Source organism: Paenibacillus sp. Soil724D2, from assembly GCF_001427935.1.
Lineage (GTDB): Bacteria > Bacillota > Bacilli > Paenibacillales > NBRC-103111 > Paenibacillus_E.
Window position 1 is genome coordinate 634388 of record NZ_LMRY01000001.1, and the last position, 115343, is coordinate 749730.

At 44.7% G+C, this 115343-nt stretch carries 105 protein-coding genes, 1 pseudogene and 1 riboswitch (2 of these 107 running past the window's edge); of the genes and pseudogenes, 26 read left to right on the top strand and 80 right to left on the bottom strand.

From position 1 onward, the window contains the following. A protein-coding gene (locus tag ASG85_RS02980) for a DUF421 domain-containing protein (protein ID WP_060645315.1) crosses the window boundary here: on the bottom strand, positions 1–846 show its 5' portion. Its footprint begins 15 nt before the window's first position; the window shows 846 of its 861 coding nt (coding positions 1–846); it begins with the start codon at positions 844–846; its stop codon lies beyond the left edge, outside the window. Positions 847–1085: 239 nt separating this feature from the next. Here ASG85_RS02980 and ASG85_RS02985 point away from each other — a divergent pair, with 239 nt between their 5' ends. The 3 genes from ASG85_RS02985 (at position 1086) to ASG85_RS02995 (ending at position 3342) form a co-directional block, all read left to right on the top strand. After that, on the top strand, positions 1086–1919 hold the full coding sequence (locus ASG85_RS02985) for a phytanoyl-CoA dioxygenase family protein (protein ID WP_060645316.1): 834 nt from the start codon (positions 1086–1088) through the stop codon (positions 1917–1919). 51 nt (positions 1920–1970) lie between these two features. Beyond that, positions 1971–2972: a LacI family DNA-binding transcriptional regulator gene (locus ASG85_RS02990; protein ID WP_060645317.1), complete on the top strand. Its 1002-nt coding sequence runs from the start codon at positions 1971–1973 to the stop codon at positions 2970–2972. 163 nt (positions 2973–3135) lie between these two features. Continuing rightward, positions 3136–3342 carry a DUF1657 domain-containing protein gene (locus ASG85_RS02995; RefSeq protein WP_057303170.1) on the top strand — a complete coding sequence of 69 codons (207 nt, stop codon included), beginning with the start codon at positions 3136–3138 and terminating at the stop codon, positions 3340–3342. A 164-nt stretch (positions 3343–3506) separates the two neighbouring features. Here the strand turns inward: ASG85_RS02995 and ASG85_RS03000 are convergent, their stop codons facing one another. The 4 genes from ASG85_RS03000 to galU form a co-directional block, all read right to left on the bottom strand. After that, positions 3507–3647 (bottom strand): hypothetical protein, encoded by a 141-nt coding sequence (locus ASG85_RS03000; RefSeq protein WP_047672235.1) that lies wholly within the window; start codon positions 3645–3647, stop codon positions 3507–3509. A 23-nt stretch (positions 3648–3670) separates the two neighbouring features. Next, positions 3671–4429 carry a C1 family peptidase gene (locus tag ASG85_RS03005; RefSeq protein WP_156396388.1) on the bottom strand — a complete coding sequence of 253 codons (759 nt, stop codon included), beginning with the start codon at positions 4427–4429 and terminating at the stop codon, positions 3671–3673. Between the two features lie 113 nt (positions 4430–4542). After that, the gene (locus tag ASG85_RS03010) at positions 4543–5511 is read right to left on the bottom strand and encodes a glycosyltransferase family 4 protein (RefSeq protein ID WP_060645318.1); all 969 of its coding nucleotides are present in this window, start codon (positions 5509–5511) and stop codon (positions 4543–4545) included. 7 nt (positions 5512–5518) lie between these two features. Beyond that, positions 5519–6391: a UTP--glucose-1-phosphate uridylyltransferase GalU gene (galU, locus tag ASG85_RS03015; RefSeq protein WP_060645319.1), complete on the bottom strand. Its 873-nt coding sequence runs from the start codon at positions 6389–6391 to the stop codon at positions 5519–5521. A 189-nt stretch (positions 6392–6580) separates the two neighbouring features. On the opposite strand from galU, the gene ASG85_RS03020 reads away from it, so the two are divergent. Then, positions 6581–8842 (top strand): carbohydrate-binding protein, encoded by a 2262-nt coding sequence (locus ASG85_RS03020; RefSeq protein ID WP_060645320.1) that lies wholly within the window; start codon positions 6581–6583, stop codon positions 8840–8842. Between the two features lie 85 nt (positions 8843–8927). Here ASG85_RS03020 and ASG85_RS03025 read toward each other — a convergent pair whose 3' ends face one another. The 15 genes from ASG85_RS03025 to ASG85_RS03095 form a co-directional block, all read right to left on the bottom strand. After that, on the bottom strand, positions 8928–9218 hold the full coding sequence (locus ASG85_RS03025; protein WP_057303174.1) for a putative quinol monooxygenase: 291 nt from the start codon (positions 9216–9218) through the stop codon (positions 8928–8930). A gap of 36 nt (positions 9219–9254) precedes the next feature. Beyond that, positions 9255–9893 (bottom strand): nitroreductase family protein, encoded by a 639-nt coding sequence (locus ASG85_RS03030; protein ID WP_057303175.1) that lies wholly within the window; start codon positions 9891–9893, stop codon positions 9255–9257. Positions 9894–9907: 14 nt separating this feature from the next. Beyond that, positions 9908–10366: a MarR family winged helix-turn-helix transcriptional regulator gene (locus tag ASG85_RS03035; RefSeq protein WP_082587944.1), complete on the bottom strand. Its 459-nt coding sequence runs from the start codon at positions 10364–10366 to the stop codon at positions 9908–9910. Between the two features lie 872 nt (positions 10367–11238). Next, complete coding sequence (locus ASG85_RS03040; protein WP_060645321.1) at positions 11239–12357, bottom strand: rhamnogalacturonan acetylesterase; 1119 nt, start codon at positions 12355–12357, stop codon at positions 11239–11241. Positions 12358–12370: 13 nt separating this feature from the next. Further along, a complete protein-coding gene (locus tag ASG85_RS03045) occupies positions 12371–13396 on the bottom strand; it encodes a glycoside hydrolase family 88 protein (protein ID WP_060645322.1) in 1026 nt (341 codons plus the stop codon). Between the two features lie 54 nt (positions 13397–13450). Beyond that, positions 13451–14296, bottom strand: coding sequence for a carbohydrate ABC transporter permease (locus tag ASG85_RS03050; RefSeq protein WP_060645323.1), 846 nt, complete (start codon positions 14294–14296; stop codon positions 13451–13453). 12 nt (positions 14297–14308) lie between these two features. After that, on the bottom strand, positions 14309–15196 hold the full coding sequence (locus ASG85_RS03055; RefSeq protein WP_060645324.1) for a carbohydrate ABC transporter permease: 888 nt from the start codon (positions 15194–15196) through the stop codon (positions 14309–14311). 99 nt (positions 15197–15295) lie between these two features. Continuing rightward, the gene (locus ASG85_RS03060; protein WP_060645325.1) at positions 15296–16624 is read right to left on the bottom strand and encodes an ABC transporter substrate-binding protein; all 1329 of its coding nucleotides are present in this window, start codon (positions 16622–16624) and stop codon (positions 15296–15298) included. 116 nt (positions 16625–16740) lie between these two features. Continuing rightward, a complete protein-coding gene (locus ASG85_RS03065) occupies positions 16741–18294 on the bottom strand; it encodes a response regulator (protein ID WP_060645326.1) in 1554 nt (517 codons plus the stop codon). A 6-nt stretch (positions 18295–18300) separates the two neighbouring features. Continuing rightward, entirely contained in the window at positions 18301–20070 is a 1770-nt protein-coding gene (locus tag ASG85_RS03070; protein WP_060645327.1) for a sensor histidine kinase, read from the bottom strand. Positions 20071–20227: 157 nt separating this feature from the next. After that, positions 20228–22264 (bottom strand): beta-galactosidase, encoded by a 2037-nt coding sequence (locus ASG85_RS03075; protein WP_082587959.1) that lies wholly within the window; start codon positions 22262–22264, stop codon positions 20228–20230. 466 nt (positions 22265–22730) lie between these two features. Beyond that, complete coding sequence (locus ASG85_RS03080; RefSeq protein WP_060645329.1) at positions 22731–23582, bottom strand: copper amine oxidase N-terminal domain-containing protein; 852 nt, start codon at positions 23580–23582, stop codon at positions 22731–22733. A gap of 135 nt (positions 23583–23717) precedes the next feature. Then, positions 23718–25277 (bottom strand): ABC transporter substrate-binding protein, encoded by a 1560-nt coding sequence (locus tag ASG85_RS03085; protein ID WP_057303187.1) that lies wholly within the window; start codon positions 25275–25277, stop codon positions 23718–23720. Positions 25278–25338: 61 nt separating this feature from the next. Then, positions 25339–26238, bottom strand: coding sequence for a carbohydrate ABC transporter permease (locus tag ASG85_RS03090; protein ID WP_060645330.1), 900 nt, complete (start codon positions 26236–26238; stop codon positions 25339–25341). A 27-nt stretch (positions 26239–26265) separates the two neighbouring features. Continuing rightward, entirely contained in the window at positions 26266–27183 is a 918-nt protein-coding gene (locus ASG85_RS03095; protein WP_057303189.1) for an ABC transporter permease, read from the bottom strand. Between the two features lie 254 nt (positions 27184–27437). On the opposite strand from ASG85_RS03095, the gene ASG85_RS03100 reads away from it, so the two are divergent. Next, a complete protein-coding gene (locus ASG85_RS03100) occupies positions 27438–29012 on the top strand; it encodes a response regulator (RefSeq protein ID WP_060645331.1) in 1575 nt (524 codons plus the stop codon). After that, on the top strand, positions 29009–30793 hold the full coding sequence (locus ASG85_RS03105) for a sensor histidine kinase (RefSeq protein ID WP_060645332.1): 1785 nt from the start codon (positions 29009–29011) through the stop codon (positions 30791–30793). Before ASG85_RS03100 ends, ASG85_RS03105 begins: the two co-directional genes overlap by 4 nt. A 48-nt stretch (positions 30794–30841) precedes the next feature. On the opposite strand, the gene ASG85_RS03110 is transcribed toward ASG85_RS03105, so the two are convergent. From ASG85_RS03110 to ASG85_RS03135, 7 genes and pseudogenes are all read right to left on the bottom strand, one after another. Beyond that, positions 30842–31168 (bottom strand): L-rhamnose mutarotase, encoded by a 327-nt coding sequence (locus ASG85_RS03110; protein ID WP_057303243.1) that lies wholly within the window; start codon positions 31166–31168, stop codon positions 30842–30844. Between the two features lie 143 nt (positions 31169–31311). Then, a complete protein-coding gene (locus ASG85_RS03115) occupies positions 31312–32487 on the bottom strand; it encodes an MFS transporter (protein WP_060645333.1) in 1176 nt (391 codons plus the stop codon). Between the two features lie 186 nt (positions 32488–32673). After that, positions 32674–33333 (bottom strand): DUF2238 domain-containing protein, encoded by a 660-nt coding sequence (locus ASG85_RS03120; RefSeq protein ID WP_063860122.1) that lies wholly within the window; start codon positions 33331–33333, stop codon positions 32674–32676. A 126-nt stretch (positions 33334–33459) separates the two neighbouring features. Further along, entirely contained in the window at positions 33460–33618 is a 159-nt protein-coding gene (locus ASG85_RS38585; RefSeq protein WP_162257231.1) for a hypothetical protein, read from the bottom strand. A gap of 167 nt (positions 33619–33785) precedes the next feature. Beyond that, complete coding sequence (locus ASG85_RS03125; protein WP_060645334.1) at positions 33786–34619, bottom strand: nucleotidyltransferase domain-containing protein; 834 nt, start codon at positions 34617–34619, stop codon at positions 33786–33788. 71 nt (positions 34620–34690) lie between these two features. Continuing rightward, on the bottom strand, positions 34691–37318 hold the full coding sequence (locus ASG85_RS03130) for a GH116 family glycosyl-hydrolase (protein WP_156396390.1): 2628 nt from the start codon (positions 37316–37318) through the stop codon (positions 34691–34693). Between the two features lie 50 nt (positions 37319–37368). Continuing rightward, positions 37369–37689, bottom strand: a pseudogene (locus ASG85_RS03135) (ABC transporter permease subunit); the annotation flags it as partial. Positions 37690–38022: 333 nt separating this feature from the next. Here ASG85_RS03135 and ASG85_RS03140 point away from each other — a divergent pair. Continuing rightward, a complete protein-coding gene (locus ASG85_RS03140) occupies positions 38023–39027 on the top strand; it encodes a LacI family DNA-binding transcriptional regulator (protein WP_060645336.1) in 1005 nt (334 codons plus the stop codon). Positions 39028–39072: 45 nt separating this feature from the next. On the opposite strand, the gene ASG85_RS03145 is transcribed toward ASG85_RS03140, so the two are convergent. The 10 genes from ASG85_RS03145 to ASG85_RS03195 all read right to left on the bottom strand — a co-directional run bounded on the left by ASG85_RS03145 (position 39073) and on the right by ASG85_RS03195 (position 53062). Continuing rightward, a complete protein-coding gene (locus ASG85_RS03145) occupies positions 39073–39318 on the bottom strand; it encodes a DNA-directed RNA polymerase subunit alpha C-terminal domain-containing protein (protein ID WP_060645337.1) in 246 nt (81 codons plus the stop codon). A gap of 26 nt (positions 39319–39344) precedes the next feature. Then, positions 39345–40250 (bottom strand): DUF3221 domain-containing protein, encoded by a 906-nt coding sequence (locus tag ASG85_RS03150; protein ID WP_060645338.1) that lies wholly within the window; start codon positions 40248–40250, stop codon positions 39345–39347. 191 nt (positions 40251–40441) lie between these two features. Next, entirely contained in the window at positions 40442–41203 is a 762-nt protein-coding gene (locus ASG85_RS03155) for an endonuclease/exonuclease/phosphatase family protein (RefSeq protein ID WP_060645339.1), read from the bottom strand. Positions 41204–41219: 16 nt separating this feature from the next. Next, positions 41220–44468: a PQQ-binding-like beta-propeller repeat protein gene (locus ASG85_RS03160; RefSeq protein ID WP_060645340.1), complete on the bottom strand. Its 3249-nt coding sequence runs from the start codon at positions 44466–44468 to the stop codon at positions 41220–41222. Positions 44469–44583: 115 nt separating this feature from the next. Then, the gene (locus tag ASG85_RS03165) at positions 44584–45585 is read right to left on the bottom strand and encodes a zinc-dependent alcohol dehydrogenase (protein ID WP_060645341.1); all 1002 of its coding nucleotides are present in this window, start codon (positions 45583–45585) and stop codon (positions 44584–44586) included. Positions 45586–45619: 34 nt separating this feature from the next. Then, on the bottom strand, positions 45620–47869 hold the full coding sequence (locus tag ASG85_RS03170) for a helix-turn-helix domain-containing protein (protein WP_060645342.1): 2250 nt from the start codon (positions 47867–47869) through the stop codon (positions 45620–45622). Positions 47870–47927: 58 nt separating this feature from the next. Then, positions 47928–48791 (bottom strand): carbohydrate ABC transporter permease, encoded by an 864-nt coding sequence (locus tag ASG85_RS03175; protein ID WP_060645343.1) that lies wholly within the window; start codon positions 48789–48791, stop codon positions 47928–47930. Then, positions 48785–49669 carry an ABC transporter permease gene (locus ASG85_RS03180; protein ID WP_082562160.1) on the bottom strand — a complete coding sequence of 295 codons (885 nt, stop codon included), beginning with the start codon at positions 49667–49669 and terminating at the stop codon, positions 48785–48787. The genes ASG85_RS03175 and ASG85_RS03180 overlap by 7 nt, the downstream gene beginning before the upstream one ends. Before the next feature lie 172 nt (positions 49670–49841). Continuing rightward, positions 49842–51461: an extracellular solute-binding protein gene (locus ASG85_RS03185; protein ID WP_060645344.1), complete on the bottom strand. Its 1620-nt coding sequence runs from the start codon at positions 51459–51461 to the stop codon at positions 49842–49844. Between the two features lie 245 nt (positions 51462–51706). Then, the gene (locus tag ASG85_RS03195; RefSeq protein WP_060645345.1) at positions 51707–53062 is read right to left on the bottom strand and encodes a TrkH family potassium uptake protein; all 1356 of its coding nucleotides are present in this window, start codon (positions 53060–53062) and stop codon (positions 51707–51709) included. A 188-nt stretch (positions 53063–53250) separates the two neighbouring features. Between ASG85_RS03195 and uraA the strand changes: the two genes are divergently transcribed. Then, positions 53251–54522, top strand: a complete 1272-nt coding sequence (gene uraA / locus ASG85_RS03200) for a uracil permease (RefSeq protein WP_057303207.1) — start codon at positions 53251–53253, stop codon at positions 54520–54522. Positions 54523–54622: 100 nt separating this feature from the next. Here the strand turns inward: uraA and ASG85_RS03205 are convergent, their stop codons facing one another. Further along, positions 54623–55528: an aminoglycoside phosphotransferase family protein gene (locus ASG85_RS03205; protein ID WP_057303208.1), complete on the bottom strand. Its 906-nt coding sequence runs from the start codon at positions 55526–55528 to the stop codon at positions 54623–54625. A gap of 194 nt (positions 55529–55722) precedes the next feature. Between ASG85_RS03205 and ASG85_RS03210 the strand changes: the two genes are divergently transcribed. Further along, positions 55723–56067 carry a DUF1904 family protein gene (locus ASG85_RS03210; RefSeq protein ID WP_057303209.1) on the top strand — a complete coding sequence of 115 codons (345 nt, stop codon included), beginning with the start codon at positions 55723–55725 and terminating at the stop codon, positions 56065–56067. A 370-nt stretch (positions 56068–56437) separates the two neighbouring features. Here the strand turns inward: ASG85_RS03210 and fosM are convergent, their stop codons facing one another. Next, on the bottom strand, positions 56438–56863 hold the full coding sequence (gene fosM / locus ASG85_RS03215) for a FosM family fosfomycin resistance protein (protein ID WP_057303210.1): 426 nt from the start codon (positions 56861–56863) through the stop codon (positions 56438–56440). A 16-nt stretch (positions 56864–56879) separates the two neighbouring features. Next, positions 56880–58337 carry a PLP-dependent aminotransferase family protein gene (locus ASG85_RS03220; protein ID WP_057303246.1) on the bottom strand — a complete coding sequence of 486 codons (1458 nt, stop codon included), beginning with the start codon at positions 58335–58337 and terminating at the stop codon, positions 56880–56882. Positions 58338–58467: 130 nt separating this feature from the next. Here ASG85_RS03220 and ASG85_RS03225 point away from each other — a divergent pair, with 130 nt between their 5' ends. The 4 genes from ASG85_RS03225 to dctP all read left to right on the top strand — a co-directional run bounded on the left by ASG85_RS03225 (position 58468) and on the right by dctP (position 62428). After that, complete coding sequence (locus ASG85_RS03225; RefSeq protein ID WP_060645346.1) at positions 58468–59073, top strand: LysE/ArgO family amino acid transporter; 606 nt, start codon at positions 58468–58470, stop codon at positions 59071–59073. A gap of 452 nt (positions 59074–59525) precedes the next feature. Beyond that, entirely contained in the window at positions 59526–60029 is a 504-nt protein-coding gene (locus ASG85_RS03230) for a TRAP transporter small permease (protein WP_060645347.1), read from the top strand. After that, the gene (locus ASG85_RS03235; protein ID WP_200961652.1) at positions 60029–61321 is read left to right on the top strand and encodes a TRAP transporter large permease; all 1293 of its coding nucleotides are present in this window, start codon (positions 60029–60031) and stop codon (positions 61319–61321) included. Before ASG85_RS03230 ends, ASG85_RS03235 begins: the two co-directional genes overlap by 1 nt. A 42-nt stretch (positions 61322–61363) precedes the next feature. Beyond that, complete coding sequence (dctP, locus tag ASG85_RS03240; RefSeq protein ID WP_060645349.1) at positions 61364–62428, top strand: TRAP transporter substrate-binding protein; 1065 nt, start codon at positions 61364–61366, stop codon at positions 62426–62428. Positions 62429–62550: 122 nt separating this feature from the next. On the opposite strand, the gene ASG85_RS03245 is transcribed toward dctP, so the two are convergent. From ASG85_RS03245 to ASG85_RS03275, 7 genes are all read right to left on the bottom strand, one after another. Continuing rightward, entirely contained in the window at positions 62551–63303 is a 753-nt protein-coding gene (locus ASG85_RS03245) for a response regulator transcription factor (RefSeq protein WP_057303214.1), read from the bottom strand. Between the two features lie 6 nt (positions 63304–63309). Next, complete coding sequence (locus tag ASG85_RS03250; protein ID WP_060645350.1) at positions 63310–65154, bottom strand: sensor histidine kinase; 1845 nt, start codon at positions 65152–65154, stop codon at positions 63310–63312. A gap of 76 nt (positions 65155–65230) precedes the next feature. Next, complete coding sequence (locus ASG85_RS03255; protein ID WP_057303216.1) at positions 65231–65548, bottom strand: cupin domain-containing protein; 318 nt, start codon at positions 65546–65548, stop codon at positions 65231–65233. 126 nt (positions 65549–65674) lie between these two features. Further along, entirely contained in the window at positions 65675–67180 is a 1506-nt protein-coding gene (locus ASG85_RS03260) for an alpha-glucosidase/alpha-galactosidase (protein WP_057303217.1), read from the bottom strand. Between the two features lie 107 nt (positions 67181–67287). Then, positions 67288–68199: an AraC family transcriptional regulator gene (locus tag ASG85_RS03265; RefSeq protein WP_057303218.1), complete on the bottom strand. Its 912-nt coding sequence runs from the start codon at positions 68197–68199 to the stop codon at positions 67288–67290. Continuing rightward, positions 68189–69010: a helix-turn-helix transcriptional regulator gene (locus ASG85_RS03270; protein ID WP_057303219.1), complete on the bottom strand. Its 822-nt coding sequence runs from the start codon at positions 69008–69010 to the stop codon at positions 68189–68191. Before ASG85_RS03270 ends, ASG85_RS03265 begins: the two co-directional genes overlap by 11 nt. Before the next feature lie 100 nt (positions 69011–69110). Beyond that, a complete protein-coding gene (locus ASG85_RS03275) occupies positions 69111–69947 on the bottom strand; it encodes a phytanoyl-CoA dioxygenase family protein (RefSeq protein ID WP_057303220.1) in 837 nt (278 codons plus the stop codon). Between the two features lie 134 nt (positions 69948–70081). On the opposite strand from ASG85_RS03275, the gene ASG85_RS03280 reads away from it, so the two are divergent. Next, complete coding sequence (locus tag ASG85_RS03280; RefSeq protein WP_057303221.1) at positions 70082–70963, top strand: helix-turn-helix domain-containing protein; 882 nt, start codon at positions 70082–70084, stop codon at positions 70961–70963. 508 nt (positions 70964–71471) lie between these two features. Here ASG85_RS03280 and ASG85_RS37565 read toward each other — a convergent pair. Further along, positions 71472–71636: a hypothetical protein gene (locus tag ASG85_RS37565; RefSeq protein ID WP_156390148.1), complete on the bottom strand. Its 165-nt coding sequence runs from the start codon at positions 71634–71636 to the stop codon at positions 71472–71474. 192 nt (positions 71637–71828) lie between these two features. Between ASG85_RS37565 and kduI the strand changes: the two genes are divergently transcribed. The 4 genes from kduI to ASG85_RS03300 are packed head-to-tail and all read left to right on the top strand — an operon-like array spanning position 71829 to position 75054. Beyond that, positions 71829–72662: a 5-dehydro-4-deoxy-D-glucuronate isomerase gene (gene kduI, locus ASG85_RS03285; RefSeq protein WP_056838480.1), complete on the top strand. Its 834-nt coding sequence runs from the start codon at positions 71829–71831 to the stop codon at positions 72660–72662. Positions 72663–72696: 34 nt separating this feature from the next. Next, positions 72697–73452 carry a DeoR/GlpR family DNA-binding transcription regulator gene (locus ASG85_RS03290; RefSeq protein ID WP_060645351.1) on the top strand — a complete coding sequence of 252 codons (756 nt, stop codon included), beginning with the start codon at positions 72697–72699 and terminating at the stop codon, positions 73450–73452. Positions 73453–73470: 18 nt separating this feature from the next. Then, positions 73471–74223, top strand: coding sequence for a 2-dehydro-3-deoxy-D-gluconate 5-dehydrogenase KduD (gene kduD, locus ASG85_RS03295; protein ID WP_057305274.1), 753 nt, complete (start codon positions 73471–73473; stop codon positions 74221–74223). Further along, a complete protein-coding gene (locus tag ASG85_RS03300) occupies positions 74224–75054 on the top strand; it encodes a sugar phosphate isomerase/epimerase family protein (RefSeq protein WP_057305275.1) in 831 nt (276 codons plus the stop codon). Between the two features lie 60 nt (positions 75055–75114). Here ASG85_RS03300 and ASG85_RS03305 read toward each other — a convergent pair whose 3' ends face one another. Continuing rightward, a complete protein-coding gene (locus tag ASG85_RS03305) occupies positions 75115–75588 on the bottom strand; it encodes a GlcG/HbpS family heme-binding protein (RefSeq protein ID WP_057305276.1) in 474 nt (157 codons plus the stop codon). A 150-nt stretch (positions 75589–75738) separates the two neighbouring features. Then, positions 75739–75817: riboswitch (ZMP/ZTP riboswitch) on the top strand. Positions 75818–75879: 62 nt separating this feature from the next. Here ASG85_RS03305 and ASG85_RS03310 point away from each other — a divergent pair. Then, a complete protein-coding gene (locus ASG85_RS03310) occupies positions 75880–76461 on the top strand; it encodes a DJ-1/PfpI family protein (RefSeq protein WP_060645352.1) in 582 nt (193 codons plus the stop codon). Positions 76462–77045: 584 nt separating this feature from the next. Here ASG85_RS03310 and ASG85_RS03315 read toward each other — a convergent pair. From ASG85_RS03315 to ASG85_RS03410, 20 genes are all read right to left on the bottom strand, one after another. Beyond that, a complete protein-coding gene (locus ASG85_RS03315; protein WP_057305278.1) occupies positions 77046–77267 on the bottom strand; it encodes a hypothetical protein in 222 nt (73 codons plus the stop codon). A 111-nt stretch (positions 77268–77378) separates the two neighbouring features. Then, positions 77379–78503, bottom strand: a complete 1125-nt coding sequence (locus ASG85_RS03320) for a Ger(x)C family spore germination protein (RefSeq protein ID WP_057305279.1) — start codon at positions 78501–78503, stop codon at positions 77379–77381. Continuing rightward, positions 78500–79600, bottom strand: a complete 1101-nt coding sequence (locus tag ASG85_RS03325) for a GerAB/ArcD/ProY family transporter (protein ID WP_057305280.1) — start codon at positions 79598–79600, stop codon at positions 78500–78502. The genes ASG85_RS03320 and ASG85_RS03325 overlap by 4 nt, the downstream gene beginning before the upstream one ends. 26 nt (positions 79601–79626) lie before the next feature. Continuing rightward, entirely contained in the window at positions 79627–80748 is a 1122-nt protein-coding gene (locus tag ASG85_RS03330; RefSeq protein WP_057305281.1) for a Ger(x)C family spore germination protein, read from the bottom strand. Further along, entirely contained in the window at positions 80745–81845 is a 1101-nt protein-coding gene (locus ASG85_RS03335; protein ID WP_057305282.1) for a GerAB/ArcD/ProY family transporter, read from the bottom strand. The genes ASG85_RS03330 and ASG85_RS03335 overlap by 4 nt, the downstream gene beginning before the upstream one ends. Continuing rightward, the gene (locus ASG85_RS03340) at positions 81842–83380 is read right to left on the bottom strand and encodes a spore germination protein (protein ID WP_200957454.1); all 1539 of its coding nucleotides are present in this window, start codon (positions 83378–83380) and stop codon (positions 81842–81844) included. Before ASG85_RS03340 ends, ASG85_RS03335 begins: the two co-directional genes overlap by 4 nt. Positions 83381–83572: 192 nt before the next feature. Beyond that, positions 83573–84580: an LLM class flavin-dependent oxidoreductase gene (locus ASG85_RS03345; protein ID WP_057305283.1), complete on the bottom strand. Its 1008-nt coding sequence runs from the start codon at positions 84578–84580 to the stop codon at positions 83573–83575. A gap of 89 nt (positions 84581–84669) precedes the next feature. Next, positions 84670–85167 (bottom strand): GNAT family N-acetyltransferase, encoded by a 498-nt coding sequence (locus ASG85_RS03350; RefSeq protein ID WP_057305284.1) that lies wholly within the window; start codon positions 85165–85167, stop codon positions 84670–84672. 13 nt (positions 85168–85180) lie between these two features. Continuing rightward, positions 85181–86341 (bottom strand): N-methyl-L-tryptophan oxidase, encoded by a 1161-nt coding sequence (gene solA / locus ASG85_RS03355; protein WP_057305285.1) that lies wholly within the window; start codon positions 86339–86341, stop codon positions 85181–85183. Between the two features lie 50 nt (positions 86342–86391). Next, positions 86392–87102: an amino acid ABC transporter permease gene (locus ASG85_RS03360; RefSeq protein WP_057305286.1), complete on the bottom strand. Its 711-nt coding sequence runs from the start codon at positions 87100–87102 to the stop codon at positions 86392–86394. Between the two features lie 8 nt (positions 87103–87110). Continuing rightward, the gene (locus ASG85_RS03365) at positions 87111–87809 is read right to left on the bottom strand and encodes an amino acid ABC transporter permease (protein WP_057305287.1); all 699 of its coding nucleotides are present in this window, start codon (positions 87807–87809) and stop codon (positions 87111–87113) included. Then, a complete protein-coding gene (locus tag ASG85_RS03370; RefSeq protein ID WP_063860123.1) occupies positions 87810–88679 on the bottom strand; it encodes a transporter substrate-binding domain-containing protein in 870 nt (289 codons plus the stop codon). 154 nt (positions 88680–88833) lie between these two features. Then, the gene (locus ASG85_RS39690; RefSeq protein WP_057305289.1) at positions 88834–90873 is read right to left on the bottom strand and encodes an ABC transporter ATP-binding protein; all 2040 of its coding nucleotides are present in this window, start codon (positions 90871–90873) and stop codon (positions 88834–88836) included. A 17-nt stretch (positions 90874–90890) separates the two neighbouring features. Next, positions 90891–91784 carry an ABC transporter permease gene (locus ASG85_RS03380; RefSeq protein WP_057305290.1) on the bottom strand — a complete coding sequence of 298 codons (894 nt, stop codon included), beginning with the start codon at positions 91782–91784 and terminating at the stop codon, positions 90891–90893. 36 nt (positions 91785–91820) lie between these two features. Continuing rightward, on the bottom strand, positions 91821–92747 hold the full coding sequence (locus tag ASG85_RS03385) for an ABC transporter permease (RefSeq protein ID WP_057305291.1): 927 nt from the start codon (positions 92745–92747) through the stop codon (positions 91821–91823). Between the two features lie 22 nt (positions 92748–92769). Then, entirely contained in the window at positions 92770–94422 is a 1653-nt protein-coding gene (locus ASG85_RS03390; RefSeq protein ID WP_057305292.1) for an ABC transporter substrate-binding protein, read from the bottom strand. Between the two features lie 32 nt (positions 94423–94454). Then, positions 94455–95783 (bottom strand): LLM class flavin-dependent oxidoreductase, encoded by a 1329-nt coding sequence (locus ASG85_RS03395; protein WP_060645353.1) that lies wholly within the window; start codon positions 95781–95783, stop codon positions 94455–94457. A gap of 57 nt (positions 95784–95840) precedes the next feature. Then, a complete protein-coding gene (locus ASG85_RS03400) occupies positions 95841–97178 on the bottom strand; it encodes an LLM class flavin-dependent oxidoreductase (RefSeq protein WP_057305294.1) in 1338 nt (445 codons plus the stop codon). 182 nt (positions 97179–97360) lie between these two features. Continuing rightward, positions 97361–98254: a LysR family transcriptional regulator gene (locus ASG85_RS03405; RefSeq protein WP_057305295.1), complete on the bottom strand. Its 894-nt coding sequence runs from the start codon at positions 98252–98254 to the stop codon at positions 97361–97363. Between the two features lie 32 nt (positions 98255–98286). After that, positions 98287–98580, bottom strand: coding sequence for an HPr family phosphocarrier protein (locus ASG85_RS03410; RefSeq protein ID WP_057305296.1), 294 nt, complete (start codon positions 98578–98580; stop codon positions 98287–98289). 417 nt (positions 98581–98997) lie between these two features. Between ASG85_RS03410 and ASG85_RS03415 the strand changes: the two genes are divergently transcribed. After that, positions 98998–99192, top strand: coding sequence for a hypothetical protein (locus tag ASG85_RS03415; protein WP_057305297.1), 195 nt, complete (start codon positions 98998–99000; stop codon positions 99190–99192). Positions 99193–99831: 639 nt separating this feature from the next. Here the strand turns inward: ASG85_RS03415 and ASG85_RS03420 are convergent. Both ASG85_RS03420 and fucU read right to left on the bottom strand, forming a co-directional pair. Further along, positions 99832–100431 (bottom strand): hypothetical protein, encoded by a 600-nt coding sequence (locus ASG85_RS03420; protein ID WP_235549344.1) that lies wholly within the window; start codon positions 100429–100431, stop codon positions 99832–99834. A 90-nt stretch (positions 100432–100521) separates the two neighbouring features. Further along, complete coding sequence (gene fucU / locus ASG85_RS03425) at positions 100522–100947, bottom strand: L-fucose mutarotase (protein ID WP_057305298.1); 426 nt, start codon at positions 100945–100947, stop codon at positions 100522–100524. A gap of 122 nt (positions 100948–101069) precedes the next feature. Between fucU and ASG85_RS03430 the strand changes: the two genes are divergently transcribed. Both ASG85_RS03430 and ASG85_RS03435 read left to right on the top strand, forming a co-directional pair. Beyond that, the gene (locus tag ASG85_RS03430; protein WP_057305299.1) at positions 101070–102077 is read left to right on the top strand and encodes a LacI family DNA-binding transcriptional regulator; all 1008 of its coding nucleotides are present in this window, start codon (positions 101070–101072) and stop codon (positions 102075–102077) included. A 449-nt stretch (positions 102078–102526) separates the two neighbouring features. Further along, the gene (locus tag ASG85_RS03435; RefSeq protein ID WP_057305300.1) at positions 102527–102838 is read left to right on the top strand and encodes a hypothetical protein; all 312 of its coding nucleotides are present in this window, start codon (positions 102527–102529) and stop codon (positions 102836–102838) included. Positions 102839–103060: 222 nt separating this feature from the next. On the opposite strand, the gene ASG85_RS03440 is transcribed toward ASG85_RS03435, so the two are convergent. From ASG85_RS03440 to ASG85_RS03460, 5 genes are all read right to left on the bottom strand, one after another. Further along, complete coding sequence (locus tag ASG85_RS03440; protein WP_057305301.1) at positions 103061–103570, bottom strand: hypothetical protein; 510 nt, start codon at positions 103568–103570, stop codon at positions 103061–103063. Positions 103571–103617: 47 nt separating this feature from the next. Then, positions 103618–104460, bottom strand: coding sequence for an SDR family oxidoreductase (locus ASG85_RS03445; RefSeq protein ID WP_057305302.1), 843 nt, complete (start codon positions 104458–104460; stop codon positions 103618–103620). Positions 104461–105100: 640 nt separating this feature from the next. After that, a complete protein-coding gene (gene tatA, locus ASG85_RS03450) occupies positions 105101–105313 on the bottom strand; it encodes a twin-arginine translocase TatA/TatE family subunit (protein ID WP_057305303.1) in 213 nt (70 codons plus the stop codon). Between the two features lie 19 nt (positions 105314–105332). Then, positions 105333–105893 carry a RidA family protein gene (locus ASG85_RS03455; RefSeq protein WP_060645354.1) on the bottom strand — a complete coding sequence of 187 codons (561 nt, stop codon included), beginning with the start codon at positions 105891–105893 and terminating at the stop codon, positions 105333–105335. A gap of 20 nt (positions 105894–105913) precedes the next feature. After that, on the bottom strand, positions 105914–107521 hold the full coding sequence (locus ASG85_RS03460) for a flavin monoamine oxidase family protein (protein WP_060645355.1): 1608 nt from the start codon (positions 107519–107521) through the stop codon (positions 105914–105916). Between the two features lie 218 nt (positions 107522–107739). Between ASG85_RS03460 and ASG85_RS03465 the strand changes: the two genes are divergently transcribed. The 3 genes from ASG85_RS03465 (at position 107740) to ASG85_RS03475 (ending at position 109738) form a co-directional block, all read left to right on the top strand. Next, positions 107740–107973 carry a MerR family transcriptional regulator gene (locus tag ASG85_RS03465; RefSeq protein ID WP_029193642.1) on the top strand — a complete coding sequence of 78 codons (234 nt, stop codon included), beginning with the start codon at positions 107740–107742 and terminating at the stop codon, positions 107971–107973. A 38-nt stretch (positions 107974–108011) separates the two neighbouring features. Further along, complete coding sequence (gene tatC / locus ASG85_RS03470) at positions 108012–108770, top strand: twin-arginine translocase subunit TatC (protein ID WP_057305305.1); 759 nt, start codon at positions 108012–108014, stop codon at positions 108768–108770. Between the two features lie 80 nt (positions 108771–108850). After that, positions 108851–109738, top strand: coding sequence for a LysR family transcriptional regulator (locus ASG85_RS03475; RefSeq protein ID WP_057305306.1), 888 nt, complete (start codon positions 108851–108853; stop codon positions 109736–109738). Here the strand turns inward: ASG85_RS03475 and ASG85_RS03480 are convergent. Then, positions 109722–111116, bottom strand: a complete 1395-nt coding sequence (locus ASG85_RS03480) for an APC family permease (RefSeq protein WP_082562367.1) — start codon at positions 111114–111116, stop codon at positions 109722–109724. The genes ASG85_RS03475 and ASG85_RS03480 overlap by 17 nt on opposite strands. A gap of 304 nt (positions 111117–111420) precedes the next feature. Between ASG85_RS03480 and ASG85_RS03485 the strand changes: the two genes are divergently transcribed. Next, the gene (locus ASG85_RS03485; protein ID WP_057305308.1) at positions 111421–111795 is read left to right on the top strand and encodes a hypothetical protein; all 375 of its coding nucleotides are present in this window, start codon (positions 111421–111423) and stop codon (positions 111793–111795) included. A 113-nt stretch (positions 111796–111908) separates the two neighbouring features. Here the strand turns inward: ASG85_RS03485 and ASG85_RS03490 are convergent, their stop codons facing one another. The 3 genes from ASG85_RS03490 to ASG85_RS03505 all read right to left on the bottom strand — a co-directional run. Continuing rightward, the gene (locus ASG85_RS03490; RefSeq protein WP_057305309.1) at positions 111909–112721 is read right to left on the bottom strand and encodes a sporulation protein; all 813 of its coding nucleotides are present in this window, start codon (positions 112719–112721) and stop codon (positions 111909–111911) included. 19 nt (positions 112722–112740) lie between these two features. Further along, positions 112741–113496 carry an AAA family ATPase gene (locus ASG85_RS03495; RefSeq protein WP_057305310.1) on the bottom strand — a complete coding sequence of 252 codons (756 nt, stop codon included), beginning with the start codon at positions 113494–113496 and terminating at the stop codon, positions 112741–112743. A 902-nt stretch (positions 113497–114398) separates the two neighbouring features. Beyond that, a protein-coding gene (locus ASG85_RS03505; RefSeq protein WP_060645357.1) for an iron-containing alcohol dehydrogenase crosses the window boundary here: on the bottom strand, positions 114399–115343 show its 3' portion. It continues 225 nt past the right edge of the window; the window shows 945 of its 1170 coding nt (coding positions 226–1170); the start codon falls outside the window, past its right edge — the gene reads right to left on this strand; it ends in the stop codon at positions 114399–114401.

The following is a 115343-nucleotide window of genomic DNA, read 5'->3' on the forward strand; positions in this document are numbered from 1 at the left end:
CATATGCAAATCCTGAATGACCTTCGTTAACTGCACCGAACATGCCTCATACATCTTCTTTGCCTGCGGATGACTAGTCGTCAATGAAAATAGTTCAAGATCTGCCTCACATTTCTTCATAGTGGCTAATAAGGCAGGCCTTTCACTCGGTTGAGGCACTTTTAATTTATCATCATAAAGATCGACCGTTAATTCGCCATGCGTGTCTACTTGTGCGAGGAACACATTCTCCTTCGTTACTCCTAGCTTATCCAGTTCCGTATGTAGCCATCCTCTTCCTCTTCCTGTTGCAGCCAAGGGTTCATCTTGAATGACACCATCCATGATGACAGACTGTGTCGGTTTCTCGATATTCAGCTTCATCCCCAAATGATTTGGTGTCAGAGGCTGGAGTTCACTTTTAAGTAGAACACTTAAATCACCACTAGCTTCAAGCATAGCGAACTCGACATCTGCCATGCGAAAAACACTTTTGGTGCGCAGCTGCGCCAGCAGCTCATCGCCAGTGTAGCGTTCTTTTTTCAAATTGTCCTCCAGAATTTTACCATCTTTAATGACAATAGTTCCCCTACCCTCAAACCAAAACCTCAATGTCTTACTTTTGAGCGTCAAAGTCTCCAGTATCAAAGGTATAAGAACCCAGACAAGTATAGCGACGACCCCATGCCAGAATCTGAAATCCATATCCATGGAAATAGTCCCAGCCAAGTCCCCAATCGTAATACCGAGAACATATTCAAAAAAAGTAAGTTGGGAAATTTGTTTTTTACCGAGAATTCGCGTTAGTACAAACAACAAGACTAGTGCAAAAAACGATCTGATTACGATACTCACCCAATCTGCCACAAGCTCTCCCTCCCCTTCCTAAAGCTCGAAACAACCTCATTATGTGCTATTTTGAAAGCAAGTATGATCAAATTGAGTTGGATTTAAATGTTAACGATTCGTGTGAAAAAATAAGTTTGCACGTTTTTATTTACACGAGTAAAATGTGTTTTATAATAAAAGAATAAGAGTAAATTGCTCCTTATCCATTTTATTTCCAATTTATTTTACACGAGTAAAATACAAGGAGGACGATGAGAATGACGACAGTGACGCTGAATATCCCTGAGCTCTCACGACAATTTGAAAATGACGGTTATTTACTGCTTCGTAATGTACTTTCGGAAGAAAGGATTGCAGAATTGAATAATGCCGTAGACGGCATCCTTTCCGATGAACAAGAGTCATTATCCTACAACATTTACAATAGCGTAGAACGAGCCCCCTCAATTTTGTCCTTAATGGACAATCCGACAATTCTTCCACTTATCGTTAATTTGATGGGTTATAACATCCAACTTCATATCTCGCATCTTACCGTGCGCAAACCTAATCCCGATGATCTCAAGACCGAGACCAACAGCTTTATTAACTGGCATCAGGATGGACCAACGCCCAAATTCCCAAGTATTAACGGACTAACATCCACCTACTACATTAAAGCTTGTTATATTTTGAGTGATATGTCTGAGCCAGACCGCGGGAATACGAAAATCATTCCGGGCAGCCATAAGTTGCCAGATTATCAACCCGTTCAAACCGACGTGAACGTGCCTTTACCAGGAGAAATACAAGTTTGCGGTAAACCTGGAGACGTATTCATTTTTGCACAAAATCTTTGGCATGCCGGTTCCCCGAATCGCTCCGACTTCACCCGCCGCCAATTATTTATCGGCTATAGCCCGATCTGGATGAGGCCTATCGATTACCACGCGGCTTCGCCGGCATTGCTCGAAGGGGCAGATCCGATTCGCCGCCAACTGCTGGGTGCAATTAGTGAAAACTATTTCAACTTCTACGTACCGGAAGAGTCCATGGTCCCGCTTAAAGAACTGTGGTTAGGCCGTGCTGCAACGAAAAGTGAGTACATTTAGATTTGTCCAAATTTATGATACCCTTGAGGAAACAAGAAAAGGGAGTTCCTTATGATTACCAGGAAAGAAGTCGCAGACCGGGCGGGTGTTTCGGTAGCCGTCGTTTCATATGTGCTAAATAATCGGAGCATCGTCAAAGAGGAAACCAGACAAAAAGTACTTGCCGTTATCAACGAACTAGGCTATCGCCCCAATCAAACTGCCCGCAGCCTCAAAACTAGGAAAACAGGTCAAATTGCCGTCCTCGTCCATTTCGTAGGAAACCCATTCGAGGGTGGACTGCTATTGTATATTGAGAAAAGAGCTAAACTTAGCAATTATTCTGTGTTTTTTCATTCCTTTGAACCTGCTCGTGAAGAAGAATTAAAAAATACACTAATGGGGCGTGTAGACGGCATTCTTCTTCTTGGCCAAACGCTAAGTGAGGAAAGTCAAGCATTTTACAGCTTGATGGAGCTCCCCGTCGTATCTCTTATGCAGCCTGGTGTTTCCATGCCGAGCATCCCCGTCGTTGATGTGGATTGGGTAATTGAAATGCGGCGGTTAATTGTACATCTGCATGAACAGGGGCATAAGCAGATTGCCTTTATGACCGCTGGAGATCCGCAGGATCCGATTGCTCATCGGCTCGTAGCTTTCCGCGAAGCCATGCGTCACGAAGGATTGAAACTCCCTGAGAGATATATTCTCGAAGGCGCCGGCCGCTTCGAGCGGGCTTTCGAGGCTTTAACCGCAACACTAAAGCAAGGTTTTGCTTTTACGGCTATCGTAGCAGCAAATGATTTGATGGCGTCTGGTTGCCTCGCAGCTTGCCGCGAATCCGGCATTCTTGTCCCACAACAATTAGCCATCGCCGGGTGCGAAGATATTCTAATGTCTTCGCAAGTCTCGCCAGCTTTGACATCTATCTGTTATCCGCGGATGGAGGTTGGCTTGGCGGCGACAGAACTTCTGTTATCACTCATTGACGGAGTTAACAAGAAGATACCTCGACTGGAGGGCAAGCTTTCTGTAAGAGCTTCAACAGTAGAGAACTCCTTGAATGTCACATAGCAATTAAGATGTACGAATCAGATAACCGCTATGAATAATCTCAATTGGATTTAATTGTTATATAGCTAGATGAAAAGTTAGGGCATATTAAAGATCGCAATCAATTGAAAAACGATCAATTTGCTTGCTATCCTACACAAATCTTAATGAAGAGGTGTACAACATGACAGTAGCTTCTCAAGTAAAAACAACACTAGCTTCACTTAAAAGTGCGCAAGCAAGCTTAGAAACGTTTGCTCTAGGCACGCAAAATCAAGAGGCCAAACAGTTGTATGAAGCGGCCGCCTTATCTGCACAAGACATCGTAAATCAAGTCGCCTCCCGTGTGCAGCAATTAGAAAATGAAGAACCTCAGTACAAAGGCTTCTAGTTAACAAACCAAAACCAGCCGGCTGCGAACAAACGCAGACGGTTGGTTTTGCATTAGAACAAGATAACGAATACTAGTGTAAGTAAAACGAATAGAATTAATATGAGTAGTATCAGTTTTTCTTTTGGCATTGAAGCCGCCCTCGTTTCGGATGAGATTCCTATTTATTCCAATGGCTGACCGGATGATTTTCTTAGCTCGTTGGCCAAACGATGAAATTCTTCTCTTGCCTCAGCATCCTCGGTTGCCAAATAAGCCGCAGACAAGAACGCAATGATTTTATTTGCATCTTCCACACTTAACATAGATTCCGCACCTCGCAGAAGTTTTATTTTCCAGTCCAATAATCGAACGTCATCACGTTGTTTTTGAAAAAGGAATAAGGCATGTAACAATAGCCTTGGTCTCCCCATGCTTTCCCCCACGAATTCCGCACAATGACTGTTCCCTGTCCCTTCTTCTTACCATCCTTATACCCGACGGCTAATAAGGCATGCCCGCCTAACATTTGCTCTTTTTTTCGATTCGGGTACGGGATCCTCCCTGTTCTTGCCGCCAGTGGACTTTCGAAAGATTGATACAGCCAGATTCCGAAGACAACAGGCTGGCCATCAGCTAATGCAGCTTTGATCCCTGCCAAGTCATGAATCCGATGATATCCATCAATACGGTAGCTTCCTGCTGTAGCTTCCGCCTCTGAATCAGGCTTTTTTTTAAATTTGGCTATGCGATAAGGCCATTCGGCTTCTGGGCATACCCCTATTTTATGCAGCACTTTCATGCCATTGCGTACTGTGGCTCCCGAGTCCCAATTGATCGTACCCTCTAATTTACGCTCATGCCAATAATGAAAAAGGCGAGATAGCCGTAAAGTGGAATTTCGTTCTTGACGAAGCCAATACTCGCGCAGCCCGCTTACAATGGCATTCGATGTGCAAGAACCTAAATTCCCCTGATTCACGATAGGAGACAGTTCCTTGCGCAAATCTACTTTGCGGGGCAATTGCGATTCCCGGATATAATTGACGCTTCGGTAATAATAATCCCGAAAATCTCGCTGGTCCCGTTTAACCGTGTATTTACGCATCCCGTTGCCTCCCCACCGTTGTGTTAGCAGAATTGTACTTCAGTATATTCACCCATAGACTACAGCGTGCAAAAAGCACGCATCCCTATGGAATGCGTGCAGGCTGTTGCAGATTAATTTTTCATGGCTTTTTGATATATTTGTAAGTATTTTGTTGTCATTTGGTACGTTGTAAATCTACGAATGACATAACGACGAAGCTTTGCCGGATGCGGATAATTCCCTTCCTTTACCTTTGCAACCATCTCGGAAACGGAACGACAGATTAATTGAGGAAACCCCGCCATAACCTCGGGTACCGCACCACGTCGCAATGCGATTACTGGTGTACCGCAGGCCATAGCCTCAATCATGACGAGTCCGAAAGGCTCTTCCCACAACGTTGGAAACAGCAAACAACTTGCATATTTGAGCAGCTTCTGTTTGTTCTTTCCTCCAACAGGACCCACAAAATGGATGTTGGGATTTCTTCTAATTCGAGGTGCAATCTCATTACGATAAAATGTTTGATTTTTAATAGGTCCAGCAATTATAAGGTTTTTATTCGTTCTCTCCGCAATCTCAATCGCGTGCAGGACACCTTTCTCTCTCATAATACGTCCCATAAATAACATGTAATTGCGCTTTTTATCACTGAATTCATATTCCCTGGGATTAAGTCCGTTATAGACATAATATCCGCGATTTTTACCCATCACCATTCTAGCACGTTTGGAAACATATACAGGAAGCTTCACCCAATGCTTCACAGGGAGATGCAACGTACACACCGTCGGAATATTCTGATTAAACCGTCCAAGCGCAGATCTGAATGTATGATCATGAATAACGTCAACATCCCGCGGCATATTATTCAAGACATACCTTGCTATTCCTTGGTTACGAAGACCCTTGGGGAACGGGACTAGCTTAGCACTGGTTCTACTGCCCCTTGCTGCAAATAAGGTGACTTGATGTCCTCTTTGCACAAGGTTTTCGGTCAATTCATGCACAACTTTCTCCGTTCCTCCCTGGTTCATGGGCGGCAGTTTCTGTGCATCTGGAAAGTTAGAAATCACCTGCACAATGTGAAGACGTTTCATTCCCCTATCACTCCGTTTCTCTTAACATTTTTTCTATGTGTTCGCGAAGCCATGGCCTCAGATTGGCTCTCTTGTTCGCTTCAGAAAGAATCGATGTTATAAATCCTCTATGGTTTCCAATGTCATGCCATTGTCCCTTTACCTCACAGGCAAAAATGGCTTCGATTTCGTTCAACGTAATCAGTGCGTCCGTTAATTGAATTTCTTTTCCTACGCCGGCTTTTTGAGTGGCCAATACCTCGAAAATCTGAGGTGTCAAAATGTAACGACCCAGGATGGCCAAATTAGACGGCGACATGGGAATAGCTGGTTTCTCAATTAGGTTTAATACACTATGAAAACCTTCATTCAGGGCTTTAGCCTCTATAATTCCATACTCCGAAACGAACTGATCCTCGACTTCCTGTACACCAATAATTGACCTTTGATATCGATTATAGTAATGAATTAATTGTGCTAATGCAGGCGTTTCGGCATCAAAAAACGTATCACCCAATAACACGGCAAAGGGTTCATTTCCAACGAAAGAGCGGGCGCACCAAATAGCATGTCCTAGCCCGAGCGGCTCGGTTTGGCGAATGTAGTGAAGGTTGGCTAGCTGGGTTGGCTCCTGCACACGCCCTAGGAGATCAAACTTTTCTCGCGCTCTTAGATAGCTCTCCAATTCGAAAGCGGTATCGAAATGATCTTCGATTGCTTTCTTCCCTTTCCCAGTCACGATGATGATGTCTTCAATGCCTGAAGCTACCGCTTCTTCTACGATAAATTGAATGGTTGGTTTATCTATGATAGGCAGCATTTCCTTGGGCATAGCTTTGGTCGCCGGTAGGAATCGCGTGCCCAGACCTGCTGCAGGTATGATCGCTTTTCGAATCTTCAAACATATCACCATCTCTCATGTAAAATAACAAAGCTTTACGTTTAAAATATGCAAACCAGTTTGGAATGCCACGGACATCTATCTTTTTCACTCAAAATATACTGGTTAAAACAGGTCATAGGCACACGATAAACTTTCAGTTATGATGAGGGTGTGAACATGATCAACTGACAGAAAGGAACAACCACCATGACGATGACATCATTCACGAAAGTGTTACTTGGTTGCGCCAGTCTCTTATTCACGTTGACCTTAGGGACTCAGACGATGGAAGCAAGGGAGAGTCAATTTACTAGAAATGGAACAGGGCCCCTCTATTGGAGCACTTATGAATATCAATACACACGTAATGCACCTATGAACGAGGCAGAATGGAAGAAAAACATTGATTGGATTGCAAGCGATTACAAAGCATCGGGCTATGACATGATAGCCTCCGACGGTTGGATTGAAGGTGCTCAGCTCACAAATGAGAACGGTTACATTTTATCCCACAATGATAACTGGCAGCACGACTGGGCGTATTGGTCTACCTACATTCAAAATAAAGGCATGAAGCTCGGTGTTTACTACAACCCTTTGTGGGTAACGCGGAGCGCCGCGGCAGATCCAACGAAAACAATCGTCGGAACGAACTACAAAATTAGTGAAATTGCCAGCTCCGCAGATAAATTTAATGATGATTTGTATTGGGTAGATGTTACGAAACCCGGCGCCAAGGCGTATATTCAAGGCTATGTGAATTACTTCAAGCAGCTAGGTGTTCCTTACCTGCGAATTGACTTTCTTTCTTGGTATGAAACCGGAACAGATAAAGGCAAGACGATTGGGGTTAATCATGGCTCCGAGAACTATCAGACGGCTCTAAAGTGGATGCAGGAAGCAGCCGGCGATGATATGGAATTAAGTCTCGTCATGCCTCATTTGAACAATCATGCTGCTGGCGAACTGCCATATGGTGATATGGTCCGAATTAATGAAGACCTCGCCCATGGCGGTTGGGAAAACTTGAGTGGTCAACGTCAAAATTGGGTGAACAGCTGGTCGCAGTGGGCCAATCCGTTCCAAGGATTTACAGGATTTTCCGACATCGCTGGCCGCGGTTCCAATATGATTCTGGATGGGGATTTTATCCGCATGAATACTTTCAAAACGGATGAAGAGCGCAAAAGCATCATTCAATTATTCACCATGGCAGGGTCACCTATTGCGATAACCGATCAGTATTCCACGATTGGCAATTCCGGCAGCTTTTACAAAAACAAGAACATGCTTGAGCTCCATAATCAAGGATTCGTAGGCAAACCTTACTATAATAATGGGAAATCATTTAGCAGCGATCCGGCGGCAAGGAATTCAGAAAAATGGCTTGGACAACTACCAGACGGCAGCTGGGTGGTCGGGTTATTTAATCGGTCAGATGGTACAGCCACTCGTTCGGTCAATTATCTGAAAGATTTGGGACTTACTGAATCAGCGAATACGACCGAGCTTTGGACAGGAACTAGCCTTGGGAAGCTTAGTGCCTACAGCCCGAACCTTGTGAAACATGCATCAAAGGTTGTCAAAATTGAACCTGAAGGCACGAAGGTCAATTATGCTGCTGAGGTTGCCACTTGGATGGGCGGTACGCATTTTAACAATAATTATGCCGGTTATCAAGGGTTTGGTTTTGTGGATGGTTTGGGATTGACGGGGGCGAAAATCGTCTATGCTGTCCAGGCAGCTGAGGAAGGTGACTATGCGCTCACCTATCGTTATGCGAGTGCGTCAGGGATGAAGAGCTCTCTTCATGTAAGCGCAACTAATGATAAGGGAGTTGTGGTTCAACCTTCGCGGGTCGTTTCATTTGGTTCAACTTCAGCTTGGCAGACATGGAAGAACCAAGATGATCGTATCCATTTGAAAAAAGGTGTAAATCTGATTACTTTAGAACACACGGCCTCAGATACGGGTGAGGTTCACTTGGATGGTCTTGTGCTCGACAAGAATCGATTATCCGACATTGACTATTCGCTCCTTCAAAATGGGGATTTTGAAAGCGGTGACATTCGAGGTTGGTCGGAATGGCATCCAACAGGTCAGACAGCAAAGTACGGCGTTGATTCCTATGATGCGTATAAAGGTAAATACAAGCTCTATTTCTGGGACACCAAAGCCTATAAGCAAAGCATTCATCAGAAATTAACCGGTCTTCCGAATGGATCTTATACCGTCAGCGCATGGGTCAAAGAGACGTTATATGGAAATAAGCCAACGACAGTCCGGATGGAGCTTAGTGAGTATGGTGCAAAGGCACTATACAAGAACATTATTCCTAGCAAAGGTTATCAACGCGTTCAAGCAACCGTTAACGTAACGAATGGCAGCTTGGATATCGGATTCTATGTGGATTCACCGGGTTTAACTTCTTTGCAAATCGATCAAGTATCGATTGAGAAGATGGACTGATTGAGCAGGAATAAAAAGGAGCTCGCCAGCTGTAGACTGGCCTGAGCTCCTTTACATATTACTATTAAAACACAAGACCTACTTTTTATACGGGTTGTCCCTGATAAGCTTTTACCTGTAAGGGAGCATTGAGGAAATTTCCAGCTTTACCAACGAAAGAAGTGAAGTGATCACTAGCATTATGACTGGCAATTGCTGCTTGATCTTGCCAAACTTCAACCATGGTAAACTTATTTTCTACTTCTGTATCTTTGAGCAAATCGTATGAAATATTACCATCTTCAGCTCTCGAGGCAGCTATTAATGGTTGAATCTCGTTGAGAAAGGCTTCGTGTTTGGCTGGATAAACATTGAATTCTGCATGAATAATAATCATTGGACGTTAGTCCTCCATTCTTCGATTAAGTAGTGACTAGCTCCATTGCGTAATGGCATCGATAGGCAGACGTACGGATTTATGACCGCTATCCTGTGCTTTACCAATTGAAATAAGCATTACTGGAATATAACGATTTTTATCTAAGCCAAAAGCTTCGGCAATTTTATCTTTATCAAAGCCACCGATTGGATTTGTATCATAACCATGAGCGCGCGCTACAAGCATTAGCTGCATAGACACAAGTCCAGCATCAATAAGGACTGTTTCTTTATTTACAACCGGATCAAGTGCTGCGAAGTGTGGTTTAATTTTAGCTAGTGTCATTTCTTTTACCTCTAAAGGCATATAACCCAACTCGACCGCCTTGCCGAAAATTTCATCGGCATAATCCGAATTGTTTAAATCACCAAATACAGCAATCACAGCTGATGATGTTTCGACTTGAACCTGGTTAAATTTAGCAAGTGGCGCAAGTGTTGCTTTACCTTCGGCACTTTCGATAACAACGAATCGCCAAGGCTGCATATTTACGGAAGAAGGCGCGAGTGTTGCTTCTTTCAGGATGTCAGTCATCTCTTCACGACTAATTTTGACGGATGGATTATACTTTTTTATAGAACGGCGTCCAGTTATAATTTCTTTAAAATCGTTCGTGATTACGGTGTTATTCATTGGTCATTTCCCCTTCAATATTGGCTAATATTCGTTAACATGCGTTGGAGCATATCAGAGAGCTTATTGCATTCTTCTTCGTTAAAATCTTTAAGCATCTGAGTAATGAATTGTGCTTTTTCTTCTTTAAAGGAAATGATTTCTGTTCGTCCATGATCGGTAAGACGTACGAGCGTGACCCGATTATCGCCAGGATTCATACGCCGTGAAACCATTCCGCTTGCTTCAAGTTGTTTTAAATGCCGTGTAACGGCTGCGCTGTCAATGTTAACCTCTTTTTGAAGCGTTGTTTGACTAATTTCATCCACCTGATAAAGCTGATGTAAAAGACGAAGCCGCGACGGGCTAATACCCGTACAACGTTCAAATTTAGTGCTTATTTGTTTATTAAGGCTAAGAAATTTATCAAATAAACCAGTTTCGTTGACATAGGATTGGGTCAAAATATACCTCCTTGGAGTCTGTCGATTCATTTTGCCTCCTCATAACTGGTGCGCATACTCCAAAATTCGACTTTAGAGTCGTTCAGCTTTCGTTAGGGGGAATGGGTTATAGTGGTACCAATCAATGTTGTAATTTATACAACAATTCACACGCTAAAAGGTTAATTGGCCAGTTGAAGTTGCAGTTTGTACAACATTTCGAACCCATTTGTTGCGAAATGGCCTATATAGGACCAAATTGTTGTACATAATGCAACAACTAATGGAAATAGGCGAGATTTAGCTAGTAATTGTTGCAGTTTCTACAACATCAAATTCAACCGAAACTAGGGTTTCATTCATCTGGTAACCTAACGCGAGAATAGGATTTATTCCTCCGAACTACCCGGTGCCATAACCTAAACTAGGGATTCATTCATCTGATATAAGCATATATGACGATGATTCCGGTTTAAGTCACCTCGAAATGGATCAACAAATCGAGGTATCTCTTGTCCATTCATCAATTACAAATTGTTGATACGTCAATTGTTGATGCATCAATCATTGATATATCAATTAATATAGAGGAACTCAGTTAAAACTTCAAGTGTTTCGTAAAATTAAGCCTTAGTAAATTGTGGAATTCTGCTTCACTGCTTACTTTCTATTGTGATGAATTGCCTGGTTTCCGGCCCTATATTGGATTAGAATGGTCAGTTCTCCCGAATTGAATTCACACCAAAACAAATACCCCGCCAATTGTGACATTTATCACGCTTGGCTGGGGTTATATGTGGTATTCATCACCCTGCTGGGGTTATTTATTACTCATCACTATTACTGGAGTATATGTGCTGCTTGCCACTCATAACTAGAATCCTACATCCTACTTCGATTGGGTTTCTATAGTCAGCCAATTACTAGCGAAGATAACGCATAAGCGGCTGGATATTTTGCTTCTTTATACAGTCTACGACCAACTTGGCAATGACAATACCGCCTCTTTCCTGGAAGTGAGTATTGTCCTCTGCGCCTTTGGGGAAGTTAGGGAACTCACCGGGCCACGCCCACATGAACAATGATTTCGTTTCCTCCGGACCTAGTGCCTCAAACAATTGCCTGCTCTCTTCAGCCAAATCGATCAGAGGAACGTTCTCTTCCTCGGCGAGCTGCTTCATCGAGGTGATATAGTCACCATGCGTATCTATGATTTTACCGGCAGTGTCAAAAAATCTTCGCTGCACAGGCGTTACTAGAATCGGGACAGCTCCCCGCAATCTGGCCTCTTGTAAGTAGATGTTCAAATACTCTTTATACGTTGTAAAAGGGGATGTTGCCCGCTCTGCATCCAGCTTCTGATCGTTATGTCCAAACTGAATGAACAGGTAGTCATTCGCATTCATCTGGTCAAGGATGGGGACCAGGCGTCCTTCCTCCAAAAAGCTTTTGGAGCTGCGGCCTGAAACCGCATAGTTGGCTACAGCGGCGTCCGCTTTGATAAAAAGCGGCAGCATTTGTCCCCAACCTGTGTACGGATAGCCATCCTGCGGTTGATCGGTTACGGTGGAATCACCGACGATATACAAGTTTGCAGCTTGCGGCGCCGAGGTAATTTCTAAAGCATTTATTCGCGGGGCGACGCCAGAGAATGCCAATCTCAGCTGTCCATCTGCCACATGAACGGTAAAGCTGCTAGTAACAAACTCTCCTGCTGCCGTTAGAACATCGGCCAATACAAGTCTTCCAGGCCCCACCTTCAATCCTGTGCATGTTGCAGTTATCAGGTCTCCCATAAGTGTCTGAACCGTATAACTGCCATTCGGCACATCCACTACGAAGACAGCATCAACTGGAATGCAGAAATCTTGACGAAGCGCCGCGGGACGCCCACGATCTCGTTCAAACACCGTTGAACCATCCAGAAAGCCGTAGCCCATTCTTTCATTGTAATTTGTTTGACCGCTAATTCTTGTGTACCCTTCTTTCAAATAGCTTGAACTCTGATCTGGACCAAAATCGAACCTGAACTGTACGCTCATAAACGCCTACCACCTACCAGTCTTTGCGATTAAGCAAGGATGCTAAGAAAGTAAGCCCTAACCCTTGTCCCCAGCCTTGAATCCGTTTGTAAGGAACCCCTTTGTAACCGTCAATGTCTCTCATTACCGCTGTCCCAGCTGAAACATGGGTTACTGTCCCATCTTCCGTGATGCATGAAAGTATGCCTTGAATTGATTTGTTCGTATATTTGTTGTAAAGAGGACCTGAACTGATAAGCGCAGCCGCGATACCAGCAGAACCGCTCGTTTCCAAATAAGCATCCTTATCCGTCAAGACGGTATGCCAGAGTCCACTCTCATCTTGCAAGCGGACAAGTGCGCTCAATTGATCACGCAGCGAGCCCTCGAGAATCATAAATGAAGGATGCGTCACATGCACCAGTCTCAGCGCACGTGCCATCGTGATCGCTGCCCAAGCATTGCCGCGGGCCCAGAATATGCTCGACATATGATTTTGCGCTATATGATCCCAGCCGTGGTAGTAGAGATTAGTTGTCATATCTTGCAAGTAATTCTCGTGACCGTGATATTGTTTTAACCCATCTTCGAAATAATCGTCACGCTTTAGTACGGAACCAATCCGCAGGAGGAAGTAACCTGCCATGAACATGGTATCCACCCATGCCTGCTGCGGAAAGTTATAGGTTTCCGAGTTCACCGTGTGCTGGAAAATGCCTTCTCCGAAACGCTCAGCCTCATGCTGAAGGAATTCAGCCATTTGTGAGGCAATATCGATATACCGATCTTCACCGGTCTCTTTGTACAGTGTCAACAAGGAGTGTCCAATCGAGATCCCGTTGACAGATAACTTAGGCAAGCCATCCTCCAGCTTCTCATCGATCCAATCCTTCAGCAGCTGCAGATATTCCTCCTTGCCCGTCGCTTCATAGGCTTCGGTTACGCCATAGAAGGCTACGCCACCCGGCCAATCCCAATTAAAGTCCATCCGGAACGTTCTATGAACAACACGGTCAATAACCTTGCGAATTTCATCTGGATCAAATTGTAAGGCTGGCATCTTTTCATTTCCTCCCTGTAGTTGGCTATTTTCTATGTTTATATTCATCTTTACCTATCCCTTCAAACCGCTCGTCGATATCCCGTCAACAATGTACTTCTGGAATATGATGAAAACAACGAAAATCGGGACAAGGGATAACGTTGACATGGCAAACATGCCGCCCCAGTTATTCAATGACTCACTATCCAAGAAAAGCTTCAATGCTAAGGAAACCGGATATTGACTCGGATTGTTCAAATAAAGCAGCGGCGTATAGAAATCATCCCATCTCCAATAGAAGGAGAAGATCGCCGAAGTCACGAGTGCCGGAACAATTAAAGGTACGATAATTTTGTAAAAGATGCTGTACTTGCTGCAGCCGTCCATTTTCGCGGCTTCATCCAATTCTGGGGGAATCGTACGAATAAACTGCATGATCAAGAAGATGAAGAACGGAATCCCAAAGAACTGAGGGACAATAATCGGTTTAAAACTGGATAACCAGCCTATTTTGGCAAATAAAATATATTGAGAAATAATCGTTACGTCTTGGGGGAGCAGCAAAGTAAGCATAACCGCTGAAAACCAGAATTTGCTTCCGGCAAAACGAATCCGGGCAAATCCATATCCTACTAAAGCGGAGGAAACTACCGCTCCTATCGTCGAGAGAATAACAATAATGAAGGAATTTTTCATGAATGTAGCAAACGTATTGCCGGCAAAACCTTTCCAACCCGACACATAATTGTTCCACTCGAGCCGACTTGGGATCAGACTGGTAGCTGTTGTGTATATTTCATCATTCGGCTTCAGTGAGCTGGCGACCAGCCACAAGATCGGATAAATCGCCGTAATCGCAATGGTACAAACAATGAGATGATACAGCAGCGTTTTCACATTTTTGACTCGTAAAACCATGGTCTACCCCTCCTAGCTTTCGTAATGAACCCAATATTTCGATGTTTTGAAAATCACTAAGGTAATGAGTCCGATCAGGATCAGCATGAACCAAGCCATCGCTGAAGCGTAACCCATTTCGAAGAATACGAATGCTCGATGGAATAAATAGAGCGAATACAGCAAGGTATTGTTTAGCGGCCCACCCTCTCCATTTGAAATGATGTAGGCCGGGGTAAAGGTCAAGAAGCCTGAAATCGTTTGCAGGATTAAATTAAAAAGAATAATTGGGCTTAACAAAGGCAGTGTGATGTGGAAAAATTTGCGAATCGGTCCAGCACCGTCTACACTTGCGGCCTCGTAATAGGTCCCCGGGATATTTTTAAGACCGGCAAGAAAAATCAGCATGGAGGAACCAAATTGCCAAACCGACAGCAGTACTAACGTTCCAAGCGCCGTTGCCGGGAAGCCAATCCAAGATGTACTGGTGTGGATGCCGATATTTCCTAGAAAAGCATTGATTAGTCCCTTATCACCGAATATTTGCCGCCACATAATGGAAACCGCTACGCTGCCGCCAATCAATGACGGTAAGTAATACGTGGCTCTGTATAAGCCAATTCCTTTTACCGCGCGGTTCAGAAGCATGGCGACGAGCAATGCAATAATGAGTCGCAGGGGAACGGACGTAAGTACATAAGTCAGCGTCACTCGGATCGAGTCCATGATTTTGTCGTCATCTGTGAACATTTTCTCGTAATTAGAGAGTCCCACCCATCGTGGAGCGGAAAGCAGATCGTACTCCGTAAATGAAAAGTACAGTGATGAAAACATCGGAAACAGCGTGAAGATCAGAAAACCCAGGATAAAAGGTGATATAAACACATAACCGACTATGTGATCATTTTCACGTAGTTTCATAGTTCCACTCCCTTACATTCGTCAATGTCTATTTATTTAGGGAGGGCGGCCTGCATGAAGCTGCCCTTTTCCCCCTTTGTAAAGCTGCTCAAAAAGTTCTTATTTCTTATTTTTGGCAAGAATTGCGTTGGCATCGTTCATAAATCTGGCTGCGGCCTCTTCCACCGAGAGCTTCCTGTACAAGATTTGCTCTTGCATATCCCGAAGCAGCTTGCTTACTTCTGCAGCCCCTGGCGGATCCGGTGGATCCATAACACTGCTGTTCTGCTGCGCCCAAGCGACGTAATCATAGACTTTCTGATCAGCCTCTGTTAGTAGGGGTTTCAGACCTTCTTTAACAGCAGCCGAAATCGGAATCCCGCGGTCACCATTTATGAGCTTATTCGCTTCCATATCATTAATAAACCAAGAAATAAATTTAGCTGCTTCCGTTTTCTGCCTTGAGCTTTTCGAAATCGAGAACAGCATGGTTGGCTTCAGATAAAGTCCTTGCTTCCCATTTGGACCCGGCAGCCCTATCATGCTCAATGACTTCTTAGCGGCTTCCTGCAGAGTAACGAATTGATTGGACCACGCCATTGTCATGAAACCATCACCGAGTACAACCGGATTCTCCTCCGGTGTCAATTTGGTTAAAGATTCTTTATCCCAGTTTCGCATGTAGCCGGCATCGTACCATTTGAGATACATCGTAAAGTAATCTATAAAATATTGGGGATCGCTATAACCAAGACTCGTACCATCCGAGCTAAAATAGTGCTGATTTTGCGTACGCAAGTAGTAAGGAAAGAACTGATCGAAACGCATATGATCGAGCACTTTGCCTTGTCCTTTCATACGCTTGGCAATTCGCTCCAGATCAGACCAAGTCCAGTTCACAGGAATCGAAGCGATACCGGCCTGCTTCAGCAGGGCTGCATCAAATGTCGCTCCCATCGCATTCACCCCTAGAGGAATACCATAAAGCTTGCCGTCAATTCGTCCAGAGTCTATCGTTTCCGCTGAAGCTGAACGAACATCAATCGTTCCGTTAGTCGTAAGCTCATCTAAATCTTCCAGCTGATTCTTCGAGCTATATTGATTTAAGTACGAGATATCCATCTGGATAATATCCGGCAGTTGGTTGGCCGCGGCTTGCGGAGCTAGTTTTTTCCAAAAATCATCGAAGCCGGCATATTCTGTATCGATCTTCACGCCTGGATTCTGCTGTTGGTACAACTCTATCAGCTTCAAGGTGTAGTCATGTCTGGCTTGACCGCCCCACCAAGCGATTCGAAGCTTAACGTCATGCTTGCTTTCACTTTTCGCTGTTTCTATCGTTCTTGATTTCCCAGTTCCCCCATTCGCTGATTGCTGACTCGAGCTGCATCCAATTACGGTTAACAACAACATGACTAGGAGCAGGACTGGTATTGGTATGCGTTTCATAGTTAGCTTCCCCCTATGAGTCTCCTGCGCTCCACACTTCTTATTATCAGCTTGGAAGAGCGAAAGTTGAATCTAATTTACCGCGATAAATGTTCAAAAAACAGTGAAAACAAGGTTTAAAGCGTCAACTTCTTATACTCGGAAGGAGCGCAGCCTGCAATCTTTTTAAACACTTGGGAGAAGTATTGCGGATTGTCGCCAAAACCCAGTTGTTCCGCTAGTTCGAACATTTTAACATCATCATTATGTCTAATCATCTCCATTGCTTTCTTAATCCTAACGGTGACCACATAGTTAGAGAACCGTTCTCCTGTCTCTTTCTTGAACAATTTCCCCAGATAATCCGGGTTCATATACAGCATCTGATGGGCTACCCAATTGAGAGAAAGTTCAGTGTTGGCTAGCTCCACATTAATAATATCAATAACCTTCTGAACGACTTGCGAATGTTTATTTTTATTTTGTTCGAAGTTAATAAGTGAGATTTCGGATGCGATTTGCTTCAGCAAATGGATGCTCGCTTGCAGGGTCTCCAGTTGAGATATTTGACCGATTAGCCCCATGTAATGATTCATTTGCTCTTCCGCACATAGTCGCGTCATGGAAATAAATATTTGAATAACATACGACTTGGTCGTCTGAATATCGAGTCGGGAATTGGCCAGTTGATCGTGAAACGCTTCAATGCTCACTTCAGCTTCCTCCCAATTGCCCGCCCTTATCGGGAACAGAATCCGATCTTCGTCATAGACGAAATCAGCTTTGCTCAATACGGCGGAATCCAGGATATCACGCATCGTAATCAGTCCGCCTTCACCGAGATAAAAGCGATGCCCTAAACAATCGAGCGCTTGCAGATAAAGACGCCTCGCCTCTACGATATCACCCGATTCACTTAAGGCAACAGTCGTGTCAATTTTGTAATAGAGCATAAAAATGCGCCGTATTTCTTTAATTTGCTCTTGTAATCGCTCCATATCTTCGTGATCCTCAATCATAATTAGAATTTGCTCGGCAATGGTTGAACTTAGCAAAGGTTCATCGAGAATGTCCTCAGCAATATTTTTCACGGCAAAAAGATGCTCATATTCGAACTTGTCTTCCAGACGGAAAAGCAATAAGCGCACTTTCTTTCCGCTAACCTGCAGCCCAAATAAATCCTGATAATAATCCCAATCTCGACTTCCATACGACTTGTTCGTCACGAATTCCTTCAGAAACTGTTCCTTCACATGGGGCAGTACCTTCCGCAAATTCGCCTTCATCGACTGAATAAAGCCTTCCTTGCTCTCTTCCTGCTTGTATTCCGCCGCAATTTCGCTTAAGGCCTTCAGAATGCTGTTCTCGTTGCATGGCTTTAGTAAATAATGCTTCACCCCATATTGCATGGCGATTTGGGCATATTCAAATTCATCGAATCCAGAAAGCATAATGAACCGGATGTGCGGATGGGTTTCTTTTACTCGGGCCACAAGCCCGAGTCCATCCATACCAGGCATGCGAATATCACTAATAATAATGTCAGGTGTATGTTCACACACGAAGGCGTAGGCTTCAACACCATTTCGCGCTGTTCCAATTAACTGTGTATCCACCGATTGCCAGTCCACAATGGCAGAAATACCCTCAAGAATCATCCGTTCATCATCAACTAACAGCACTTTATACATAAGCAGTTACCCTCTTTTCGTAATAGGAATACGGACTGTAATACGAGCACCGCCGCCCGCGCGATTTTCCACTTGGACGCCGAACTCTTCGCCATAAGAAAGCTTGATCCGTTCATCAATATTTTTCAAACCGATACCCGTACCTCTGGATTTACGTTCTCCTGCCAGGATCTGCTCTAAATAGGCTTCATCAATACCGGGTCCATTATCTTCCACGATGAGCAAAAGAGATTCGCCTTCTTCCTGGCCGATAATTTGAATCACACATGGCTCTAGCATGACTTCTACCGCATATTTAATCGCATTTTCCAAAAGCGGCTGCAGCGTCAGCTTTGGTATACTGTTACTTCTTATAGGTTCTGGAACATCGAGTCGAAAATCGAGCCGTTCTTCAAATCTGACCCTTTGAATCGTAATATAATGCTGCACAAGCTGCAGCTCTTCTTCCACGGTGATGATATCCTGCTTCAAACTAATCGACGAACGGAGCAAATAGCCGAGTGATTCAACCATTTGGGACACTTGCTTCTGTCCATTCATTTTGGAGATCCAATTGATCGATTCAAGCGTATTGTAAAGAAAATGCGGATTAATCTGCGCCTGCAAGGAACGAAATTCGGTTTCTTTGATGATCAACTGTTTCGTGTAGTTCTCTTTGATCAGCTCTTGAATACGCACTAGCATCATGCGATACGTACGCTGCAGCAAGCCTACCTCATCCATCTGCTGTGATAATGGTGCGATCGTCGGCAGTTCGGACTTCTCCAGATCGCTAATTTGCAGGCCGCGCATGTTGGTAATTAAGCCTTCTATCGGCCTTGTTACGCTTCTTGCAACCGTCATTCCAAAACCGACAAGAAGGAAAAAGCTAAGCAGGAATGCGGCAATCATCCAGTTTTTCATCAAAATAATATGATAAAAGATGGTTTGGAAGGGCAGGGTGTTGTAATATGTCCAGCCCAAATAATCAGAGTGAATATGGGAAACGAAATATTTCTCTCCGTCCTGTTCCATAATGCGAAAGCCCTTGGATGCCGACTCCGCTGGATTGCCCTCACTTAGCAAGGATTTCAAACTTGCTGCGCGAGGGTATATTAAATTCCCGTCTGATACAATGACGAGCTCGCCGTCCCTTGTTACGGCTTCTTTTGCGTATTGGTTAACAATTTTATCTAAATTCACATGCAGCACCAAGGTGCCCAGCTTGTTTAGCTCCAATTGGTCGAAGGAACGAATTTGTCTGGCAGCAATTAAGCTGTAATCCTGCGCGTCCGGGTTCACCCATCCTAGGGTGCCACTTCCCCGGTCAGCCGTCGTTTGGATAAGGTCTCTCCGCTCTGATGAGAGCGTTGTCAAATTTCCGCTGGAATAGCTGCTTCCCTTCACATCGGTTATATCTGCTGCAATGATATACGTCTCAGAATTAATATACTGCACGAGCCGATCCACAAGTTTGGCACGTGATTGGATACGATTGTAATCGGATTCATCCTCGTTCATCACGATCAAATTTTGCTGAATTTGTTCATCCGACATGATACTAAAGGTCAATCGTTCCACTTTGTTTAACTCGTTCTCAATCAAGGTAGAGGATAGATTCAGAACTTGAGATGATTTCTCATAAATTTGCTGATCATAAATCGAATAGGCAATCTGGAGCCCCACTAATGAGATACAAGAACTGACTGCCATAGTAATTGTGATGAGCAGAAAAAGCTTCGCTTTAATACGCAGATTGCGTATTTCATTAAACCACTTGCTTATGCCTGATTTCATGCAACGTCACCACTTTTCTTCGCTGAATAAGGTTCATGTTGGTGAGAATCTTCGTGATGGAAGTCTCATTTACCTTTAAAGGTAGCAAAAAAGGATGCTGGTATTAATAGCCAGGCATCCTCTTTCTTTTATGAAATTAGGCACTCTCCAACGAATTCTACCGCTTACTTCGCTTCAGAATCCGTACCCCGTAAGGCTGGAGCTGCAAGATAGGATCAATCTTCACAGGCGACGCGAAATCTGAGGCCAGCATGTCCGTATATGCTTGTTCATCCAATGTGATCGTGTGAGTTTTATTGCTAAAATTCAGGAGGAAGATGAACTCATTCACACCGTCCGTACGAATTTGAGCCGTTACCTCTGCAGGAAGCTCTGTTTGTAGAGCACCATCAATGCCCGCTTCTTGAAGGATCTGCTTATAGAAGCTGCTCTGGAAAGTTTGATCTGTACGAGCTGCGATATAGTAAGCTTTGCCTTTACCAACCGTATTGACTGTAAGCGCAGGTCGCCCTGCGTAGAAGTCATCACCATAGACGGCAAGAGTCTCTGCACCTTCTGTATGAATCAGCTCACACAGCTCACGAACCTCATATTCACCTGAGATTTGAAGCGCGTTGCCCTCCGTGAAGAGGACACGATTCACCTCATGATCATGCAGTCCATCGATTTCCTCAGACCAGATACCAAGTGTTTTGCGAAGCGGTCCCGGAAAGCCGCCTTGGAAGCAAAGGTCATTCTCATCCACAATGCCAGACCAATACGTAGTGACGAAAGTTCCCCCGTTTGCTACAAACTGTTCGATTCGTTCGGAGACGCCCGGACGTACCAAATATAACATCGGAGCGACAACAAGCTTATATTTGCTGAAATCACAGTCCATATCGATGACATCAACAGGAACGCCTTGTTCCCAAAATGCGCGGTAGTGGCTTAAAACCGTTTGTTCGTATTTGATCCCCATATTTCGAGGACCTTGCGAATCCTTAACGGCCCAGCGATTTTCCCAGTCGAAAATAAGGGCCGTTTGTGCGGGCACTCGTGTCCCAATGAGATCTGTCAGCTTCTCCAAAGCGCCGCCAAGCTCAGCTACATCTTGAAATACTCGCGTATGCTCATGACCAACGTGATCGATCACCGCGCCATGCAGCTTTTCGCTGGCTCCTCGGCTTTTGCGCCACTGGAAATATTGCACGGAGTCAGATCCATGTGCCACAGCTTGCAAAGAAGACAGAAGATGCATGCCCGGCTTCTTCAGCTTTGAAACGGGCTGCCAATTCGTTAAGCTCGGTGTACTCTCCATCAGCAGGAAAGGCTTACCGCCCTTAAGCGAGCGAAACATATCATGGTTGAGTGAGAACCATGCGGCTAGATTGCTCTGATCCGTCGCATCATGCCAAGTTGGATAAGCATCCCAAGAGATGACATCCAGTACATCAGCGAACTTCCAGTAATTAAGACCTTCGTAAGCGTCCATGAGATTCGTCGTTACGGGCAGCTCTGTATTTTCAGCCTTCAGCGGAGCGATTTCATGACGGCAGAAATCAACCGTTTGATCCGTTACGAACCGTTTCCAATCCAAATTCATCGCATGGACCAAGTTCTCGCCATGCGGAGCAGGAGATTCAATCTGAGACCAATTCGTATACGTATGGCTCCAAAATGAAGTCCACCACGCCATATTGAGAGCATCCAGCGTTACATATTTGCGCTTCAGCCACCCGCGGAAAGCTTCCTGACAATAATTACAATGGCACTCCCCTCCATATTCATTGGAGATATGCCAGCCCACTACGGCAGGATGCTGCGCATAGCGCTCTGCCAACTGCTTGTTCATGATTGTGACTTTCTCCCGATAGACCGGGGACGTATAGCAATGATTATGACGTGCACCAAATAAATTGCGCACCCGGTTAGGGCCTACCCGCAGTACTTCCGGGTATTTCTCTGCCATCCATGCAGGTCTAGCGCCACTCGGGGTAGCCAACCACGCATAAATGCCGTTGGCCGCGAATGTGTCCAACACACGGTCGAGCCAATCGAAGGTAAACACACCTTCCTCTGGCTCAAGCGCCGACCAAGCAAAAATGCCGACAGCCATCACATTACATTTAGCTAGCTTCATCATGCGAATGTCTTCTTCCAGCACATGTGGATCGTGCTGCCACTGATCAGGATTATAATCGGCACCGTGCATGAAAACGGGTAATTTCGGACTTATTGGCGGATATTTCTGTGACAAGATGATCACCTCTAGGATAAATGTATGGACTCATATTAGGTTCATTGCATCCAAGTTTAACAGTTTCACTACCACAAAAATACCCGATAAAATATCGATTACCCGTCATTTCTTGCGATTTACGTACGAATCTAAGCGATCCTTTTGGGCGCCTTCATATTTGACCCAAGCAATAACCACTCTATAGAAGGAAATAAGGCTAAATTGTTGTACAACGTACAACAATGACAGCTTAATGAGAAGAAACAAACGAAATTGTTGTACTCCGTACAACAATCACTCCTAAGAAAAAAAGGTCAGTCTAGACTACTAACCAATAACCGAAAAATTTCTGGTGTAAATCTCCACGGATTCCGACCTCCGGTTAATGACATAAACAAAAAAGAGCCTACCCGAAGGTAAGCTCCTCATAAAGTAAAACTTATTGTTCTTCGTAAATCACGACGGACTTCGTTTCTTCTTCCCATTTAACCGTAGCTTTTAGAGCTTCGCTAATGAAACGAACCGGTACAACCGTGTTGCCTTCAACGATGGACGCAGGAACTTCCAATGTTACTTCTTTACCGTCTACAGTAGCTTTCGTGCTATCGATAAAGAGCTTAACTGTAATTCCGCCACGAGTAACGGTTACCGAACGTTCTTCGGCGTTCCATGTTACTTCGGCTTTTAAAGATTCGGATATCGCGCGGAATGGTACCAATGTGCTGCCATCTTTGATGAAAGGATTAACTTCCAAAGTAGGCTCCTCACCATTTACATACAAAAACACACCTTTTTTACCTAGCTTTTCAAAAAGTTTGCCAAGTTTCTTGTAGGAATTCAAGTTCTTTATGTTTGCTTTTACAGCTTCCTTTTGAACATAGACCGCATCGGTTACACTACCCTGCTCGTCCAAAACATCGGCAACTGCAGAAAGTGCAGCATCGCGATCTTTAATCGCATCAAGTTCAGCCTTCAATTCGTCGCTAATATGTGCACCGTAGTTAGTCAAAAGTAGATCGGCAATAACAGCACCAGCTGGCTTATCCTTTACATTCTCTAGCGCATGAAGAAGACCGTGATATCCGTTTTTGCCTTGGTTATCATATGTATCGGAGGTTACAGTTACATCCTTATCTGCATTTACTTTTACATTCAATTCCACTGCTGGTTTGGACGAATCCGCTTTATCCGCATTGTTGCCATTCTCGGATTTTGCAAAGGCAGATCCTGTCATAAGGCTAGTTACAACAATACATGTAGCTGTGATCATCCAGGGCTTGTTCATTTTCATAATAACGACTCCTCGGTTGTTGGGATTTTATTAACTCCCTAACATATTCGACATCTTTCCTGTTTTTGGAGGGGTCACTTCGAAATGGTTAAAAAAATCCGCCTCCTGAAATCAGGAAGCGGATCTCTCTTCAACTTATTTTTTCGTAATCAGCGGATTAGCTTGATTCTGCATTTCAGCAACAACTTTATCGATACCTGCTTGCTTCAGCTTATCATTAAACACTTTCAGACCATGCTTATCATCATTAGGATCAACCAAACCGTAGAAGAGCGGTTTACCGTAAGTCTCCATTACGTTGCTAACAGCGGCGACCTCATTTTTCACTTTGGTATCATCAAATGTAAATGTCTCTAAAGGATGGTTGACAGTCACTGTCTTTTTCCAGTTTTCTGTGAATTTTTGCGTTTCAGCAGCTACCGTGGAATCCAAACGTTCATGTAAGGAGTTCCAGCCCCATGGATCCGTACCGGACGGAGGGAAATCCGCAGAAGCAGGAAGCGGTTTGAACTGATCGTTGCCTACAGGCTCATAGTGCTTGCCTTTAATCCCGTAGTTCGTCAGGTCATGAATTTCCGGATCATAACGGAGTAAGTCAATCGCCATTAAACCACGTTCGTAGTTTTTGGAACCTGCATGGATGGACATCCCATTATTGATGAACGGATTGGATAGACGCTTTTTATCTGCACTCAGATCATACAGCTCCACTTTCCAATCTGGGTGCGTAGTCAACATTTCGGATTTTGCACGCAACAATGTTCCTAAGTTCCACTCAACGGAAGCAAGCTTACCGTCTTTGAATGCTTGTGTTTTGTCGACTTTATTGGCAATGGCATCTCGGGACCAAGCACCTGTTTTTTGGGTATCATTCATTTTCTTAGCAAAATCTGCGAACTCAGGTGTATCAACATAGTTAAATAATTTACCTGAACCATCCGTTACTTTGTAAGCGACCGGTAGTTGAGGCACAACGAAGTTCCATTCATTCGGTTGAACCAATTCAATGGCATTAAACTCACTAACACCGATACTTGGTTTGAAGTCCTTCTCTTTTTCAGCAACCGTTTTCAAAAATGTCACATAGTCGTCATACGTTTTAAGCTCCGGCAAATTGTATTTTTGACGTAAGTCTCCTCGGATACCGACCATATGGTAACTGTACTCAAAATTATTTTGTGGAACCATATAAATTTTACCGTTGATTTTCGCTTGCTCCCAAGCTACTTTTGGCTCTTCCGCCCATGTTTTCGGGGCAAACTTTTTAATCATATCTTCTGTCAATTCCATATAGCCGTTTTTCGTAGCTTGCTGCGCATAGTAGGACCATGTAGCCGAGAAGACGAGATCGAAATCCTCGTTAGCTGCGAACATAAGCGGATATTTTTGTTGATACTCGCCCCAATCTAAGAAGCTAACATCCAGCGTCGCGTTAATCTTTTGCTTCATGATTTTATTCACTTCACCATAAACCTCATCAAAAGCTTTCGGCTTGGAACCAAGCAAAACCATTTTCAGCTTTACTTCTTTACTTGTATCAATACCATTGCTTGAAGTTGCGGAAGTGCTTGCTTGAGGTGTCGCAGACGTGCTTGGTGTCGGTGATGCATCCTTCGTTCCGCAAGCCGTCAGAACAGTACCCATCACGAAAAGTGATGCCAGACTGAGTTTAGCTAATTTCTTGGTGTATGCCATTTTTTTCTCCCCTTATAAAAGATAGATAATTTATGATAACCGGGAATGTGAATTCCCGGGGTTACCCTTTTACAGCTCCAACGGTTAAGCCTTGCACGAAATAACGCTGAACGAACGGATATAAGAAGATGATCGGTCCTGTAACAAGGATGGCGAGCGCCATTTTCAAGCTTTCACCAGGCAATTCCGTAACCTGCATACCCGTAATGGCCATAACCTTGCGAATACCTTCGAGATTGCCCAGCATTTTATAAAGTAAATATTGCAGGGTATACAGTTTCTCATTCTGTACAAACAGCAGAGAGTTAAACCAATCGTTCCAATAATTCAGTGCGGTGAACAGTCCAATTGTGGCCAGTCCCGGCTTCGCCAGAGGTAGAATTAAACGGATAAAAATCGTGAAATCCCCTGCTCCGTCAATCTTCGCAGATTCCGTAATAGCGTCTGGTATGCTCCGTAAAAACGTTCGTAAGATGATAATATAGAACACGTTTAAGAGCGGAGGCAAGAGCAGCGACCAGAAGGTATTCTTCATGTGTAAATAGTTAACCATTAGGATGTACCAAGGTACAAGTCCGCCATTAAAAAGGGTGGTGAAGTAGAAAAAGAAGGAAAATCCTCCTCGCCACTCAAAATCCTGACGTTGAAGGACATAGGCAGCCATCGCTGATATGAACAGTCCCACAATCGTCCCCGTTACGGTTAAAGCAATCGTCAACAGATAAGAGCTGACAAATTGCTGAGGAAGTTTGAGCGCAAAAGCATAGGCGTCCCAAGAAAATTCCTTAGGCCATAATCGAAAGCCATCACTCGTAATCGAGGATTCGCTCGTTAACGAGCCGCTAATAATAAGTATAAATGGAATTAAACAAGCCAAGCTGATCAAACTGATAAACACATAGCCAATGATATCCAGCATCCGCTGATCGATTTGACTCTTTTTAACACTCGTCGTACTCATAGGTTCACCCCGCAAATTACATTCTGTTTAAAATAAGGCATTCTCTTTATCCGATTTACGCACAAGGAAATTCGTTACCATAATGGTCGCAAAACAGAGGATGGATTGATAGAATCCAATCGCGGATGACATCCCGATTTCATTGTTGACCAGGAGTGAACGATACACATACGTGTCAATGACATCCGTCGTTTGATACAGCAGACCATTGTTGCCCACGAGTTGGTAGAATAGTCCGAAATCACCGCGGAAAATACCGCCAATCGCTAGTAAAACAAGGATTGTTATCGTTGGACGTAGGGACGGAAGTGTAATATATCGAATTCTTTGAAACACATTGGCACCGTCAATTTCAGCAGCTTCATACGTTTCTCGATCAATACTCAGAATGGATGCCATGTAAAACACAGCGCCGTAACCAACCGCTTTCCACGCTGAGAAAAAGATGAGAATATACTTCCAATATTCCGGAGTCGTATAAATATCAAGCTCAGGAATATGTAGGGAGCGAAGCAGTGTATTGACAGTTCCGTGCTCATAATTAAAAAGATTGTACGCTACAGCACCTACGACTACCCAGGATAAGAAATACGGTAGAAACATAAGGGTTTGCGCCGTTTTGCGAAACAGCTTTGAGCCGATTTCGGCCATCAAGATCGCGACCACAATTTGCAGCCCATTATTAATAAGGATGAAAGCGGCATTGTAAAGCATCGTGTTCCTTGTAACTCTAAACGCATCACCCGTCATGAAGAAGAATTTGAAGTTATCAAATCCCACCCATGGTGAGTTCATAATGCCCAAATCATAACGGTACTGCTTGAACGCAAGCACGATACCGGCCATGGGCACATAGCTGAAAAGCAAGAAGTAAAGGACTGCCGGAGCAATCATGAACAGCAGTGTTTTCTTAGACTTGAGTCGATACAGGAGTCCTGTTCTCATCTTTATTCGTTCCCCCATCCGGTTCTAGTTGTCTCTCCTGTTACTAAATTAACAGGTTCCATGCAGCGCAGTAACCCGACAAAATATCGATTCCCTGTAACTTTTGCAGATAGCACCTAAGTTAGTGGCTTTGCTATCTAATATGCGCTAATCTTAAGCTACACTAGGATAAACGATTCCGCCGTCCTTCAGAACGAGCGCGTTTATGCTTACATCATAAGTTTCTTCGAAAATTCTTGGGGGCGATTTTAACTATGAAACTTCTTTTCGCAGAGGATGAAAAATTCACGAGAGAAGGTATTCGTAAATCAATTGCATGGGGAGAACTCGGGATTACTGAGCTTGTCGAAGCGGTCGATGGTCTAGAAGCGGTTGCTATCGCTGAGCAATTTCAGCCCGATATTGTGCTGACAGATATTCGCATGCCGCGCATGGATGGCATTGAGCTTGCCACACACCTTCGCCGGAAGTATCCGCTGTGCAAGATAGTTTTTATGAGCGGTTACGCGGACAAAGACTATTTGAAAGCAGCGATTTCATTGAAAGCGGTTAGCTATGTAGAGAAGCCGATTGATATCGAGGAACTGGAAGAAGCGTTGCGAAGCGCAATAGCCATTTGTTTGGAAGAGCAGCGGCATTTGGCGAACGACGCGGTAGCCAGAGATAATAAGAGCTATATCAAGCAAGAAGCAGCGCTTCAGCTCATTCGCGGGGGATTTGACGAGGAATTACTAGGTAATCGGCTGTTGGCCGTTGGTTTCGAGGCGTCGCTTCACGCCCCAGCGGTTACGATCTTGTCCAAGCTAATTACGCCTCAACCAACCAAAGAAATCATCAATTCCATCATTGAATCAGCCTTGACCGGCTTCGAAAACCCGTATTTGTATGCACTGAAAGATGACAATCACGTCATCCTTCATTTATTTTCGAGCGGCAAAGAGCCTATAGAAAACAGCGGATTGCATCACGTTAGTTACGAGCTCTCTTCTGCTTTAAAAAAGGAATTTCATTCCTTCTCCATTGCCGCGGGGAAAATAGTACCAACGGTTAAACGGCTGCAGGAGTCGTATACAAGTGCTGTCATTCGTCTTCAGGAGTCATTTTTTCATAAACCGTGCTCTGTCATTCTGCATGATAGCCATGGCAGCGAAGTGCATTCCGAACATTATCAAGTTCCGGCTGAGTTATTCAACAGGTTCCAAGAATCACTTGTAGAGGAAAATTTTGAGGAAATCTCCCGTTTGTTGAACACGGTCACCGCAGACATTCACCAGCATCCTGGAACGCTAATTGTCAGCGTCAAAGAGCTCTATTATCGTTTTGCTTTGGAAATGGACAAATTTGCTCGCAGCCGAAATATCATCCTGTTCGATGTCTCGGAAGAAAATAATGTGCCGTGGAAGCTTATTCTGGAATGTCATTTCCTAGATGATATTCATCGAGTCATCACCCAGAAGCTGGATGAGCTGAAGCAATCCTTCAGGGAACGCGGGAACGGAACCATGTCATCTGCCAGCTCGCGGATCATTCGTTACATTCATCTGCATTTTGCAGAGGATAACTTGTCTGTCCAAGATGTGAGTGATCATATGCAAATGACTGCCTCGCATCTCATCTCGATTTTCAAAGAAGCGACTGGCAAAACGATCAAGCAATACGTCACAGAATACCGAATGGAAAAGGCGAAGGATTTGCTCCGAAATAATCGATTGAAAGTGCTTGACGTCGCCTCACAAGTGGGTTTTAAAGATGGGGAGCATTTCGCCAAAATATTCCGAAAATCTACGGGGATGACACCTTCCGAGTACCGGGAGCGATGCCAGCTATGATGTTCACTTTGATTCAAACGATACGAAAATGGCTGTACAACGCGAAATTAAGGCATAAAATCATGGTTACTTATTTGCTGCTGATCATGATTCCACTTGGCTTCTATCAATTCATTGCATCGGATAAAATGTCAGCCATCATCATTAATCATGTGACGTATTCGGCCAAGCAAGGCTTCGACCAGACCTATTCGTTCCTCAGCTACCGCGTACAGCGAATAGCGGAAACGACGAATATTCTGGTTTCGAATACAACCATTTCTGACATTTTAATGGATACGAGTATCACGCAAAATATTAATCGTGAGCTGCAGGATTACAGCAATCTCAAGCAGCTCCTCCGATCTATGCAGGACAGTCTTGATATTTCTCGGGTCATTCTGTATGTGCCGAAGGCGTTTATTTTTTCCAACGAATCGGAGAATTTCCTCCCTCTCGAACAGACCGCTGACAGTCCTTGCTTCGACCGGTTAAACGAACTGCATGCCAAATATTTATGGTGCTCGCCGCCGGAATTAGGTACTCATGCTACCCATGATAACTCCTCCCTCTATGTGGTTAGGAGCATTCTGGATCCCAATAATTATTCGGTACCCATCGGCCAGCTGCGGGTGGATGTACAGGCGGAGACACTGCGCTCCATGCTAAAAAAAGCCAACGTGGTGAAGAAAAGCGCCACCTTCTTAGTCGACCAGAACCATCAGATCGTGCTTGCATCTGAACCTCTCACTCTTACCGACTTTACCCTGCCGGATATGGCCAGCGACGCAGTTACGATGAATTGGCAAAGCAACAATAACTACTATTTGTACCGACAGCTTCCATCGAATTGGGGTATGGTGACAGTCATTCCGCTGGATGAAGTCGTTCAGCAGAGCCATGAGCTTCGCAATGACTTGCTAGTTATTTTGCTTATTGTCAGCAGTCTTGCCTACCTGTTAGCCTATCTGCTCTCCTTCTCGGTCACACGGCGCATTTCACAATTGACAAGCCGTTTGCGTGATGTACAGAAAGGCAATCTAATCGCACTTGCTCAAACGCAAGGAAAAGATGAAATTGGAGAGCTGATTCAGACCTATAACTACATGATTGAACAAATTAGTTCGATGAATAAAGAGCATTACCGATTAGGACAAGAAGTGAAAAACGCGGAGTTGAAAGCACTCCAGTCGCAAATTAATCCTCACTTCCTGTATAATACGCTCGACCTCATTAACTGGATGGCTGACAGCGGTCTTAACACGGACATCAAAAAGGTCGTTAAAGCGTTAGCCCGCTTCTACAAAGTCAGCTTAAGCAGCGGGAAAGATATTATTTCGCTCCGCGAAGAATTAAAGCATGTTTCTTTTTACGTACAGATTCAAAATATCCGATTTGAAAATAAGATTGATTTTCAGATCCATGTGCCGGAGGAGTTGTTAGATAACGCGATTCCGAAGATTACTCTTCAGCCCATCGTAGAAAATGCGATTCTGCACGGTATTCTTGGACGTACTCACCGTGAAGGTACGATTACGATTAGTGGCACGAGGGTGAATGACAACATTCACCTGATCATCAAGGACGACGGTGTCGGCATGCGTGCCACCCAGGTTGAAGACATTATGACGGGTACGAGCCGCAGCAAAATCAGCGGCAGCGGATACGGCGTCAAAAACGTCATCGAGCGCATTCGCCATTATTTCGGCGAGCCAGCGAATTTGACGTATCGCAGCGTACCCAGCGAGGGGACGGAAGTGGAGATTACGATTCCGGTAACAACGGGATCAGAGATCCCATGATAGAAGAAGAGCCATGGAAGCTGCTGCTTTCCATGGCTCTTCTTCTATCTATTTCAAATAAAACACTTCACGCATCGGTTGGATTGGCACCGCTTCGCGGAAGTCGAAGGATCCGACGACCATCTTCGAAGTAATTGCATTCCATCGATTACAAGCTTCGCTTTCTGCTAAATAAGCGAAAGCAGCCTCTACATCATCGCACAAGAAGCAATAAAAAAATTGTGCGCCATTTTGAAAGATCGAGTAATCCCTAATCCCGGCTTTCGTGTGTTCTTCCATAATTTCCGGCCATGGAGCCAGATGCATAGTCACGTATTCCTCTAAATCTTCTTCACGTATAGTCCATGTCCAAGCGAATTTCCCACTACTCGTCATACGGTCACCCTTTCCCATTAACATTCAATCAATTGTACTTTACCGCGACAGCATCCTCCCGTCAATAAATTCATCGTCCAAGCTTTTATGCAGAAAAAGACGACAACCAATTAGGGCTGCCGTCTCTTTTTGCACCGTGTTTATTATTCAATTTTACGTGATGCGCCAATAAACCAAACGAGAAAAGCGTAGCACAGGAGTGCAATAAAGCCATAGCCGCCGAACACGTCATACTTTGAAGCGAAGTAGCCGAAACCAAGACCTGCGAGAGTGTGCACGAGATTCTCGCCTAACGACTGGAAAGAATCGATTGTTGCCCGCATTGAGGAATTGATCCGGTGATGCAAGTAACCGCTGGCGATCGGCTCCATCACGCCAGAGAACAAACAAATGAAGAGCATCGCTGTGAGGCCTATGATATCCTTACTAATGGCAACATAGGTGAAGCCGACGGCGAATACAACCATAATTATGAAAATCAGCGCTCTATAGCTGAAGCAACGTAACAGTACGTGTGCAATCAAATTGCCAGGGAGCTGCAGCAGCATGATCGCGGCGGATAACACGCCGAAGTATACAACCGGCATTCCCAATCTGCTCACGTATAACTGCCAGAATTCTTCGATGTAGCCCATGGCAGCACCTGTCACCATGGCAGAAAGCATCACAAGAGTGACACTTGGATTCGTTCGAAAAAAACGCAGAGACACAGCGACATATGTCTTAAAAGGAATAACTTCCTCGACAGAAGTGCTGTCTTCTGCAACAGGCTCAATCAATAGCAATGAGAGGACTAGAGCGATTATAGTACTCCCGAGTGATATCCAATAGTTCAGCTCAAAGCCGTATTTACTTGCGAGGAAGCTTCCGCACAAGGCGGCGAGTATCGCGGATACGAAGTCGCAGGCATTCAATCTGCCAAGTTGCTTTTCGAACGAAAAGGCCTTCCCCTGCAGCTTTAATGAATCATATAGCAAGGCATTTTCTGAGCCGCTGCTAGCTGATCTACTCACGCCCGCCAAGAAAACGACCAGAGCAAAGTGCCAGAATTTCGTCGCAAATAGCAAAATCAAAAACTCACTGCACGCCAAGAGGGCGCTTAGTACTAGCATCCTTTTTCGGCCCCATTTGTCGGCCATAATGCCAGTCGGAATCTCCAGAAGGACGATTGTCAGGGCGTATATAATTTCGGTATACACGACCATCTGAATGGTCATACCCCGCTCTTCCCAGAAAAGCCTCTCTATGACGTAGGCTGGGATAAGGCTGGAAAAGAAGCGGAGCACAAATAGTTTGGGAAGATTGGCTGTATAGTCCATGAAGGAGCTCCTCTCCTAAATCTGATTGGCTAATTAGACTCAATCAAATCAGGAGGCGCTCGCGGTGGACTAGCGCTTACGTCTTAGCAGGGAGGTCGTGCGAAAGCTATCATAATGGGGTCTCTTCTTTCATTCAGATTGTGGTTATCATCATCATAAGTTGCGAAGCATGGCGAGTCAATGTGATTATTTGAGCTTCTTTTCAATGCCTTTTAACGGGTTATCATCCGTAGGATGACCGTGTAGATACCAGGCAAGTATGCCCATTGAAATAACCGCTCCGGCTAATCCAAGTCCCATGTCTTTTTGAGTATCAAAAACATCACCTTGCAGCCCGACATATTCCTCCCCATGTTGCCCGGCTACAAAAGCAGCCACCATCTCTATAATTTCGAAGCAGGCGCTGCAACTGAAAACGACTGCCGCGGGAATGACATATGACCAAAAACCACGCTGTCCGGCGGCCCGGGTAAGCAATTCACGGAACGGATATGCCCAGAGCAACCCGAATGTGAAATGAACGACCCGATCGTAGTAGCTTCTGTGGGAATGAAACGAAGCCTTCAGCCACTTATCAAACGGTGTTCCTTGATAAGTATAATGGGCCCCATAAGTATGTAAGCAAAGAAAAATAAACATGAGTAAATAAGAAGCATTAGAGAACCGAAAAACTTTATAAGTGAAAGCGAGAACAAGCACCACGAGAACGGGAAGTATGCTCTCCATCAACCATTGTATCCGGTCAGTGGGTGCGATGGCCGTGAATCCCCAATACACAGCAAATACGAAGATCATCAAGTGCAAAGGCCAATTGCGGGAAAACGGTATGTTCAGGTTCGTCAACATGTTCGTCCGTTCCTTACAGATGGGATGCCAGTCATGTAAAAGTCAACCTTTCTTCCGCCTTGTTTTTTTCTGGATATAACAAAATCCCGTTAGCCATTTCGGCCAATGGGAGATTTATCAATGACATTAGTCTTCTGGTGTACGATCCAAGTATAAACGAGTCACTGAAGTAACATCGCCCTTTTCAATATCTTCTTCCGTTGCTTTTTTTTCAAGTGGATCATGCGTGTTCATACCCGGTGCAATTGTCGGCTCGTTATGATTGGATTGGGACTTGTCTTTCAAATTGATCACCTCCATCAACCATAGTTTGGATAAATATGCTGATTCTATACTTGGACTATAAATTCTTTATAGAATTACTTAACCTTTCATACGCGGAACGTCGATGCATTATTTTGGGAAATCTGCACTTCATTATCATTACCTTCAACTGTTTTCTACGGCCTCGTTTATAAAGCAATCTCTGCCGTTTCACGGACGAGCGCGTCAAATAGGCTAATTGCCTTGGACAAATTAGAACACTCAGCCGATAAACAGGCGAAACCTTCCCGAACACGTAGCTCAAAATCAGTTGGAGCCAATTGAAAACGGCTGCACTGAGCTACCGCTCCTTTTTCGTTCAGAAGATAAACCCCATTGCATGCAAACAATACTTGAGCCAAACAACTTACCGTCCGAAAGAGATGACCTGCTGCATAAGAAACATCCTTGCGGCTCATTGCTTTTTTGGCATTCGATACGGAAAATTCAGCTTCCCACATAAACTTCGAGATTGTTGCTTTCCGAAGGGTAGCCGGATATGGATCTGTCAACATTTTCATCTCAGCTACTAGGCCATGAGGATCCCAGAGAGGTCGGCAATATGCTGCTTCTCCCATGTAAATGGATGTGCAAAATCCATGAGGATGCCCTGGCTGATAATGGATGTCGATCCGCCCTTGGCGGCAATCGTTGATCACGCCAGTTACAATCTCCGTATCGCGGTAGAGGAAGTCCAATGAAAAACCTCCTACTTTTAACCAGCCGCCGCCGTTAATCCATGGTCCCCATCCGCCTAGTGGCGTAATTCGCCCACTGCGACGTTCATCGTCTATTGCCGATGCTAATCTATCAAGAGCATCCGTGTCGATCGGGTATCCAGATCGGTAGTAGAGTCCAATGTCAATGTCGGATTCAGGTGTTTCTGTACCACGAGCCCGAGATCCGCCCAGCACGACTGCCCTGATTCCCTCGACATTACGTAATTGCTCAACAACCGAATCAATTACATCGTTTGCATCCATGTTCCATAGCCTCCGTTCCATATGAAAGCCAGCCCCAGCATGATGAAGGGGCAGCTCTAAACACATGTGTATTAAAACTGTAGGACAAGTATGGTTTGTGGTTCAAGAACTATTTTTTCTTTCCATATCAGATTTCCCTCTGCCTGTTCAAAAGAGACGCTTTTCCCGCCAATCGTTACGTTCTTCACTTCTCGCCCAACCAACCGTCCACTTCCAAAGCTGGACAGCTTTAGTTCACCCATCATTACCTCTAACTCCAGCTGTCCATCGTTACTGCGAAACTCGCCCCAACCATCGTTCAAGCTCCAGAAACAACGAAAATCATCTGCTTGCCATCTTGGGTTAAAGCCGATATGTCCGCCTACCATATCATATTCGAAACCGCTTAGAGCAAGAAGCAGGCCATAGGACGCCATGGAACGAGCATAATTGCTGCCGCATTCGAACTCGTTCCATGGGTTGCGTCGCTCTCCATCGTATCGGTCCCGGATAGACTTAACGGCATTCAATCCTTCCATCACGAGCCCTTCATAAATCATATGGCAAGCAGCTTGATATTCGAACCCATTCATGCATTCGTCCGCATAAGGAACTGGCACGATCGGGCTGTTCTCATCAGGCCAAGTACAGATCATCAGACCAGACTCGTCATTCAAACCATAGATGCGGCAGGCGTTAGGAAAATCGCGCAAATTCTCAATATAATTATTGTCATAAATTGATTGGACCGCTCGTTTCACCTTCACAGGATCAAGGACATAACCGAGACCGACAAGATGAGCAAACCATTGCCCGAGTACTTGATCTATGCCGCAGCCTTCACCAATCTGATATTTATGTTCCCCTGCCTCATCATTCCAGTACACTTCTTCTGCTTCATATTTTTCTAGGACTGATCGGTCTTTGAGATCGACCAACTGATGGAAGTACCGGCCATTGAACAGATGCTCGTTCGTCCAAGCGGACCCTTTTGCGCAAAGCGCGTCGTACTCTGCCGCAATCTCCTGTTCACCGAGAGCTTCCGCCATCTCTGCTGCCGCCTTCAATGCAGTCAAGTACATACTCGTCAGCCAAGAATTAGGGCCGAACAATTCCATGTCCAGCGTATGATGCTGGCGCCCTTCCATGACACCGTCCTTGTCAGCATCCCATTGGTCTTCGTTTGTAGGATCCCAGGCATATTCGAGAGCTTTGCGAACATTTGGCCATATCGAGCGCAGCCATTCCGTATCGCCCGAAATTTTCCATTCCCTGTAGGACTTAATCACGCCTCCCATCTGACCGTCGGCAGCAGCCCTGAACGTGTTATCAAGTGTCGTTCGCTCAGCCGGCAGCATGAGGCGGAACGCCATTTTCCCATTCTCAAACTGGGCGTATTTGTACTCGATGTTGCGCATTGAACGGGCAAGAGAAGGGAACAAGAAAGCTGTCGCCTGCTCGTAATTCCATACATGCGTGCAGGAACCTTCACACGAGCCTTCGTTCGTATGAACGCCCTCGAAACCGTATAGTGTCCCGTCGGTCAAGCGCAGCACTGTAGGGGATTTTAGGATCGAAATGTTGCTGCTAATTGCGTCAATCACAGTGTCAGGAAGTGTAGAACGGAACAGTGTCTCTTGGAACAACCGCGTCTCCTTGTTCAATCGTTCATAGTGTTCCATGATGTAATTTGCCGTATCGGTGGAGTCACGGAACACCGTCGAGTAGTAGTTTTTCCAAGAAGGTAGTCGGCCGCTATCTTCCCCACTGCCTGGATTCCAGAAGTTGACGCAATTCGGAAAGTTCCAGGCAAGCACGAAGCGGAATTTAGCCTTCCCACCAGCCGCTACAGTGCGATGCCCGCTCAGCAGGCCAACATCCTGATGCTTTTCATGCAGCCTTTTCGCATCCAGCTCACGCGGTCCTTCGTAATTTCGCTCCTGAAAGCGGCCTGGCCGACGGAAATCCTTCCAGAATACGGTCAAGTTATCGAACCATCCACCACGATACCAATACGATTGGTAGCTGACGTCATTACTGTCCGTCATCAATGTCAAATCTCCGAATTCCGCTTCGTCCGCTTCATACTGTGTGGAAGACATACGGATGGCACGTCGTCCACCGTATTCCACAGCTTCATTTACGGCTCCCTGACGAAACGGATTTGTCACATTGCCGACCACACTGATCTCCAGCTCATCCGCTGACCGATTAGTCACCTCATATTCGAAAATGGCACAAGGTATAGATGAATCCCGATCATTCAGAGGAATGAATGGATTAAAAGCTGTCAGTTTGACCGTGATCGGGTCATCAGCATCGTCGAAGTTCATCTCTGCGAACGGGAATTGTCCACGGAACGATGTATTCGAAAAGTGCGGAAATCCGGCCATGTTTTCCCGTCTGGGTCCATACCCATAACCCTCGTATTTGCCTTTCCCTTCTCCTGTGTATGGTGCCTGCATATCCCCATTGAGTACTTTGGTCAGTTTGACCTCACCCTTGCATTCCGCTTTTACGGCAAAGAAAGAGAATCCGTTAAAGCTCAGCTTATTGGGCCGGTTGAAAATCTCCCAATCAATCAACCGTCCGTTGCCAGCGAGACCGATACTTCCCGTTCCAATCCCGCCAAGCGGAAAAGAGATTTGGCTCGTCTTGGCTCCTGTATACATAAAATCTTTGTCCATACGAAACTTTTCGTTTACTAACTTGTTGCTCATTTCTTGACCTCCTTAAGTTCCTAACTGATTTCATGAATCCTAACAGGCACTCACAGTTTAAGTCCACCTGCCGTAATGCCATCAAGCAAGTATTTTTGTCCGAAAATATAAAAGAGCAGCGGAACGATAAGCGACAATGTCACCCCTGCCAGGATGGAAGACAAATTCCCCGTCGCGAACGCTCCGGTTAATGCCGTCATACCGATCGGCAGCGTCATTTTCTCGAAGGAATTCAGAAAAATTAAAGGGCGGAAAAAATCGTTCCAATGCGCGATGAAACTGATGACCGAGGTAACGGCAACCGCCGGAAACGACATGGGAAGAATGACTTTAAGGAAAACCCATAATCGGCTAGCACCGTCCATATTAGTGGCTTCGTCATAGGTAGATCAGTTCCGTGCACGTGCACGGAAAAGGCTAAAAAAATTTGTACCGAAGATACTATTACCGATAGGGGCGTCCCCCCTCGCCACTTTCCCTGCATCTGAGTGGCAAATTAACATTGTGAGCTCCAACAACATAAATCGTGCACGTAAACGACCTTATCTTAACAAATGACCTCATGTTTGTAAACGCTTTTATTAGAAATTAGTTCATCTTTCCTATTCCTACTCTTTCCTGTATCGTTCACGAGCACGGGTATTGACCAGCCCACTCTGTTAAGCTACGATTAGACCACTAGATTCCATTCTCACGGAGGCCGCATGAACATTACCAGTAAACAAATCGCCGAGCTGTGCGGAGTTACACGGGGAACGGTGGATCGGGCGTTAAACAACCGTCCCGGTATTAATCCGGAGACTCGTGTGAAAATACTGCGGGTCGCAGAGGAGCTCGGCTACCGCCCCCATTTTTTAGCACAAAGCCTTGTTAAAGGACATACCAAAACGTTAGGTATCGTGCTGTTTGACATCCATAATCAGATTTTCTCCCAGCTATTCCACGCATTCGAAGCCGAAGCTAGGAAACGGGGTTATATCGTTTATCTTGTCCTTTCTAATCGCGACAAGGACCTAGAGCTAGAGTATATCAACAACTTGTTAGATCGTAGAGTTGATGGAATCGCACTATTGCCGACCAATTTCAACAAAAAATTTGAAACTCTTTTGACTCGCTCGCGGACACCAATCGTGACATTCGGCAATCGCCTTTCAGGCCCTTTTCCTTATATTTGGATCGACGACAAGCAAGCGATCAGAGACTCAGTCGCCTTTCTTTCCAGTCAAGGCTATCGGCACTTGATCTACATAAGTCCGCCTCTGATGCGAAAGGGAAAAGAGAATATTTATGTGCCCGAGCAACGATATCTTGGTTTTATCGAGGCATGTGATGAGATCTCCGATATGCGGCATAACGTCATCGCACAGAAAAATTATTTGGCTGAATTGGAGCAATTGATAGAGAAAACGGACAGCAAAAGCGCGATCTTATGCTCTAGTGACGTGTACGCACTTGAGGTTCTGAAATGGTTGAAATCCCGTAAAATCCGAGTACCTGAACAAATTGGCCTCATGGGTTTCGACAACATTCATGTATTAAAATACATGAATCCCTCACTAACAACAGTTGATTATAATGTGGATGAAATCGGCACTAAACTGGCCGACATCTTAATTAACCAAATTAACAATGATGAGGTTCCTGCCGAGACTCTTATCTCTCATCATGTCCTTCCGGGAGAATCCGTCACTCTAGACAGAGACTTATAAGTCTCTGTCTATTTGGCGCGAAGTGTGTTGCCAACCGAAATAATTTCAAGAGCCATCTGCGAACGATTGGCCCTTGGCGGCAAGGGCTTGACGAATCTGATCCAGAGCCTTTGGTCCCATACCATGCAGCTTCAAGATCTCGGCCTCGGTGAGCTTGGTGAACTGCTCTAGTTGCAAGTAGCCTGCACTAGCGAGTGCTCGACGTGCTGGATTGCTTAACCTCGGAAGATCAGATTTCTGGTCGTCGATAGTTTCCGCATGATTAGGTTCAATGTTTTTGTTCTTTGGCATAGTAAGTTCTCCTTTTTTTTCTCCCATTAACGTTCAATGACAACCTGTGTCACGATTTTCTCCGGCCCAATCTCGTACCCTGCAAACCAAATCTTTACACTTTCTCCCATTTTGATGTCGGAGAAGTCCGCATTTTCATCGTTCACCCAAACTTGTGTAATTGGGAGCAGTCGATGCTTCACACCATCAACTTCGATTGTTCGTTCTGTGTTAACGCCTTCACCCGTTTTCTCTAATCCCGTGACATTACCTCTTGCATCGCCTATTCCATTGTCTCTTGTCATTATTTCAAGTCGTAGTCCCGTTGTTTGCCCTGGGTAACTCGTCAACATCATCCCTTCGCTCCAAACCTTGACTATAGAGCCGATTCTTACGTCCCTCGCATGGACTGGCTTCCCTTCAAACTCGATGTTCGCATCGTCCGACATCGTGTACCACGCAGCGTCAGGCATTTTCATTTCTTTGTCTAAGAATTTATTGGATGACACAACCAGAAACCGACCCTTTTCATCGATTGCAGTGATTTTGCCAGTCAAACCTGGTTGATCGCCAATTGTGTATACCGAAATGTTCAGTGGAAACTCGCCACCAACCGCCTTATAGATCGATTGTCTGAGCTCGGCTTCCTCTTCCTCAGACAGCAACTTCGAATGATCGCCAATTCGGCGGATTTCTAGGAAACCTTCGTTTTCGTTGCTGTATGATGACTGGAACTTCACACGGTGGCTATCAAATACGTTTTTCAATAAGGGGAGCTGATTCACATACTTTTCCAACTCCTGTTTAGATATAGATGTCACCTTTCCAGGAGTTTTGGATGGATTAGCTCCCTCATCTCTGTTCAGGAGATTCGATTTCCCGCAACTTGAAAATAATATGGTCACAAATAATATACAAACAACTACACCGAACAACCTCATCTCTTTCCTCACGACACGCCCCCTTATTCAAAAGTAGGATAGATACTATTAACAGGTATCCTTTCATGATTTTGTAAATATTAGACGCGTTAAAGCTAATCATAGTTTCGTTAATCTGCCCTTCTAAATGGCACAAAAAAACCCACAGCAACAGGCTGCGGGTTAAGTTTTTTGGCAAATATAGCTGCAATAGCTGTTCCTTGCTATAATCTCACACTCGCCACGACTGGATAATGGTCTGACGGATAGCGACCGTTGTACAGGCTTCGGTCGACGTTGATTGAATTCACTTGAATTTCGGGCGTCACGAAAATGTAATCTATCGGCTCTCCCGTGTCGCCGCCGTTAAAGTCATGCCAGGTGCAGCCTACATCATTATCCGTGCCATATGCGTCACAAAGCCCCGCATGTGTCAGAATTTCAATCACATCGCTGCTTGGACTGCAGTTAAAGTCACCCGTCAATATTGCAGGAATCCCGTCTCGGCCGTCCATTGTGCGGATTCGTTCTACAATAAGCTGGATGCCGTTCGTTCTAGCTTCCTCACTCATATGGTCCAAGTGAGTATTGAACACGTACCACTCCTGACCGTCTTGCTGCCTCAGCCGTACCCAGGTGCATATTCGCGGACAGCCAGCGTTCCAGCTCAAGTAACCGAGCCGTTCAGGATATTCGGATAGACCGAAGTTCCCGCTCTCGACTGGCTTCAGCAAACCACGATGATAGAAGATGGCGCAATGCTCGTCTTCGTTCCCTCCCTGACGGCCTTCACCGAGCCAGACGTAATCCGATAGCAGCGCTTGCAGATCCTGCAGCATGGCGTGCGTTCCCTCCTGCGTGCAAACAATCGCTGCCCCTGCTTTTTTTATGGCCTCTGCCGCTTCATTAATGCGGTTCGGCCATGCATTGTCGCCATCCTGCTTGACATTAACCCTCAGGTTAAACGTCATCACCGTTATATCCATGGTTCTCCTCCAATAGTTACAAATAACCTGCCAACTTTGTAAGAATTTGCGCTTGTTCTGTCGTCAATTTTTTGCCGCTTTGGGCTTCCACTTCGTTTAAGAAAGCATGAAGCATGCCTTCCTTTGCCTTTAGATTTCCTCGCTTCTCCGCTTCCTGAGCACTCAGAAGCTTGCTGCAAAGCCCACTTACAATCCCCTGATCATCAGCCATAAACTGACGAATGAGCCCACACAGCCCGTCGTAGGTCACAGAAACCTGAAACGTAAATGTGGCGGTACTGGTGTTTCCTGCCAAGTCTGTGGCTGAAACCGAAATATCGTGGCTTCCAGGTTCAAACGTATAGGCAGGTTGCCCAACGAGTGAAGATGAACACGAATTCGTAACCAGTCCGGATAATGCGTCTACAGCTGTGCAGCCAATATAAACCGCTTGTTGTACAGTATACGAACGTTCGCCCGAGAATTCAATAACCGGAGCCGTTTTGTCGATCCGGATGTCCATCGTTCGTGGAGTCTCCTTGATACCTGAGAAGTTCGTAGCGGCATACGTCACGCTCGTAACCCCTTCGACAGATATCGGGAATTGGAGTGATGATCCCTTTACGGTCGTTTGAGCAATCTGCTGCGCCCCCAATGCCGAATAGGAGATGGAGTAGGCACGGTTTGCTTCAATCGTTACGGCAGCATCCTTGTTGATCCATCCGCTTTCGTTCGGAGACGGATTGATGCTTGCGACTGAGATTGGCGGGACTGAATCTTTAACGCTAATGAAAAAATCATCATAATATGCAGATGAAATATTATAACGGCTCGTTACCGCGATTAGACTAGCGTAAGCTGCGTTGGCCGGCGCCTTTCCTTTGAGAGTCACCTTCTGCCATTGGGCTAATCTGGATTCGTCCAGATGGATTTCGAGTGTGGAGATCGTCGCGTTGTTCTTGTCAAAGAAGCGGAACATGAATCCCGGTTGACCTGACTCAATGTACAGATTGACGCCCGCTTGGTATTCTTCCCCAGGTTTGACCGGAATCTTGTCACTTTGTACGGCAACGGAAGCTGTCCGGAGTTTATCTGTGATCTTCAGGCTTTTGGAGCCAGAGAAGCTGCGCTCGCCGCTGATCTCAAACCGGTAATCTGTTCCTGTCGCGAACAAGGAAGTCCAGCCGGGAATGACGCCATTATTCACGTTATCTTCCAACCCTCCGTTGCGGACAGGAACTGGGATTCCCGGTGGCTCCTCCACGATTTCCCCATCTACCTTCATTCGGTATAAAATTGTATTGGTCGCCTGATCGGTAAAGTACAAGTCCCCATCCATTCCCAGATCAAATCTTGATGTGTCCGCCAACGTGCGGAACTCCAGCGTTTGCGGATCGATAACGGTCAGTTTGTTATTAAAGAGGACATAGAGCAGTCCGTCCTCCGACCAGCGAAGCGGATGATGAGCCCATTGGCTAAAGCTCAGACTCGGATAGATTTTCTTACTTTTTACAACGTTGTACGTATTGGGATCTATGGCAAAAATGTATTCGTAAGAAGCGCCCCAGATCAAGCCGTCCGGTCCGACGGCCAGATCGCCGATGAAGATCGGTTTCGTCAAGCCGGGGACCCGAAGTGGGAATTCAGCAATTTTTTGCTCCTTATCAACATCCCATACGAAGATTTTCGCTTCCTCTTCCGTCGGTTCGGAGCCAAGGCCGTTCCGGATCGTGGTAGATCCATATATTTTGCCGTTAAGGTAAGCTGTGCTGAGTACGCTTTGATTCTGAACAACGTTGCGGTGAACTTTCGTTTCCCCCGTTGCCGGATCATGTACCGTTAATGAACCGCCTAACGTCCCATAACCGGATATCGTGGAAATAAACAGCTTGCCCTGACCGCCTGTGATATTTACAAGCCGTTCTTGATCATCCCCTAAAACAGCTAAACGTTTCGGATTTGAATCGCTCGGTTCAGCTGCCAAGTTGTATTCATACAGGGCGCCTTCCGGATAAACCCCCATATATACTTTATTTCCAACAGGGTATACACTATCCGCTTGACCGATACTGAAGGGCTTGGCGGTGTTATCCGTCAAATTGACAAGCGATGATCGTGCCTGTGAGCCTGTCGTGATCAGCTGTGTTTCTGAGACGCTTTGGAGTCGATTCACAACTCCAGGAAGTCCTGGTATGATAGGCGGTTTGAGATAAACCTGCTTCGTTTCGATATTCATCAACGTCACGCCGCCGTCATAACGTACTGTCACCAAGGTTTTGCCGGGCAGTTCAGGGTTATTCGGAATCTCCACCCAATCCGCACCGCGAAAGCCGGAAGCATATTCCATTCCAGTCAATGCGACTTCATGCGTCGCAAGATCGAAGGTCTTCAGCTTTTTATCTGACATAAAGTACAGTTTTCCGTCTAGTGAGTCCGTGGCATGCAATCCCGTCACATTCTCCAATTGGACATCCAGCCAAGCTTCTGTCTGCGTATCGTAGATGTAGGCTTCTCCCGGCACCCCGCTGCCATCCGTATAACGGGCAAACAAATATCGGTCGTCAATGGTGTCCAAGTCATATACAGTATCATTCTTAACGCTGAGGGAAGCGGCAATATTCGTTTTCATACCCGTTGCCAAATTTACCCTCACAATTTGCTTCTGTGCGGTTCCCGCATAGACATTCCCGCCTTGGTACGCGATAGAACGTACATATTCTTGATCCATTGCGCCGATGACTCGGCCGTAATCCTTGGTCATTTTGGAGGCAGGGTCATACTGGTATACCTTTCCGCCGGGATATGTCCCCACGTAAACACGTCCCTGCTCATCCGTTGTAATACTATTCGGTACGGATTGCCCATCGAATTGAGCTACCTGCGTTGGCGTATGCGTAACTGGCGAGTAGCTCCAAAGCCTTGCCCCGCCACCATCAGCTGCTAGGTATAAGGTTCCGTCAGGGGCGACAGTATGCGCCCAGGAACTCTCCGAAGGGCCGATTGGAATGCTTCGCAACAGCTTATAATCCTCTAGATCAATGACATTGAGATGTCCCGGCTTCCCTTTGCTCGTCGCATAAAGCACATAATGCCCGTCTTCTCGGCCTACAGTGCCGTTGAATACTGCAACCGTATAATTATTCGGAATTAGGAGCTCCTCAGGAGTCCCGTAAGATTTCTGTGAAAGCCGACTGCCCTCAGCCGAAACGAAAACAGCCCCCCAACTTGTCAAAGTGATTAATAGGACCATCATGAGCACGAACACACGATACTTACTGTTTGGCATTACAAAACCTCCTAAGCGTTCTCATTAATTTCCCTTTTCGAAATGTAAGCGTTTTCACTCTATCTCAGAACCCGAACTCTTCTTCCCTTCCACTGTTCTAATACTCCTCAAGAGCTCATTTTTCATATTTCAAAAGTGTCCCCATAACATTGCCTGGCTGCTCATAATTCCGGTATGCATCTTCCGCACGCTCCAAAGAGAAAATATCAGATATAAGCGGCTCTACCTTGATTCGCTTCTCCGCCAGCAGACGAACATATTCGCCGATATTCCGGCCTTCTGTCCAGCGCACGTATCCAATCGGATAATCGCGGTTTTCCAGCTCATATTGAACATCGTACCTCCCGGGACCGCCGGCTCTGGAAATTAGAACCTCTGCTTCCTTGCCGAACATAAGCCCTCTAGAAAACTCAGTCGATAAATCTCCGACAATAACGATCTTACCTTTATCCCTGATCCACTTGAGTGAGCGGTTAATCAGCACTTCACCGGGGCCACTCGCACACAGAATCACACTATCAGCGCCATGACCGCCAGTCAGGTGTCCAAGCCTATCTTCTAACTGTTCTTGATCGACAAAAGCATGCCCGCTCCCCTGCTGTTTGAGCAACTCAACGCGACTGGCATTCAAATCTATTCCGGCTACTAGAAAACCCGCCGCAGAAGCAATTTGGGCGATCATCTGCCCCAAAATGCCTAATCCAACGATAACCGTGGATTCCCCGAATCTTAAATCCGCTGTGCGCAGCGCATGGATGGCAATGGCGCCTAGCCCCGCAAATGCTGCGTCCTCTGGACGGACATGGTCTGGCACAACAGCGGTTAAATTGGCCGGGACAGTCAGCCATTCTGCATGGCGTACATAAGGGGCCCCGTAGCAAGCGACTCTCTGGCCTAATTGCAAACCGGTCACATTATCCCCGATCTGTTCAATGACGCCGACGGCGCTGTAACCTAGCAAACCCTGCTGCTCCGAAGCGCGTTTGATATACGTTATTTCGGTTCCGGGACTAATCGCCGAGTACTCGGTCCGTATACGCACATGACCATCAGGTAGGACGCCAAGGTCAATGTCTGTAATCATAATATTGCCTTTTACAGCTGCAACAGCCTTCATTCTGGTTCTCCTCTTCCCATCCGAATTCCTAGATTTAATCTACTGGTTTCTTGCGATAGTCACTCGGTGAGATGCCGCAATATTTTTTGAATGTTGTTGTGAACGTGGATGAGTTCAAATACCCGGTCTTTTCCCCGATCTCCGCGATACTCAGTTCCGTATGTTTCAAATATTCTTTTGCGTGCGACAATCTGACCTTATTGAAATATTCCACATAATTGATGCCGAACGTTTTCTTAAAATAGTTCGAGAAATATTTGGGACTCGTATTCAGCACTTCGGCCATATGATCTAGATACAAGTTCTCCATATAGTGCAGCTCGATATATTGGGAAATGAACTCCGGATTCAGCTTGCTCTTCTGATCATGATTCCGCTTGTTGGCGATGAATCGGACCACCTCTATAAGCGCGTTCTGGATTTCGCCATAACCAAAAGCGTTATCCACTTTCCAACAAAAGTCCATTTCCAATTTGCAAAAATCCTTATTTCCGGAAGAGGAATCCTCGACCTGCTTGGAGAGGTAGAAAAATATGCACTTGGCTATATGCGCAAGCTGATGGTAATGAATATTCCGATTCTTATTTTCCTGAATAATCTCTGCAACAATTCGGATGCCATCGTCTGCTTTTCCGCTTAACAACGTATGAGACAGCTTTTCAATCTTCTCAAAAGGAAAATAAATATCCGAGACGTAGCGAATGGCGTCCATGTCGACAATTGTCCGAGGCATATTAACATTCCGGTAAAGCATGCCGTACGTAATGTCTTGGTAGGCTTCATTGCAATTACTAACTTTAGAATCGTACAATTTGCTGACGCACCCCCAAACTGAGTACCCTTTCAGCTCTTCTTTCATAGCACGATTTACAAAAGACTCAAGAGCATCCATAACCGTCTTCCGTTCGGAGGCCTGTTCGATTCCTATGAGAGCCAGAAACTGCATACTGCCTGCATGAAATACAACAGAGTGATCTATCTTGCTGCTCAATCCGCTGCTCAAGATATCTGTCATTTCATCAATCCTCAGAAGGGGTTGATCGTACTCCTCGAGACGCTTAACGTGCAGGACAGCCATAACAAACTGACGCTTCCGGAAAAAATCGGAATAATACTTTTGCATTTGTATGTCGTATTCCTGAGCATGCGAAAAACCATCCAGCATTTGCAGAAAAATTCCTCTGCGCATCTCAGAATCAACAAAGTCCATTTGTTTCTTGAGCGATTCATTTTCCGCCTGTACGCTGACAATACCGCTGTATATTTTCCGAAAATCGTTCCCCTTTACATGCCCACCGCCAAGCAATTTGAGTATATCCTTGACCGGACGGTACAAGTAGATGCTTAGAAAGGCGGAAAGCAGAACGGCACTGATGATCGCGCTGATCATAATCATGTGATTGGCGGTTGCAACCGAATTAATATTTTGGAATTGATACGGAACTTTATTGATATAAATGTAATCGTTGTACTCCGACCTATAGAAGTTATATTCGAAATTCTCGCGAGTTAAAGAACCTTCCTGTGACGGATTAAAATAAACATCATTTAACACCTTATCTAGATTCCATTCCTTGTCCGTGCTGAAAATCATATTGCGATTAGCGTCGAGAACAATCAAGGAAGCTCCCGGAATCATCGCGCTGAGATCGATTTTCTTCAGCAGTTTGTCTGCATTCAGCAGAACCATGACATTCTTATCGGACATTCGGACTTTATTGCCGTCCATGGCCACCATTAAGCGCTGTTTTCTGTTCGTTAAACCGTCATTCGAAACGGAAAAGTCTTCCACCGGAAAAAAAGTTAACGCATGCTTGGATTTGGCAAACGCCCGCCAATACTCATAATTCCAGCTTTCGTGTTTGTACTTTTTTTCGAAAAGAATCTTCAAATCACTAGTGCCTTTAGCCGTAACGGCTAATTCAATGTTGTTGTAAAATACGATCACATCTTCGATATAATCCACGGAAGAGGCCAGCCTGGAGATGTTTTCCTGCATCGTGTATGCCTTTGTCATATCGATGCGTTTGTCTTCTGCCGATTCAAGATTGTCGTATGGCAGTCCTTGGATGCTAAACATGAGATTGTTAACGTTCGTAAAGCTGCTGTCAAACGATTGAATAATATTTTTGATAGCTAACCGGTTATTTTGCGTCACTTTCTCATAGATCCCGGAAATGGAATTTTTATAGACAACATAGTTGGATACAAACATGATCACAATGACTAGCAATAATGCGAAAAAGATTTGCAGCAAGCCTCTGTTAGCCATTAATCGGTTCATTGGTGTCACCTCATTACCTCTCACCTTTGTCTCCAACTAATATTCCACATTTGTCTATTTAACCCTTCTCGGAACCAAGCATCACCCCTTTCGCGAAATACTTTTGAGCAAATGGGTAGATCACTAAGACAGGAATCATGGAAAGTACAATCGTGGCGTTTTTCATCGCTTGCGGCGCCAGTGCGGCCCGATCGACAAGGGCGGCATCATTTTCAGCATTGAAGATAAGCATATCCCTGAGTACAACCTGCAAGGGGTACATATCTTTATCGCTCAAATAAATCATCGGGAGGAAGAAGCTGTTCCAATGTCCCATGAAATAGAATAATCCGATGGAAGCAAGAGCCGGCTTGGATAGCGGGATGATGATACTGAACAAGATGCGGTATTCAGAAGCGCCGTCTATGACCGCAGCCTCCCTAATTTGGCTGGACATGTTCTCGTAGAAACTTTTCAGAATAATCAATTCCATCGTCCATATCGCATTCGGCAGCACAATCGCCCATACTGTGTCTAAAAGTCCCAACTGCTGTACGACCATATAAGTTGGAATAATACCGGCGTTAAAGAACATCGTCATCACAATTGCCAGCATAAAAAACTTTCGTCCGAAAAATGTTCGCTGTGAAAGCGGGTAGGCGGCAATCGAAGTAAACAGCAAATTAATGAATGTCCCAAGCGCCGTATAATAAATCGAATTCAAATATGCTCTTGGAATTTTATCGTTTTTAAGCACTTCCATGTAGGCACCCAGATTGATTCCTTTCGGAAATAAAAAGACTTTTCCTTGTATGACGGATGAGGTCTCACTTAATGAGACTGCTATCATGTATAGAACAGGATACAGAGTTGCTATGGCTACACAGATCAATAGGATCCCATTCACAATGCCGAAGACAGACAGTCTCCCTTGTCCTACCATAGCCCGTTCCCCCCGATCCTTTTGCTCAAATAATTGGCACCCAGCAGCATAATCATGGCTACTACCGCTTCGAACATACCAACCGCAGCCGCATAGCTGTAGTTTGATTCCAATAAACCTTTTCTGTATACATACGTGGAAAAAACATCGGCAACGTCATAGGTCATCGGATTGTATAAAAGCAATACTTTTTCATAACCGATCCGAATCATCGATCCCGTCTTTAAAATAAACATCACAAGTAAGGTTGGCAGCAGTCCAGGAATGGTAATATACCAAATCATCCGGAATCTGCTTGCTCCGTCGACTCTCGCCGCCTCATACAGCGTCGGGCTTATTCCGGCTATCGCTGCTAAATAAATAATCGCTTCATAACCCATTGTGCCCCATATTTCAGACACTACGTAGATCGGACGGAACCAGTCGGGATCAATCAGAAAATACTTTTTTTCAATGCCGACAGCAGAAAGAAGTTGATTGAATAACCCATTAGTAGGTGAGAGAAAATCGATGATCATACTGCTGATAATGACGACGGATAAGAAAGCAGGAAGATAGCTTAATGTTTGAACCGATTTCTTGAACCACTGCAATCTGACTTCATTCAACAAAATGGCCAATATAATCGGAAATGGAAAGCCAAATATCAGCGTATAAAATCCTAACAATAGTGTGTTTCTGAATAATATCCAGAAATCTTGATTGGTGAAAAATTGGATAAAATGCTTCAGCCCGACCCACTCACTGCCCAGCACGCCCGAGAAGACGCTGTAATCCTTAAAGGCTATAATTAACCCGTATAAGGGTCCGTAACGGAATAAAACGTAGAAGATTATACACGGAATGAAGAGTATTAGCAGCTGTCGATCCCTTCTCATATGCTTAAATGCGGCCGATAATCGGGATTGTGTCTTTAGGTGTTTTTTCGATGGTGCTGCTGAAGCATCTAATATTGGTTGCTGCACGGTTCCATCCCCTCCTTTACCGATGAAGGGCACCCAGAAACTAACTTCTGAGCGCCCGGCTCACCATCTCTAGCTGCTTGATCTCTTATTTGGCTGCATCATACCGTTTTTGAGCGTCGTTGTAGACTTTGATATACGCATCCAGTCCTTTTTTCGTAATCGTTTTTTTCCATTCTTCCCACTGGCTATCGCCGTATTTTTTATCAAGGATATACTTGGCGTTAAATTCTTCGGCTGCTTTTTGCAGCGTGGTTTGCAGTTGAGCTAGGGTCGATATTTCTTCATCTGTGAAGTTCAAAATAGGATCGACGGGCTCAAACTTTTTCCCTTTCAGAATCTTATCTTGAGCTTCTCGTTCTTTCTCAGAAAATTTGTAATACACACTGCGTCGATCCGGTCGCAAGTAGGCTCCCTCTAACCACATCGCATAACGGTCTTCCAGTACGCTGATGTCAACCAGAGGCAAATCCTTCAGTTGCGGATAGACAGGGACCCCATCTTTGCCCCACTCAAAATTCACGCCCTCGACCCCAATCGTCATCAATTCGCCGCCGGACGGGCTAGTCAAGTAGTCAAGCAGTTTAAGAGCTGCTTCTTTGTTTTTATTGTTGGAGACTGTCACGCTAAAATCAGATACTTTAGGCAGTGTTCTTACATTGCCCGTCGGTCCTATCGGATTGGCATAACGCAGATTATAGTCGGGATTTTTATCCTTAATTTGGTTATAGAATAAATCCAAACGTCCAATCCAATCCCAAGTAACAAAAGATTTGCCGGTGGTCATCTTCGTTGTCCACGAATCCTGTGTATCCGTCAAAAACTCAGGGTCCATCAAGCCTTCGTTGTATAATTTCTTCATGAAATCCAGCATTTCTTTGTGCTCGGGCTGAACGCTTGCATACTTCCAAGTTTTATCTTTCTCGTCATAATAGGAAGGATACGTATCTCCGTTGCCTAAGCCCCAGCCGAACGACCAGTCTCTAAAAATATTCGCAAGACCTTTCGAGGCATACGGATAAGAGTCCGGGTAAGCTTCTTTCAGTTTTTTGAGCGCTTGATAAAACTCTTCCGTATTCGTCCATTCTTTTATCCCTAATTTGTCAAAAACATCTTTTCTAAACATAAAACCGTGATTGACATCCCGATTCAGGTTGAATATTGGCCAGGTATAAAGCTTACCGTTTTCATCGCCGTAAGATTTTATGACCCAATTGTTTTCTTCCACATATAATTTTTTGAAATTCGGAAGCTGGTCCGTGTAATCATTAATGGCAACTACACCTTTTTGTTTACCAATTTTCTTTAATTCCGCCGGCTTGAGACCGCTGAAAATGTCCGGCAGCTTGCCTGAGGCGACAATAACCTTAAGCTTATCTTGATAAGTTTGAGGCGAATACGTCTGGAACTCGACTTTAATGCCTGTGCGCTTTAATATTTCCTGAACAACCAGCCGATCTTCTTTAATATTGGATGAATTGCTCGGCAGCATCCAAGTCAGTGTCGTTGGTTTGTCCACCAGGGGAAGCTTTAATCCTCCGGTATCTCCATTAGGTTTGGCCGCAGCGGTGGGCGAGCTTACAGGTGTGCTCGTCGCATTGCCGACTGCACCTGCATCCTTGTTTACGTCGGCCTTTCCACTGCAAGCAGCCAGCATCATAATGATCGTTGATAAAACGGTAATGATGCGGATCGGCTTTCTTGTCATTTGCGTTCCTCCCTTTTATTTGCATTTACGCTTTTGGTATTTACTTGTAAGCGCGTCAGCTTCCCTTTTTATATTAAAAGCGCTTCCAACTTTCGTAAATAAAACGATTTCCACCGAGTTATATTTTTCTCGAGATTTCCTTCAAAAACAAAAAAAACCTTGTCATATCAAGGTTTTCCTGCGTGTAGAGAATGATAAAGAGGTAGAAATTCGTGAAGAATGAGGAATCGCAATGTCTTTTATTATCAGCCGATTGTGATCTTCCCCTCCGGGTAACGATAAGGCTCTTTTTTCGGTAATGGTGATAAGGTATATGCCAATGTGACGGGACCAAGACGTCCTACAAACATTAAAATAATGATAAACACCTTACCGAATCCCGAGAGCTGTGACGTTAATCCAACCGACATTCCTGCGGTAGCATACGCCGAAGTAACCTCGAACAAAATGCCTAAGAAATGGAAGTTCTCGGTGATCGAGAGGATCATTGTCGAAAGTACAATTAAGATAAAGGAGAGCAAAGTAAATGTAATAGCTTTATAAATCCGATCCTTCGAAATTCTTCTGTGGAATAGTACAATTTCTTCCCTGCCTCGAACCATTGCATAAACCGCTCCAACGAGGATTACGAAGGTAGTTACCTTAATCCCCCCACCGGAAGAACCGGGCGCGGCTCCAATAAACATCATGATAATGATAAAAAACTGTGTAGCTTGCCTCATCGAGGCAATATCGACCGTGTTCACTCCCGCTGAACGTGATGACACGGATTGCAGCATCGCACTGAGCGTTTTGCCTATGGTGGACAAAGGCTGAAGCGTGAGGGAATTGGTGAACTCAAACACAAAGACGACCAGTGTTCCTACCACTATCAGAGCGGCGGATGCAGTTAAGATAACCTTGCTGTGCAGCGTTAGTTTTCTATTCTTAGGGAATGTAAGTAAGTCAGAGATAACGATGAATCCGATTCCGCCTAAAATGATAAGTAACATCGAGACGATGTTAATGTACGGATCCTCTACATAATGCATGAGACTTCCCATTCTATGAGGTATACCGCCAAACAGATCGAATCCCGCGTTGTTGAATATCGAGATGCTATGAAAAATGCCGAAGTACAACGCTTGGCCGATTGGCATTTCAAATGACCAGCGAAGTGCGAATAACAGCGCGCCTGCCAGTTCAATATATAGCGCGTAGATCAACACCTTGCGAATAAGACGGACTATACCTTCTGTTGAATGGTGGTTCATCGCTTCCTGTAAGATGAGACGTTCCTGAAAAGAAATACGGCGGCGGAGTACGAGTGCAATGAGTGTGGACATCGTCATGAAGCCAAGACCGCCAATTTGGACTAGCAAAATAAGAACAATCTCCCCAAATGCCGATAAATGTGCTCCTGTATTGATCACGGACAGCCCGGTAACACAAGTAGCGGAAGTCGCCATAAATAAGGCGTCGATAAATGATAATCTGCCTACACCTACATAGGAGATAGGCAACCACAGAAGTATGGCACCAATTAGGATGATTACTAAGAATCCGATCGCCATAACTTGAGGCGGACTCCAGCGGAATTTTATCTTGGAATGAGGTAACATATAGGACTCCATGAACTTATGATTATCCGACTATTGTATAATCTGTCAATAACAAAGTAAAGAAAGCATGAACAAGATGGCATGCCTCTAAATTGTCTTATAGAATTTTTGAAAATTATTTCTTTTTTTCATTCCAATTATGGTAAGATATCGTACGATAAGTTAAGTTTAAGAAGGGAGCTCCCACCGTGTCTCGTATTATTCAAGTAGATGAACGCCCCTCCATAGGCGAAAGCATTCCCCTTAGTTTACAGCATTTATTTGCTATGTTTGGCTCCACCGTGCTGGTCCCTATTTTGTTTCATGTTGATCCAGCTACTATTCTGTTGATGAACGGGATAGGCACCTTGCTTTATATTTTCATTACAAAAGGAAAGATCCCCGCATTCTTGGGGTCAAGCTTCGCTTTCCTCTCTCCCGTTTTCGCCGTCCTCGCCTCCAAAGGATATAGTTCGGCGTTAGGCGGATTTCTGGTCGTCGGATTGATTTTTACGATCATAGCGTTGTTGATTCGTGTCGTGGGGACACGCTGGATAGACGTCGTATTTCCACCTGCTGCGATGGGAGCGATCGTTGCCGTTATCGGTTTAGAGTTGGTACCTACAGCCGCCTCTATGGCAGGCATTATTTCGCCGGCTAATTTAAAAGAAGCCTGGGTTCCAGATCCTATCGTTATATCGGTTTCTATTTTTACACTTTTGGTAGGAGTCGTAGGTTCCATTGTCTTTCGTGGACTTTTGAAGGTCATTCCGATTCTGGTAGCCATCGTTGCAGGCTACCTACTCGCTGCATTGCTAGGTTTGGTGCATATTGGAGAAACATTAGGAGCTGCTCAGTGGTTCAGGCTACCTACTTTCTACAGCCCAACATTCGATCTGGCGAGCATTTTAATCATCGCTCCTGCTGCTTTAGTTGTCATAGCGGAGCATATAGGCCACTTGATTGTAACCGGGAATATGGTAGGAAAAGATTTATCCAAAGACCCTGGATTAAGTAGATCCTTACTCGGAAATGGCATCTCTACCATGCTGTCATCCTTAGTAGGCTCAACACCAAATACAACTTACGGTGAAAACATCGGTGTCATGGCGATTAGCCGCGTATATTCTGTGTGGGTTATAGGAGGAGCAGCGATCCTAGCGATTGTTCTCTCCTTTGTCGGGAAAATCTCGGCGTTGATTCAAACTATTCCAACTCCTGTCATGGGCGGCGTTTCCTTGCTGCTGTTCGGTATCATCGCCTCTTCGGGGATCCGCATGCTTGTGGAAACCAAAGTCGATTATTCCAAACCGGTCAATCTGATTCTAACAACCGTTGTTCTTGTCATCGGCCTTAGCGGAGCAACGCTGAAATTGAGACATTTTGAACTGAAAGGTATGGCTCTAGCCACCATAGTTGCCATTCTGCTCAGCTTGTTCTTCAAGCTGCTGGAGGTTCTCAAGCTTTCTAACGACAAATAATCAAATGGTATAAAGAATGGCTATCCCTAAAGTCTTAAGAGACCTAAGGGATAGCCATTTATTTAAATATGATACTAAATTAAAAACCGTCCAGTCATCGCTATATCTGCTTCAAGCTCCTAAAAACATGGATGGCATCAAAAAAGGGCTTGCTATACCTACCATCCTCTTGAACGCTCCAACAGGTTGCTAGAACAGAATGTGCAAATCCCCACGATATCAATCTCTTCTTGTCTAAGTTCAACTCTTTTACAAATATATCAATTCGCTTCTCAATGACATGTGTTGAATCTCCAATAGGCAATTTATTTAACAAATATTGAATGACATCGTATTCTCTGTCTCCAATCAACCCTTTAGGATCAATCGCTAACCAAGGTTCTCTAGCAGCCATTAAAATATTGTAATGATGTAAATCGCCATGAAGCAAAAATGGTTTATCCGGCATAGCATTCATTGATCTATAAGTGTCCACAGCTTCTTGCAGTATTTCCTTAGTTATTGGACCGAGACCTTCTGTATTTCTCTTATAAATATTGATTAATTTCTCTTCCATATTCATTGTTGTTGGAATGCTAGATGAATTGGAAGGAGCAGGAATCCACAATTTCTTCATTACTTGCGAGGCTATATGTGCAGCTTCCTCCTCATTTTCTAATGAGGCAAGTGTTTGCCCAGGTATCAATCGTTCAAGAATAAGAATCCCTTTTGCGATATCTACATCAATGATTTTAACAATGCCATTCCCATTATACAGTTTAAGGGTTTCGACTTCAGATACAAATTCATCACCTGGAACGACGAGTTTTATCACAACTTCAGTTCCGTCTTCCCGTATGGCAGGAGCCACAAAATTAAAGGATAAATCAAACGGGGACATCATTTTTATTTGCCAACGCTTTTCACAATCACAAATAAGCTTGTCAAAATTTCTCAACCATTCATCAGCTTTATCCTTATGGACGTCTCTTATTGTTTGAACGAATTGTTTTGGTAAGCTGTTCATTGTCTTTACCCCCACAATAGTCAATTCTTCTCGATCAATTGAAAGTACAATCGATCTCATTATAAGATATATTGTTCAGATTAGGTACTTATCTACATATGAGAATGGTTTCATCTAATATAGGATTTGTTTTTATGTGAATTTTTTATTAAAATAAATAAATTCGCTAACCATTTTGCAAAGAAGGAACCCATATGCCTTTTCTCAGATTTAAAGGTTTTCAAAAGGATTTCATTTCTTCGATTTCAAGTACCATCATCCTACAATTTTCGAAGTTAACTGGCGTTGTGCAAGAGAAAATAAAAATTGAACTTCTTCTTGTGGAACAATTAAATAATTCTCCCCTATCCTTAGAAATATATATGTTCCCTAGAGATCAGGAATTGCATGATAGCATTGTTAAAGAACTCTATACGATTTTATGTGAGCATGGCTTTCGCGATGTTCATATCTTTTTTATCCTACTTTCTCCTCATTTGTACTATAAAGAAGGACAACCATTAGTATCCAATCATTCAGAGCCTTTTTTAATTACATGACTTTATGGAGTGGAAAAAAAACATGAAAAGGCACGCTTTTAGCGTGCCTTTTCTCTATTTAGCACATCCACCACGGCCTAAGTCAGCAAAAATATTATCATCAAAAGTAGATGATCGTAAATCCTAACTCACAGTCATCTTCGTCGATTTTTTGAACAGCTATTTTTGCTGCAATGATGTTTTTCATCGTTAGATTCAAGTTGAGGTAGCACTACGATTGCTGCATTGATGTTTTATGTTTTACATCGTTACGAGGGAGAATTGGCGCGAATAACTTTTCATATAACTCCCGACATTCACTTTCCAAATAATCAGATTATATGGATAGCTCCAATCTATTTCGTAGCCGCGGAACATCTCGTGAAGCCGATTATTCATCGTTAAACACCATATGTGTTTTTTCCTGTTTGTAATAATCTAATCTGTCCTGTAAAGTACCTGTATGAAATTCGAATTTATGACCGTCTGGGTCTGTGAAGTAAATAGACCTCTTGTCTTTCTCGTCTCTTAGGCGACCTGGTAGGATGTTAACGTGCAGTTTCTTTAATTTCTCATAAAGTTCCTCAAAGTCGGCTTCTTCAATTGAAAAAGCGATGTGTGTGTAGGAATGGTTTATTTCATTACGTGGAATATCTCGTTCTACATTCAGGGCAAGCCACATGCCATTCAGATCAAAATAGGCCGTACTTCTTCCTTTAACTAACAGCTTTGCATCAAAAACTTGTTGATAAAACGAAATCGAATTCTCTAAATTAGAAACCGAAAATAATAAATGATTCAAACCTTTTATCGACATCCGATCACCTCGTGATTTATTTATTTTTACTAACCCCAGCTAACTCTTTAATCATCTCAGCCAAATGCACAATCCCCCATTCAAGCTCATGAAGCTTGGCATAGGCGTACGAAATACGCAAGTAACTTCCCGCATTCCTATCATAAATCGAACCCGGGTTCAGCAATATCCCTGCTTTCAAAGCCCGCTCGAACAGCATTTGCATGGGCACACTCACGGTGAGGCGAACCCAAATGTAGAAACCGCCTGACGGCACTGACCATGAAGCAATCTCCGTAAAATTGGTTTTCAACAACCGAACAGTTAGATCGCGTCTTCTCTTAAGTTGGTCTCTGACAAAGACAAGATGTTCTTGATATAACCCTCTACCAAGCCATTCGGCTGCTGCCCATTGAGATACCGAGCTCGAGCCGTAATCGTTCTGCATTTTGATATCAGCCAATCGATCAATAACCGGTTCTGGGGCAACCACCCAACCAATTCTTAGTCCTGGACTTAAGGTCTTTGACAAACTCCCCAAATAGAGAACTAGCGCGTTGGGATCCCTAGACTTTAGCGGCAGTGGAGGCGGAGTTTCGAACCAAAGCTCCCTATAGGCATCGTCCTCAATGATTGGAAGTCCTTCATCCGCGCAGATTCTCATCAGCTCTTGACGTCTTGGCTCTGACATCAACGTGCTCGTAGGATTATGAAAAGTAGGAATGGTATACAGCAGCGAAGCGTTATAGCCTTCTTTGTAACGGCTAATCAAATTCGTCAGAATACCTTCTTCATCCATGGGTAGGCCAACCAGCTTAATTGCACTAGATTGAAACACATGGACCGAATACAGATAGGATGGCTTTTCCAAAAGGATGGAAGAACCTCGCTGCAGTAATCCGATGGATATAAGCTGTAAAGCTTGGAGTGAGCCAGATACAATAAGAATGTTGGAGGGCGAAGTTTGAACGCCAATTCCATGCATATACGCGGCTATCTGCTCCCGCAAATACTGATTTCCCTTAGGTTCTTCATACCCCAAAGTGAAAGGATTCACTGAAGAATCTTCAAAAATCTGTTTCATTTGTTCAGAAGGAAGCAGCTCCGGTGAAAGCTCTCCAGTCCCCAAACGGATAATGCCATCTTGAAATTCCGCACGATTAATGTGCTGAATGGCAGGCTGGTTTGGATAATAAGTACCGGCTTGCACATATGAGCTCCAGTCTGGGGGAGGCGAAGCAGCTAGAAGGTTCCAGGAGTTATTGATAACTCTAGTCCCCCCTTTGGTGTTTCCCTCCAATAACCCCTCGGCAATCAAATCGCTCAGGGCGGTCACAACCGTACTTCGATTGACGTTAAAGCGTTCAGCCAGCGCACGCTGCGAGGGAATTTTGGTCCCAACTGCCCATTCGCCTAGTGATATTTTATTTTTTATAAAATCTTTAATCTGACTAAATAAAGGCGTTTCCGATGATACATCCGGTTTCCAGTCCATGCTATGATCCTCTCCTAACAAGTTCAAATATAACATTTGGTTGGGTGATACGCCATCCATTTGGAGGGAGACATCCTTTAGATATGCACTATACTAGGGAAGAATAGTCTTATAGATGGGAGAGATCTTTTTGCTGGAAACTGTTTTACATGGGCTTATTTTGGGTTTTGGACTCATTCTGCCTGTAGGGGTACAAAATGTTTTCGTATTCAACCAAGGTGCCCGCGGGCCCTCTTACCTTAAAGCACTGCCTGTCATCCTCACGGCGTCGATTTGTGACACGATCCTAATTTTATTGGCAGTCTTAGGCGTTTCTTTCGTCGTATTAACCTTCGCTTGGCTTCAAGCAGCGCTCTATGGATTTGGATTCTTTTTCCTGTTATATATGGGGTGGGTACTCTGGAAAAGTAAACCAGGTTCGGTGACCTCACAACGGGAACATGAACCAAAAAAACAAATCCTGTTTGCAGCATCCGTCTCCTTAATGAATCCCCACGCGATACTGGATACGATAGGAGTTATAGGTACAAATTCCTTACAATATGTTGGCGGAGAAAAATGGGTTTTCACTGTCTGCGTTATTCTAGTTTCCTGGCTCTGGTTCTTCGGCTTAGCGTTCGCAGGATGCCTAGTGGGTAAGCGTGATCCTAGAGGCCAATTCATTACCAAATTAAACAAGGTTTCTGCTTGTATGATATGGGCTGTTGCTGTCTATATGGGCTTTCAGTTCTTATAAAAAGGAATGGAGGAAACGTTGGACTCTTGGAGCATCACTTAAAATAAACGGCTTTGTCCGACCGTCGACCTTCATTCATCCACTCTAGTTCTACTTAGAGGAGCGAACTGCAGCTTCAAGTCGCAAATTAGCCTTTATGCGTTGGAATTGTTGTAGAAATTACAACATTGGTAATAACTCTACCCACACCCCCTCACAAAACAGATGAACGACTCTAAAATCAATTTTTGGAGTCATGCAACCAGTTGTGAGGAGGCATAATAAAAGGTTCAATTAAATGAGCAGGTTGTCCTCCGACACCTGCTCATTATTTGTTTCATTCCAACCAAATATCTAAAAAAACTACAAAAAAAACTAAAAACTATGGCATACCTGTGGGTAGAAAGGAGAGCTATACTTAAGGCACGTCAATGAAAGCACTTACAAAGTAGAGAGAGGAGGTCCCTATTACGATGAGAATACTTCGAAAAATTGCTCTCGGTATCGATTCATTTATCGAGTCTGCCGCCCTCATCGGCTTGCTTAGTATGATCATCATCGTCACCGCACAGGTCATGACCCGTAAGCTGTTTAACTTCGTATTCTTCTGGTCGGAGGAAGTGACTATGCTGCTTCTTGTCTGGTTTTCCTTCATGGGCATTGCGATTGGCTTTCGTGAGAAGCTTCATTTGGGCATCGATTCCTTCACCCACAAGCTTCCAGCCTCCATCAATAAAGCTCTTGATAAAATCATCGAGCTTGTTATTCTCGCCTTTGGTGCCTATCTTGTGTATTTTGGATGGGACTTCACCGTCATTATGAATGAATCAGAATTACCGGCGACCGGCCTGCCTAACAGCACGCTGTATGTCATCATGCCGATAACCGGCGTCATGACCTGTGCCTATGCGCTCTTGCAGTTGTTTGGTATCGAGACGAAGCGGCATCAACATATAAAAGAAGGAGGTCCCGAATAATGGATCCGACCATTGCTATTCTTATCCTAACTATCACCTTCGTTGGTCTGATCGTCCTCCGCTTTCCGATCTCGCTCGCTTTAGCAGGTTCTTCCCTGCTCACCTTACTTTACCTGAAAGTCCCGCTGGCAACCGTGGGTCAAACGATGATTCAAGGGATGAACTCTTATTCCCTCCTGACCATCCCGTTCTTTATTCTTGCCGGGCAAATTATGAGTGAGGGTCAGATGGCACTGCGCCTTATCAATCTCGCTCAAGTTCTCGTTGGAGGCATACGCGGTGGCTTAGCCATGGTCAACTGCGTCGCCTGTATGTTCTTCGGGAACATCTCCGGATCAGCCATTGCCGACGTCTCCTCCATCGGCTCTGTCATGATTCCGATGATGAAAAAGAAGGGCTATGACACCGATTACGCAGTTGGCGTTACAGTCTCTGCCGCCATTCAAGGCGTTGTTGTGCCGCCAAGCCACAACCTCGTGCTTTATTCCCTTGCGGCCGGCGGCGGAATCTCCATCGCTTCGCTTTTTCTAGCGGGCATAGTCCCGGGTTTGATCCTTTGTGTCTCGCTTATGATCACAAGTTATATCATCGCCATCAAGCGCGGTTATACGAAGAGTGAAGCTGTCCCTGTGCGAGAAATTCCAAAGATTGTACGCGATGGCCTGCTTTCCCTTTTGACAGCTGTCATCATTTTAGGCGGTATATTCACGGGATGGTTTACGGCTACAGAAAGCGGCGCACTAGCTTGTCTATATGCCTTTATTCTCACCTTTCTAGTGTATCGAGATATTCCCATAAGCCGGATGTGGATTATTCTCCAACGTACTTTTCGAACTGTAGCGATGGTGCTCTTCCTGATCGCTGCCTCCGCCTCGTTCAGCTGGGTACTGGCCTTTCTCAAAGTTCCCGGCATGTTAACAGATTGGATGCTGGGCATCACTGACAGCCCCATTGTCATTTTGCTGATCATTAACGTCTTACTGCTCTTACTAGGCGCACCGATGGATATGGCTCCACTCATCTTAATCATGACGCCTATTTTACTTCCGGTCGTGACGACGCTTGGCATGGATCCTGTTCACTTCGGCATCATTATGATGTTAAACTTAGGCATTGGACTGCTAACACCCCCTGTCGGAACCGTCCTCTTCGTAGGCTCTGCTATTGGAAATATTTCGATTTCTGAAGGCACTAAAGCCATGATGCCGTTCTTTTATGTCATGTGCGTCGTGCTCATGATCCTTACCTATATACCTGGTCTTGTCATGTGGCTTCCTAACTTAATGAAATAAGGAAACAACTCAACTAATACGATAAAAAGGGGAATATTCGATATGAAAATGAAAAGAAAATACATCACGGCTCTAAGTACAGTGATTGGTACTAGTCTCTTGCTTGCAGCTTGCGGCGGCGGCAGTACACCGACCAATAGCGGTTCAACAACAACTCCTGGGGCCGCCAGCCCTGCAGCAGCGACGAAGAAAGCCGACGGTCCTAAACTCAATTTCCGTCTAGCTGAGACACACCCCGCTGACTACCCAACGACGCTAGGCGATAAGAAATTCGCCGAACTCGTCAATCAAGCATCGGATGGGCGCATCAAAATCGATGTATTCCCTGCCTCCCAACTCGGAGAAGAGAAAGCCGTGATCGAACAAGTTCAACTCGGTGCGATTGAATTCACACGTGTCAGTACGGGAGCGCTTGGCGGGTTCAACAAGCAGTATGAAGTGTTCAGCTTGCCCTACATTTTCGATAACGATAATCATCAATGGAAATTCCTAGAAAGCGAGCAAGGAACGAAGCTGCTCGATAGCTTAGAGTCTTCAAGAATGAAAGGACTGGCATACTACAGCTCAGGAGCTCGTCATTTCTATTCCAAGAAGCCGATTAAAAGCATCGCCGATCTGAAAGGACTCAAAATACGTGTTATTCAAAACAAGGTCAATATTGACCTCATGAACGCACTAGGCGCGAATGCAACACCAATGCCTTATGGAGACGTCTTCAATGCTTTGCAAACAGGTATCATCGATGCCGCTGAGAATAACTATCCGAGCTACTTCTCTTCCAACCATTTTCAACAAGCCAAAAATCTCATTCTTGACCAGCACCAACGGGTGCCTGAAGTGCTTTTGATTTCTAAAGTAGCTTGGGATAAGCTGTCTGCTGACGATAAAGCACTTATTAAAAAGGCTGCTATTGAATCCGTCAAAACGCAAAAAGCAGAATGGGATAAATTCGAGAAGGATTCCGAAGCCAAAGTGAAAGCGGCGGGAGTTACGATTACGGACGTATCTGACCTGGGACCATGGCAAGATGCCGTTAAGCCTGTTATCGAGAAGTATCGCAATGACTACAAAGAAACGTTAGAAGCTATCGAGAAAGCTAGAAAGTAAGCTAGAAAGTAAGCTAGAAAGTAAGCTAGAAAGTAAGCTAGAAAATAGCAAGACCAAGAAAGTAAAAAAAGGACATTCTAAGGGGGCAATCTCTCCCTCAGGTGTCCTTTTTCATTTCGCTTCTATTTGGCTTCATCCAGCCTTCCGCCACATTTCCTGTATTCCAACGGGGAGCAGCCGATCAGCTTTTTGAACGTACTGCTGAAGTAAGAAATATCCGCATAACCAAGTCGTTCCGCGATCTCGGAAACACGTAAAGACGTTTTTATCAGCAGCTTCTTCGCTTCCTCCATGCGCATTTCAATGACATAGTCGACGAACTTGCCTCCCGTTTGCTGCTTAAAGAGTTGGCTTAAGTAGCTGGGGTTCAAATGGACCAAGGCTGCGGCATCGGTTAAGCTTATATCTCTGGATAAGTTCGAGCCGATAAAATGCTGTACTTGTTCAATGACAGACAATTCGTCCGTTCCGACTAGAGGGGAATCCGCCAACCGCCTCGCTGTCTTCGTTGTCCTGTCTTGCATCCATCGGCCCAAGCAATCTGCCATTGCCTCCATTTCCACAGGCTTCAGCAGATAGTCCTTAACTCCGTAGCGTATCGCTTGCTGCGCTAACTGAAAATCGTCATACCCGCTCACTAGGATTAAATTGGCTGATACCTGTGTCATCTGCTCCGCCAAAGCAATGCCGTCCATGATCGGCATCTTTACATCCGAGATAACCAAATCAGCGCTATGCTTCAGCAGTGCATCCATAGCCTCCAGACCATTCGCGCATTCCTGCACGATTTCGAAAGGAAGCTTGGTTTGTTCCACAGCTTTACGAAGGACGACACGAACCCACCTTTCATCGTCCACAAGAATGACTTTGTACATGACCTCCTACCTCCCTTCCTCTACGTGAGGCTTCAGCGGCAGCTTGATTCTCACGAGAGTTCCTGCATCTGCACCACTTTCTAGCTCTAGACCGTAGGCGTCACCAAACAGATAAGAGATCCGTCGATGTACATTGACGATGCCGATTTGTGATACCGCTGTAATCATGTCTTTCTGCAGCAAATCGAGTTGTAAGGCACGGAGTTTGGCAGCCGGAATTCCCACACCGCTATCCTGAATCTCTACAATAAATTGATGATCATTTAATTGAGCAGCTGAAATAACAATATGAACAGGCTGTGCACTCGTTTCAATACCATGAATGACACAATTTTCGACCAAGGGCTGTAAAGCGAACTTCGCGATGATTTGTCCTTCTGCCCATTCAGGGATCTGGAATTCATAGGTGAGTTTATCGTCAAACCGATATTTCTGAATCCGTAAATACATGTCGCATATCTGAATTTCCTGCTGCAAGGAGATCGTTGCCCCAGCATGATTCAGATTGTAACGCAGTAGTCGAGCAAGGGACGCAACGAGCACAGAGATGTCGGTCATATCCTTTTCCAGTGCCATCCCTCGCACCGTTTCTAAAGCGTTCATGAGAAAGTGCGGATTAACCTGCGATTGCAGCACTTTCAGTTCTGTTTCTTTTTGGCGCAGCTGAAGATCCTTCTCTCGGAGCTGAGAGTAGTAAATTTCATCGAGCAGTACCTGGAGCTTTTCGACCATTTTATTAAAATCATTCGTTAGCTGCCCAATCTCATCCTTGGATTCGATATCCGCGCGAGCCAGAAAGTCGCCCTCTTTCACTCTTTTCATGAAAAATTGCAGCGCCCTTACAGGCCGAACGATACTTGTAGCAAAACCAATCCCAATCAAATAGGCCATAAATAATGTGGCAAGGACTGTCCACCAAATCGTTCGCCGAATATACTCGGTTCCACGCGTCAATTCTTTTTCCGGTATCGTCGTCACCAACCGCCAATTTAAATAGGACGACAGACTGAAGGTGTAGAATGGCTTATCTCCTGTTTGAGCTTGGTATGATCCGCTTTCCTGCTGCAAAATCCATTCTAGCTGATCCCAATCCGCCAAATGACCAATTTCCGTATACTCAGGAGAATAAATATAACGCCCGTATGGGTCAAGAATAGATAAATACCCCGTTCGTCCAATTGTAACGCGTTCAGCAATCTCTTGAATCCGCTTGAAGTTGACTTCCATAATTAACGTAGCAACGGGCTCTAAGGTAAGTGGACTCACTAAGCGCTTCACGATGGAGAGAACAGGCACATATTCCAGCTCGTAGCGCTGAGAAGGCGGTCTGATGATCAACATAATATCACTGTTGGAGGGTACACTGGCAAACCATGGCTCCTGTATCAATTGCAGCGCAGGGGTCACATTTTTGTTCATGCTTGTATCCAAGACCGTCTGGTTTTCCATAACAAGCATAATCCGAGAGATGTCTGATCGCGAATAAGCGGTATCGTTCAAAAGCTGCATCATCGGCTCGCGGATGCCTGAATTCTTCACTTCTTGTTCGCTTGTCATCCTTAGAAACTGCTGCATCGACGGATGATTCTGCATGCGAATCGAGTCGATCTCGAAATCTCGAATATAGTATTCAATATGCAGCTTAACTTGCTCGATGATTTGTTTGTTACTCAAATCGGCTTCCTCACGCAGCACTTCAGATGATTTCTGATAAGAAATCATCCCCACCACAAGCAGCGGAATGACCACCAGCATGGCCGAATAGACGAGCAGTTTCACTGTCAATGGACGATCACGCAGAAACAAGTTTCTGTAGAACCAGATCCAAGCTCTACGACCTCTTCTACCCATGTTCAACCTCCATTTCACCGAATTTGTAAACGCATTCAATGGTTAAGAAAGAAAAACCAGCTGCAAGCGCAACTGGTTACCGTTTTACAAGATCTTCGCGAATCGGTGTGAAGACATCTAATAAGGCGGATTCTTCTAATGCTGTAACACCATGCTTGGCGTTACTTGGTATGTATACCGTCTGGCCTTGCTCGATAACGGTTACCACACCATCTATGGTAAACTCAATTTTCCCTTTTAAGCAATAGGACATTTGTTCATGAACATGGCTGTGTTGGTAACCAACGGCTCCTGGCTCGAAATGAACCTCCATCATCATTAAACCAACCTCAGCTTTCAGAATGCAGCGCTGAACGCCTGGCTCGGCTGCTTCCCATACGCCAATATTAGACATCTGACTTTCCCCTTTCATCATTAAACGATCTTACGAAAAAATAAAAGGACCGCAAGCGGTCCTTCACTTACTTTTTAATTATATCTGAAAAGCACCCAAATGAACATACTTGAATCTAAACGAACATTAAGAGCTAACGGCTGCGCGATCCTTCCCTTTGTCCGCTTCGCCTGCATTTTTATTCGCAGCTTCACGATCCTGCTGCATTTCTTCTACTGTTTTCACTTTCAAGCGAGCTGCACCTTCATAGCTGCGCGTAGGAACGAGGTTTCCAGCTGCTAGCCGTTGCTTTGCTTCTGTAATAGCCGCGCCGTACTGAGGCAGCCATGCCTCCTGTGCGACCAGCATTTCATCGACCATCTGCCAAATTTCTTTGGGATTGCAGACGGCTCCTACGAGCGGATCCATCATAAACGCTTGACGAAGCAGCTTATCATCGCCATGCACGGCAGCTTCCACAGCAAGCCGCTGTACAGAAATACTCACATTGCATACCGCTGCCGGTCCAAGCGGCAGGTCTCCAACATGAGGCATCGAGATGCCGTTGCGATCTACATAGCCCGGCGCTTCGATGATCGCATCATCAGGCAGATTCGAGATGACACCGTTATTGACTAAGTTGAAATGTCCGCGATACACGCGTCCTGTCTCAAGGCCCTCAATAATATAGGAGCCATGCTCTTCACTGCGTTTCTCAGCATCGTAAACAAATGCCTTATCCTTCATCCAGTTCGGAAACTCCGTCTCGAACCAGTTGCGTCCCTCCGTGCAAACACGCAGATAGCCTCCTGTTTCTCCATTAATCCAGCTGCCCATGTCGATCCAATCTTGGATTTCGCTAGCACGCTTTCGGTACCAAGGCACATACTCGCTTAGATGTCCGTTGGATTCTGTACTATAGTAGCCAAAGCGGCGCAGCATGTCGATACGCACTTTCTCCGTACGCTTGAACTCCGGATGGTTCTCGAAGGCTTCAAGCAGACCGCCCGTCAAATCCTGACCATTGTGACGGATCTGTACATACCAAGTTTGGTGATTGATGCCTGCACAAATAATGTCTACTTCCTTTTTCTCCAAGCCGTATACTTCCGCGATTTGTTGATGCCCATGCTGAACACCGTGACAGAGACCAATTGTCCGCACACCGCCGTACTTGTTGCAAGCCCAAGTCAGCATCGCCATCGGATTCGCATAATTTAACAGCAGCACATCAGGCGCCGCCACTTCTCGAATATCTTGGCAAATGCGAAGCATTTCCGAAATGCCGCGCTGACCATACATAATTCCCCCTGCACATAGCGTATCGCCCACACATTGGTCAACGCCGTATTTCAGCGGAATATCCACATCGGTGGCAAAAGCCTCCAGACCCCCCACACGAATCGTACATAAAACATACTTTGCATCTTTCAAAGCTTCTCTACGATCTGTTGTAGCTTGAATCTCTATTTTTAAACCATTTTCTCGAATATCCCTTTGGCACAGCTCCGTAACCATATCTAAATTATGTTGATTGATGTCTGTAAAAGCGACTTGAATATCATGAAATTCAGATACTGCTAACAAATCTCGAAGTAATCCGCGTGTAAATCCAATACTCCCTGCTCCAATAAAAGCTACCTTAAATGACATATCTATCGTCCTCTCTATCGTTTAATCTACAATTCACATTGTATCAAGCGCGAAAGAGAAAACGTTATCAAATTCCTAACTTCATCGGAGGTGATTTGTCAAAAATCCTAACTTTTTTCTGGATATTCCCACTTGTGAGTATCCATTGATTTCCGATATTCCGTAGGGGTTAAATCTGTATAATCTTTGAAAAGCATATGAAAATACTGTCGGCTCCCAACCCCGATATAATCACAAATTTCTGAAATCGGCACATCTGTTTCCAGCAGCAGCATTTTAGCTTTTTCCATTCGAATCACGGTTAAATACGTCATAAGGGTTTGCCCCGTTAACGATTTGAAAATTCGTTGTAAATACCCGGGGTGTAAATTTACGGCTCCAGCAATATCCTTCACTTGAATGTCGCGGTCATAGTTCTGATGCAAATAATCCATGCTTTGTTTCACATACCACTCACTTTGCGCCATGCCGCTGCTTGCTGCTTCTTGCCTAAGACGCGCAATTCGAATGAGCAATTGTGCAATGAGCAATTGAACCATCGTTTCACTTTTGGCGGCTGCTTTATCCAGTTCAAGCACCAAGCTTTTCATAATGTGGTAAACCTCATCGGGGTCGCGCAGCACTAAATAAGGAGATTTGACCTCCAGCAAAGAAGACAACAATTTGTCTTCTGCCGCCAGTTGGTGAATAGATGGAAACACACCCTTTTGCTGGGTAAAGCGGAACTCTACATTTAGCATTCTACAGGGAACAGCCTCGTCAACGATCAATCGATGGGAGACATTTGCGTCCATAATAATGAACTCTCCCTTTTTGAGACTAACACTTTCGATTTGTGAAGACTGCGTTTGGATTTCAACGTCGCAGGAACCTTGTATGGTATACATAATTTCTACCGCATCATGGCGATGAAAGGACATATAGAAGCCTTGCCATTGTTTAAAATAATATGCCATCACCTGAGGATGGCAGTGATGTTCGGTTAAAAAAGCGGGAAATAGGCTGCCGCTATTCTGCATGAGAATCTCCTTTCCCCCAAGAGGAAGTCCTTATTTCTGAAGGGGTTTTACCTGTTTGCTGCTTCACCAATCGTGCGAAATGGTAACTGGTTTGGAACCCGCTTCGCTGAGCAATTTCCGATATCGATAAACCCGTATGGGCTAGTAACTCAATAGCACGCAGTACACGATAGTGCCACACATATTTAATAGGGGTCGTTTGCTCATATTTACGGAAAAGCCGGACCAAATGCTCATCCGATACTCCCGCATGCGCGGCAATCATTGTCAAATCGAGTCCTTCCTTGAACTCTTGATGAATGTAAGCTTTTGCACGTAAAACTGAAGGATGAATATCTTGCTGCAGCTGCGCTTTGGACAGTTCGGATAGAAACAATTGAATCGCTGTGTGACCGAGACTTCGCATGACAGGTCCTGTATCCGCATGCTCGGATCGGATCGATAGCATAAGGTCAGTTATTCGGTTCAAGTGTTCAGAGATTGGGAGGCTAAACGGAACCTGCTCCAATGCTTGCACTTGATCCACAGATAAGGGTTGAACGCTTACGGCCACCCAACGATGCCAACTGTCCTGTTCATCTGCAAATGTAAAATGCTCGATGTGCCCGGGCTTCAGAAGTGCCACATTGCCGGGCTCTAGTCGAAAATGAACGCCATCAATGGTCACTTCCATAGAACCAGTATGTAATAGAACGAGCTGAATATCTAGTTGGATGCGAGGACCATACCTGCCACCCGGTGGATATACAATCGAACCGACCGTAGCGGAATCGATATGATTAAAACGAAGATGTTCCAAGGGATTTGCCATGTGCTTCATCTCCAGAAAAGCTGTGTCATCATTAAGGCAATTGTAACCGCCTGTAGGTAAAAAGAAAATCCCTTCGTATGGAAGGGATTTTGCATCCTATTTATCGTTTAAACAAAACCGGAAAATACTCATTTGCAAAAGCCTGACCGTGATAAGGGCGCGGTCCTAACAGACGGGAATTATCATGACGCTGTATGCCTGCGCGGTAGCTGGTGCCGCTAGGCATCAGATGCGCGACGACAGACATACGAGGCTCATTCGTCTTATTTGCGCCGGACCCATGGAATGTAAGTGCGTGATGAAAGCTTGCCTGACCAGCCTTCAGAATGCAGGGCTCCTCGACCCATTCGCGACCTGCCGCATATTTGTTCCTAAGCTCCTCCATGTTCGAATCGAAGAACGTATTGCTATCAGGTATTAGTCCCCACTTGTGAGATCCAAGTATGGTCATCATCCCGCCGTTGGTTAGATCCGTGTCCTGCAGCGCTATCCATACGGTCACCATGTTCGAATTGCTGGAGCATTGCCAGTAGCCGTAATCCTGATGCCAGCCAACGTTACCTGACTGCGTCTCCTTATTGCCGACACCTGGCTTATAAATAACCTGATCGTGCCAGAGCCGAATTTCATCTATCTCCAGCAAATCGGCTGCAAGCTCACCGATTAACGGATCTGTGACAGTTCTTCGGATCTCGTCATTGATCCACCATCCATTATCTAGCTTGCGTAATGAATCAGGGTTCGGGTTCGCACGGTAATGGTTCATCGGAAGCCCATCGCCATCGTAATCGCCAGTCCAAACCCGCTCGTGCGCAAGTCGCAACCGCATGATTTGATCATCGTCCAGCAGCTTCGGAGATATCCAGTAACCGTCGCGATTGAATGTATCCTTATCCTGAGCCGTAATTTTGTACGTTCTCTCTACTTGCAAAGTCATCGTAAATTCCTCCTTATACGTCTTGCTTTCATCATACTTAATCCCTTGTTGATTGACGTTCACAGAGCTACAAAGTAGTATGAGAAACATACAAGACAAATAAGAACATCCGAACGTAGAGGAGGTCCCTCCCCGTGCCTGCGAAACAAAGTCCACGCTGGACTTACGACATTAATAAGGAAAATCGCATACTTGGAGTTCCGGAATTGCTCCTCTTCGGTTTCGATGAGATTAGGTCGGCACTGCCCCTTTCCTTTCATAAGCATGACGGATATGAATTCGTTTTGGTTGAACGGGGTAAAGCCAGCTGGGAGCTGAACGGGCACGCTTATGAGACAAAAGCAGGTGACGTGTTTCACACAAGCCCTGGCGAGGTTCATCGCGGGGGCTTCAATGTGATTGAGCCCAGTCGATTCTGGTGGTTCATCATCACACCGCCGCATGCGGAAGACTGGTTGCGCTTGCCGCAAGACGAGATTGAGTGCTTCAAACATGCACTAGAGGCGCTGCCCAGAGTTACCCATACTGGTCTGCAGGCTGTTGACGACATTAGACAGTTGCGAAATGCGCTAAATTCCAACAGTCCATTACGAATCTCCGCTACCCGCCAAGCGCTGCTTGGGCTGCTGCTTCGAATTCTTCAGCCTAGTCAAACAGTTGTTTCTCTCGCTGACGATCTATTACGTCAATTGGATGCACTTATAGGCCGGATCGCGGAAGAGCCGCAATGGCGCCCCTCCATCGAAGAGATGGCTGATTTTGTCCGGATCAGTCCCTCCCACTTCTTCCGCACCTTTCAGGAATATACGGGGCTCCCGCCAATGGTATTTATTGAACGTGCGCGAATTAAGAAAGCTTGCATACTGCTGGTTGAAGGCACGGATACGGTTACAAAGATTGCTAATGAATTGGGGTACGCATCCAGTCAACATTTTGCCACCGTGTTTAAACGCATTACCGGCATGACCCCGATCCAATGGAGAATGTTTGAAACTAATTGGAAAGATACACTCTAACAAAGCAGTGCCCATGTGACGTATCGATTGATTCACTATTTCTCTCACAACTGGTATTCAAAGCTCCAAAGTCCGATTTTAGAGTCATTCAGTCTTCGTTAGGGCAAATGGGCTATAGTGGTTACCAGTGTTGTATTTTCTACAACATTTTGCTAGCCCAAAGGATATTTTGCAGTTTCTACAACATCATTCAACCGCGAACACGGATTCATTCATCAAGCAACCTCAATTAGCCTAGTTGACGATTGAACACGATTCAAGACACCTCCATGCAGAGCAAGATTAGATGAATCGACGGCCTCGAAACTAAAACATTCTGAGCTTTCTAAGCAGAAATCAAGGAAATTGTTGTACGCTGTACAACTTGTCTGTCTAATTCTCCTTTTTTCAATAAACCTGAAGCTCGCCTAATCCCAAAATGAAAAAAGGACCTTGTTATCTACACATGTAGACAACAACAAGGTCCTTTTCAGCGCTCTCCCATCTTCGGGAGGAGCTCTTCCACTTCCTAACCCCGATCATCGGGATCGCCGGCAGAGAACACCTTTTTCACATTATCCATGATTTCCTCAACTGCCTCACTCAGCATATCTGTTGGTGTTGTAGCCTCTTCCTCAGGCTGAGTAGGAATCGTATCGTTACATACGTGATCGAAATAATGACTTTTATCCATGCGCTAACCTCCTAATTGTAAACCAGGCTCGTTTGTTTGTTGTTTACTTATTCCGTATCCTTTATTCACCCGAACAGAAACTTTTGAAACATAGGTCTGAAAACCCTTGCCTAAACCCTATTATTGGAGTAAATTAAACCTATATGAACGAATATCAACATAAATAAACCAAATATGAGGAGAGATTAACCGATGGATATCCGCTACGCATCACACCCGAATGAAGTTAAGCAATTTGACACTGAACGCCTGCAAGCTGAGTTTCAAATTAACGCTTTGTTCTCACCTAATGAAATTAAATTGGTTTATTCCCACGTTGACCGTTTCATCATTGGTGGTGTCCTTCCAATTACGGGCGCACTTCAATTGCAAGCTGACAAGAAAGAAATGGCTGCAGATTATTTCTTAGAGCGCCGCGAGATCGGTATTATTAATGTTGGCGGCAGAGGCACGATCACCGTTGACGGTACGGTTTACAACATGGATTCCAAAGATTGCATTTATATTGGTCTTGGCGCGAAGGATATTACGTTTGCTAGTGATAACGCTGCCGAGCCAGCGAAATTCTACTTTAATTCAACACCTGCTCACCAAACATATCCAACGGTGAAAGTCGCCATCAGCGAAGCTACTCCTACTCATTTAGGCAGCATCAATACATCCAATGAGCGTACGATTTACAAATACATCCACACAGGCGGCGTAAAAAGCTGTCAACTCGTTATGGGTATGACACTTCTGAAGCCAGGCAACATGTGGAACACAATGCCTTCCCATACACACAATCGTCGTTCCGAGGTCTACTTCTACTTTGACATGCCGGAAGATGCGGTAGTGTTCCACATGATGGGTGAGCCGCAGCAAACACGTCACGTAGTTATGCGTAATGAGCAAGCTGTCATCTCCCCAAGCTGGTCCATTCATAGCGGTGTTGGCACGAACAACTACACCTTCATTTGGGGCATGGCTGGCGAAAATCAAATTTTTGATGATATGGACGCCGTGGCCATGAAAGATTTAAAATAGTCGGTAACCTCTATTTAGAAACGGATGACACCCGATGAACCCTTTACGCAGATATGAAACCATTATGGAAATACTTCTGGCACAGAAAGAAGTAACGGTGAACGAGCTTAGCGAACGGCTTGACGTTACTGGTAAAACGATTCGCGAAGATTTGGCCAAACTCGAGGAAAAAGGGCTGCTTGTCCGCATTCATGGCGGCGCGGTGCTCGCTCAAAGTGATCAGCTAGGCATACTTTCAACGAAAGAGCCGATCATTAAGCATGCCGATCAGAAATCCGAAATCGCGACGATAGCTCTGCGATACATTCAACCAAGAGATATCATTGCCCTCGATGGCGGAAGTACAACACTTGAAATTGCTAGGCGGCTGGAGAATCAGCCGCTTACTGTTGTAACGAATGATCTATTTATTATGTCCGAGCTCTTGCATAAGGAAGAAATCCGTCTGGTTGTTCCAGGCGGCTACCGTCTGCGCAACATGCTCGCAGGTCCTGAAGCCGTGGACTATGTGAATAAGCTCAACATTCAGAAATCATTCATTTCTGCTACTGGCGTTCATTTGCAGCACGGCTTTACCATCTACACAAGTGATCATGCTGATTATAAACGTGCATTGATTAGATCCAGCGCAACGGTTTACGGCGTTGCCGATCATTACAAATTCGGCCAATGTGCCTTACGAACGTTCGCTTCCTTGTCTGAAGTTGCTATGATCCTAACAGACAGTGCCCTACCCGCTGAAATTGCCAAGCAATACCGTGATGCTGGTATTCAGATCGTAACTCAATAGTAAAAAGGAGTAACCTTCATGACACTTTTTAATTTAACAGGCAAAACAGCCTTCGTAACCGGCGCTTCCGGCGGTCTTGGTCAAGCCATGGCCATTGGCCTTGCTGAAGCAGGAGCAAATGTCATTGCTGTATCCTCTTCCGAAAGCGTTCAAACGGTAGAAGCCATCCGAGCACTAGGCGGCAAAGCCGAGCTGATCGCAGCTGACCTTAGCAACGAAGACATCCTTGAGGATGTTGTAAATAAAGCTAACGGTATCTACGACGGCATCGATATTCTCGTGAATAATGCCGGAATCATCCGACGTACGCCGGCTGTTGACCATGCACGTCAAGATTGGCACGATGTCATTGATCTGAACTTGAACTCTGCCTTCTTCTTATGTCAGCTAATTGGCCGTCACATGATTGAGCGCGGCAGCGGCAAGATCGTGAACATCGCTTCCATGCTAACCTACCAAGGAGGCATTAATGTTCCTGGCTACACAGCGAGTAAACATGCTATAGCTGGCGTGACCAAAGCTTTAGCGAACGAGTGGGCCGGGAAAGGTATCCAGATCAATGCCATCGCCCCTGGTTACATGACGACGAATAATACAGCTCCTATCCTCAAAGATGAGAAACGTACACAATCCATTACAGACCGAATTCCGGCAGGCCGTTGGGGCTCTCCCGAGGATTTGAAAGGTCCTGTTGTGTTCTTGTCATCGCATGCATCGGATTATATGAACGGACACGTACTGTGCGTGGACGGCGGATGGATGGCTAGATAGATGGGAATCGGTACGTTAGCCCATACCGTCGGCCATCTTCCATTGAAGCAATTAACAGAGAAGCTAAGCGGACGAGGCATTGACTTCGTTCAACTGGCACTCAGCAAAGCAATCAGTGATTTTGACACCAGCCTCGGTAGGCTCAGCCCTGCTCTGGCCAACCACATTGGCGAGCAATTCCACCGTGCTGGTATCCGGATTGGCGTGCTTGGCTGTTATATTAACCCGATTCATCCTGATCCCCAGCAGCGGCGTCATGAAATCAACCGGTTCAAAGAGCATCTGCGTTTCGCCAGAGACTTTGGTACCTCTATCGTTGCGACGGAAACAGCTGACCTAACGACGTACCTCTCACAGGATTCCGAGCTTTATGAGGCCATGGGATGGACAACCCTCAAGCAAACAGTTGAAGAATTAGCGGAAGAAGCGGAACGTTGGGGTGTCTTCATCGGACTCGAACCTGTTTTCACTCACACGTTGTCTAGTACTGAGAAAATGGTTCGGATTTTGGATGAGATTCCTTCCAGTAATCTGGGGGTTGTGTTTGATCCAGTGAATCTAATGCCACCTACTGCTGTTGAGTCACAAGAAATTTTTCTGGAACAGGCATTTGCTGCTTTCGGTGACCGTATCGTCCTTGCCCATCTTAAAGATGTTGTCATTCAGAACAACAAACGGCAAGAGGTACGATCCGGTAAGGGTATTTTCCAAACGAAAACGTTCTTAGAGATGCTGCACCGGGTAAAACCGGGGATCGACATCTCCTTAGAACAGCTTGCTGATGATACGCTTGATGAAACTTTTCAATATGTAAGAAGCCTTATGAGTTAAAAATAAGCCCTTTTCTCTCTATCATCAGAGGGACTGGGGCTTTCCTTTTTGAAAAGATGCCTATTTCTTTATATCAGGCTCTGTCATGACTTCATACGTGTTACCCAAATAAGACTGCAGCGCCTTTAACGCCGCAACCCCCACCGCAATGTCATCCTCTCCATTCCCTCCACTTACACCGACTCCGCCAATGACACTCCCGTTCACCACAATCGGAAGCCCCCCGACGAAGATAGCAAATTTACCAGGCATCATGGCATGAATACCAAATGCCTCACCATGGATGGTCGCTGGGCCACCGGGTTGATTGAACAAATGCGTAGAGCGCCTGTGACCGCTAGCTGTAAACGCCTTTGCTATGGCGATTTCAGGGCTCGTATTGCGAGCGCCATTCATTCTTTCTAACGCAATTAGATACCCGCCATCGTCTACGATACATATCGTTTCGGCTGCATTCGCTTCTATTGCCGCTTGTATGCCTGCTGCGATCATGACCCTCGCTTCCTCTACTTCAAGCTTAAAAACCGATTTCATAAGTCAATCCCTCCCTGCTTTACTGCCATTATGACGTGCGCAACAAACGCCTCTTCCATTCATATGGGGACGTGAAGGGTTTATGTCATGGTCGTCACTTGAAAAAAGATATTGTATTTCGGTGCGGGCAATTGTAAGATTATAAAAATTAAATCGATGTGTGACTGGCGTAAACATGGATAACCATGAGGGAGCACATCGCAAACAGCCGTACGCCTGGGCAAAGTATTTGATCCTTAATCAAATGCTTTTTTGTGCTTCTATGACAATTGAAAGGTCAGGTGGCTGTTTATGAAAATGGCATTCGTACTATTCGATGGAATGACCACGTTAGACTTCGCTGGCTTCTATGAAGCTATCACATGGATGGGGATTATGGGGGCCAAAGAGAACGTCACTTGGGATTTCTGCTCCAATAAGGAGGAAATTACGGACGACCGAGGCTTAACCGTTAAGGTAACACATGTCTATCCCGATCTATCGGATTATGATCTCTTGTTCGTACCTGGCGGATTTTCAACGAGAAGCCTTAGATTCGACTCTGCCTTCATCACTTGGCTTCAAACCTCAGCTAATGTGACTTACAAGGTTTCTGTATGCACAGGTGCTTTGTTACTAGGTGCAGCCGGATTCCTACATGAAAAAAAAGCAACCACCAATCCTTCCGCCTACGAGTTATTGACACCATACTGTTCCGAAGTCGTTAAAAAACGAATCGTCCGAGACGGAAATCTCTTTACCGGTGGCGGCGTTTCAGCCTCTATTGATTTAGGATTATTCGTCATTGAATCTCTTACTGATTCACTTTTCGTGCAGCAGGTTCAACAAAAGATGGATTACCCCTACTATCAAGCGGACAGTTGTTTAATGTGAATTTGGAGTAATAAGCTGACTAAGGATAAACGGCTTACATTAGTTTGAGCGAGAGAGTGTTTTGGTTTTGGTTTTGGTGTTGGTGTTGGGTGTTGGGTGTTGGGTGTTGGGTGTTGGGTGTTGGGTGTTGGGTATTTAGGTGTTTGGGTGTTTGGGTGAATGTGTATACCTGTAGCCAAGACGTATATGTTCAAATATTTGTTTACTTACTCGCTCATCCATGTAATGTTGTTGCATTTTATACAACATTAAGCGAGGGAATCCACATTTTCCTCGCGATTGTTGCACCAAATACAACAATTCCAGCCAAAAGTAGCATTTTAGCAGGAAATTAGGCTGAATTGTTGTACGAAATACAACATCTTCACTTTAGCCCAGGTGAATGGATAGGAATTGTTGTACGCTGTACAACAATTCTCTCCCCTATTCCCCACATCCACTGTAAACCTGGAAATCCACCCTCACTCGAGCCGAATCCCTATCTTCATCTTCCAAGCAATGGGTAAACTCCACTCCCGCCTGACCCAAAACAAATAAATAAGCCCACCCAACACTCATAAAGTGTCTGGATAGGCTTATCAGCATTATTTTTTAGGTTGTTCACGATTAACACGAACGGGTCTCTCGACCCAATTCTCACGATTCATGCGTTGAACCTGATTAATCGGATTCTTAAGATCGATAATTTCAACTGGTTTACCTTCCGCTTGCATGGTGGCTGCTAGCTTTTCCTTATAACCCGTTCCAGGCGCTGGTCCGCCACCCCCGTTGCGCTTACCCTTGTTCCAAACTTTACCTTTACTCATTTCACCACTCCATTTTTGTTTTAAGTGTAAAGGCATAAGAAGAAAAACGCAAATATTTACTTCCAATCCATTCGACTATCTTTCAAAGCGGAGTACCAACTCCTAGTCCATTCACTTCAAAGGCCCCATGCTTCGTATATTTACCTTAACGGAAATATGAATGTCAGCCTTTGATAGCGCTTCTCCCCAATGTTCCTCTACTTTCTTGTATTTTCTATATTCATGAGCCCGTGCGTTGAGACCAAGCCCGATAGGATCTATATGCTGCTCCTGTATCTTCTTGATGAGGTTCTCGAATTTCTTTTTCACTTGTTCAGAAATCAATCCCTCTAACTCTTTGCCATTCTTTCGCACATCAAAAGGGAACAAAAGTTCAGTAAGATCAACTGGCATTGTAATATTGATATCGAACCTAAACTTGTTCTGTTGGTATGAAGTCTTAACCTTCCTTTTCATGCTTTGAACCATAATACTTACATGGTCTGTTTGGATGGGACCACTCTTTTCACGCCCAGGAATCGTAAGTGTTAAGTTAACAGACTTCTTTGCATTTTTATTCAATATTTGAAGTAAAATGGTTTCCTCTTTGTCCAGAGAAGCTTTATATTTCCCTTTATGATCCAGCAGCGTTGCGCCAGTTAGCATGATCCGTTTGGCCTTGTCCAACTGAATTTCTGAGATATAGGGCGTCACTCCTTTTTCAAACATTTGCCAATGCAGATTCTGCAGCGTTGTTTGTACCGTCTCCGATCTAGCACTCTTCGTATCAATCATCCCCCGAAGCAATAAGGGTAAAATGGGTTGATCTTTCGGATTTAAGTACATAATGTCGGAAATAGGTCCATTAACAGCGATGATCCTTGGTGTTAATGGATTTTTCATATCGCGAAAGAAGACATCAAGCATCTGGAACCAATCTTCGTGCTCGAGGATGCGCTTTCCGATAAGCATGACCTGAACCTTTCTACCTGTAATTACACCTGGTGCTCGTTCATCCTGTTTTCCCCTTGCTTGTCGAATCGTTTGCGACTCTACTTTGACTATTAGATTTTCATTCTTAATACCTCTGCCGTGCACGGGATTATGCAAATAAAAAAGTAAGTTGTCTTCATTATCTAAATCCACCCCTAAGGCGAGATTGTTTGTAGCATTTTCCAAATCTAACCGATCTCTGCATCCAGGGACGAAAGAAACAAGCAAGAAGATGAATATAACATTCAGCATCCGCTTGTTCATAAGTGCTTCCTCCACTTAAATCGATCATGTATACTTACATATAAAAGTAAACAAACAGGGGCTATGTACTCAACACCCAAACCGATCTGACCAAGTAAAGTATTCATCTTTTCACTCTGAAAAACAGTAGGCATAAAGAAAAACGTGCCTACGGCAATGAACACCCATAGCAGCCGTAAATGATTACGGTGGTCTTGCTTTCCGATTAGCCAAGTTGTACAAAAAACACTCATGTACATCGTAGGTATCCAAGACAATGAAAAGATAAGAAGATAAAACGCGATAAATATGACTTCGATCCTTGATATAAATGTAAACTCGATCGTTTTCAATACATTGATCGTAGGTTCGTTGTATTCCATAATTTCATCTGTGCTGAAGTAGGCGAAACAGATAATGGTAATGAATAAATACATAAGCATTGTCAATGTATACGAGATAACAAGACCGATGGAGGCCATCCGCTTATTTTTGAGAAACGGATACAAGATAAACGTGGTTGAGAATCCGATATGATAATAAAAAGTGCTCGGTACCGCCGCGAATACAGGCTCCCATCCTTCCTTAAGTACAGGAAACAGCCGCAGCCAATGGGCATCCTTAAGCGGAAGTAAATACACAATAGGAATCCATAAAGATAGAAGCATAACCAATTCCACATATCTGCCCAAAATGCGAAGTCCGTTTCGCACAATGACATAAGTGGGAATGAGCAGCAGAATCATAATGATATAAGCTGGAGTTTGCTGCAAAAGATATTGTTTAACAATCAATACGGTATATACAAGCCCCGTGTATCCGTAGTAACAGAGATACAGGGCAAATAGGATGGCCACAACTTTGCCTGCCCCTTTACCCAAATACACTGTCACTAAATCCAGCAAAGTCCCGTCAGGATACCTTTTCATCACTTGTACGACGATTAAACTCGCTGCCATGGAAATAACCCAAACGACGATAAGAGCAATCCAGCCAGCCGTACCTGCTTTTTCGGATAATACGCGCGGCAGCGACAAAAAACCGATGCTCAATACCATACCAAAGTTGAGAAAGATATACTGCATGAAGGTGATTTCATTCAAGCCATATTTTTTCACTTGCTGTCCCCCTCCGAGTTAATCTTTTACTTCACTGTTCCCATAGCTCCTATGGTTGTCTTCACGGAAACATGAATGTCAGCTTTGGCCAACGTCTCACCCCAATTATCTTCCACTTTCTTGAAATGGCTATATTCATGCGCTCGGGCATAAAGCCCAAGCCCCATCGGATCAATTTTATCCGCTTGTATTTTGTGTATGAGACTTTCCAACTGCTTTTGTAATTGAATATTAATTTTATTCTCCAAATCTTTTCCTTGACTTCTCACATCGTAAGGGAACGTTAGCTCTGATAGACCAACGCGCATGGTAATATGGATATCGAATTGAAACTTGTCATTTTTGTAGGAAGTCTTGACTTTCGTTTTTATTTTTTCAGCATTTAGACTTAATTTATCTGTGTGGAACGGCCCGATCTTCACTTGTCCGGGAATGGGAAGTGTCAAACTAACCGCCCGCTTTGTCCTATTTTGCAAAATTTGCAGTAGAATACTTTCCTGTATGTTCAGAGAATCGGCGAAATTCCCTTTATTATCCAGCAGTGTTATACCCGTCATCGCAATTTGTTTATTCAGCAAGCGAACTTCGGAGATGTAGGGAGTTTGACCCTTTTCGCGCATTTGATTGTGCAGCTCCTGCAAAGTCGTCTTTACCGTTTCCGATCGGGTATTCTTCGTTTCGACCATATCCCTAAGTAATAAAGGCAGCATGGGTTGGTCTTTCGGATTTAAGTGAATAATTTCAGAAATAGGTCCATCGAAGGCAATAACCCTGGAAGTTAACGGGTTTTTGGGATCGCGAAACCAAATATCGGTTAATTGAAACCAGTTTTCTTGCTGTAGTATTCGTTTGGAGACCAGTACGACTTGAATACTTCTGCCCTGGAAAACGCCCGGCGCATAACTGTCCTGTTTCTCTCTCGACTGACGATTCGTTTGTGGGGTCACCCCAATTTCACGCGTTTTCTTCTCAGCACTTTGACTGAATACTGGTGATGTACTGTAAAGCAATAATTTGTTTTCTTGATCGAGATCAAATCCTACTAATAGGGCGAATGTGGCATCTTCCATATCTAACCGATCACTGCAACCAGCAGAAAGAACGACAAGCACTCCGAGAAGCATATTTTGAAACATCCGCTTGTTCATATGTTCTTCCTCCACTTAAAACGATTATGCGTCCATAAATAAATCAGTAAACAGCCAGGAAATACATATTCGATGCCAAAACCAATCTTTCTAAGAAGCTCATTCATACGATCACTTTGATTAAAAGATGGCATGAAAAAAAACGTGCCCACTGCAAGAAACAACCAGAGTATTCGAAAATGATTGCGGTGATCCTGCTTTCCGAGCAGCCAGCTAGTCGTATAAACACCTAAGTACATAGTAGGTATCCATGCTAATGAAAAAATGAGTAAAAAAAACGCGATAAACAGTATTTCCATCCGTTCTATGAACTTAAATTCAATGGATTCCAAAATATTGACCATGGGTTCGTTGTATTTCTGAATTTCGTCCGGGCTGTAATAGACAAAGCAGATTAACGTAAGGAACATATACCCGAACATTGTCAATGTATCGGAGATCATAATGATACTGGAAGCCTTCTGTTTGTTCTTCAAAAACGGATACAAAATAAACGTTGTAGCAAATCCAATATAAGAAAAAAACGTTGTAGGTACAGCCGAAAATACAGGCTTCCATCCTTCTTTTAATAAGGGAAGCAAATTCAGCCAGTGAGCATCCTTGAGCGGAAGAAGATACACAACGGGTATCCAACAAGAGATTATAACAACGAGCTCCGCATATCTGGCTAAGATGCGAAGTCCATTGCGCGTTATTACATAGGTTGGGATGAGCAGCAAAAGCATGACTATAGATGCCGACGTTTGCGGCAGCAACCATGCCTTCGTAATCAATACAGCCTGGGCGATTCCTGTGTAAGCGTAATAAAAAAGATAGAGGGCAAATAAACTAGCTGCCAACCTAGCTGTCCATTTCCCCAAATATCGTGTAAGTAGATCAAATAATGTGCCATCAGGGTGCTTTTTCATCACCTGAATAACAATTAAGCTTGCTGCCACCGTGATGATCCAGCCTATAATGAGCGCGATCCAGCCATCTGTGCCTGCCTTTTCCGCCAATATTCGCGGCATTGCCAGAAAGAATACACTCATCTGAATGCCGCTATTAAGACAAATATACTGCATAGTGGTGATCTCATTACCTGCAAATCTATTCATTTCCCATCACCCTCTGGACGATTTTCACCTTGCCTCCGCAATTGGGTCGCTTTTACCCCTAGTGGTCGCTTGCCCATTTTCCACAACGGTAAACGAATGAACGTATCTTTCCAATCGGCATAACGAACCGGCGCGAAAGGGGTGCCGTACGGCGTTCCAAGCGATTCGAGTGCAATTAAGTGTCCGATCATCGTCATCAAACCAATAACGATGCCCACTATACCGAACATGGCAGCAGCAATCATCATGACGAAGCGGATAAGTCGAACGGCTGCCACCATATCATAATTAGGCAGGATAAAGGAGGAAATTGCCGTAAAAGCAACGACAATTACCATGGTATTACTGATAAACCCCGCTTGTACGATCGCTTGTCCAATAACAATCCCCCCAACAATGCCAACGGTTTGCCCTACTGGGGCTGGCAATCGCACTCCTGCCTCCCGCATCATTTCTAAAGTCACCTCCATGAGAATCGCTTCAACAAAGGGTGGAAACGGCACCCTTCCTCTGAACTCACCAATCGTGAGCAGTAATTTCACCGGAATAACCTCGAAATTATAGGAGATGACGGCAATGTAGAATGCCGGTAAGAATATGGCGACGAAAAAAGCGAAAATCCGCAGCAGCCGTATAAAAGTAGCAATCGACCAGCGTGTGCTGTAATCGTCGATGTTTTGAAAAAATGATATAAATGACACCGGTGCGATCAACACACTGGGCGAACGATCGACGACAACAGCGAGTCTTCCTTGCAAGATCTGTGAAGCCGCAGCATCTGGTCTTTCCGTCGTTATTAATTGCGGAAATGGGGAGTACGGATTGTCCTCGATCATTTCTGCCAACTCACCAGTGTTAATGATGACATCGACATCAAGCTGCTCAATCCTATCTACAAGTTCTTTCAACATCTCAGGATTCGCAACATCTGCTAAATATAAGATAGAAACTAAACTGTTACCTCTTCGTCCAACGTTCATTTCTATAATTTTTAATTCACGGTTTTGAATATAGCGACGGATTAAAGCAATGTTTTGGGTTCCTGTTTCAACAAAACCTTGATGTGCTCCTTTTAAAGAAGCCTCAACCTGTGGATCTTCAATTGCCCGCTGCGGCCACCCTTGCGTTCCTAAAGCGTAGACTTCCGTTCGTCCGCCAACAAAGAGAATACTGCTGCCATGCAAAATGGCAGACTCAATTTGCTGCCAAGACAACAACGGATTGATTTGACCTACATTTATCGTGAAGCCATATTCCAAATCGCCGCTTCCCGTTTCAAATTGAAGAGGCCGAAGCACATTATTATTGATTGCGTTTTTATCTATGAGTCCATTCAAGTAGACTAGCGCCGCTTGGTCCCCAGACTGTTTGATTATAAAATGCCGTACAACCAGATCGGGAGTTTGACTGAACTGACTTTGTAAATAGGTTATATTTTGCACCAACGACACACTTATCGAGTCGCTAGGCGGCTGATTAATATGCTCTGGAATCGAACGATACTTCTTTTTTCCGAACCAGTTTGAAAATAACAACGAACTTCACCACCTCCCCCTTATTCTTCCTTTTAATATCCAAAATTATGTATTCATGATAAAGGCTGTACGTCATTGAAGCGGAAGTAAGGATACGATACCAATAGAAAAAGCAGCCACCGTTAATCGGTGTGCTGCTTCTGATTTACAAGATTGAGTTTATATCCATACGGCCAAACTTTACGTTAACATTTACCCTTGCAGCTCAAACGCTTTGGCTAATAAACGATAAGAATGAATGCGCGCATCCACATCATGAATCGGAGAAACGACCATAAACTCATCAGCTTTATACACCTCATTCAGCTTGAGAATCTCCGCTTTAACTTGCTGAGGAGTACCCACAATACGCTTGTGTTGGCGACCGCGTATTAGGGCCAAATCAGCTTCTGTATACGGATAATTCATTGCTGTTTCAACGGAAGGGAATGAGGGCAGCAGCGCGCCGCGGCCAAGGGAGAGGAAGAACAAATCCGTACTCGTCGCTAATCGATTCGCCTCTTCTTCCGTATCTGCACAGACAACTAAAACCGCTGCAAGCGAATGAGGCTTATCATTCAAAATAGACGGTTTGAATTCCTCGCGGTAAATCTGCAGCGCTTGTTCACAATCGGCATTGCCAAAAAACTGGGCAAAACCAAATGCAGCCCCTTGTTTAGCAGCAATACTGGCACTGTCATAAGAAGAACCGAGCAGCCAAATTTCTGGTGCTGTCGGAATAATAGGAGACGCGTGCAGCGCGGCAAAGCGATGGCTCGCAGGCAGCGAATCATATAAATACCCTGTCAAATCAGCAACTTGCTGCGGGTATTGATCTACGCTTGTGTATTTCCCCTCTTGCAGCGCTCGCGTTGAGATTGGCATGCCGCCTGGCGCACGCCCAAGACCAACGTCAATCCTTCCAGGATGCAGCGCCTCCAACAAACGGAAATTTTCAGCCACTTTGTATGCACTATAATGCGGCATCATGATACCGCCTGACCCTAAGCGGATCCGATTCGTTTTTGCAGCTAAATGAGCGATAAGTACTTCTGGGCTTGAGTGAGCAAGCGCCTCAGACGCATGATGCTCCGACACCCAGTAACGCGTATAGCCAAGTTTATCTGCCTCTTGCGCCAGCTCGGTCGTTTCAACTAGCGTTTGCGCGGCGTTGCGACCTTCTCCTATTTGTGATTGGTCCAAAATCCCCAATTTTAACATGCTCGATCACCTCCTTTTAACTGTAACATATTTAAGCACAGAATAGCAAAAAACAGCCGGAAGACTCCCGACTGTCTTTACGCATCTAGTTATTGGGCAAGTTGAACTTGATCGAATAAAGTCTTCTTCAGAAAGACTAATGTATCCGTTTCACCTAGCGGCCTTTCGTGAAAGGCTTGATAACCTTTACGTTCATACATCGAAAGCAGCCAAGGATGATTCTTCGACGTTGCAAGGACAACACCGGATGACAACAAGGTATCTCTGACGATGACCTCTTCCACATAAGTCAGAAGCCGATTGCCGACACCTTGATTTTTGAATTCAGGTAAGACAGCAAACCAATACAAAAAAGGCAGATCGGTCAGTTCTGGCAAATTTTTCAATGAAATGGTTGCTGCAATAGAGCCGTTAATTTCCAATACATAGCTTGTATTTTCTAAAAGGTTCTCACGAATCATGTCGATCTCCGCATTCGCGGCTCTAAATGTAATTCCTAGTTCACGAATTGACTCATAGGCGCCATCAATGACTTTGAATTGTTCTTCTGCATCATCAATTGTCGCCAATCGAAAAATCTCACTCATATTGGTCACCTTCCTAGTTGATATGGGCAGCAAGGTCTGCGTTAGCCGAAAACCTGGATAAAGCAAAAGATGAGATCTCTTGCTCGGTTGTGCCTTCCCTTGAAAGATCTGATAAGATCTCTCCAACTACACTTGCGAACTTAAAGCCATGGCCTGAGAAACCGCCCGCCAATAGGACATGAGCATGTTCCGGATGACGATCGATAATAAAATGTTCATCAGGAGTTAATTCATATTTACAAACGGCTCCCCGAAGCACTTGACCCGAAGCTTGTGGCAGAAAGGCTTCCAAGGCTTGCCGCAAATCCTTCTCATCCTCGGCATAATGACCGAACGGTTCGAAGGGCTGCCCTGGCTTCCAAGGCTGACCGGCATCATGCCGACCAATCTTGACGCCGGAACCGTCGATGCTAGGGAAGCCGTAGAACCCGCCATTTTCCGCACCCAATGTAAATCCCGGAAACCTAGCCGAATCATAGAGAGATTCATCTGAGTTGAACCAAGCGACAGCTTTACGAACGGAGCGAATCGGCAGGTGAATAATCGCATTTAACTTACTAAACCATGCGCCGGCAGATAGGATTAACTGATCTGCGTGATAAGCCCCATCTAGTGTTTGTACAGTAACGCCGCTCTTTCCTATTTTGATGCCTGCTACTTGCGTATTGACAAGTAGTCTTGCACCTGCGGCCAAGGCCTGTTGGCGATAGGCGCGTACGCAAGCTTCACTGTACAGAAACCCCGCTTCATGTTCATACAAACCTATGTAAGAATCTGGCGGATTTACGCCCGGCCAACGTTTACGAATTTCATCCGCGTTGAGCTGATCAACTTTTAGCCCAAAAGCAGCAGTAGACTTTAATTTGCTCCCCATATGAAGAGACTTGGCGGCTCCCATGTTCAGAACTCCGCTGCGTACAAGCAGCCGCTGTCCGCTGGCTTCCTCAAGCTCCTTCCACAGCCGGTCAGCTCTAATTGCCATTGCCGTGTAGGAGGAACTGCCTGCGTATGCATGACGGATAAGGCGAGTCTCCCCATGATGACTGCCTGCCGCATGGGGCGGATCAAATTTATCAATTAATAATACTTTCACCTTGTTTTTGGCCAAATGATATCCAGCACTCATGCCCATCGAGCCTGCGCCTATAACAATGACATCATATGAGGTTGGCATAAGTCACATTTCCTTTCTCATACAACCGCTGCGCGTAGTTGTTAACCGAATCATAGGACTCCTCCTCGATTATAGACCGTAACTTTTTTCTCCAAAAATGCGGTGAGTCTTTCTGCTAACAAGGTCAACCCCCAGTAAATAAAGGCTGCGGCAATATATGCCTCGAGAAATTTTAAGCTTACTGAAGCAACAACGCTTGCTTTGCCAAGGAGCTCCATCTGAGACACGGTGAAGGCCAACGATGACGTATGCAGAAATCCAACGAAAATATTGCACAAATTGGGTAAAATAACGCCAATCGCTTGAGGCGCTACGATTCGCCAAATCGCTTGAGGTGTTGTCATGCCAATGGCATGGGCGGCTTCGATTTGACCTCGATCAACCGATAAGATGCCGGATCGAATGATCTCCGACATATAAGCACCGGCTGTTATAGAAAATGCCGTCAACACAATAAGCAGAGAAGGAATCGATGACGATTTGAAACCCCATCCATAATACGCAGACAACCGATCAATGACGAGCGGCAGCCCAAAGTAGATAACAAAAATATGAAGCAGAATCGGCGTCCCGCGTAGAAAGGATACGTAGAAATCTAGGAGACGATGTACATATTTCACTTTGTAGATACGAGCGAAAGCCGTTACTACACCGATGCCGAAGCCGATAACAAGCGGGATGAAGGTCAGCACCAAGGTTAACGGTAATGCCTTTAATATTTGGAAAAAGGCTGTATAAATAAAAACAATATCGATTTTCATGTCCTCACTCACCCCGTTAATGGACGCTCATGCCTTTGCAGCCTGAACTCCGTCACTTTAAAAACTTTTTCCAAAATAAGTACAGTTACGTAATATATGATCGTTAAACTGATATAAACTTCCAACGTATGCGCCGTAGCCGCAATTAATGTTTGCCCACGCCCCATCATATCCATGACCCCAATCGAGAAAGCCAACGACGTATCTTTGAGAAAACTAATCACTGAATTTGCAAAGTTAGGGAAGGCAATAAGTAAAGCCTGTGGCGCAACGATTCGAGAAAAGGATTGCTTACCGGTCATGCCTACTGCATAAGCAGCTTCGGTCTGGCCCCGATCGACGGCATTGACAGCCGCCCGGATGTTTTCAGATTTGAAAGCGGCAATACTAAGGCCATAAGTAATAATCACGAAATAGATCGGATCCCATCGAGATATATTGATATCGATAATCTCGAGCAGCATCGGCAAACCATAGAAAACAAGGAATAATTGGATCAAAATCGGCGTTCCACGGATAAACGATACGTACACGATGGATAGTTGGCTAAGCACTGGAATACGATATAAGCGAGTTAGGGCAATCAGTGTACCCAGCACAAGACCTAATGCAAGTGATGCCACAAGAATGAGAAGGGTTAAAGGCAAGTAGTAGAGCAGCTTCGGCAGAAACTCCGCAACAAGCGTAATATCGAATGATTTCCCCATCTAGCTACCCACGGTATAGTCGGCTCCCAGCCACTGCGTACTTAATTTACCGAGTGTTCCATCTGCTTTGATGGCTTTCACGGCTTCGTCAATCTTCTTTTTCAGCTCTTCTTGATCCTTGCGTAAAATGAAGTAAACTTTGGAGTTGGACAGCGGCTCTCCGACTGTTTTTAGCTGCGCATCTACCGATTTATTAACGAAATCAATCGCAAACTGCGTACTAATCGAGGCATCCGCACGACCTTGCTTAATGAGTGATTTTGCATCCTCGCCTGCGCCTGTATAAACGATATTAATACCGGTGTTGTGTTCTTTATTATATTTTTCAGCCAGTACAGCCGCGTTGCTTGTTGCGGTTACCAATAACTTCTTACCTTTAAGATCATCAATAGATTTAACGGTATTGTTGTCTTTGTGAACGATAATTTTGTTCGGAAAAATATTATAGGCTTCATCATTGAATAGGAATTTCTGCTTTCTTTCCTCATTCACTTCCATTTGGTGTGCAATGAAGTCGATTTTATTCGTCTCTAAGCTCAGCAAAAGGTTCTTGAATTCCATCGTTTTGAGCTCAAATTCATACTCGGGAAGCCGCTTATCGATTTCTTTGACAAGCTCTACATCATAACCCGTAAGGTTGCCCTTATCGTCAATAAAGCAAATGTTCGGGAATTGTGTACCTGTTCCCACCACAATTTTTTTAACCCCTTTTGGCGCTGCTGTAGCTTGAGCTGCAGGTGCTGTTGTAGCAGCGGCTGTGGCTGCGGACCCGGTGGATGGGGACGTGCTGGCCGTTTTAGTTTGAGCCGCACATCCTGCTGCGAATGCAGCCGTAAGAATAAGGGATGAAAGTACCGTGAATTTTTTCATGATTAAATGCCTCCTGAGTACTGATATTAGATTTATGTATATATGACTATTCCTACGTTTTAACTATTTTTTTATCCGAAAAGAAAACGGGGTATTTTTCCCGTTGAAATGAAGACATGCCATGACGAATATTCTTTATATGTTACAGAGGATATTACAGAGGGTAATGACAGGCCGTCCAATGACCTTTCCGCAATTGGAGCAGCTCTGGCTGCTCCTCCCTGCACCTTGCCGTTGCTGCAGGACACCTGGTGTGGAATCGGCAGCCGGATGGCGGATTCGCAGGGGATGGAATTTCTCCTTCAATCGCAAACCATTCTCTTTTCCTCGTGGGATCAGGTGAAGGTATGGAGGATAGCAGCCCCTTCGTGTAGTGATGGGATGGATGAAGGAACAGCTCTTCACTTGGCGCAATTTCAACCAGTTTTCCTAAATACATCACACCGATACGATCCGATAAATGGCGCACAATATTTAAGCCATGGGCGATAAATAAGTAAGTTAACCCCAATTTTCTCTGCAAATCCTGCATTAAATTAACAATTTGTGCCTGTACGGATACGTCGAGCGCAGATACCGCTTCATCGGCAAGAATGAATTGGGGATGAAGTGCTATGGCTCTGGCGATACCAATTCTCTGCCTCTGACCTCCCGAGAACTCATGAGGGAATCGATCATACATGGAGCGATTCAAACCAACTAGTTCCAATAGTTCTTCCACCTTAGCGCGCTTTTCTGCTTTGCTTAATGATTCATGTACATCGAAAGGTTCGCCGATAATATCGCCAACTTTCCAACGCGGATTCACTGAACCGTACGGATCTTGGAAAATGACCTGCATATCGCGACGTGCTCCCTGCAGTCCTTTGGCCGAAAGCTCGGATAAATCCTTCCCTTCGAATAGAACCTTTCCTTCCGTCGCCCTCTCCAGCTGCAGCAGAACCCGGCCTAAAGTAGACTTACCACTGCCGGATTCGCCTACTAAACCGAAGGTCTCACCTTTCTTAATCGAGAATGACACGTCGTCAACAGCGCGAATATAGGTCTTTGAACGGTTAAACGTCCCTTTCCCTACTGGGTAAAATTTACTTAGCCCTTTTACCTCGAAAAGCTTCTCTGTAGCTGTCTCCTGTTCTCCTAACTCAGGAATGGTCAGATCATTCTTACCAGATTTAATAGCCGTATCCGCTGGCGTTGTATGCTGCTGCCAATCTTCGAGTTTGACTAAATCCTCCGAATACCAACAGGCGGCTAGCCGTCCATTCACAGATTGAAGAGGCGGGCTATCATTCTTACAACGATCCGTCGCAAAAGGACACCGAGGATGAAACCGACATCCTGTAGGGAGATCCGATAAATGAGGTATCGTTCCTTCAATGGAGAATAATCGGGAAGTACGATCACTATCCATCGTCGTAATCGAACGAAGCAATCCTCGTGTATACGGATGATGGGGTTTCGTGAACAACTGCTGAACGGTCGCCTGTTCCACGATCTGCCCTGCATACATCACGATAATGCGATCAGCCATCTCAGCCGCAATCCCCATATCATGTGTAATCAGGAGAATCGACATGTTAAACTCATCTTTAAGCTCCTGCAGTAGGTGAAGAATTTGCGCTTGAATCGTCACATCAAGCGCCGTTGTAGGTTCATCCGCAATAAGCAGCTGTGGATTACAAGAAAGAGCCATGGCAATCATTGCCCGCTGCAGCATTCCCCCAGACAGCTCGCCGGGGTATTGGTTCATCCGGATTTCAGGCTCAGGAATGCCGACACGCTTCAATAAATGAACGGCCCGCTCCCAGGCTTGTTCTCGATTGCCCTGTTTATGCTGAATGATAACCTCCGTGATTTGACTGCCAATTGTAAACACGGGATCAAAAGCAGCCATTGGCTCTTGAAACACCATCGCCATCTTCTTCCCACGTAATGCCCGAAGCTCTTTCTGTGACAAAGTGGCCAAATCATCACCATCCAGCACGATTTGACCGCCGGAAATCACACCATTCTCATAATCAATTAATCGCATGACGGATTTGGAAGTCACCGATTTGCCGCTGCCGGATTCTCCCACTAGACAGACAGTTTCTCCTGCACCAATGTTCAGCGTAATGTCTTGAATTGCCGTGAACGACCCTTTATTCGTTGTAAATTGAACACTTAAATTCTCAATCTCAAGCAGTTGTTTCAATTTGCGCCGCCCCCTTGCTATGCCCTTTTCTGCTTTGGATCCATGGAGTCGCGCAGTCTATCTCCAATTAAATTAACCGATAATACAAATAAGGTGATCGCTAGTCCTGGAAACGTACATATCCACCATGCCACCGTCAGATAGCCTCTTCCCTGTGATAAGAGTGTCCCCCAATCAGGAATCTCTTTGAGCACCCCCAGTCCAAGGAAGCTTAGCCCTGCTCCAACCAATATCGATGATCCCAGACCAATCGTAGACATAACCAAGAGCGGCGACCAAGCATTCGTCAAGACATGGCGGAAAAATATTCGCACATTAGATGCACCTATCGATCGCGAAGCTGTAATGAAGGAGCGACTCTTGATACTCAGAATCTGACCGCGCATGACCCTTGCATATTGTGGAATGGACGCTGCTGCAACTGCAAAGATAAGATTGAATAAATGAGGACCAAGAGCGGCAGCTATGGCTAACGCTAATAGGATTCCGGGAATTGTCATCAGAACATCAATGATCCGCATGAAGAGCGTATCGATGACACCACCGATATATCCAGCTACCGCACCAATGAGTCCGCCTATTAAACCTCCTGCAAGAACAGAAGCAAATCCAATGAATAAGGAGTCACGACTCCCATACACGACAACACTAAAGACATCTCGGCCAAAATAGTCCGTACCAAACAAATGAGCTTTACTTGGCGCGCTCAGAATTTGATCGGTGAGCATCGCCGTAGGGGGATAAGGAGCAATCCATTGCGGAAAAAGTGCACATCCTATCATAAACAAAGTCACGATAGCCGCTAAATAAACGAGTATTTCCGTGGCGCTAATTTTACTAGATGCTTTCGGAAATTGTAGATGCCATTTACGCCTCTGCCAAATAGCCCTCGTGGAAACCACTTCTTTCATACCCAATCTCCTCCCCAATATGGTTTCATTTAGACCTTATGGTGTTCGACGCACCCGTGGATCGATGAATACATAAGAAATATCCACAAGCAAATTCACAACGACGTAGATGATGGCTGAGAAAAAGACAACGCCCTGAACAACCGGCAAATCTTTGGACATGATGGCATCCGCGAGAATTCTCCCAATCCCCTGTCTAGAAAATACGGTTTCGATCACAACGGTCCCTGCCATCAGGTCTCCAATATGAATACCGATAATGGTAATAGCAGGTATTAACGCATTGCGAAGCGCATGTCGATACATCACTAATCGTTCCGATAGTCCTTTCGCACGCAAGGTCACGATGAAATGCTCATTGATGACTTCCAACATCGAGTTCCGTACCATGCGAACGATAAATCCGGCCCCAACAAAGCCAAGTGCGAGCGAAGGAAGGACAAGAGTAATCAACCCTTGGGACCCCATTGCCGGGAACCAGCCTAAGGATACAGAAAAGATGAGAATCAACAGGATCCCCGACCAGAAGGTTGGCATTGATATACCGAACAGCCCTACGATACGGGCTAGAACGTCGATCCATCGGTTGCGGTGTATGGCGGAAAGTACGCCTAGCCCTACACCAATAATCGTGGAAATGAGTGTACTAGCTAAAGTTAGTGCCATTGTAGCTGGGAGATGTTTAATAATTTTGGGCAGCACAGGTTCACTGTTCAGTAAAGACTTACCAAAATCCCCGTGAATCATAGCTAGAAAATAGCGGCCAAATTGGACATAAAAGGGCTCATTCAATCCCAGTTGATGCCTTAAGTTGGCAATAGCCTCCGGGGTCATGGATGAAGGATCGATCATCGAGAGTACGGGATCTCCCGGAAGTACATACAAAATACAGAAAACAAGGATTAAGGAACCAAGAATGACCAGCAAGGAAACCACAAGCCGCTCCGTTATTATCCTGCTCATATCGATTAGCTCCCCTATGTCTTTATTTTTGAATAAACGTGTCATTGAAGAGCGGATAACCTAGGGAATCGAATTTCAATCCTTTAACGGTTTTCGATGCGGCTACTGTATAGGGGAATACATAGATTGGAATGATGACCGCATTATCGATAATCGATTTCTGAACTTGTTTATACAGTTCCACACGTTTTTTATCGTCTGTTTCGATAGCACCTTGTTCAAGCCACTCATCTACTTGCGGATCGGCCAGACCTGGAAGACTTGGACGGGCTTTCGGATCACTCGTATGGTAGAAGGCGTAAAGCGCATTCGGATCCGAGTTTACCTGGCTGTTCCCGTAGATATCATATTCGCCTTTGGTATATACAACATTGGCTACATCTTTGGTAATCTCAACTTCGACAACGATGCCGACTTGTTTCAGCTGTTGTTGAATAATAACCGCAATATCATTGCGTTTTTCACGATTCGGCGAGCCATCTACATAATGTAAAGTCAGCTTTTTGCCATCCTTCACACGGATGCCATCCGCGCCTTTCACCCAACCTAGTTCATCCAGTAATTTGTTCGCTTTAGCGACATCAGGTTTGATTCCGTTTTCCAGCGATGCATCATAGCCGACAACGCCAGGTGAAAGCGGTGACCAAGCACGTGGATATGTCCCTAAATATAGCGTTTTGACAATCGCATCTACGTCAATAGCCGCTTGCAGCGCTTGCCTTGCTTTCACATCGCTCCAAGGTGCTTTCCGCTGATTAATAAACAAGGTATAAGGTAAACCCGTTGTATTCACTTGGTGAACTTGAATGCTTGCATCTGATTTCAAGGAAACGACATTTTGTGGAGGAATGGTTTCGCCTGCGAGTACTTGTTTGCTTTGAACACTGCCAATACGAGTGGCCTCTTCTGGAACGATACGAAATGTGATTTGATCCAAATAGGACTTTCCTTTATTCTCCACGATTTCGGGAGCTGAGTTGTAATCAGGACTGCGCTTAACTTGAATGGATGCATTCTCTTCCCATTTCACAAAGGAAAAGGGGCCGGATCCTACCGGATTTTTACCAAACTGATCCCCATACTTTTTAGCTGCTGTTGGTGATACAATCCCAAGTAAGGCTTGACTTAGGTTGCCCAGGAAAGCTCTGGATGGTGTTTCCAGATTTATTTTTATCGTGAATTCATCAATGACTTCTGAGGATTTATAGGGCTTAATGAGGGCTACGGAGTTAGCCGCTTTCGTTGTTGGATCGAGAATACGATCATAGCTATATTTGACAGCTTCCGCATTAAATGGGGTACCGTCTTGGAATTTCACATCTTTACGCAATTTGAAAATGTAGCTCAAACCATCAGGCGCAACGGTCCATTCAGTGGCTAGCCAAGGTTTGATCGAGCCATCGGGCAGTTGAACGACTAAACTATCGTAAATGGTACGAAGTACCCGAACGGCAACGGCAAGACCGCTGCGATGTGGATCTAATGAATCTGGCGAAGTCGCGAGTGCATAGGTTAGCTCTCCACCTATAACGGCCGTCTGCTTATCCTCTTGCTTGGCATTTGGTGATTGTGCTGCATCCCCGCTGCTGCTTTTTGCTGAACCGCATCCCGTCAAAGCTATGACGAATGCTAATGATAATGTACTTAACTTGACCCATTCTTTTGATCTACGCAAGATAAACACTCCCCCATGTATGTTTCAACGAATTAGTTGGCAACCTTTTCTTTCGTGTAGCGATTAGCAGGAATAGGAATTCCCAAATTCCCGCGCAGCGTGTCCGTTTCATACTCTGTGCGGTAAATACCGCGCTCTTGCAAAATTGGAACAACAAGGTCAACGAAATCATCCAATGCTCTAGGCACCGTCGTGCGAATGACAAACCCATCAGCCGCTTCTTCGTTGAACCACTGTTCTACTAAATCAGCAACCGCCTCAGGTGTTCCTATAAAATTGCCTCTAGGCGTGGCTGCTCTTATGGCCGCTTGACGAAGCGTCAAATTGAGCTCTTTCGCTTCCTTTTTTATTTTATCCGTCGTGCCTCGGAAGCTATTTGCCCCGAAATCACCCAAATCCGGAAATGGTTCATCGAGTGGGTATTGCGAAAAATCATGATGCTCGAAATAGCGGCCCAGGTTGTCAAGCGCGCTTTGGATGGTTACGAGATTAGCGACTTCTTGATACTTAAGCTCAGCTTCTTCCTGTGTACGTCCTATAATCGGATTGATTCCAGGGAAAATTAGCACTTCATCCGATTCACGGGCATAAGCGGCTGCTCTTTGTTTAATGTCTTGATAAAACAGCTTCGCTTCCTCGATATGTTCATGCCCTGTATAGATGGCTTCGGCCGTTCTAGCCGCCAAATCTCTGCCTGATTCTGAAGCTCCTGCTTGGAAAACAACAGGATGCCCTTGTCTAGAACGGCCAATATTCAGTGGTCCTTGAACCGAGAAGAATTCACCTTTATGATTCAGAGTGTGCAGTTTGCCCGGATCAAAGAAAACACCGGACTCCTTATCTCTTACGAAAGCATCGTCTTCCCATGAATCCCATAGGCCTTTCACAACCTGGACATACTCTTCAGCAATCCTGTAGCGCAGCTCATGGGCCGGATGTTCGCCCTTGCCGAAATTTTTGGCTGAGCCTTCAAGTGGAGACGTCACAACATTCCAGCCTGCGCGACCTCCGCTAATATGATCCAGCGAGGAAAACTGACGGGCGACGGTGAACGGCTCACTGTACGAAGTCGATAGTGTGGCGACGAGTCCGATTTGTGAAGTCACAGCTGCTAATGCGGAAAGAATGGTAAGCGGTTCGAAGCGATTCAGGAAGTGAGGATTTGATTTCTCATTGATGTACAAGCCATCCGCGATGAACACAAGATCGAACTTTCCAGACTCAGCTTTCAATGCTTGCTGCTTGTAGTAATCGAGACTGACACTTGCGTCCGTCGAAACATCCGGGTGTCTCCATACAGACATGCTGTTGCCGACACCGCTGATATTAACGCCAAGCTTCAATTTTCTTTGTTTTGCCATTCAATATCCCCCCTATCGTTGGTTGACAATGCGCATAAATTAAGTCGGAATTAAAGCCTATTGGTGCGTCACTTTTTCTTTCGCATAGCGATTTATTGGAAAAGGGAGTCCTAGATTTCCGCGAAGTGTATCAGTTTCATACTCCGTACGATATATCCCGCGTTCCTGTAAAATCGGAATGACCAAATCCACAAAATCGTTCAAACCATTCGGAACACCAGAACCCACTATGAATCCGTCTGCGGCCCCACTCTCGAACCATTCCTGAATGCGATCTGCGATCTGAGTTGGTGTACCTATGAACAGTGGACGCGGTGTGGCCGATTGGAGTGCGACCTGCCGAAGAGTCAGACCATGTTCCTTCGCATTCTGTTTAATGCGATCTGTCGAGCTTTGGAAGCTGTTTTTGCCCAAATCGCCTAGTTCAGGGAATGGGGCATCCAAGTCGTACTGCGTAAAATCATGATGCTCGAAAAAACGTCCCAAATAAGCGAGTGCTTCCTGAATGGTTACTAAATTCGCAACTTCCTGATACTTGCGTTCTGCCTCTTCTTCCGTTACGCCGATAATTGGTCCTATGCCGGGCATTACAACAATCTCATCAGGATTTCTGCCAAAACCTGCTGTTCGGCCTTTCACATCGTCATAAAAGCGCCTAGCATCTTCGACGGTTGGATGTCCAGTAAAGATCGCATCTGCTTCTTTGGCAGCCAAGTTTTTGCCATCCTCAGATGAGCCTGCTTGGAAGATAACGGGTCTGCCTTGCTTGGATCTCCCAATATTAAGCGGTCCTTGTACAGAGAAGAATTCGCCCTTGTGGTCCAATCGGTGCAGCTTCTCAGGATCGAAGAACACACCGGTTTGTTTATTCCTTACAAAAGCATCATCTTCCCATGAATCCCATAACCCTTTGGCAACCTGCAGATATTCAGAAGCAATTCGATACCGCTTGGGATGATCAGGATGATCCTCCAGCTTCTTATTGTAGTTAAGAGCGGAGCCCTCCAGCGGGGAAGTGACCACATTCCACCCTGCTCGGCCATCGCTGATATGATCCAGTGAGGAGAACTGCCTCGACACTGTGAATGGTTCACTGTAGGACGTAGATAGCGTACCGACTAGACCAATTTTCGAAGTTACTGCCGCCAAGGCCGATAAAATCGTTATCGGTTCGAAGCGATTCAAGAAATGGGGAATCGATTTATCATTGATGAACAATCCGTCTGCGATAAACAACAAATCGAATTTACCAGCTTCCGCTTTTTGTGCTTGCTGTTTGTAATAGTTGAAATTCACACTCGCATCTACGATCGCATCCGGATGTTTCCAAGATGACATATTACCGCCGACTCCATGAATGATAGCTCCGAGCTTTAATTGTTTTTGTTTGGGCATGTTTTTTCCTCCTAAAAGTTTGGCTTTCATAATTTAACCCTTACAGTGCATGCATTCCCCTTAATAACGTATAAACAATAATTCCAATTGGTTTTGTCGGTTTAAATTCCTACTTACTGTATCACCGGCTTATTAGGCGGTCAATTTGATATTAAGATGTTCTATTATCAGATAGAATTGTTCTATGGAGAACTTATTTTCAATTTCATCTCTTTCAATGCTTCTAGGCACACATGCGTGAAATCGTTGGCCGCTTCCTTGAGTGAAATGAGATTAGTCCGAAGCGACAATCCTCCTAGAGCAGGGATATGGATAGGTACAAGTAAGCCATCCTTCACTTCTTGACGTACGCAGAGATCGGGTAAAAAAGAAACCCCCATCCCACTCACGACCAGCTTCTTCGCCGTTTCAAGATTATCGATCTGGTATTCGATTTGGGGCGGACGGTCAAGTGTGGCGAATAAGCGATGTATCTTTATCCAATCGAGAGAGCCACACTCGAAAAACACTAGGGATTCCCTGCTTACATCCTCAATCGTAATTTGTTCTTTCTTCATAAAAGGATGACGCTGATGTACGAAGAGTCGAATCGGATCTTCATAAAACCCCGCACAATCAACATGCGGATGCGTCACGTTTCGCACAAAGCCGATGTCTATTTCCTTATTCAACAGCTTCTCCAGAATCGTTTCGGTGGGAGCTGTCGTTAATTTAATCTGCAGGCTTCGGTACTCCTTTTTGATGATGGGAAGAATATCTGGTATGACATAATTGGAGACAGAAACCGTGCACCCTATTCTTAATTCATTAGGAGTCGTGTTTAAATTCTGCAGCTGTTGTTTTCCCTTCTTGTAAGTTTGGAGAATTTGCTGAGCATACGGCAGGAACTGCTTCCCTTTCTCTGTCAGCGTAAAATTCCTCCCTTCTCGATCGAACAGCAATGTATTCAGTTCTCGTTCTAACGATTGAATTCGGGCCGTCACTGATGGCTGGGATAAGAATAATGCATCAGCAGCCTTGTTGAAACTATTGAAATGTATGACATAGACGAAAGCTTCAATATTTTCAATATTCATGACAATAAACTTCCTCTCTAACTTGCAAGCGACTAGGAACTATGCGAATAGGCCTTTTGTATACTGTGATCCGTGCTTTGTAAGTACACAGATACTTTTTCAAATGCTTCCTGTGCATCAACGCCATCTAATTGCAAAACAATAACCGACTGATTGCCTAGTGTTAGGCTTAGGGAAACAATGCCTAGTAAACCCTTTGCATTCAGCATTTTCCCACTTACACCTACATAAATATTGCACGAATACCGATTAGCTATGGTCACAAAATCCAACACAAGATCAATCGTCCAAGGTTTGTTCCTCGTAAAAGTCCATTCGATTTTCATTCCTATTCCTCCTAGAAAGTGTTACAAAATAACTTGCATCGTAAGCTATAGATAGCATTTGCTGATTATGAATGAAAAAAGGAGACGAATTCACCCCTTAGGATGAAGCATCTCCAGTTGTCTGGTTGATTCATATTATTCCGATAAAATTACTTGTATTTAGATTATAGTGAATCCAACCATATTCTGTCAACGTTTAAAATTGAAATACCTAACCTACATGCAAATGGCATTTCCGGCTAAGCGGAAACCCGCGCAGAGAACAATTTGCACCGTATAGGCAACAGAAAAGAAGCAATTAACCATATTTACATGCAATTAGTCAGGAATAGACAATTTCTATCAATTTACACCTCTACCAAAATTGCTCGTTTGATGATAGTTTAAGATATACATCCAAGCGAGGGAGAGATCAGAATGAGAACCATTTATGAGAATTACCGAGGCTTTAAAATCAGCAAGCAAGAAAGCACCTATAATGCGATTTCTTCAGATCATATTATTTTTAGCCGTTGGCAGCTAAGCCAAGTTCTAGATACGGTCGATAGTTATGTGGAATTCGCGGATAATAATTCGAGTCCGGATGCGGAATCCGGTATGCCGCAAAACTAATCGTATCCATTTGAAATAACGAAATGTTCATTAACCTAATCTCTCCGATTTATATGGAGTGGACTCATAGAGGAACGTGGATGCGCTAATTACTGAATAAACGCCGGTTTCGCGAGCTGGAGGACTACGATCCTTTATTACGTCATTTTGCCCTAAAGAGCATTGATTTCACCCAAATTGCGCATTCACGTTCTGTTCAATCAAATTACAGGCCACATTTCCTACAAATAACGGAATGAAGTTCCGTTCGTTCAAATTACAGGCCACTTTCCCTTCAATACGGATTGTCGTTCCTCGACGTAGGTTAAGTTCACTGTTTCCTTCATCTATGGACTTAGTTGTTGTAATTTGTACAACATTTCATTAACGAATTCGCGTATTCCCCGGTTAGTGTTGCAGAACATACAACATTTCCTTCCCAAAACAGCTTTATCGCATAAAATAAGTCAAAATTGTTGCACTACATACAACTTCAACAGCCTATAGCGAAGAAACGTAACGTAATTGTTGTACGTAGTACAACATAACTTGCCTTAAAAAGCCCGCCAATGGCGGGCTTTAACAGCTTTAACAACTTTAACATCTTTAACAGCTTTAACAGCTTTAACAGCTTTAACAGCTTTAACAGCTTTAACAACTTTATAAAATCACATGGTTCATCTTCATCAGCTCTGCGACCTTCTGGAACATGGAAGCATTATGACCAATGGACATCGCGCAGTGATGTGTCGGCGCCTCGGCGAACCAGCGCGTCATGTACGCGTCTGGATGATCGCGGAACTTCACCGGCGTCTGCGTGTTGCCGATTCTCATGATCGGCCCGTTCGTGGACTCGCCTTCGCTGGAGATGAGCTTCAGCCGACCATCGCCGGTCTGCGTCACATTCAGGGTCGTGATCGCCCCCGTCTTCACCTTCGCCTCGACGGATACGCCCGTGCCTTGCTTCCCGTGATAAAGCCCCATCCCGCGCAGAATCGGCTTTCCTTCGGAAATCGCGATATGGAACGGTCCGTCATGACCCAGCAAGATCGTCTCGTCGATATAATCCACGACGACGATTTCCGAGAAGCTGCCGCCGACGCCAAGGATGTCGCTGATTTTCATCGAGACGGCCGTCTTGAGGTCCCCTTCGCCGGAGCACGGGATACCGCGTGCGGTGAGCAGCGAATGGCCAACGATGAAGCCGCCCTGCAGCTTCTCGTAATCGCCCCCCGGCGCACCGTGGTAGTAGTAGGACAAGGCATCTAGATCGTACGCTCTGACGAGCTTCTCCTGCGCTGCCCCCACTTTACAAGACGGGTGTGACTTTAGAGTTATCGATAATCCAAATTACTCATTAATGACTCCTTTTTTCAAAATAACATTGGCGTATAAAGCTTTCTCACTCGTTGCAACGATCGCATAGGCTTTCTTCGCTCGCTCATAAAAAGCGAATCGCTCCATATACTCAATTTGTGGTTGCGTTTGGGTACGAATGATCTCTTCGTATGTCGCCCAAATTGGTGTTTCCACTTTATCCCCTGGTACTTTGGCCATAAGTGCTACAGGTTGTTCACTGTAAGTATCCAGTGGGAATAACGATAAAACCGCTTCCAATAATTCTGGTACACCATGGCCATCGCTGCGCAGCAGGCGATTCGTATGACTGGCAGCAGGGAAATTGCCATCCGCTAGAATAATTTCATCCCCATGCCCCATTTCCATCAGCACCTTCAAAAGCTCCGGCGACAAGATGGAAGGAATACCTTTAAGCATATTCAAGACCTCCTCAAAATTAAGTGTTATCGATAACCCAAAATTATCAATTTTAAGCCTTGCTGTCAATCCTTAATTTCTATACAATAGACGAATAGGATGAGATAAAAAGGTGACTCAACGTGATTACAATTTATGATATCGCTGAAAAAGCCGGAGTTTCGGCAATGACCGTTTCACGGGTTATTAATAATACAGGTCGTATCAGCGAAGCAACGCGCAAGCGGGTAAGGAAAGTAATGGAAGATCTCCACTATATTCCGAATTCGATGGCACGCAGTCTGGTACTTCAGAAGACGAAAATTCTTTCCCTGCTCATTACGGATATTACAAATCCGTTCTATACTACGCTTGCACGCGGTGCAGAGGATGCAGCTAAACGTGCTGGGTATCGGCTGCTTTTTGCGAATAGTGATGAAGATTATGCGAAAGAGAAAGACTACGTTGATATGATTCTATCAACCCGTGTGGATGGCGTTCTATTCGCCCCGACGGGCGATCATTCTGTCGAGAATCTTGGGCAACTGCAGAAGCATAATATCCCCTTCGTTGTTTTGGACCGTGAAATACCGGGAATTGAGGCGGATGTGGTACTCGGGGACAGTAAGGAAGGCGCGAGGAAACTTGTTGAGCATTTAATTGGTTTGGGACATCACCGAATCGCTATGATTAACGGTTCACAAGATGTCTCTACAGCCCGCTTGCGTTACACGGGGTATTGTGAGGCGCATCTACTTAGTGGATTATCCATAGATGACACGCTCGTCGCACATCTAAACTATCGTGATTTCCACGATGAATCCGCATTAGATGCACTCCTTAATCTTGCAGATCCACCTACAGCTATCTTCGCGGCTAACAACATGCTCGCCGTCGGTGTCATTCAATCATTGAGACAGCGCGGCTTGCAGGTGCCAGATGATCTATCGGTCGTCTGTTTTGACGATTTCGGCCCAGCAGGTGCGATTAGCCCTTTTCTAACCCTGGCTTCACAGCCTGCCTATCAATTCGGCTTATTAGGCATGCAGCTGTTGATTGAACGCATTGAAGGCGAAGCCGTTCATGAGAATCGGAAGATCATTCTGCCTTCGGAGATGATTATCCGAGCTTCTACGCAGGCGTTGAAGTGATGGCTGACATTGCGGTTAACAGGGGAAGCATATGGTTTAAAAGGTCCCGACTTTGCAAGATCATCCGAGTCCGAAGAACCGCGGATCTTTGCCGCTAATAGCGAAAGCCTACAGATTAGCAATCTCTAGCCCTTCGAGAAAGTGCCTTGCCATTAGGTTTGAATGACATGTTGTAGTTTCTACAACATTTCGTTAAACAAATAAGCTGAATGAAATGATTGTTGCATAATGTGCAAGATTATCACCTTAATAAGCTGGATTAGGTCTGAATTTAGAAAAAATGTTGTACATCGTACAACATTCATTGGCTTTTGAACTAAATGAAGGAATTATGCTGTACGGTGTACAACAATCCACTTGTTGTTGCTGCTGTAGAGTTTTTCCATCCCCCATCAAGTCAATTCATTAGAAAAAATGTTAAAGCACCCTATGAATCTTAGGAGATTAGAATGAACCCAATCGTAGAGCAAGCCTTACAAACCACGCTAAAAAACTGGAATGCCATGTCGGCATCACGAGGTGATGAGCAGGAAGCTGTCGCCGATCAATTCCAATCTTCTTTTTATTTATTTATCGATGCAGTCCGTGAATGGGTTTATGAGTTAGAACCGCGGCCTCAAACCATTGATGAGTTATTAGACATGGACATGATACAGGAAATCTTCGATCTCCTTCCAGCACCGCTTCATTTGAACTTCGAGACGGAACTTGAGCTTATGGTGGATAATGTGGTTAGAATCGACGATGATAAGTATGATTAAGATTTCCCATAATTACGAATCATCGCTGCTCTAACCGTCTAATCTCTAGCTGGCTCATCACGCCTAAGCAGCAAAAAAGCCCAATGTCGAATTGGGCTTTTTTCATCGTTTATGAGATTCCTGTCGCGCTATTACACTTATCCATATTCCATGTCGCCTTAACTTATGTTCCATCACGCGCATTCTGTACTTACAACATGCTCCAGATCGCGCTATCTGTTATTAAACCGTTTTATCCACAAACGTAACCTGGTTCTGCTCAGCAAATTTCTTTAATCTAGCAGCCATGGCCGTTACGTCGAATCGATTCAGAGATTTATTGTACACCCAACGTGGTGACTTCCCATTCAGGTCAATGACCACTTGACCTGGGGAGTATACGATTTCTTTAATTTTATCGGCATTAAGTACAAGCTCTCTGGCAAAACCCCTCTTCGAGATACTCGTCTTACTAACCTTTAAATAAGGACGGCGAATAAAATAAACGAACAGTCCAACCGCCATGTAACTGAGTGTCGTATACCAGTACATCTTGTCCCCGTCTGTTTTGGTCAAAGTAACCAATAATAAGATGGAAATTAGAACAAAAAATAAAGCTAACATAATGCTTCTACCCTTGAATACTTCCGATCGGTCCGGATCCGAAGAAATCGGAGCTATCCCCTGTTTGGAGCGATTCTTGTTTACAGTTTTCGTATTTTTGCTTACCATTCTTTCCCACTTACGAGACATTCATTTCACTCCTTGGTTTATTCGTACTTACACAAATACATCCTTCTTCATTTCAATAATCGATTCAAAACGCCTTCATACCATCTCCATGGCAAAAGACTTCTCGCCCTCAGCCCCGACCTTACACCACGTCCCATTGGATAACGGAGCTTTGGCCGCGGGTTGTCTACAATTCGTGCAATTAGGTCGGCTACTTCCTGCGGATCGGGTGCAGTCACGGAGGCTTTCCTTGAGTAGTCAAGCATTTTACTAAGCCGTTTCCAATAAGGAGAAGCTTCCGTGGTATGGATCGCCTCGAAACCTTTACGCCAAATCTCTGTCTTATAGGCACCTGGCTCTACAAGCACGACGCGTACACCCAGGGGCATCATTTCCAAACGAAGCGATTCACTAAAGCCCTCAATAGCAAACTTCGAAGTGCTATACGGGGCATAGCCAGGAAATGCCGATAGCCCGCTCACACTGCTTACATTAACAATGCAACCAGATTGCTGTGCGCGCATGTGCGGCAGGACGGCCCTCGTTGTTGCAATGACACCGAATACATTCGTTTCCAGCTGAGATCTCCACGCTTCCATCGGTACATCTTCCACATACCCCCCGACAGCAAAACCCGCATTGTTAATGAGAACATCGATTCTGCCATACTTGTCCATAATATCAGAAACGACTTGTTCAATCGAGTCATGAATCGTTACATCAAGAGCCATGATTACGAGGGCATTTGTTACGCCAGCTTGTTCAGCATTCGCGAGCAAATCTTCACTTTTATCTAGGTCACGCATAGTTGCGATAACGTGATACCCCTTTTGGGCCAGAGCTATTGACGTTAATAAGCCAAATCCGCTAGATGCGCCAGTCACTAATGCTGTCGGCTTTGTGAATCTCATCCAGACTGCCCCCTATTTATCCAACTCACATTCATAATCCCATACAAAAGCCATAATGTCGATATATAAAAGAGGACAATTGGTTCGAGCAGGAGCTAATCTCCTAGTGAATGCCCATTTATGGCTGATTCTATCCAATCACATGTAAAAAAACCTGAGGCTTTGCCTCAAGTTAACTTATCGACTTATCATCATGCGCTGAGGCGAATGAATCGTTAGTTTCCTTCAAACCATCCAAAACCTGAGGCGGAACGTCGATTCGCTATTTTGCTTGAATGAGGTTATATGGCTAGCCTAACGGAAGGGCGATTCGTTATTTTCGCTTTAAGAGCCATATTTCAATCCAAACGGCAAATTAACGCATCTACGTTCTCCTCAACGCTCAAAAAGGCAGCTTTTTCGATAAATAGCGCATCGTAGTTCCTCTCCATGGAATTGATGGAAGATTCATATTGAGCAGACTATCATGAAATGATTGTGTAAATCCATTGCTTTTCCTGTGTTTTTTTCACATCCAAACTATACAAGACTCAAAAGAGTGAAAGAAGGTTAATTCGTTGTACAGAAGCGCAAAAAAGCCTGTAACGAGATGCTCTCCTCCAAAGAGAATAATCACAGATACAGGCTTTCTGAGCTTCGTTTATACTTTCGCCTTCTCAAACAGCTTATCAGCTGGCTCTACATGTTCAGGTGCTTCTTTGCCCTCGGATACGAGTTCCCTCGCAGAGTTTTTGAACTCGTGCAGCGTGCGTCCCACTGCGCGACCAAGCTCTGGAAGCTTGGAAGGACCAAACAAGACTAAGACAACAACTAAGATTAACATGAGACCAGGAAAGCCAATATTTTGCAGCATAGGAATCAACTCCGTTTCATTAGTTTTGATTATGATGCTTCGGATATACGGCTACAGCTTCGATCTCTATTAGCCAATCAGAGTTAACCAGTCCTGCCACACCAACCGTAGAGCGAGCTGGCTTAACCGGATTCGCTTCATTGCCAAAAAATTGCGCATAAGCATCGAACCAGCCTTGATAGTCAAACTTGCCCTCTTTGGCCGCATCCGCTGTAAGATAGACACGGAGATAAGTGACGTCAGCCAAAGTCAATCCCTTATCCTTCAATTGCTTCTCTATCTCTTTAAGTATTCCGGTACCTTGCATTTTAGTATCGCCATAGCGCTCATAAATCGTTTTCCCCTCTTTATTAAGAACAGGCGGCACCGTTCCGCTTGTGAATAAGTAAGAAGAGTCTGCAGGTACGGACACTCCGGCAGAGATCGAGGACGCTGGGTTACCATAGAATTCCACTTCATTAATTGGCTCTGATGGGTATTTACTAGTTTTTTCCGTTCCGGCTGCATAGGCGCTGACACATATGAGGCATGATCCTAATGTGACGGCTGCCATGGTTTTCACTTTCTTCGTTATCATCATCGTTCATCGCTCCTCATCATCTACTCTTTCATTACGCGCTCATGAATTTCAGTAACCACTTTCCTTGCGGATTCAATCGCCCCTGCCTGCCAAGCGGTAATATAGCTAATATGCTCCCCAGCCAAATAAATGCGACCGTCCGGCTTACACAAGGTAGGGTAATACGTTTTGCGGTCATCAGCCGTATACGAAGCCCATCCGCCTTGATTATATTTGATCTTCTTCCAATCTACGGAGAAAGAGGCCTCGAACTCTTTATAATATTGCGGATGAATTTTCGCCCCTTGGCTTAATGCGTAGTCTTCCCTTTGGGCAGGTGTCATTTTACCAATCTTGTCAGCGTTACCCCCGAATGCATAATAACCTAAGAGGAGTCCCTTTTTGGCAAAATAATCAGTCGGCGGGTAATAAATACTGGAAATGTCCATATTGGTCAGTGAGCTTCCGCCAAAAATAAACTCATCTTCCTCCCAGAATCTACGTTTAAACTGGAGCCCAATTTTACCGGCGGATGCGTAGTTAATTTTAGAAATAGCCGTCGACATGTCTGCGGAGAAATCGGCCTTAATATCCTTAAGGACAGACAAAGGAATCGTACAGATACAAAAGTCTCCGGCAGCTTCCTTGCTGGCGCCGCTATTCAAGTCCTTATACAGGATACGAACACCGTCGGAGGATTGCTTAATTTCTTGTACTTCTGCATGGAATTCAATTCGGTCCCCCACTCGCTTCTCAAACGCTTTAGCAATTTGGTCCATCCCGCCTACCGGATGAAACATCATCATTTGTTGATCATAACTGTATTCGCTGCTAAAAAATTGCCCAAAACCGGAATTTATGATCGCTTTTAAACTAAATGGATCTCTACGTACGCCCGCGTCGAATTTACCGCCTGGCTCCTCGTTATACCCTGCTCTTTCCGAACCTTTATAGAACAGATCTGCGTTCAAATCCCCTTCGGTTTTCAAATAAGTGACAAGCTTAGCTTTTTCTTCTGTTGTAAGAGGGAGATCCAGTGCTTTCTGATTTACCGCTTTAGCTAGCATTTCGGCGACATAGCCCCTAACATCTGCCTTCGCTTGGCGCTTCGGAATTTTCACACCCGACAATTCGCCCACATTTTCGTTATAATAGTAGCCGCTCTCGTTCACATTGTTGAAGGGCTCGATCGCGACACCAAATTTACGCGCATATTCCAACGTTACATGAAACTGGGGTATCCGCATCGGTCCCGCATTAAAATACATCCCATTATCAAAGCGTGCAACCTGCTTGCTGCCACCTATTTCCGAAACAGTCGTACCTCTGCGAACCGTCCAAGCTCTACCGCCGGAACGAGCTCTCGCTTCTAAAATTGTGCACTGATATCCGGCCATTCCCAGCTCGTAGGCAGCCGTCATACCGGCTATCCCTGCGCCTAGAATGATCACCTTTTTCCCGTTGCGGTTCGTTGAAGTGAGATCCCTGCCTGAAGGCGGAGTATAATCTGCCGCTTTCATCGTTTCTGGGGATAAGAGCCCCAGAGTCCCCATAACACTAAAGAGTGCGGCTGACCCTCCTATTTTGCCGACAGTAGTCAAAAATTGTCTGCGTGTAATTTGATCTTCTTTGATCGGTGTCTTCTCCATGCTCCCATCTCCTCGTTCAAGTTTGGATAAACCGCACCTTAAACGTACCAGTAGGACATGTATTAGTCACTAATATGTGTTAGGTTATATTACATAAATATTACTTATATCGGGATAAAAATTGATTATTTGATCAGATATAGGCATGGTGATAGAGTTAACTTGTAACAAATGTCATGTAAATGTTAATCTATCTAACATGTCTAGGAGGTTGGATGATGTCGATGACGAAGAAGAAAGTGATTCAAATTGGTGTGGTAAGTGAATTAACCGGGTTATCGGAGAGGCAGATTCGTTATTACGAAGATCGCAAACTTATTTTCCCAGAGAGAAGTAAAGGAGGCGTTCGTAAATATTCATTTGAGGATATTCAGACCATCATGGAGATCCACACGAAGCTGATGGACGGCTTCCACACCGTTGAGCTTAAGCGCATGCTAGCGGGATCTTAAGTCAATGACGATCATACATAGCTTTGGAGGTGTTTTCCATGCCAATAAAAGAAATGATGTCTCTCGTTGAACATCTGTCCGAACTGCGAACACGTATTATTCGAGTTCTAATCGTCATAATCCTTACGATGATTGCCGGCTTTCTTGCCGCCCAGAAGCTCCTCCTGTACTTGAAGCAAACACCCCCGGCATCCGACATGACATGGCATGTATTTTCCCCCATGGATAGTATTCGCCTCTATATGATGATTGCGTTCGCGATATCCCTAACGGTCACTTTGCCTTTTATCCTCTATCAGATCTGGGGATTCGTTAAACAAGGCCTAACGAAGGAGGAGCAGTCAGCCACACTCCGTTATATTCCTTATACCGTCCTGTGTTTTATCATCGGTTTAACCTTTGCCTACTTCGTTGTTTTCCCCATGTGCATGACGTTCACTACCCAAATTTCCGATAATCTTGGATTAACCCCGACGTACGGTGTTGCCCAATATTTTAGTTTCATGCTGAACATTGTGCTGCCTTTGTCGATTGCCTTCGAACTCCCCATCGTCGTCATGTTTCTAACTAGACTAAAACTGCTGAATCCAAAGCTCCTGAACAAATTTCGCAGATACGCTTATATCGTTCTGGTTATATTAGCTAGCCTAATTTCACCGCCTGATCTCATCTCACATCTGATGGTGGCCATCCCCTTATTTGCTTTATATGAAATCAGCGTCGTGCTATCACGTTTCGTCTTCAACGGACAAATGAAGGAGCTAAGCAAACTGAATGTTGAGTCCGGAGCCTCTTAAAATAGGGCTTCCCTATCATTGCCTATCATCCGCTTTTGGGATATATTTACGACATAAATCGCTTCCCAAAAAGGAGAACTATGCGGATTGAACAACTTCTCTATATCATTGAAATCAATCAAACCGGTTCGATCTCACTAGCTGCCGAAAAGCTTCATGTCTCCCAACCAAATATCAGTCAGGCTATCGTGAGTCTGGAGGAAGAGCTTGGGGTGAAGCTATTTAAGCGTTCGCGCTTCGGAGCCATTCCTACGGAAGATGGGAAATTAATTATAAGCAAAGCGGAAGAGATCATAAAAAAAGTAGAGGAACTCCGAGAGACGGCAGGTTTTCATTCCAATCAGCTCTCAGGGTTCCTTTCCATCGCATCTGTGCCTAGCCTATGCTTGAGTGTTTTACCCTCAACTTTGGCGATTTTCAAAGCAAAACATGCTGGTGTAGAGCTTGAAATGTTGGAACTTGATTATCCGCAAATTAAACAAGAAGTCCAAAGCGGTAAAGTAGATATTGGTCTAATCGCCGTATCCCGGAATTATGAAGAGCCGAATAAACAATTGATCACTGAGACGTTGATGGACAGCAGAGTGATGGCATGCGTGGGGAAAAACTCCCCACTGTCTCTTCGCCAAAGCATCTCCATAGAAGAACTTGTTCATCAACCGATCCTCCTGAATTCTGAGTATCTGATAAGTAAATTAAAAAAATATGGAGAGCCGAATATTTTATTTAAGCTAGGGAATTCAGAGGCTGCAAAACGAGTGATTGCCGAAGGAATTGCTATTGGATTTTATACGGAAATCGGTCTGAAATACGACCCCTATGTCCAAACAGGCAGTATTGTTGCATTAGAGATCACCGGAGAGGATATGGATATTTCCTTCTGCTCTCTACGTCTAAAGAATCGCCATCAGTCCCTGCCCTCCAAAGAGTTTACAAAAGAACTGAAAACAATTATTGCCACAATTTGATATCACGACTATCATTTGCAACTGCCTTTGAAGCATGTTTATTTATTCGGCGTTTGCCTACAATCATCACATAAACGATGCTTGCTGCGAAAAGCACCATGTTACCTACAATTAATGGAGCCGACAATCGGCTGAGGAGTAAATAGCCTTGAAAGGCCAGTAAACCAACGGCAATGATGACGATGGTGTAAAGCAGACTCGGCTTCATAGTGAAAGGTGCATTGCGATAAAGCTCAGGGCACTTGCGTGGAAGTTGTACGGCAGAAAGAACGGGGAAAATGCTTGAAATGAGTAAAATACCAACCCCTAGCTGGGATATCGTGGTCAACGATACTCCTGTCACAATGGGTATAACCCCAAGCAAATAGTAAAACGTGAGCAGCCAATGCGGTGTACCATACCTTCGATTAACGGCGCCGAACGATGCTGGGAGCCAACCATCGCGACATGCTACCAGCATCCCCCTCGTCACCCAGGAAAATGTCACATTAAGTGTAGAAGCCAGAGCAAACATGGCCCCTCCTATGATAAAAAATAGGAACAATGGATTGGGCAGTATCGTCCTCGCCACATCTGAAAGCGACTCTCCTGCAACATCAGAAATCGGCAGCACTCCGGTTGCTACGATGCCAATGCCTATATAAAGCAAGGCAACTATGCCACTACTGATGAAAATGGCAAGCGGAATATCTCTCTGCGGCCTCTTCATTTCGCCTCCGAGCTCAACTACGGCATAAGCACCTCCAGACGCAAAAGATGTGATGCCAACCGCTGTAAGAAAGCTCCACATGCCCTGAGGAAAAAACGCTGAGGGATGAAACACCGTATAGTCGACCTTCGAAATTCCCCATACGATGAAAACAAGAAGTGACAGCAGCTTAATCGCTACGAGCCCCTTTCCTAAGGATGACATGAACTTGATGCCAAACAGATTAATGAGATAGAAGAAAGTCAGCACAATGAAAGCAACAAGCATGATCGGCGTACCGGGCATAATTCCCTGCAAATATTGAGCGAATGAAATGGCATACACAGCGATGGTCAAATGACCGAATGTGAAAAGGATTAGATAGACAAACCCTGCATTCGGAGAAAGTAAACGACTCGTGTATGTGTACATGCCTCCAGTTGTAGGAAGAACTGAGCCTAATACGGCAAGAGGAATCGTGATGATCAGCATAAAAACAGAGGAAAACACGAAAGCCAGCGGTACACCAATCCCTGTTAATGCAATAGCGATGCCAGTTATTGACATAATACCTGCTCCAATGATTTGTCCAAGGGCAATACCAATCGAATCTCGCAAGCCTAACACCTTCTTCAATTCCCCTTCTTCATTCACCATTTTCAACAGCGCCTCCCTCTCAACTCCACTCATACATCTATACTCTCATCTTCTGCATAAGCCAAGTATTCCCTGCTTCTTCATGAAAATAAAGTTAATAATTATTTATTGTAAACAGTCATAATCGATCTTTATTCCACATAGAGTATATAGTTGCTTATTGCTGAAAGCCGAATGAAAGTTTACTGAAATCCAATTTACACACTTGAAGGGATGCTGATTTCGTATTATTACATTAGAACAAATTCATTTTATCGAAACTCGCTGTATCAATCCGCAAGATGCCATCATCGTTCGTTTACTCACAGAGGGTATTGCCTCTCACGAAATTGTTTATTTGAAAAAGAACTCATTAGATACCAAAAATCAAATGCTAACTGTTACAGACGCTATGGGTGCAAAGAGGCAAGTACAAATTACACGAGCATGTGCTGAACTGTATCAAAGCGCTCTTGCGCAAACGAAGTACATAGTCAACTACGGAGAACTTCCCAATAAACAATTGATAACCGATCTTCGAAATAGCGATTTTCTCATCAAGGTGGGCATGCGAGATTTCATTGCAAATCGCAGTATGATCACAGAGATGGATTCCGTTATTTTGCGAACGATATATATGAGGCTTCGGCGATTAGCTGACTTTTTCTCAACACCGGAACTCACGTATTTAACGACTGGAAAACTTGAATTTAAACAATTAGCACATGCATAATGGATGGATGCGAAGGCTCTTAGCGCCTCTTATTATGGAAACTAACGTTGAAATGAATAGAGGCTGTCCCTCCGGTAATCATCCTACCGTTGGTGACAGCCTCTTTTTATGTATTACTCCAACAACTCGTCGAAGATCCCCCTGAACTGATCCGCTACTGAGGAAGAACCTTCTTCCAACTCTTCTAGATTGAAAAAGTAGCGATGATGAGACTCATCCGTATCCAACATATCCGAAAGAAATTCTTTGAAACCACGCGTTTTACGATCGAACTCTAGGATAATCTCTACACCGTCCTTATCCGGGTAGAAGATGAGTTCAAGTTCATCCACCGAGCTGCGGTACTCGCCATTTTGATTAGGAACAAATTCAAACTTTTGAATAAACGGTAAATGATAATCTCGTTGTAAATAATACTCATTCTCCGCTTGATGCAAATGAAATCCCATTTCTTCCAGAGCTTCAAAAATAACCGCAGTATGCGGATGTGCCTGAACTTCAATATCATCACGATCCGAAGGATCAACCGCATTATCAATATCCAAGCCTGTGCGCACCCAGATCGGGCTGACACCGATTGAGATTGGCGTTTCATGCGGCAGTACGAACTCAAAAGGAATTTCAATTGTTTCCCCCGGCGCAATCACGAGGCTTTCACCAAGCAGTATATTGGCAATAACGATGGTTTCATTCTCCATACGAGTTTCAGTTCGCCCATCGCGATTAGCATCTATCTCCACAGGCTTCTTATATTCCGTCATGATTTGAAAGTAGATTTTATCCACCTTCTGCTCCACTTTTCCGCCTTTGGCAATAACGACCCCTTCAACCATCTCCCCCGGAATAAAATCCTCCGTATGAAACTGCGTGTCGATATCGATGTTCCCAATCCCAACGCGTGCTAACATTTTCTTGAAAAATGCCATTTCTGATTCCCCCAGTTGCTTAATTGTTAATGTCTTCCTCAAACAAAGCCCGAAAATAGCGCTCTCTGTGATTTAAAAAGTCTCTCGTCAGAGTAAAATGATCTGTATCTTCATACGCGATTGGTTCAATCGTCGTTTCAGAAAATTGTAGAATCTTCGCGTTTGGGTACGCCATCAAAATCGGAGAATGAGTAGCGATGATAAACTGCGCTTGGCCCAACTGCTCCAATTCCCATATCATTCGCAAGAATGCTAATTGGTTTTGCGGGGATAAGGCCGACTCTGGCTCATCTAAGAGATATAATCCCTTACCGCTTAATCTATTTTTCAAAAAAGTTAAAAAGGCTTGTCCGTGCGACTGCTGATTCAACGATTTCCCACCATAAGGTGCATACGCTGATTGCCCTACGTAGGGGTCTTTCGAGAGTTCATCAATATAACCGGCAAACGTATCAAATGTCTCGGCACGGAAAAAGAACCCCTCCTTAACCCTAGGGAGCCAAGACAGCCGCATAATACTCGCTAAAGATACATCGTCTTTTTCCTTCGAAATCGTTAAATCCTTGCCGCCTACAACGCTGAATCCGCAAGATACGCCAATTGCCTCAAGTAAAGTAGACTTCCCTGACCCATTATTGCCAATAAAAAATGTGACGTTAGATTCAAAATTGTATTCATTGAAGGATTGAATGGTTGGTATTTGGTATGGAAATTGTTCTCTATCCTCTGGTTTCAACTGGGACCAATCCAGGGAAATTCTTTTTAAGAATGGCATTTGAGCTTCCTTTCTTTACACGATCAGAAACGAGGTTGGTTCCACATACGTCGTCTTTCCACTTCCGGCGCCTCCAGAGATGCCTATGCCAAGAGGTTTTTTCATGCTTGTTGTCATTCACGATTTTTCTTAATTGAAAGTATACACCCCAACATTCCTGAAAGGGCTATCCCAAAAACAAAGCTATTTACATTGAAAAAAATGGTGTTTGTATACTGATTGAACCATCCCCACCTATAAATAATTGAATTCGAACTGTTAGGTCCTCCATTCAGTGTATCAAGATGCCATTTGACTTCATTGATCTCTCCTAAAACACAAAAAACTAGGAGTAAGCTTATAAAAAAGATGATCAAACCTTTTTTTATCCTAGTTACACGCTTAACGTTATAAAAAAACATCGAAGTCATAACTAGCAACACTGCATATATGGGAATTGCAACAAGTATGATGATGATCGCGGGATTACCATTCCCTGAAATTGCGCCACTTGGCCTTGCTCTAAATGTCATTAGGTCTATCAAATAAAAACTTGAAGCACTAATGAACAAAAAAGTGAGTAACCAAAAATAAAAAGAACTACGTCTCATATTATCTCTTGTAGATACTTCAGAATCTCTTGATTATCTTTAATAATAATCCTTTTCGCTGTATGTTCGTTGGTCAATTTCATAATTTGAGGAATTGCTTAATGACACGATAGGATTTCACGCTGCCACAAGCTCCAAAAATTCGAATTTTGATTAAATCCACTCCTTTGAGCCTTTACATACTATGGGGGGTCTCCATTAACTTTACATGATAATTGATCCTTTCTCTACGAGTTTATGCAATTTTAATGTTTGCAAAAAAAAACAAAAGCCACCCCGCGTAGATCAATCTACATCAGGATAGCTTATTTTTTAGACTAAAGATCGAATCAAAATATCTCTGACTGTTTCCCTCGTCATCTTTTTATATTGCCCCACATTGTCCTTCATGAATGATTTATGGACTAATTCCTCTATCCTGGAATCATCGATTCCATAATCCCCTAACTGTTTTGGCGCACCAAGGGAATCCCAGAAACTTCGCAGCGCGTCAATCCCTTCGAGTGCAATTTCATGATCCGTTTTATTTGATGGATCGATACCGAAGACTGCAATCGCCAGTTTCTTCATCCGTGAAGGATCGTCCTCTGCACAATGCTTCATCCAGTTCGGGAATACAATCCCAAGCCCTCCGCCATGCGGAATATCATAAACAGCGGATAGGCCATGTTCGATCTGATGCGATGCCCAATCTCCACCATCTGTACCACTGGACAGCAGCCCGTTAAAAGCAGTCGTGCCCGCATACATGACCGTTGCTCTATGCTCATAGCTGGTAAGATCGGCAAGCAGCTTCGGAGCAGCTTCTATGACTGTCAAGAGGACTGACTCCATGAATCGATCAATCATAGTTGTGTTTTCCGTAAGATGGAAGTACTGCTCCAGCACATGCGACATCATATCCACTATGCCGTAAACGGTTTGATCCTTAGGCACAGAATAGGTGTACGTCGGATCTAAAATTGAGAAAGCCGGATAAGCGAAAGGACTGCTCCAACCACGCTTTTCATTTTTCTCCCAATGTGTGATGACAGAAATATTATTCATCTCAGAACCTGTTGCCGCAAGTGTTAACACCGTTCCGAAAGGAAGAGCTTTGTGAGGCACAGCTTTCCGGGTAATGATGTCCCAAACATCCCCATCATAATAAACGCCCACGGAAATCGCTTTGACACAATCAATCACGCTCCCCCCGCCAACGGCCAGAATGAGCTCGATTTGCTTATCGCGGCAAATATCTATGCCCTTACGAACAGT

Excerpts from the sequence above, each read along its gene's own strand:
- ASG85_RS03085 (WP_057303187.1), bottom strand. The coding sequence starts at position 25,277 with ATGGCATACACCAAGAAATTAGCTAAACTCAGTCTGGCATCACTTTTC.
- ASG85_RS03305 (WP_057305276.1), bottom strand. The coding sequence starts at position 75,588 with ATGAAATCGGTTTTTAAGCTTGAAGTAGAGGAAGCGAGGGTCATGATC.
- ASG85_RS03025 (WP_057303174.1), bottom strand. The coding sequence starts at position 9,218 with ATGATTATTATTCATGCAGAATTCAATGTTTATCCAGCCAAACACGAA.
- ASG85_RS03445 (WP_057305302.1), bottom strand. The coding sequence starts at position 104,460 with ATGAGATTCACAAAGCCGACAGCATTAGTGACTGGCGCATCTAGCGGA.
- tatC (WP_057305305.1), top strand. The coding sequence starts at position 108,012 with ATGCCAATAAAAGAAATGATGTCTCTCGTTGAACATCTGTCCGAACTG.
- ASG85_RS03010 (WP_060645318.1), bottom strand. The coding sequence starts at position 5,511 with ATGAAACGTCTTCACATTGTGCAGGTGATTTCTAACTTTCCAGATGCA.
- ASG85_RS03065 (WP_060645326.1), bottom strand. The coding sequence starts at position 18,294 with ATGTATAAAGTGCTGTTAGTTGATGATGAACGGATGATTCTTGAGGGT.
- ASG85_RS03090 (WP_060645330.1), bottom strand. The coding sequence starts at position 26,238 with ATGAGTACGACGAGTGTTAAAAAGAGTCAAATCGATCAGCGGATGCTG.
- ASG85_RS03055 (WP_060645324.1), bottom strand. The coding sequence starts at position 15,196 with ATGAAACTACGTGAAAATGATCACATAGTCGGTTATGTGTTTATATCA.
- ASG85_RS03300 (WP_057305275.1), top strand. The coding sequence starts at position 74,224 with ATGGGAATCGGTACGTTAGCCCATACCGTCGGCCATCTTCCATTGAAG.
- ASG85_RS03265 (WP_057303218.1), bottom strand. The coding sequence starts at position 68,199 with ATGCAGAATAGCGGCAGCCTATTTCCCGCTTTTTTAACCGAACATCAC.
- ASG85_RS03115 (WP_060645333.1), bottom strand. The coding sequence starts at position 32,487 with ATGGACTATACAGCCAATCTTCCCAAACTATTTGTGCTCCGCTTCTTT.
- ASG85_RS03385 (WP_057305291.1), bottom strand. The coding sequence starts at position 92,747 with ATGAGCAGGATAATAACGGAGCGGCTTGTGGTTTCCTTGCTGGTCATT.
- ASG85_RS03030 (WP_057303175.1), bottom strand. The coding sequence starts at position 9,893 with ATGAATAACACCGTAATCACGAACGATTTTAAAGAAATTATAACTGGA.
- ASG85_RS03270 (WP_057303219.1), bottom strand. The coding sequence starts at position 69,010 with ATGGCAAATCCCTTGGAACATCTTCGTTTTAATCATATCGATTCCGCT.
- ASG85_RS03330 (WP_057305281.1), bottom strand. The coding sequence starts at position 80,748 with ATGAACAAGCGGATGTTTCAAAATATGCTTCTCGGAGTGCTTGTCGTT.
- ASG85_RS03195 (WP_060645345.1), bottom strand. The coding sequence starts at position 53,062 with ATGTTACCTCATTCCAAGATAAAATTCCGCTGGAGTCCGCCTCAAGTT.
- solA (WP_057305285.1), bottom strand. The coding sequence starts at position 86,341 with ATGCCAACCTCATATGATGTCATTGTTATAGGCGCAGGCTCGATGGGC.
- ASG85_RS03140 (WP_060645336.1), top strand. The coding sequence starts at position 38,023 with ATGAACATTACCAGTAAACAAATCGCCGAGCTGTGCGGAGTTACACGG.
- fucU (WP_057305298.1), bottom strand. The coding sequence starts at position 100,947 with ATGCTTAAAGGTATTCCTTCCATCTTGTCGCCGGAGCTTTTGAAGGTG.
- dctP (WP_060645349.1), top strand. The coding sequence starts at position 61,364 with ATGAAAATGAAAAGAAAATACATCACGGCTCTAAGTACAGTGATTGGT.
- ASG85_RS03035 (WP_082587944.1), bottom strand. The coding sequence starts at position 10,366 with ATGAATCGACAGACTCCAAGGAGGTATATTTTGACCCAATCCTATGTC.
- ASG85_RS03460 (WP_060645355.1), bottom strand. The coding sequence starts at position 107,521 with ATGGAGAAGACACCGATCAAAGAAGATCAAATTACACGCAGACAATTT.
- ASG85_RS03490 (WP_057305309.1), bottom strand. The coding sequence starts at position 112,721 with ATGGCATTTTTCAAGAAAATGTTAGCACGCGTTGGGATTGGGAACATC.
- ASG85_RS03435 (WP_057305300.1), top strand. The coding sequence starts at position 102,527 with ATGAACCCAATCGTAGAGCAAGCCTTACAAACCACGCTAAAAAACTGG.
- ASG85_RS03415 (WP_057305297.1), top strand. The coding sequence starts at position 98,998 with ATGAGAACCATTTATGAGAATTACCGAGGCTTTAAAATCAGCAAGCAA.
- ASG85_RS03480 (WP_082562367.1), bottom strand. The coding sequence starts at position 111,116 with ATGAGTGGAGTTGAGAGGGAGGCGCTGTTGAAAATGGTGAATGAAGAA.
- ASG85_RS03020 (WP_060645320.1), top strand. The coding sequence starts at position 6,581 with ATGACGATGACATCATTCACGAAAGTGTTACTTGGTTGCGCCAGTCTC.
- ASG85_RS03220 (WP_057303246.1), bottom strand. The coding sequence starts at position 58,337 with ATGGACTGGAAACCGGATGTATCATCGGAAACGCCTTTATTTAGTCAG.
- kduD (WP_057305274.1), top strand. The coding sequence starts at position 73,471 with ATGACACTTTTTAATTTAACAGGCAAAACAGCCTTCGTAACCGGCGCT.
- ASG85_RS03110 (WP_057303243.1), bottom strand. The coding sequence starts at position 31,168 with ATGACGAGTAGTGGGAAATTCGCTTGGACATGGACTATACGTGAAGAA.
- ASG85_RS03210 (WP_057303209.1), top strand. The coding sequence starts at position 55,723 with ATGCCTTTTCTCAGATTTAAAGGTTTTCAAAAGGATTTCATTTCTTCG.
- ASG85_RS03315 (WP_057305278.1), bottom strand. The coding sequence starts at position 77,267 with ATGAGTAAAGGTAAAGTTTGGAACAAGGGTAAGCGCAACGGGGGTGGC.
- ASG85_RS02990 (WP_060645317.1), top strand. The coding sequence starts at position 1,971 with ATGATTACCAGGAAAGAAGTCGCAGACCGGGCGGGTGTTTCGGTAGCC.
- ASG85_RS03465 (WP_029193642.1), top strand. The coding sequence starts at position 107,740 with ATGTCGATGACGAAGAAGAAAGTGATTCAAATTGGTGTGGTAAGTGAA.
- ASG85_RS03125 (WP_060645334.1), bottom strand. The coding sequence starts at position 34,619 with ATGGATGCAAACGATGTAATTGATTCGGTTGTTGAGCAATTACGTAAT.
- ASG85_RS03455 (WP_060645354.1), bottom strand. The coding sequence starts at position 105,893 with ATGATGATAACGAAGAAAGTGAAAACCATGGCAGCCGTCACATTAGGA.
- ASG85_RS03440 (WP_057305301.1), bottom strand. The coding sequence starts at position 103,570 with ATGTCTCGTAAGTGGGAAAGAATGGTAAGCAAAAATACGAAAACTGTA.
- ASG85_RS03410 (WP_057305296.1), bottom strand. The coding sequence starts at position 98,580 with ATGAAAATCGAATGGACTTTTACGAGGAACAAACCTTGGACGATTGAT.
- ASG85_RS03180 (WP_082562160.1), bottom strand. The coding sequence starts at position 49,669 with ATGAGAAGGGATCGACAGCTGCTAATACTCTTCATTCCGTGTATAATC.
- ASG85_RS03395 (WP_060645353.1), bottom strand. The coding sequence starts at position 95,783 with ATGGCAAAACAAAGAAAATTGAAGCTTGGCGTTAATATCAGCGGTGTC.
- ASG85_RS03380 (WP_057305290.1), bottom strand. The coding sequence starts at position 91,784 with ATGAAAGAAGTGGTTTCCACGAGGGCTATTTGGCAGAGGCGTAAATGG.
- tatA (WP_057305303.1), bottom strand. The coding sequence starts at position 105,313 with ATGCTGCAAAATATTGGCTTTCCTGGTCTCATGTTAATCTTAGTTGTT.
- ASG85_RS03100 (WP_060645331.1), top strand. The coding sequence starts at position 27,438 with ATGAAACTTCTTTTCGCAGAGGATGAAAAATTCACGAGAGAAGGTATT.
- ASG85_RS03075 (WP_082587959.1), bottom strand. The coding sequence starts at position 22,264 with ATGCACGGTGCCGATTATAATCCTGATCAGTGGCAGCACGATCCACAT.
- ASG85_RS03235 (WP_200961652.1), top strand. The coding sequence starts at position 60,029 with ATGGATCCGACCATTGCTATTCTTATCCTAACTATCACCTTCGTTGGT.
- ASG85_RS03105 (WP_060645332.1), top strand. The coding sequence starts at position 29,009 with ATGATGTTCACTTTGATTCAAACGATACGAAAATGGCTGTACAACGCG.
- ASG85_RS02995 (WP_057303170.1), top strand. The coding sequence starts at position 3,136 with ATGACAGTAGCTTCTCAAGTAAAAACAACACTAGCTTCACTTAAAAGT.
- ASG85_RS03045 (WP_060645322.1), bottom strand. The coding sequence starts at position 13,396 with ATGCCAGCCTTACAATTTGATCCAGATGAAATTCGCAAGGTTATTGAC.
- ASG85_RS02985 (WP_060645316.1), top strand. The coding sequence starts at position 1,086 with ATGACGACAGTGACGCTGAATATCCCTGAGCTCTCACGACAATTTGAA.
- ASG85_RS03060 (WP_060645325.1), bottom strand. The coding sequence starts at position 16,624 with ATGAAACGCATACCAATACCAGTCCTGCTCCTAGTCATGTTGTTGTTA.
- ASG85_RS03175 (WP_060645343.1), bottom strand. The coding sequence starts at position 48,791 with ATGGTAGGACAAGGGAGACTGTCTGTCTTCGGCATTGTGAATGGGATC.
- ASG85_RS03290 (WP_060645351.1), top strand. The coding sequence starts at position 72,697 with ATGAACCCTTTACGCAGATATGAAACCATTATGGAAATACTTCTGGCA.
- ASG85_RS03365 (WP_057305287.1), bottom strand. The coding sequence starts at position 87,809 with ATGGGGAAATCATTCGATATTACGCTTGTTGCGGAGTTTCTGCCGAAG.
- ASG85_RS03130 (WP_156396390.1), bottom strand. The coding sequence starts at position 37,318 with ATGAGCAACAAGTTAGTAAACGAAAAGTTTCGTATGGACAAAGATTTT.
- ASG85_RS03120 (WP_063860122.1), bottom strand. The coding sequence starts at position 33,333 with ATGTTGACGAACCTGAACATACCGTTTTCCCGCAATTGGCCTTTGCAC.
- ASG85_RS03275 (WP_057303220.1), bottom strand. The coding sequence starts at position 69,947 with ATGACTTTGCAAGTAGAGAGAACGTACAAAATTACGGCTCAGGATAAG.
- kduI (WP_056838480.1), top strand. The coding sequence starts at position 71,829 with ATGGATATCCGCTACGCATCACACCCGAATGAAGTTAAGCAATTTGAC.
- ASG85_RS03495 (WP_057305310.1), bottom strand. The coding sequence starts at position 113,496 with ATGCCATTCTTAAAAAGAATTTCCCTGGATTGGTCCCAGTTGAAACCA.
- ASG85_RS03475 (WP_057305306.1), top strand. The coding sequence starts at position 108,851 with ATGCGGATTGAACAACTTCTCTATATCATTGAAATCAATCAAACCGGT.
- ASG85_RS03405 (WP_057305295.1), bottom strand. The coding sequence starts at position 98,254 with ATGAATATTGAAAATATTGAAGCTTTCGTCTATGTCATACATTTCAAT.
- ASG85_RS03040 (WP_060645321.1), bottom strand. The coding sequence starts at position 12,357 with ATGAGCGTACAGTTCAGGTTCGATTTTGGTCCAGATCAGAGTTCAAGC.
- ASG85_RS03145 (WP_060645337.1), bottom strand. The coding sequence starts at position 39,318 with ATGCCAAAGAACAAAAACATTGAACCTAATCATGCGGAAACTATCGAC.
- fosM (WP_057303210.1), bottom strand. The coding sequence starts at position 56,863 with ATGTCGATAAAAGGTTTGAATCATTTATTATTTTCGGTTTCTAATTTA.
- ASG85_RS03370 (WP_063860123.1), bottom strand. The coding sequence starts at position 88,679 with ATGAAAAAATTCACGGTACTTTCATCCCTTATTCTTACGGCTGCATTC.
- ASG85_RS03260 (WP_057303217.1), bottom strand. The coding sequence starts at position 67,180 with ATGTCATTTAAGGTAGCTTTTATTGGAGCAGGGAGTATTGGATTTACA.
- ASG85_RS03050 (WP_060645323.1), bottom strand. The coding sequence starts at position 14,296 with ATGGTTTTACGAGTCAAAAATGTGAAAACGCTGCTGTATCATCTCATT.
- ASG85_RS03000 (WP_047672235.1), bottom strand. The coding sequence starts at position 3,647 with ATGTTAAGTGTGGAAGATGCAAATAAAATCATTGCGTTCTTGTCTGCG.
- ASG85_RS03070 (WP_060645327.1), bottom strand. The coding sequence starts at position 20,070 with ATGAAATCAGGCATAAGCAAGTGGTTTAATGAAATACGCAATCTGCGT.
- ASG85_RS03250 (WP_060645350.1), bottom strand. The coding sequence starts at position 65,154 with ATGGGTAGAAGAGGTCGTAGAGCTTGGATCTGGTTCTACAGAAACTTG.
- ASG85_RS03080 (WP_060645329.1), bottom strand. The coding sequence starts at position 23,582 with ATGAAAATGAACAAGCCCTGGATGATCACAGCTACATGTATTGTTGTA.
- ASG85_RS03005 (WP_156396388.1), bottom strand. The coding sequence starts at position 4,429 with ATGCGTAAATACACGGTTAAACGGGACCAGCGAGATTTTCGGGATTAT.
- ASG85_RS03360 (WP_057305286.1), bottom strand. The coding sequence starts at position 87,102 with ATGAAAATCGATATTGTTTTTATTTATACAGCCTTTTTCCAAATATTA.
- ASG85_RS37565 (WP_156390148.1), bottom strand. The coding sequence starts at position 71,636 with ATGGATAAAAGTCATTATTTCGATCACGTATGTAACGATACGATTCCT.
- ASG85_RS03245 (WP_057303214.1), bottom strand. The coding sequence starts at position 63,303 with ATGTACAAAGTCATTCTTGTGGACGATGAAAGGTGGGTTCGTGTCGTC.
- ASG85_RS03155 (WP_060645339.1), bottom strand. The coding sequence starts at position 41,203 with ATGGATATAACGGTGATGACGTTTAACCTGAGGGTTAATGTCAAGCAG.
- ASG85_RS03320 (WP_057305279.1), bottom strand. The coding sequence starts at position 78,503 with ATGAACAAGCGGATGCTGAATGTTATATTCATCTTCTTGCTTGTTTCT.
- ASG85_RS03230 (WP_060645347.1), top strand. The coding sequence starts at position 59,526 with ATGAGAATACTTCGAAAAATTGCTCTCGGTATCGATTCATTTATCGAG.
- ASG85_RS03185 (WP_060645344.1), bottom strand. The coding sequence starts at position 51,461 with ATGACAAGAAAGCCGATCCGCATCATTACCGTTTTATCAACGATCATT.
- ASG85_RS03255 (WP_057303216.1), bottom strand. The coding sequence starts at position 65,548 with ATGTCTAATATTGGCGTATGGGAAGCAGCCGAGCCAGGCGTTCAGCGC.
- ASG85_RS03165 (WP_060645341.1), bottom strand. The coding sequence starts at position 45,585 with ATGAAGGCTGTTGCAGCTGTAAAAGGCAATATTATGATTACAGACATT.
- ASG85_RS03095 (WP_057303189.1), bottom strand. The coding sequence starts at position 27,183 with ATGAGAACAGGACTCCTGTATCGACTCAAGTCTAAGAAAACACTGCTG.
- ASG85_RS03345 (WP_057305283.1), bottom strand. The coding sequence starts at position 84,580 with ATGTTAAAATTGGGGATTTTGGACCAATCACAAATAGGAGAAGGTCGC.
- ASG85_RS03170 (WP_060645342.1), bottom strand. The coding sequence starts at position 47,869 with ATGAACCGATTAATGGCTAACAGAGGCTTGCTGCAAATCTTTTTCGCA.
- ASG85_RS03160 (WP_060645340.1), bottom strand. The coding sequence starts at position 44,468 with ATGCCAAACAGTAAGTATCGTGTGTTCGTGCTCATGATGGTCCTATTA.
- ASG85_RS03400 (WP_057305294.1), bottom strand. The coding sequence starts at position 97,178 with ATGCCCAAACAAAAACAATTAAAGCTCGGAGCTATCATTCATGGAGTC.
- ASG85_RS03335 (WP_057305282.1), bottom strand. The coding sequence starts at position 81,845 with ATGAATAGATTTGCAGGTAATGAGATCACCACTATGCAGTATATTTGT.
- ASG85_RS03350 (WP_057305284.1), bottom strand. The coding sequence starts at position 85,167 with ATGAGTGAGATTTTTCGATTGGCGACAATTGATGATGCAGAAGAACAA.
- ASG85_RS03310 (WP_060645352.1), top strand. The coding sequence starts at position 75,880 with ATGAAAATGGCATTCGTACTATTCGATGGAATGACCACGTTAGACTTC.
- ASG85_RS03205 (WP_057303208.1), bottom strand. The coding sequence starts at position 55,528 with ATGAACAGCTTACCAAAACAATTCGTTCAAACAATAAGAGACGTCCAT.